Origin of the sequence: Streptomyces griseobrunneus, from assembly GCF_046713465.1 — a bacterium.
GTDB classification, from domain to species: domain Bacteria; phylum Actinomycetota; class Actinomycetes; order Streptomycetales; family Streptomycetaceae; genus Streptomyces; species Streptomyces microflavus.
Map to the genome: position 1 here is coordinate 2959958 of NZ_CP177080.1, position 114656 is coordinate 3074613.

General features: G+C 67.6%; 107 protein-coding genes, 4 tRNA genes, 3 pseudogenes and 1 riboswitch (1 of these 115 cut by a window edge). Of the genes and pseudogenes, 44 read left to right on the top strand and 70 right to left on the bottom strand.

All coding sequences use genetic code 11. From position 1 onward, the window contains the following. Nucleotides 1-334, bottom strand: the 5' portion of a protein-coding gene (purN, locus tag ACK8N7_RS13040) for a phosphoribosylglycinamide formyltransferase (protein WP_403216222.1). The gene continues 323 nt to the left of window position 1, outside the view; only the first 334 of its 657 coding nucleotides appear in the window; it begins with the start codon at nucleotides 332-334; its stop codon lies beyond the left edge, outside the window. Between the two features lie 251 nt (nucleotides 335-585). Between purN and ACK8N7_RS13045 the strand changes: the two genes are divergently transcribed. Continuing rightward, a complete protein-coding gene (locus tag ACK8N7_RS13045) occupies nucleotides 586-1515 on the top strand; it encodes a hypothetical protein (RefSeq protein ID WP_500442375.1) in 930 nt (309 codons plus the stop codon). On the opposite strand, the gene ACK8N7_RS13050 is transcribed toward ACK8N7_RS13045, so the two are convergent. Beyond that, entirely contained in the window at nucleotides 1505-3268 is a 1764-nt protein-coding gene (locus ACK8N7_RS13050; protein ID WP_500445740.1) for a cell division protein PerM, read from the bottom strand. The two genes, ACK8N7_RS13045 and ACK8N7_RS13050, sit on opposite strands and share 11 nt — an antisense overlap. A gap of 126 nt (nucleotides 3269-3394) precedes the next feature. Between ACK8N7_RS13050 and ACK8N7_RS13055 the strand changes: the two genes are divergently transcribed. Continuing rightward, nucleotides 3395-4750, top strand: coding sequence for a helix-turn-helix domain-containing protein (locus ACK8N7_RS13055; protein WP_500442376.1), 1356 nt, complete (start codon nucleotides 3395-3397; stop codon nucleotides 4748-4750). Between the two features lie 115 nt (nucleotides 4751-4865). On the opposite strand, the gene sucD is transcribed toward ACK8N7_RS13055, so the two are convergent. From sucD to ACK8N7_RS13080, 5 genes are all read right to left on the bottom strand, one after another. Next, entirely contained in the window at nucleotides 4866-5750 is an 885-nt protein-coding gene (sucD, locus tag ACK8N7_RS13060; protein ID WP_403216216.1) for a succinate--CoA ligase subunit alpha, read from the bottom strand. A 21-nt stretch (nucleotides 5751-5771) separates the two neighbouring features. Beyond that, a complete protein-coding gene (sucC, locus tag ACK8N7_RS13065) occupies nucleotides 5772-6953 on the bottom strand; it encodes an ADP-forming succinate--CoA ligase subunit beta (protein WP_007450903.1) in 1182 nt (393 codons plus the stop codon). 259 nt (nucleotides 6954-7212) lie between these two features. After that, the gene (locus tag ACK8N7_RS13070) at nucleotides 7213-8484 is read right to left on the bottom strand and encodes a VWA domain-containing protein (protein ID WP_500442378.1); all 1272 of its coding nucleotides are present in this window, start codon (nucleotides 8482-8484) and stop codon (nucleotides 7213-7215) included. Then, nucleotides 8481-11036 (bottom strand): DUF5682 family protein, encoded by a 2556-nt coding sequence (locus ACK8N7_RS13075; protein WP_500442380.1) that lies wholly within the window; start codon nucleotides 11034-11036, stop codon nucleotides 8481-8483. Before ACK8N7_RS13075 ends, ACK8N7_RS13070 begins: the two co-directional genes overlap by 4 nt. Beyond that, on the bottom strand, nucleotides 11033-12157 hold the full coding sequence (locus tag ACK8N7_RS13080) for an ATP-binding protein (protein ID WP_403216211.1): 1125 nt from the start codon (nucleotides 12155-12157) through the stop codon (nucleotides 11033-11035). Before ACK8N7_RS13080 ends, ACK8N7_RS13075 begins: the two co-directional genes overlap by 4 nt. A 189-nt stretch (nucleotides 12158-12346) precedes the next feature. Here ACK8N7_RS13080 and ACK8N7_RS13085 point away from each other — a divergent pair, with 189 nt between their 5' ends. Together ACK8N7_RS13085 and ACK8N7_RS13090 are read left to right on the top strand one after the other, a co-directional pair. Further along, nucleotides 12347-13738, top strand: coding sequence for an SWIM zinc finger family protein (locus ACK8N7_RS13085; RefSeq protein WP_500442382.1), 1392 nt, complete (start codon nucleotides 12347-12349; stop codon nucleotides 13736-13738). 60 nt (nucleotides 13739-13798) lie between these two features. Next, nucleotides 13799-15439, top strand: a complete 1641-nt coding sequence (locus ACK8N7_RS13090; protein WP_500442384.1) for a DUF5691 domain-containing protein — start codon at nucleotides 13799-13801, stop codon at nucleotides 15437-15439. A gap of 168 nt (nucleotides 15440-15607) precedes the next feature. Here ACK8N7_RS13090 and icmB read toward each other — a convergent pair whose 3' ends face one another. Then, nucleotides 15608-16021: a coenzyme B12-dependent isobutyryl CoA mutase small subunit gene (gene icmB / locus ACK8N7_RS13095; RefSeq protein ID WP_031127384.1), complete on the bottom strand. Its 414-nt coding sequence runs from the start codon at nucleotides 16019-16021 to the stop codon at nucleotides 15608-15610. Between the two features lie 284 nt (nucleotides 16022-16305). On the opposite strand from icmB, the gene ACK8N7_RS13100 reads away from it, so the two are divergent. Next, a complete protein-coding gene (locus ACK8N7_RS13100) occupies nucleotides 16306-17187 on the top strand; it encodes a lipase family alpha/beta hydrolase (protein ID WP_500442386.1) in 882 nt (293 codons plus the stop codon). A 204-nt stretch (nucleotides 17188-17391) separates the two neighbouring features. Beyond that, on the top strand, nucleotides 17392-19194 hold the full coding sequence (locus ACK8N7_RS13105; RefSeq protein WP_500442388.1) for a M23 family metallopeptidase: 1803 nt from the start codon (nucleotides 17392-17394) through the stop codon (nucleotides 19192-19194). 83 nt (nucleotides 19195-19277) lie between these two features. Here the strand turns inward: ACK8N7_RS13105 and pcrA are convergent, their stop codons facing one another. Continuing rightward, entirely contained in the window at nucleotides 19278-21752 is a 2475-nt protein-coding gene (gene pcrA, locus ACK8N7_RS13110) for a DNA helicase PcrA (protein WP_403216201.1), read from the bottom strand. A gap of 258 nt (nucleotides 21753-22010) precedes the next feature. After that, nucleotides 22011-22177, top strand: a riboswitch (cyclic di-AMP (ydaO/yuaA leader). Between pcrA and ACK8N7_RS13115 the strand changes: the two genes are divergently transcribed. The 3 genes from ACK8N7_RS13115 (at nucleotide 22176) to ACK8N7_RS13125 (ending at nucleotide 25640) form a co-directional block, all read left to right on the top strand. Continuing rightward, nucleotides 22176-23384: a C40 family peptidase gene (locus tag ACK8N7_RS13115; RefSeq protein WP_500442391.1), complete on the top strand. Its 1209-nt coding sequence runs from the start codon at nucleotides 22176-22178 to the stop codon at nucleotides 23382-23384. Its footprint overlaps the riboswitch before it by 2 nt. 353 nt (nucleotides 23385-23737) lie before the next feature. Beyond that, the gene (locus tag ACK8N7_RS13120; RefSeq protein WP_500442393.1) at nucleotides 23738-24838 is read left to right on the top strand and encodes a C40 family peptidase; all 1101 of its coding nucleotides are present in this window, start codon (nucleotides 23738-23740) and stop codon (nucleotides 24836-24838) included. A 40-nt stretch (nucleotides 24839-24878) separates the two neighbouring features. Continuing rightward, nucleotides 24879-25640, top strand: a complete 762-nt coding sequence (locus ACK8N7_RS13125; RefSeq protein ID WP_500442395.1) for a GNAT family N-acetyltransferase — start codon at nucleotides 24879-24881, stop codon at nucleotides 25638-25640. Nucleotides 25641-25680: 40 nt separating this feature from the next. Here the strand turns inward: ACK8N7_RS13125 and ACK8N7_RS13130 are convergent, their stop codons facing one another. After that, nucleotides 25681-26376: a LuxR C-terminal-related transcriptional regulator gene (locus tag ACK8N7_RS13130; protein ID WP_015610817.1), complete on the bottom strand. Its 696-nt coding sequence runs from the start codon at nucleotides 26374-26376 to the stop codon at nucleotides 25681-25683. After that, complete coding sequence (locus tag ACK8N7_RS13135; RefSeq protein WP_403216193.1) at nucleotides 26373-27668, bottom strand: PspC domain-containing protein; 1296 nt, start codon at nucleotides 27666-27668, stop codon at nucleotides 26373-26375. Before ACK8N7_RS13135 ends, ACK8N7_RS13130 begins: the two co-directional genes overlap by 4 nt. Before the next feature lie 216 nt (nucleotides 27669-27884). Here ACK8N7_RS13135 and ACK8N7_RS13140 point away from each other — a divergent pair, with 216 nt between their 5' ends. Further along, entirely contained in the window at nucleotides 27885-29234 is a 1350-nt protein-coding gene (locus ACK8N7_RS13140; RefSeq protein WP_500442397.1) for a PspC domain-containing protein, read from the top strand. Then, nucleotides 29221-29484, top strand: a complete 264-nt coding sequence (locus ACK8N7_RS13145) for a hypothetical protein (protein ID WP_078657430.1) — start codon at nucleotides 29221-29223, stop codon at nucleotides 29482-29484. The genes ACK8N7_RS13140 and ACK8N7_RS13145 overlap by 14 nt, the downstream gene beginning before the upstream one ends. Here ACK8N7_RS13145 and ACK8N7_RS13150 read toward each other — a convergent pair. The 3 genes and pseudogenes from ACK8N7_RS13150 to ACK8N7_RS13160 form a co-directional block, all read right to left on the bottom strand. Next, complete coding sequence (locus ACK8N7_RS13150; RefSeq protein WP_403216363.1) at nucleotides 29391-29900, bottom strand: DoxX family protein; 510 nt, start codon at nucleotides 29898-29900, stop codon at nucleotides 29391-29393. The two genes, ACK8N7_RS13145 and ACK8N7_RS13150, sit on opposite strands and share 94 nt — an antisense overlap. 123 nt (nucleotides 29901-30023) lie before the next feature. Further along, nucleotides 30024-31292, bottom strand: a complete 1269-nt coding sequence (locus ACK8N7_RS13155; RefSeq protein WP_403216189.1) for a hypothetical protein — start codon at nucleotides 31290-31292, stop codon at nucleotides 30024-30026. Nucleotides 31293-31405: 113 nt separating this feature from the next. After that, nucleotides 31406-31735 (bottom strand): annotated as a pseudogene (locus ACK8N7_RS13160) (class II aldolase/adducin family protein); the annotation flags it as partial. Nucleotides 31736-31932: 197 nt separating this feature from the next. On the opposite strand from ACK8N7_RS13160, the gene ACK8N7_RS13165 reads away from it, so the two are divergent. After that, the gene (locus ACK8N7_RS13165) at nucleotides 31933-33387 is read left to right on the top strand and encodes a recombinase family protein (protein WP_500442400.1); all 1455 of its coding nucleotides are present in this window, start codon (nucleotides 31933-31935) and stop codon (nucleotides 33385-33387) included. A gap of 103 nt (nucleotides 33388-33490) precedes the next feature. Here ACK8N7_RS13165 and ACK8N7_RS13170 read toward each other — a convergent pair whose 3' ends face one another. The 18 genes from ACK8N7_RS13170 to ACK8N7_RS13255 form a co-directional block, all read right to left on the bottom strand. Then, nucleotides 33491-33958: a cytidine/deoxycytidylate deaminase family protein gene (locus tag ACK8N7_RS13170; protein ID WP_500442402.1), complete on the bottom strand. Its 468-nt coding sequence runs from the start codon at nucleotides 33956-33958 to the stop codon at nucleotides 33491-33493. Then, nucleotides 33946-34209, bottom strand: a complete 264-nt coding sequence (locus ACK8N7_RS13175; RefSeq protein WP_500442404.1) for a hypothetical protein — start codon at nucleotides 34207-34209, stop codon at nucleotides 33946-33948. Before ACK8N7_RS13175 ends, ACK8N7_RS13170 begins: the two co-directional genes overlap by 13 nt. A gap of 78 nt (nucleotides 34210-34287) precedes the next feature. Continuing rightward, nucleotides 34288-34551, bottom strand: coding sequence for a hypothetical protein (locus tag ACK8N7_RS13180; RefSeq protein ID WP_500442406.1), 264 nt, complete (start codon nucleotides 34549-34551; stop codon nucleotides 34288-34290). 9 nt (nucleotides 34552-34560) lie between these two features. Beyond that, nucleotides 34561-36393, bottom strand: coding sequence for a DNA polymerase (locus tag ACK8N7_RS13185; protein ID WP_500442408.1), 1833 nt, complete (start codon nucleotides 36391-36393; stop codon nucleotides 34561-34563). Nucleotides 36394-36609: 216 nt separating this feature from the next. Beyond that, a complete protein-coding gene (locus ACK8N7_RS13190; RefSeq protein WP_500442410.1) occupies nucleotides 36610-37065 on the bottom strand; it encodes a hypothetical protein in 456 nt (151 codons plus the stop codon). Between the two features lie 95 nt (nucleotides 37066-37160). Next, a complete protein-coding gene (locus ACK8N7_RS13195; RefSeq protein ID WP_500442412.1) occupies nucleotides 37161-37709 on the bottom strand; it encodes a hypothetical protein in 549 nt (182 codons plus the stop codon). Next, a complete protein-coding gene (locus tag ACK8N7_RS13200; protein WP_500442414.1) occupies nucleotides 37702-38520 on the bottom strand; it encodes a metallophosphoesterase in 819 nt (272 codons plus the stop codon). Before ACK8N7_RS13200 ends, ACK8N7_RS13195 begins: the two co-directional genes overlap by 8 nt. Then, a complete protein-coding gene (locus ACK8N7_RS13205) occupies nucleotides 38517-38927 on the bottom strand; it encodes a hypothetical protein (protein WP_500442416.1) in 411 nt (136 codons plus the stop codon). Before ACK8N7_RS13205 ends, ACK8N7_RS13200 begins: the two co-directional genes overlap by 4 nt. Next, the gene (locus tag ACK8N7_RS13210; RefSeq protein WP_500442418.1) at nucleotides 38920-39264 is read right to left on the bottom strand and encodes a DUF3310 domain-containing protein; all 345 of its coding nucleotides are present in this window, start codon (nucleotides 39262-39264) and stop codon (nucleotides 38920-38922) included. The genes ACK8N7_RS13205 and ACK8N7_RS13210 overlap by 8 nt, the downstream gene beginning before the upstream one ends. Nucleotides 39265-39323: 59 nt before the next feature. Beyond that, a complete protein-coding gene (locus ACK8N7_RS13215) occupies nucleotides 39324-39752 on the bottom strand; it encodes a toprim domain-containing protein (RefSeq protein WP_500442420.1) in 429 nt (142 codons plus the stop codon). 97 nt (nucleotides 39753-39849) lie between these two features. Next, the gene (locus tag ACK8N7_RS13220) at nucleotides 39850-40245 is read right to left on the bottom strand and encodes a CHC2 zinc finger domain-containing protein (RefSeq protein WP_500442422.1); all 396 of its coding nucleotides are present in this window, start codon (nucleotides 40243-40245) and stop codon (nucleotides 39850-39852) included. 135 nt (nucleotides 40246-40380) lie between these two features. Further along, complete coding sequence (locus ACK8N7_RS13225; RefSeq protein WP_500442424.1) at nucleotides 40381-40692, bottom strand: hypothetical protein; 312 nt, start codon at nucleotides 40690-40692, stop codon at nucleotides 40381-40383. Continuing rightward, nucleotides 40682-41119, bottom strand: a complete 438-nt coding sequence (locus ACK8N7_RS13230) for an endonuclease VII domain-containing protein (RefSeq protein WP_500442426.1) — start codon at nucleotides 41117-41119, stop codon at nucleotides 40682-40684. Before ACK8N7_RS13230 ends, ACK8N7_RS13225 begins: the two co-directional genes overlap by 11 nt. Beyond that, nucleotides 41120-41467 (bottom strand): hypothetical protein, encoded by a 348-nt coding sequence (locus ACK8N7_RS13235; RefSeq protein WP_500442428.1) that lies wholly within the window; start codon nucleotides 41465-41467, stop codon nucleotides 41120-41122. 46 nt (nucleotides 41468-41513) lie between these two features. Then, complete coding sequence (locus ACK8N7_RS13240; RefSeq protein ID WP_500442430.1) at nucleotides 41514-42263, bottom strand: AAA family ATPase; 750 nt, start codon at nucleotides 42261-42263, stop codon at nucleotides 41514-41516. 187 nt (nucleotides 42264-42450) lie between these two features. Further along, complete coding sequence (locus ACK8N7_RS13245; RefSeq protein WP_500442431.1) at nucleotides 42451-43239, bottom strand: RecB family exonuclease; 789 nt, start codon at nucleotides 43237-43239, stop codon at nucleotides 42451-42453. Beyond that, nucleotides 43226-43606, bottom strand: coding sequence for a hypothetical protein (locus tag ACK8N7_RS13250; RefSeq protein ID WP_500442432.1), 381 nt, complete (start codon nucleotides 43604-43606; stop codon nucleotides 43226-43228). Before ACK8N7_RS13250 ends, ACK8N7_RS13245 begins: the two co-directional genes overlap by 14 nt. A gap of 196 nt (nucleotides 43607-43802) precedes the next feature. Further along, nucleotides 43803-44282, bottom strand: a complete 480-nt coding sequence (locus tag ACK8N7_RS13255) for a M78 family metallopeptidase domain-containing protein (RefSeq protein ID WP_500442434.1) — start codon at nucleotides 44280-44282, stop codon at nucleotides 43803-43805. A gap of 439 nt (nucleotides 44283-44721) precedes the next feature. On the opposite strand from ACK8N7_RS13255, the gene ACK8N7_RS13260 reads away from it, so the two are divergent. The 24 genes from ACK8N7_RS13260 (at nucleotide 44722) to ACK8N7_RS13375 (ending at nucleotide 65081) form a co-directional block, all read left to right on the top strand. Further along, nucleotides 44722-45054, top strand: coding sequence for an HNH endonuclease (locus ACK8N7_RS13260; protein ID WP_500442436.1), 333 nt, complete (start codon nucleotides 44722-44724; stop codon nucleotides 45052-45054). A 182-nt stretch (nucleotides 45055-45236) separates the two neighbouring features. Beyond that, nucleotides 45237-45309: transfer RNA gene (locus ACK8N7_RS13265), tRNA-Lys, on the top strand. Nucleotides 45310-45314: 5 nt separating this feature from the next. Continuing rightward, nucleotides 45315-45392, top strand: a tRNA-Trp gene (locus ACK8N7_RS13270). Nucleotides 45393-45448: 56 nt separating this feature from the next. Then, a tRNA-Leu gene (locus ACK8N7_RS13275) sits at nucleotides 45449-45519 on the top strand. Nucleotides 45520-45574: 55 nt separating this feature from the next. Further along, nucleotides 45575-45647, top strand: a tRNA-Pro gene (locus ACK8N7_RS13280). A 61-nt stretch (nucleotides 45648-45708) separates the two neighbouring features. Then, entirely contained in the window at nucleotides 45709-45870 is a 162-nt protein-coding gene (locus ACK8N7_RS13285) for a hypothetical protein (RefSeq protein ID WP_397751241.1), read from the top strand. Then, nucleotides 45867-46286 carry a phage terminase small subunit gene (locus tag ACK8N7_RS13290; RefSeq protein ID WP_494486834.1) on the top strand — a complete coding sequence of 140 codons (420 nt, stop codon included), beginning with the start codon at nucleotides 45867-45869 and terminating at the stop codon, nucleotides 46284-46286. The genes ACK8N7_RS13285 and ACK8N7_RS13290 overlap by 4 nt, the downstream gene beginning before the upstream one ends. Nucleotides 46287-46548: 262 nt before the next feature. Then, nucleotides 46549-47871: a terminase large subunit domain-containing protein gene (locus ACK8N7_RS13295; protein WP_359747672.1), complete on the top strand. Its 1323-nt coding sequence runs from the start codon at nucleotides 46549-46551 to the stop codon at nucleotides 47869-47871. A 14-nt stretch (nucleotides 47872-47885) separates the two neighbouring features. Then, entirely contained in the window at nucleotides 47886-49328 is a 1443-nt protein-coding gene (locus ACK8N7_RS13300; RefSeq protein WP_500442439.1) for a phage portal protein, read from the top strand. Nucleotides 49329-49366: 38 nt separating this feature from the next. After that, the gene (locus ACK8N7_RS13305; RefSeq protein WP_500442441.1) at nucleotides 49367-49882 is read left to right on the top strand and encodes a hypothetical protein; all 516 of its coding nucleotides are present in this window, start codon (nucleotides 49367-49369) and stop codon (nucleotides 49880-49882) included. A gap of 109 nt (nucleotides 49883-49991) precedes the next feature. Next, the gene (locus ACK8N7_RS13310; protein ID WP_500442443.1) at nucleotides 49992-51086 is read left to right on the top strand and encodes a phage major capsid protein; all 1095 of its coding nucleotides are present in this window, start codon (nucleotides 49992-49994) and stop codon (nucleotides 51084-51086) included. An 11-nt stretch (nucleotides 51087-51097) separates the two neighbouring features. Continuing rightward, complete coding sequence (locus ACK8N7_RS13315) at nucleotides 51098-51691, top strand: phage gp6-like head-tail connector protein (protein WP_500442445.1); 594 nt, start codon at nucleotides 51098-51100, stop codon at nucleotides 51689-51691. A 399-nt stretch (nucleotides 51692-52090) separates the two neighbouring features. Beyond that, entirely contained in the window at nucleotides 52091-52366 is a 276-nt protein-coding gene (locus ACK8N7_RS13320) for a hypothetical protein (RefSeq protein WP_500442446.1), read from the top strand. Next, complete coding sequence (locus tag ACK8N7_RS13325) at nucleotides 52367-52753, top strand: hypothetical protein (RefSeq protein WP_500442448.1); 387 nt, start codon at nucleotides 52367-52369, stop codon at nucleotides 52751-52753. It begins immediately after the preceding gene. Between the two features lie 64 nt (nucleotides 52754-52817). Beyond that, on the top strand, nucleotides 52818-53420 hold the full coding sequence (locus tag ACK8N7_RS13330; RefSeq protein WP_500442450.1) for a phage tail tube protein: 603 nt from the start codon (nucleotides 52818-52820) through the stop codon (nucleotides 53418-53420). A 52-nt stretch (nucleotides 53421-53472) separates the two neighbouring features. Next, nucleotides 53473-53787 carry a hypothetical protein gene (locus tag ACK8N7_RS13335; protein ID WP_500442452.1) on the top strand — a complete coding sequence of 105 codons (315 nt, stop codon included), beginning with the start codon at nucleotides 53473-53475 and terminating at the stop codon, nucleotides 53785-53787. Between the two features lie 17 nt (nucleotides 53788-53804). Continuing rightward, nucleotides 53805-54194, top strand: coding sequence for a hypothetical protein (locus tag ACK8N7_RS13340; RefSeq protein ID WP_359747652.1), 390 nt, complete (start codon nucleotides 53805-53807; stop codon nucleotides 54192-54194). An 11-nt stretch (nucleotides 54195-54205) separates the two neighbouring features. Further along, nucleotides 54206-58975, top strand: a complete 4770-nt coding sequence (locus ACK8N7_RS13345; protein ID WP_500442454.1) for a lytic transglycosylase domain-containing protein — start codon at nucleotides 54206-54208, stop codon at nucleotides 58973-58975. Between the two features lie 9 nt (nucleotides 58976-58984). Next, nucleotides 58985-59974: a phage tail family protein gene (locus tag ACK8N7_RS13350; RefSeq protein ID WP_500442456.1), complete on the top strand. Its 990-nt coding sequence runs from the start codon at nucleotides 58985-58987 to the stop codon at nucleotides 59972-59974. Nucleotides 59975-59983: 9 nt separating this feature from the next. Beyond that, on the top strand, nucleotides 59984-61219 hold the full coding sequence (locus tag ACK8N7_RS13355; RefSeq protein ID WP_500442458.1) for a siphovirus ReqiPepy6 Gp37-like family protein: 1236 nt from the start codon (nucleotides 59984-59986) through the stop codon (nucleotides 61217-61219). An 8-nt stretch (nucleotides 61220-61227) separates the two neighbouring features. Continuing rightward, nucleotides 61228-62310 carry a hypothetical protein gene (locus tag ACK8N7_RS13360; RefSeq protein ID WP_500442460.1) on the top strand — a complete coding sequence of 361 codons (1083 nt, stop codon included), beginning with the start codon at nucleotides 61228-61230 and terminating at the stop codon, nucleotides 62308-62310. Nucleotides 62311-62501: 191 nt separating this feature from the next. After that, the gene (locus ACK8N7_RS13365; RefSeq protein WP_500442462.1) at nucleotides 62502-63896 is read left to right on the top strand and encodes a right-handed parallel beta-helix repeat-containing protein; all 1395 of its coding nucleotides are present in this window, start codon (nucleotides 62502-62504) and stop codon (nucleotides 63894-63896) included. Nucleotides 63897-63903: 7 nt separating this feature from the next. Continuing rightward, nucleotides 63904-64188: a hypothetical protein gene (locus ACK8N7_RS13370; protein ID WP_500442463.1), complete on the top strand. Its 285-nt coding sequence runs from the start codon at nucleotides 63904-63906 to the stop codon at nucleotides 64186-64188. Between the two features lie 2 nt (nucleotides 64189-64190). Further along, entirely contained in the window at nucleotides 64191-65081 is an 891-nt protein-coding gene (locus tag ACK8N7_RS13375) for a peptidoglycan-binding protein (RefSeq protein WP_500442465.1), read from the top strand. Nucleotides 65082-65660: 579 nt separating this feature from the next. Here ACK8N7_RS13375 and ACK8N7_RS13380 read toward each other — a convergent pair. From ACK8N7_RS13380 to ACK8N7_RS13490, 23 genes are all read right to left on the bottom strand, one after another. Next, complete coding sequence (locus ACK8N7_RS13380; RefSeq protein WP_500442467.1) at nucleotides 65661-65960, bottom strand: hypothetical protein; 300 nt, start codon at nucleotides 65958-65960, stop codon at nucleotides 65661-65663. Between the two features lie 266 nt (nucleotides 65961-66226). After that, nucleotides 66227-66382 (bottom strand): DUF8636 domain-containing protein, encoded by a 156-nt coding sequence (locus tag ACK8N7_RS13385; protein WP_500442469.1) that lies wholly within the window; start codon nucleotides 66380-66382, stop codon nucleotides 66227-66229. A gap of 406 nt (nucleotides 66383-66788) precedes the next feature. Beyond that, entirely contained in the window at nucleotides 66789-67262 is a 474-nt protein-coding gene (locus ACK8N7_RS13390) for a hypothetical protein (protein ID WP_500442470.1), read from the bottom strand. A gap of 28 nt (nucleotides 67263-67290) precedes the next feature. Further along, nucleotides 67291-67458, bottom strand: a complete 168-nt coding sequence (locus ACK8N7_RS13395) for a B-box zinc finger protein (protein WP_500442471.1) — start codon at nucleotides 67456-67458, stop codon at nucleotides 67291-67293. Further along, a complete protein-coding gene (locus ACK8N7_RS13400; protein WP_500442473.1) occupies nucleotides 67455-67769 on the bottom strand; it encodes a hypothetical protein in 315 nt (104 codons plus the stop codon). Before ACK8N7_RS13400 ends, ACK8N7_RS13395 begins: the two co-directional genes overlap by 4 nt. A gap of 173 nt (nucleotides 67770-67942) precedes the next feature. Then, a complete protein-coding gene (locus ACK8N7_RS13405; RefSeq protein ID WP_500442475.1) occupies nucleotides 67943-68416 on the bottom strand; it encodes an Lsr2 family DNA-binding protein in 474 nt (157 codons plus the stop codon). Between the two features lie 121 nt (nucleotides 68417-68537). After that, nucleotides 68538-68876, bottom strand: coding sequence for a histone-like nucleoid-structuring protein Lsr2 (locus ACK8N7_RS13410; RefSeq protein ID WP_500445742.1), 339 nt, complete (start codon nucleotides 68874-68876; stop codon nucleotides 68538-68540). A 207-nt stretch (nucleotides 68877-69083) separates the two neighbouring features. Continuing rightward, complete coding sequence (locus tag ACK8N7_RS13415) at nucleotides 69084-69845, bottom strand: hypothetical protein (RefSeq protein ID WP_500442477.1); 762 nt, start codon at nucleotides 69843-69845, stop codon at nucleotides 69084-69086. 19 nt (nucleotides 69846-69864) lie between these two features. Beyond that, the gene (locus ACK8N7_RS13420) at nucleotides 69865-71439 is read right to left on the bottom strand and encodes a DUF3987 domain-containing protein (RefSeq protein WP_500442479.1); all 1575 of its coding nucleotides are present in this window, start codon (nucleotides 71437-71439) and stop codon (nucleotides 69865-69867) included. Nucleotides 71440-71770: 331 nt separating this feature from the next. Continuing rightward, entirely contained in the window at nucleotides 71771-72205 is a 435-nt protein-coding gene (locus ACK8N7_RS13425; RefSeq protein WP_500442481.1) for a PDDEXK family nuclease, read from the bottom strand. Between the two features lie 224 nt (nucleotides 72206-72429). Continuing rightward, nucleotides 72430-72783: a hypothetical protein gene (locus ACK8N7_RS13430; RefSeq protein ID WP_500442483.1), complete on the bottom strand. Its 354-nt coding sequence runs from the start codon at nucleotides 72781-72783 to the stop codon at nucleotides 72430-72432. Beyond that, entirely contained in the window at nucleotides 72776-73132 is a 357-nt protein-coding gene (locus ACK8N7_RS13435; protein ID WP_500442485.1) for a hypothetical protein, read from the bottom strand. Before ACK8N7_RS13435 ends, ACK8N7_RS13430 begins: the two co-directional genes overlap by 8 nt. A 416-nt stretch (nucleotides 73133-73548) precedes the next feature. Further along, nucleotides 73549-74124, bottom strand: a complete 576-nt coding sequence (locus tag ACK8N7_RS13440) for a hypothetical protein (protein WP_500442487.1) — start codon at nucleotides 74122-74124, stop codon at nucleotides 73549-73551. A 65-nt stretch (nucleotides 74125-74189) separates the two neighbouring features. Then, the gene (locus ACK8N7_RS13445) at nucleotides 74190-74741 is read right to left on the bottom strand and encodes a hypothetical protein (RefSeq protein ID WP_500442489.1); all 552 of its coding nucleotides are present in this window, start codon (nucleotides 74739-74741) and stop codon (nucleotides 74190-74192) included. A gap of 291 nt (nucleotides 74742-75032) precedes the next feature. Further along, nucleotides 75033-75209: a hypothetical protein gene (locus ACK8N7_RS13450; RefSeq protein WP_500442491.1), complete on the bottom strand. Its 177-nt coding sequence runs from the start codon at nucleotides 75207-75209 to the stop codon at nucleotides 75033-75035. A 1144-nt stretch (nucleotides 75210-76353) separates the two neighbouring features. Beyond that, nucleotides 76354-76641 carry a hypothetical protein gene (locus ACK8N7_RS13455; protein ID WP_500442493.1) on the bottom strand — a complete coding sequence of 96 codons (288 nt, stop codon included), beginning with the start codon at nucleotides 76639-76641 and terminating at the stop codon, nucleotides 76354-76356. Beyond that, nucleotides 76634-76969 (bottom strand): hypothetical protein, encoded by a 336-nt coding sequence (locus ACK8N7_RS13460; RefSeq protein ID WP_500442495.1) that lies wholly within the window; start codon nucleotides 76967-76969, stop codon nucleotides 76634-76636. The genes ACK8N7_RS13455 and ACK8N7_RS13460 overlap by 8 nt, the downstream gene beginning before the upstream one ends. Nucleotides 76970-79730: 2761 nt before the next feature. Continuing rightward, nucleotides 79731-80894 carry a methyltransferase domain-containing protein gene (locus ACK8N7_RS13465; protein ID WP_500442496.1) on the bottom strand — a complete coding sequence of 388 codons (1164 nt, stop codon included), beginning with the start codon at nucleotides 80892-80894 and terminating at the stop codon, nucleotides 79731-79733. Nucleotides 80895-80943: 49 nt separating this feature from the next. Continuing rightward, nucleotides 80944-81642 carry a serine/threonine-protein kinase gene (locus ACK8N7_RS13470; RefSeq protein WP_500442498.1) on the bottom strand — a complete coding sequence of 233 codons (699 nt, stop codon included), beginning with the start codon at nucleotides 81640-81642 and terminating at the stop codon, nucleotides 80944-80946. A 225-nt stretch (nucleotides 81643-81867) separates the two neighbouring features. Next, nucleotides 81868-82302 (bottom strand): UCP032817 domain-containing protein, encoded by a 435-nt coding sequence (locus ACK8N7_RS13475; protein ID WP_500442500.1) that lies wholly within the window; start codon nucleotides 82300-82302, stop codon nucleotides 81868-81870. Nucleotides 82303-82511: 209 nt separating this feature from the next. Further along, nucleotides 82512-82889 (bottom strand): hypothetical protein, encoded by a 378-nt coding sequence (locus tag ACK8N7_RS13480; protein ID WP_500442502.1) that lies wholly within the window; start codon nucleotides 82887-82889, stop codon nucleotides 82512-82514. Next, complete coding sequence (locus ACK8N7_RS13485) at nucleotides 82886-83455, bottom strand: NUDIX domain-containing protein (RefSeq protein ID WP_500442504.1); 570 nt, start codon at nucleotides 83453-83455, stop codon at nucleotides 82886-82888. The genes ACK8N7_RS13480 and ACK8N7_RS13485 overlap by 4 nt, the downstream gene beginning before the upstream one ends. 332 nt (nucleotides 83456-83787) lie before the next feature. After that, nucleotides 83788-84243: a hypothetical protein gene (locus ACK8N7_RS13490; protein ID WP_500442506.1), complete on the bottom strand. Its 456-nt coding sequence runs from the start codon at nucleotides 84241-84243 to the stop codon at nucleotides 83788-83790. 184 nt (nucleotides 84244-84427) lie between these two features. Here ACK8N7_RS13490 and ACK8N7_RS13495 point away from each other — a divergent pair, with 184 nt between their 5' ends. Continuing rightward, entirely contained in the window at nucleotides 84428-85243 is an 816-nt protein-coding gene (locus tag ACK8N7_RS13495; protein ID WP_500442508.1) for a helix-turn-helix domain-containing protein, read from the top strand. Continuing rightward, entirely contained in the window at nucleotides 85240-85440 is a 201-nt protein-coding gene (locus ACK8N7_RS13500) for a DUF397 domain-containing protein (RefSeq protein WP_500442510.1), read from the top strand. Before ACK8N7_RS13495 ends, ACK8N7_RS13500 begins: the two co-directional genes overlap by 4 nt. 511 nt (nucleotides 85441-85951) lie before the next feature. On the opposite strand, the pseudogene ACK8N7_RS13505 reads toward ACK8N7_RS13500, so the two are convergent. The 3 genes and pseudogenes from ACK8N7_RS13505 to guaA form a co-directional block, all read right to left on the bottom strand. Next, nucleotides 85952-86443 (bottom strand): annotated as a pseudogene (locus ACK8N7_RS13505) (class II aldolase/adducin family protein); the annotation flags it as partial. Between the two features lie 68 nt (nucleotides 86444-86511). Then, nucleotides 86512-87047: pseudogene (locus tag ACK8N7_RS13510) on the bottom strand (Uma2 family endonuclease). A gap of 138 nt (nucleotides 87048-87185) precedes the next feature. Further along, nucleotides 87186-88772 (bottom strand): glutamine-hydrolyzing GMP synthase, encoded by a 1587-nt coding sequence (gene guaA, locus ACK8N7_RS13515; RefSeq protein ID WP_355081782.1) that lies wholly within the window; start codon nucleotides 88770-88772, stop codon nucleotides 87186-87188. 342 nt (nucleotides 88773-89114) lie between these two features. Between guaA and ACK8N7_RS13520 the strand changes: the two genes are divergently transcribed. Then, nucleotides 89115-89435 (top strand): chorismate mutase, encoded by a 321-nt coding sequence (locus tag ACK8N7_RS13520; RefSeq protein WP_403216186.1) that lies wholly within the window; start codon nucleotides 89115-89117, stop codon nucleotides 89433-89435. Between the two features lie 332 nt (nucleotides 89436-89767). Here the strand turns inward: ACK8N7_RS13520 and ACK8N7_RS13525 are convergent, their stop codons facing one another. From ACK8N7_RS13525 to ACK8N7_RS13555, 7 genes are all read right to left on the bottom strand, one after another. Continuing rightward, entirely contained in the window at nucleotides 89768-91465 is a 1698-nt protein-coding gene (locus ACK8N7_RS13525; RefSeq protein ID WP_403216184.1) for a peptidase, read from the bottom strand. 127 nt (nucleotides 91466-91592) lie between these two features. Continuing rightward, on the bottom strand, nucleotides 91593-93473 hold the full coding sequence (locus ACK8N7_RS13530; protein ID WP_500442512.1) for a GMC family oxidoreductase N-terminal domain-containing protein: 1881 nt from the start codon (nucleotides 93471-93473) through the stop codon (nucleotides 91593-91595). A gap of 59 nt (nucleotides 93474-93532) precedes the next feature. Continuing rightward, nucleotides 93533-95149, bottom strand: a complete 1617-nt coding sequence (locus ACK8N7_RS13535; RefSeq protein WP_403216179.1) for a succinic semialdehyde dehydrogenase — start codon at nucleotides 95147-95149, stop codon at nucleotides 93533-93535. 150 nt (nucleotides 95150-95299) lie between these two features. Beyond that, nucleotides 95300-96964, bottom strand: coding sequence for a serine/threonine-protein kinase (locus ACK8N7_RS13540; protein ID WP_500442514.1), 1665 nt, complete (start codon nucleotides 96962-96964; stop codon nucleotides 95300-95302). 143 nt (nucleotides 96965-97107) lie between these two features. Then, nucleotides 97108-100239 carry a serine/threonine kinase C-terminal domain-containing protein gene (locus ACK8N7_RS13545; RefSeq protein WP_500442516.1) on the bottom strand — a complete coding sequence of 1044 codons (3132 nt, stop codon included), beginning with the start codon at nucleotides 100237-100239 and terminating at the stop codon, nucleotides 97108-97110. A gap of 200 nt (nucleotides 100240-100439) precedes the next feature. After that, nucleotides 100440-102554: a serine/threonine-protein kinase gene (locus ACK8N7_RS13550; protein WP_403216172.1), complete on the bottom strand. Its 2115-nt coding sequence runs from the start codon at nucleotides 102552-102554 to the stop codon at nucleotides 100440-100442. A gap of 276 nt (nucleotides 102555-102830) precedes the next feature. Further along, nucleotides 102831-104537, bottom strand: coding sequence for a glycerol-3-phosphate dehydrogenase/oxidase (locus ACK8N7_RS13555; RefSeq protein ID WP_403216169.1), 1707 nt, complete (start codon nucleotides 104535-104537; stop codon nucleotides 102831-102833). Between the two features lie 246 nt (nucleotides 104538-104783). Here ACK8N7_RS13555 and ACK8N7_RS13560 point away from each other — a divergent pair, with 246 nt between their 5' ends. Further along, a complete protein-coding gene (locus ACK8N7_RS13560; RefSeq protein ID WP_403216167.1) occupies nucleotides 104784-106046 on the top strand; it encodes a nucleotide sugar dehydrogenase in 1263 nt (420 codons plus the stop codon). A 132-nt stretch (nucleotides 106047-106178) separates the two neighbouring features. Continuing rightward, on the top strand, nucleotides 106179-106823 hold the full coding sequence (locus ACK8N7_RS13565; RefSeq protein WP_403216165.1) for a hypothetical protein: 645 nt from the start codon (nucleotides 106179-106181) through the stop codon (nucleotides 106821-106823). An 81-nt stretch (nucleotides 106824-106904) separates the two neighbouring features. Here the strand turns inward: ACK8N7_RS13565 and ACK8N7_RS13570 are convergent, their stop codons facing one another. From ACK8N7_RS13570 to ACK8N7_RS13585, 4 genes are all read right to left on the bottom strand, one after another. Beyond that, nucleotides 106905-108029 carry a GuaB3 family IMP dehydrogenase-related protein gene (locus ACK8N7_RS13570; RefSeq protein WP_015610798.1) on the bottom strand — a complete coding sequence of 375 codons (1125 nt, stop codon included), beginning with the start codon at nucleotides 108027-108029 and terminating at the stop codon, nucleotides 106905-106907. Nucleotides 108030-108145: 116 nt separating this feature from the next. Next, nucleotides 108146-109648, bottom strand: coding sequence for an IMP dehydrogenase (gene guaB, locus ACK8N7_RS13575; protein ID WP_403216163.1), 1503 nt, complete (start codon nucleotides 109646-109648; stop codon nucleotides 108146-108148). 150 nt (nucleotides 109649-109798) lie between these two features. Continuing rightward, on the bottom strand, nucleotides 109799-110374 hold the full coding sequence (locus ACK8N7_RS13580; protein WP_006126954.1) for a sigma-70 family RNA polymerase sigma factor: 576 nt from the start codon (nucleotides 110372-110374) through the stop codon (nucleotides 109799-109801). A gap of 278 nt (nucleotides 110375-110652) precedes the next feature. Next, the gene (locus ACK8N7_RS13585; protein ID WP_003948568.1) at nucleotides 110653-111264 is read right to left on the bottom strand and encodes a response regulator transcription factor; all 612 of its coding nucleotides are present in this window, start codon (nucleotides 111262-111264) and stop codon (nucleotides 110653-110655) included. Nucleotides 111265-111713: 449 nt separating this feature from the next. Between ACK8N7_RS13585 and ACK8N7_RS13590 the strand changes: the two genes are divergently transcribed. Next, a complete protein-coding gene (locus tag ACK8N7_RS13590; RefSeq protein WP_403216161.1) occupies nucleotides 111714-112055 on the top strand; it encodes a WhiB family transcriptional regulator in 342 nt (113 codons plus the stop codon). An 88-nt stretch (nucleotides 112056-112143) separates the two neighbouring features. On the opposite strand, the gene ACK8N7_RS13595 is transcribed toward ACK8N7_RS13590, so the two are convergent. Beyond that, a complete protein-coding gene (locus ACK8N7_RS13595; RefSeq protein ID WP_500442519.1) occupies nucleotides 112144-113034 on the bottom strand; it encodes a LysR family transcriptional regulator in 891 nt (296 codons plus the stop codon). 80 nt (nucleotides 113035-113114) lie between these two features. Between ACK8N7_RS13595 and ACK8N7_RS13600 the strand changes: the two genes are divergently transcribed. Together ACK8N7_RS13600 and ACK8N7_RS13605 are read left to right on the top strand one after the other, a co-directional pair. Beyond that, on the top strand, nucleotides 113115-113807 hold the full coding sequence (locus ACK8N7_RS13600) for an MOSC domain-containing protein (RefSeq protein ID WP_403216157.1): 693 nt from the start codon (nucleotides 113115-113117) through the stop codon (nucleotides 113805-113807). A 10-nt stretch (nucleotides 113808-113817) separates the two neighbouring features. Continuing rightward, nucleotides 113818-114591, top strand: a complete 774-nt coding sequence (locus ACK8N7_RS13605) for an SDR family NAD(P)-dependent oxidoreductase (RefSeq protein ID WP_403216155.1) — start codon at nucleotides 113818-113820, stop codon at nucleotides 114589-114591. Nucleotides 114592-114656 lie beyond the last annotated feature (65 nt).

The window sequence follows — 114656 nt, forward strand, 5'->3', positions numbered from 1 at the left end:
AGGCGGCGAGGAACGCGGGGCCCACGATCTTCATGAAACCGGCGGAGACGACGAGGTCGGGACGGTGCTCGGCCACGGCCGCGGTGAGCGCCGCGTCCCACTCCGCACGCGTCGCGTGGTCCTTGAGTCTGCACACGAACGTGGGGATCGAGGCCCGCGCGGCGCGCTCCGCCCCGCCGGTCCCGTCGCGGTCCGCGCCGACGGCGACGATCTGCGCTCCGTACGCCGCCGGGTCGTCGCCGATGGCGTCGAGCAGGGCCTGGAGGTTCGTACCGGATCCGGAGACCAGCACGACCAGCCGGGCGGGAGGGGCGGAGGGGGGCGGGGAGGCCACGTCTGGGCCCTTTCTCGCGTGGTGACACAGGTGCGGGGAAGCTCTTTGTAGGGTCGTACGAAAGAATCGCTTCGCCCGATACGGGGAACCCTACGAACGGGCCGACCGTCAGCAACGATACCGGCACACCCGGCGGCCCCCACGGGACGGGGGCGGGACCGGGAGGTAGCGTCAGGGGACAGCGAACCGTCCACCGGGCGGACGAACCGTCCTTCGGACGGACATGACGAGATGGGGAAGACGTTCACCACATGCCGGACCGACGCCGTCGCACCGCCTTCCGCCTCCCGTTGCCCGCGCGGGCCGCTCTGCTGACGCGGGAACGCCAGTCCTCTTCGCCGGACTCCTCCTCGGGTTCCTCGCCCGCCACCGGCCCCTCCGGTTCCTCCGGTTCTTCGGGTGCCTCCGGTTCCCCCTCGTCACCGGAGGCTCCCGCGAAGCCGGCCGACGACAATCCGTTCGCCCCGCCACCCGCCGACCGGCCCGACCAGCCGTGGCAGCCGCGCCACCCCTCGGGCTCGTCCGCCTCCGGTTCCGGATCCGGTGAGAACGGGGACGGGGACGGGAATTCCGGTGGCCGCCCGTCCTGGGGCAGCCAGTGGAGCAACAAGCAGCCCGGCCGGGGTGGCGGCGGCTTCGGCGGCCGCTCCGGCCAGAACGGCCCGGGCGGCAAGGGCGGACCCGACGGCGGCCCCGGCGGGATGCGCTGGGACCCGGCCGACCCCGTCCAGCGGCGCGCCCGCTATGCGCTGCTCGGCGGTATCTGGTCCGTCTTCTTCGCGCTCTTCGACCTCACGGAGATCGCCCTGCTGCTGGGCGCGCTCTCCGTGTACTGGGCCGTCAGCTCGCTGCGCGCCCAGCCCAAGAGCCCGGCCGCGACGCACCGTACGACGGTCGGCGCCCTCACGGGGGCCGAAGCTCCGGCCCCGGGTGACGGGGGTGGACCGCCGGTGGCCACCACGCCCCAGTCCAGCGACCGCCGCCCCCAGACCACGGCGGCGATCAGCGGTCTGGTGACCGCCCTGCTGGCCCTGATCATCGTGATCACGACGTACACGGTGCAGCTCGTCTACCGCGACTACTACACCTGCGTGAACGACGCCCTGACCAAGACCGGCGCGGTGGCCTGCAACGACCAGCTGCCGAAGCCGCTGGAACCGCTCTTCGGCGTCAAGGAGTAGGACCCCGGTCCTCCCGGTCTGCGGCCTCCGCGGACGGCTCCTCGGTGCGCGGGGCGGCCGGGACACGGGCGGGGAAGTCGGCCATCAGTCCGCCCGAGCTCTGCTTGAGGGAGGCCCACCGGGCCTCCCTCACCTCTTTCTCGTGCCAGGGGTCGGTCGGCAGGAAGTCGTACGGCTCGAAGCCCGCGTCGTCCGGGGCCGCACCGCCCGCCGGGGCCGCACCGCCCGCCGGGGCCGCACCGCCCGCCGGGGCCGCACCGCCCGCCGGGGCCGTCGGAGCCGGGCTCTCCTGAGCGGCGGCCTCACCCGGCCCGCTCTTGCGCCACGGCGCCCACCAGCGACGCGGCGGCCGGTCGGTCGCTTCCTCCTCCGCCTCCTCCTTCGTCTTCGTCTTCGTCTTCGCCTCAGGCGCGGGGCCGGGCTTCCGTCCGGCGGGCTCCACCGCCTCCTCCCCGGCCTTCTCCTCCGGCAGGTCCCTGCGCCAGGCCCAGCCCGGTTCGCGCAGCCGCCACACGCGCAGGAGCAGGGCCGCCGGTACGCCGACGGCCGCCGTCCACACCAGCGCCGCCGGCCCCGTCAGCCACCACACGGGCCCGAACGCGCTGAGCGCCCCCGACCCCAGCGGGCCGCCCGCCACCGCCGTGAACAGCGCCGTACCGGCTCCGCACCCCAGCGCGGCCAGCCCGGTCACCAGCACGGTCTCGCGCGGGCTCCAGGCCTGCGCGCGCGGGGCGTCGGCGGGGGCCGCCCTGCGTACGGTGCACCAGGCGACCGCCAGCGCGGCCACGACCGGCACCGCGAGGGCCGCCCAGGTCAGCGGGGCGGCCGGGCCCTCGGCCGGTACCGCCGCCAGCAGCGGGAAGTCCGGCACGGCCGGGGTCCCGGTGAGGCCGAACGGGGTGGCCGTGGCCCCCGTACCGAGCGCGAAACCGGGGCCGAGCCCGTACGCGGCACCCCACAGCGCGGCGTTCGGCACCAGCGCCGCGCCGAGCAGGAGCACCGCGAACCGCCCCGACCAGTCACCGGAGAGCGCCAGGAAGGACTCCTGCGCCGCCGCCGCGTTCCGCCCCAGGGCCGCCGCCACCAGGAGCGCGCCCCCGCCGAACAGCACCGCCGCCCCCACCGCCGCCGCCCGGCACGCGGCCTCGGCCCGGTTGCGGAAGAGGGTCCGCGCGAGGGCCTCCTGGAGCACGAGGGGCGACCAGGACGGCAGCGGCCCGAGCGGCCGGCCGGCCGCCGTCCACACCCCGGCCGCCGCCGCACCGGCCACCACCAGCGCCACCGGAAACGCCAGCGTGTCCGGGACCACGCGCAGCGACCCGCCCCGCGCGTAGGCGGCCGCCCCCGCCGCGACCAGCAGGTATCCCGCGGTCACCGCACAGAAGGCGCCGGTCTGCGAGGGCCTCGGCCGCCCCTCCTCCGGCTCCGCCGCATCACGCGCCGCCCGGTGGACCAGCCAGACGGGACCCGCCACCAGGAGCAGCGGAACCACGCCGACGGGAGCCGGCACGCCGCTGAGGGTGTCGGGCCGCACGAGTTCGGCGCCGTGCGCGAGCAGCCAGACCGCGGCCGCCGTGCGCAGCGCGCCGCCGGGTCCGCTGTCCGGGTACGGGGAGCTGATCCAGAGCACGGTCACCAGCACGGCCAGCGAGCCGAGACCCAGCCCGGCGGCGACTCCACCCCGCAGGAAGGCGGAGGCCAGGGCGAGGGTCCTGGCCCGCTCGGCCGGCAACATCGGGCTGCGTTCGGTCATTTGGGTCACGCCGCCCATGCTCCCAACGACACGCGCTTATTTCGCGTAACGCGCGAACAGCCGCTGTGTCGCTCAATATACGTTTATGTACTTTTTCTCCCAGCGCAGCGCTGCCGGGGGTCACCCATGACCCGGAGCACCACCGATGAGGCCGCTCCGCCGCTGCCCTCCCCCAAGGAGCGCCGCAGACTGCGCGAGGCGAAGTCGCTGAGCGAGGAGCAGGTCGCGGAGGCCGTGGGCGTCACGCGCGCCACCGTGCGCTCCTGGGAGACGGGGCGCACGAGCCCGCGCGGACGTAAACGCGCGCTGTACGCCAAGCTCATCGCGCCCGATCCGGAGCCGGCCCCCGCCACGGGGCCCGAGGCCGTGCGGCGGAAGGAGCGCCCGGAGCCGTCGGCACCGGCGGCGGTGACGGTGGCGGCAGCGGTGTCAGTGGCGTCCACGCCCGCGCCGACGAGCTCGCCCGAGCCTCCGTCCACGCCGACGCCCGGGCCCGCACCCTTGCCCACGTTCACGTCTACTTCCACGTCCGCACCCGTGCCGACGGGTTCGCCCACGCCCGAGCCCGCACCGACGCGCTCGCCCGTGCCTGCGAGCGCGTCGGCACCCCCCGTACCGGCAAGCACTCCCCCGCCCCCCGAGCCGGAACACGCTGTCCCCCGGCTCTCCCCCGACGAGGCGTTCGACGCGCTGTACGCCCACTCCGCCCCCGGCCTCGTACGGCAGACGTATCTGCTGACCGGCCGTCGCAGTCTGGCCCGGGAGTCCGTCGAGCGGGCGTTCCAACTGGCCTGGCACCGCTGGCCCGAGGTGGCCGTGGACCGTGACCCGGTCGGCTGGGTGCGCGCGGCGGCGTACGAGTACGCGATGTCCCCCTGGCACCGGCTGCGCCGCGTCCACCGGCATCCCGACGCCCCGCCCACCGAACCGGCCCGGCGGGCCCTGTTCGAGGCGCTGCTCGATCTGCCCCCGGCCTACCGGCGCACCCTGCTCCTCTACGACGGGGTCGGCCTGGACCTGCCGGAGACCGCGGCCGAGACGGAGGCGTCCACTCCGGCGGCGGCGGGACGGCTGGAGGTGGCCCGGGCCGCCGTCGCCGAGCGGCTGCCCGAACTGGCGGCCGCCGCCTCGCCCGCCGAGCAGTCGGAGATGCTGCAGGACCGGCTCGGCGGCCTCGCCCGCGCCGAGCACGTCCCGGCCCCGTCACCCGCCCGCACCGTGCGCACCGGCAGCGAGGACAAGGCGAGGCTCTGGACCAGGGCCGCCATCGCCTTCGTCGCCCTGCTCATCGGCGCGACCGCCATCACCCTGCACACGGCGCCCACGCACTACGAGCAGCCCGTCTCGCCCCCCGAACGGGTCGGGGGCGTACCGCCGCGCGGGGGGCCGCAGAAGCTGACCCCGCAGGACCTGAAGCTCCAGGAGGTCCTGAAGGAGCAGTTGGCGCACGGCCCGGAACGGCTGGTGCCACGCATCCCCTGAGCCCGGTCGGCCCGGTCGGCCCGTCGGTCGGCCGGGAACGGGAAACGGTGCGGGCCCGCACCCCTTGTTCAGGGGTGCGGGCCCGCGCCGTTCAAGCGTGCTCGGGCTGCCCGAGTCAGGCGCCGAGGATCTCGCGCGCCAGCTTGGCGGTCTCGGTCGGCGTCTTGCCGACCTTCACGCCGGCGGCCTCAAGGGCCTCCTTCTTCGCCTGGGCGGTGCCGGAGGAGCCGGAGACGATGGCGCCCGCGTGGCCCATGGTCTTGCCCTCGGGGGCGGTGAAGCCCGCGACGTAACCGACGACCGGCTTCGTGACGTTCTTCGCGATGAAGTCGGCGGCACGCTCCTCGGCGTCGCCGCCGATCTCGCCGATCATCACGATGAGGTCGGTCTCCGGGTCCGCCTCGAACGCCGCGAGGGCGTCGATGTGCGTCGTACCGATGACCGGGTCGCCACCGATGCCGACGGCGGAGGAGAAGCCGATGTCACGGAGCTCGTACATCATCTGGTAGGTCAGCGTGCCGGACTTGGACACGAGACCGATGCGGCCGGGCTTGGTGATGTCGCCCGGGATGATGCCGGCGTTGGACTGGCCGGGGGTGATGAGACCCGGGCAGTTCGGGCCGATGATCCGGGTCTTGTTGCCCTTCGCGCCGGCGTACGCCCAGAAGGCGGCCGAGTCGTGAACGGCGATGCCCTCGGTGATCACGACGGCGAGCGGGATCTCGGCGTCGATCGCCTCGACGACGGCGGCCTTCGAGAAGGCCGGCGGCACGAAGAGGACGGACACGTTCGCGCCGGTCTTCTCCATCGCCTCCTTGACGGAGCCGAAGACCGGGACCTCGTTGCCGTCGAAGTCGACGGACGTGCCGGCCTTGCGCGGGTTCACGCCGCCGACGATGTTGGTGCCGTCGGCGAGCATGAGCTTGGTGTGCTTCATGCCCGTCGCGCCGGTCATCCCCTGGACGATGACCTTGCTGTCCTTGGTGAGGAAGATAGCCATGGTGGTCTGAGTCCCTCTTCCTTACTTCGCAGCCGCGGCGAGCTCGGCGGCCTTGTCGGCCGCGCCGTCCATGGTGTCCACACGCTGCACGAGCGGGTGGTTGGCGTCGGAGAGGATCTTGCGACCCAGCTCCGCGTTGTTGCCGTCGAGACGCACGACCAGCGGCTTCTCGACCTTCTCGCCCTTGGACTCCAGGAGCGCCAGCGCCTGCACGATGCCGTTGGCGACCTCGTCACACGCGGTGATGCCACCGAAGACGTTGACGAAGACGGACTTGACGTCCGGGTCGCCGAGAATGATCTCCAGGCCGTTCGCCATGACCTCTGCGGAGGCGCCGCCACCGATGTCGAGGAAGTTGGCGGGCTTCACGTTGCCGTGGTTCTCACCGGCGTACGCGACGACGTCCAGGGTCGACATGACCAGACCGGCACCGTTACCGATGATGCCGACCTCGCCGTCGAGCTTGACGTAGTTGAGGTTCTTGGCCTTGGCGGCAGCCTCGAGCGGGTTGGCTGCGGCCTTGTCCTCAAGGGCCTCGTGGCCCGGCTGGCGGAAGTCGGCGTTCTCGTCGAGCGAGACCTTGCCGTCCAGGGCCAGGATCCGGCCGTCCTTGGTCTTGACCAGCGGGTTGACCTCGACGAGGAGGGCGTCCTCGGCGACGAAGGTGTCCCACAGGGTCACCAGGGCCTCGGCGACACCCTCGGCCACGTCGGCCGGGAACTTCGCCTGGGCCACGATCTCGCGGGCCTTGACGATGTCGACGCCGTCCACGGCGTTGACCGGGACCTTCGCAAGGGCCTCGGGGGTCTTCTCCGCGACCTCCTCGATGTCCATGCCGCCCTGCACCGAGGCCATGGCCAGGAAGGTGCGGTTGGTGCGGTCGAGGAGGTACGAGACGTAGTACTCCGCCTCGATCTCCGGGGACAGCTCGGCGATCATCACCTTGTGGACCGTGTGGCCCTTGATGTCCATGCCGAGAATGTCGGTCGCCCGGGCGACCGCCTCGTCGGGGTCGGCGGCCAGCTTGACGCCGCCGGCCTTGCCGCGGCCGCCGACCTTCACCTGCGCCTTGACGACAGACTTGCCGCCCAGCTTCTCGGTCGCCTCGCGGGCTGCCTCAGGCGTGTCGATGACTTCACCGGCCAGCACCGGTACACCGTGCTTGGCGAAGAGGTCCCTCGCCTGGTACTCGAACAGGTCCACGCGCGTCCGTCCCTTTTAAGTGGTATCGCGGTTCGTTCTTCTGCGTGGGCGTGCCGCGATGGGCAACGTGACTGCGCTGTCACAAGGGAGGCGTACACGGTGTCCGAGTACGCGGCATGTCCATCCGGCAGGTTATCCCCGCACTCCGTGTGACCCTAAATCGCAGATCACACCTGAGCGGTGATAACGGTCACAGAGGGTGCCGGACGGGGGCCTGTGTGGCCTGTCCCGGGGCGCGTCCGCGACTGGGTCTCCTGTGTCAGGGCTGGGCCTCCTTGTCCGGTATGGGCAGGGGCCGCTTCTCGATCGCGGCGGCCATGATGTCCGGGAAGAGGTCCGGCGTACAGGCGAACGCGGGTGCGCCCAGCGCGCCGAGCGCCGCCGCGTGCTCGTGGTCGTAGGCGGGTGCCCCCTCGTCGGAGAGGGCGAGCAGGGTCACGAACTGCACGCCGGACGTCTTCATCGCCGCGACCCGCTTGAGCATCTCGTCGCGGATGCCGCCCTCGTAGAGATCGCTGATGAGGACGACGACGGTGTCCGCAGGACGGGTGATCTTCGACTGGCAGTAGGCGAGCGCCCGGTTGATGTCGGTGCCGCCGCCGAGCTGGGTGCCGAAGAGGACGTCGACCGGGTCGTCGAGCTGGTCGGTGAGGTCGACGACCGCCGTGTCGAAGACGACGAGGCGGGTCGCGAGGGTGCGCATGGAGGCGAGCACCGCGCCGAAGACCGAGGCGTAGACGACGGAGGCGGCCATCGAGCCCGACTGGTCGATGCAGAGGATGACGTCCTTCTTCACCGACTGCGACGCGCGGCCGTAGCCGATGAGACGCTCCGGCACGACCGTGCCCGTGGCCTCCTCGCCGTCCGCTCCGGGGATGGTCAGGTAGTTCTTCAGGTTGGCCCGGATGGTGCGGTCCCAGTCGATGTCCCGGTGGCGCGGCCGGCTGATCCGCGCCGACCGGTCCAGGGCCCCGGTGAGGGTGGCCCGGGTGCGGCTCTCCAGACGCTTCTCCAGGTCGTCCACGACCTTGCGGACGACGGCCCGCGCGGTCTCCTTCGTCGTCTCGGGCATGGCCTTGTTGAGGGAGAGCAGGGTGCCGACGAGATGGACGTCCGCCTCCACGGCCTCCAGCATCTCCGGTTCCAGGAGCAGCGCCGACAGGCCGAGCCGGTCGATCGCGTCGCGCTGCATGACCTGGACGACGGAGCTGGGGAAGTACGTACGGATGTCGCCGAGCCAGCGGGCGACCGAGGGGGCCGACGCGCCGAGTCCGGCCGAACGTCCACCGCCGCCCCTGCCGCCGGGCTTCTTCCCGCCGCCCCCGTAGAGCGCGTCGAGCGCGCCGTCCATCGCGGCGTCCTGACCGGTGAGGGTGCATCCGGTGCTCTCCGCGCTGTCCGCGCCGAGCACCATGCGCCAGCGCCGCATCCGTTCGCCGTCGGCGGGGCGCGCCCTCACTGTCTCCGTGTCCACCGTCTCCCCCGTCTCGTCGTCGTCCTGGGTGGCGTGCTGTGGGGCGTGTGCGGTCATGCGGTCACCTCCGCCGGCTCGGGCGCCCGGCCCAGGAGCAGGTGCAGCACCGGCTCCACGGCGTCGGCCCGGTCCGCGTCGAGGCCGGGTCCGAAGCCGGGGTACTCGTGGTCCGTGCCGTCGTTCCCGGCGCCCTCCGGGACGGGGCCGCGCCGGACCAGCTCGCCGAGGGTGCGGCGTACACCCGCCTCGTAGGCGGAGAACGTACGGCGCAGGAGCGGCAGCACGTCGGTGAACGTGTCGGCGGGGACGCCGGTCAGCCAGGTGTCGACCAGGGAGAGCAGCCGGTCGTCGTGGACCAGCAGCATGCCGCCGCCGGACGCCCCGCCGACGAACCCCTCGATCCAGGCCGCCGCGTCGGTGGGCGGGGTGCCGGGCGAGAGGGCCAGGCCCATGAGCCGGGCGGCCTCGTCCTCGGTGAGCCGCCCCTCGTCGAGCAGCAGCCGGGTGGCCCGGCCCCGGATGACCCCGGCGACCGTGTCCCGGCCGGCCAGCTTGAGCAGGACGGCTCCCCAGCGTTCCCGCAGCCCTTCGGCGGTCGCCGCACCGGCGACGAGCAGCCCGATCGCGCTGTGCACGCCGTCCACCTGGCGGCGGAGCGCCTCCGCCCCGTCCGTGTCGAGGCCGGTGCAGGCCGGTGGCAGGCCGACGCAGATCCGCTCGGCGAGTCCGGCGGCGACCTCGGCGAGCGCGGCCGTGTCCGTGGAGCGCACGTCCCCGTAGCGCAGGGAGCGGGCGAGGGCGGGGAGGGCGTCGGCGAGGTGGCCGACGTCCGCGTCGAGTGCGGCGCGGTCGGCGAGCGCCTTCATCACGACGGGCAGCGCGTCGGGCAGTCCGGCCAGGAGGCAGTGCTCGGCGAGTGCGGTGACCTCGGAGAGCGCGGTCGCCGCCAGGGCCCGGGACTCGGCCTTCGCCGTGGCGGCGGCCTGGACCGTGGTGCCCCACACCCCGGCCTCCGCGACCCGGACGTGCAGTTCCGGCTCCCAGCGCAGCCGCCAGCTCTCCCGGAAGGTACCGGTGCTGCCCCGGCCCTCGGCCGGTTCACCCCAGCCGATTCCGAGGAGGCGCAGCCGGTGCAGGAGCCGGCTCTTCGCGGCGTCGGTCCCCTTGCGCAGGTCGAGGTCGAGCTCCCGCTCCAGCGCTTCCGGTTTGAGCCGGAGGGTGCGCTGGCTGCGGGTCAGGTCGCGTTGGAGCGGGACGGCGGGGGCGCTGTCGGGGACCTCGCCGAGGATCTCGCCGACGACGAGCCGGTCCTGGATGAGGGCGAGCGGTACGTCGGAGCCCTCGCACATCACGGCGCGCACCGCGTCGGTGGTCTCGCTCAGTCCCGCCAGCGGGCGGCCCCGCATCGCCGCGAGCGTCTCGGCGAGCCGGACGGCCTCGATGACATGGGCGGTGGAGACGAACCGGTCCTCCTCGCGCAGCAGCCCGGCAACCTTGGTCATCCACCGCTCGATCGGCCGGTCGGCGGCGCCGAAGAGGTGCCCGTACCAGCCGGGTGAGTCGATCCCGGCGCCGTAACCGCTGTGCCGGGCGAGCCTGCGGTGGGTCCACGGCACCCAGGTCATCTCGGCCTTGACCTTCGGGAGCCCCTTGAGGAGGGCGCGGTCGGCGGCGAGGGTGGTCCGCGCGGCAAGCGCCGGGACGTGCCAGGCGCCGCAGACGACGGCGACGCCGTCCCCGAACTCCTTGCGCGCGGTGCGCAGCTGGATGCGCATGTACGCCTCGCGCACGGCGTCCCGGGGCTGCCCTCCGTCCCCGTATGCCTCCCGCAGCGCCGTCATGGCCTCCGCGAGGGCGGTGAACGGCGCGAGCGCGTCGGCGGCCGCCCCGGTGGTGGCGGACCCGTCGTGTGAGCGGTGCTCGACGACGTCCTCCCACCAGCGCTCGGGGTCGTCGTATCCGGCGGTCTCGGCGAGCACCCGGATCGGGTCGACGACGGGTGTGACCTCGTCCCTGTCCCCGTCCCCGTCCCCGTCTTCAGCGGAAACGGGGACGGGCCCGGTCTCGTCGGCGGGGGCCTCCCTCTGAGGTTCCTTGAGTGCCAGCGAGTGGGTGGCGGGGAGGTCGATGAAGTGCACGGGGACGTCGTGGGCGAGGGCCCAGCGGATCGCCACCCACTCCGGCGAGAACTCGGCCAGCGGCCAGAAGGCGGCCCGTCCCGGATCGTCCACGGCATGGGCGAGCAGGGCGACGGGCGGGCGCATCTGCGGGTCGGCGGCGAGCGGCAGCAGCGCGTCGCCCTCCGGTGGCCCCTCGATGAGCACGGCGGCCGGCCGGGCGGCGTCGAGCGCGGCCAGGACCGCACGGGCGGAACCGGGGCCGTGGTGCCGCACACCCAGCAACAGCGGCCCGGCGAAGGACACGGTGGTGGAGGGCCCGGTGGTGGACGAGCCGGCATCGGCAGGGGCGGTCGCGGCGGGACCGGCAGTCGCGAGGCCCGTGGTTGCGGGGCCCGTGGTTGCGGGGCCCGTGGTTGCGGGGCCCGTGGTTGCGGGGCCCGTGGTTGCCTGCCCAACAGTGGCGGGGCCGGCAGTGGCCCGGTCGCTCATACCGAGGCCTCGCGGCAGGCGCGGTAGAAGTCCTTCCAGCCGTCCCGCTCTCGGACCACGGTCTCCAGGTACTCCTGCCAGACCACGCGGTCCGCGGCCGGGTCCCGGACGACCGCGCCGAGGATGCCGGCCGCGACATCGGCCGGGCGCAGGATGCCGTCGCCGAAGTGGGCGGCGAGAGCGAGGCCGTTGGTGACGACGGAGATCGCCTCGGCCGTGGAGAGCGTGCCCGAGGGCGACTTGAGCTTGGTGCGCCCGTCGGTGGTGACGCCGTCGCGCAGTTCCCGGAAGACCGTCACCACGCGCCGGATCTCCAAGAGCCCCTCCGGTGCGGCGGGCAGGTCCAGCGAGCGGCCGATCTGGTCGACACGCCGGGAGACGATGTCGACCTCGGCGTCGGGGGTCGCGGGCAGCGGCAGGACGACGGTGTTGAACCGGCGGCGAAGCGCGCTGGAGAGCTCGTTGACGCCCCGGTCGCGGTCGTTGGCCGTGGCGATGACATTGAAGCCGCGGACGGCCTGGACCTCCTGTCCCAGCTCGGGAATGGGGAGGGTCTTCTCCGACAGGATCGTGATGAGCGAGTCCTGCACATCGGCGGGGATGCGGGTCAGCTCCTCGACCCGGGCGGTCATGCCCTCCGACATGGCCCGCATCAGCGGACTGGGCACCAGCGCCTCGCGACTGGGGCCCTGGGCGAGGAGCCGGGCGTAGTTCCACCCGTAGCGGACGGCTTCCTCCGGGGTGCCCGCGGTGCCCTGCACGAGCAGGGTCGAGTCGCCGCTGACGGCGGCGGCGAGGTGCTCGGACACCCACGTCTTGGCGGTCCCGGGGACGCCGAGCAGAAGCAGCGCGCGGTCGGTGGCCAGGGTGGTCACGGCCACTTCGATCAGGCGGCGCGGGCCCACGTACTTCGGTGTGATCACCGTTCCGTCGGGCAGTGTCCCGCCCTGCAGATAGGTGGCGACGGCCCAGGGCGAGAGGCGCCAGCGGGCGGGCCTGGGACGGTCGTCGGCGGCGGCCAGCGCCTTCAGCTCGTCGGCGAACGCGTCCTCGGCGTGCGGGCGCAGGGCCTCGGGTCCGGTCGCCCCGTCGACGGCGGCGGTGGTTTCGGGCACGGTCATGGATCCCCCTCCAGATCGTCGACAGATCGTCGACCTGATGTGGTTCCCACCGTGCACCATGCCACTGACAACGGGCCCTGAGCGCAGGTCCGCACTGGCCCCGCACGGGCCTTGTGCGCAGGTCACGGCGGATTGTCAGTGGTGCCGCCTACCGTCGTTCCCATGCTGCTATCTCACGGGGGAGAACCCTTGCCCGCCACGGAATCGGTGGCGCGCTGGACGGTGGAGCAGGTGCTGTCCCTGGCTCCTGACGACGCATCACGCAAGGCTGGGAACAAGCTGGCATCGGCCGGACTCTGGTCGGGCACCGGCTTCGACGGATCGGGGGCGGTGTGGGGGCTGTGCAAGGGCAGCGGGAGCAAGCCGTACCAGACGGTGGTCGACACCACGGGCCCCGCGTACCGGTGCAGTTGCCCGAGTCGCAAGTTCCCCTGCAAGCACGCGCTGGGGCTGCTGCTGCTCCGGGCCTCCGGCGATGGACCGGTCCAGGGGGGTGAGCCGGCCGACTGGGCCGCACAGTGGCTCGAAGCGCGCCGCGGACGGGCGGACGCCAAGCAGGCGAAGCAGGAGGCCGTCGCGAGCGGGGACGCGCCGGGCGCGGCCGACAGCACCGCCGCCAGGAAGCGGGCGGAGCGCCGCGCGGAGCGCGTCACCTCGGGCGCGCAGGAGCTGGAACAGCGCCTGACCGACCTGCTGCGGGGCGGGCTCGCCACCGCCGACCGGGCGGGCTACACGCTCTGGGAGGAGACCGCCGCCCGCATGGTCGACGCCCAGGCACCCGGACTGGCTTCCCGAGTGCGGGAGTTGGGGGCGATTCCCGGCTCCGGCCCGGGCTGGCCGGTGCGGCTGCTGGAGGAGTGCGGCCTGCTCCATCTGCTGGACACGGCCTGGCTGGGCCGGGAGGGTCTGCCGGACCAGCTGGCCGCGACGGTGCGTACGCGGGTGGGGCTGCCCATGTCCGCCGAAGGCCCGCCGGTCCGCGATCACTGGCTGGTCCTCGCGCAGTACGACACCCCGGACGGCCGCCTCGTCACCCGGCGGATCTGGCTTTACGGACGGGAGTCGGGCCGCACGGCCCTGCTGCTCTCCTTCGGCCCGATGGGCCGCGCCCCGGAGCTCGCGCTGCCCGTGGGCGTCACGATCGACGCCGAGCTCACGCCGTACCCGGGCGGTGGCCTCCGGGCCGATCCGGGCCGGCAGTTCGCCACACCCGGCCCGGTGCCGGGCACACCTCCGCCGGGGGGCTCCACCGCAACCGCGCTCGCCGCCTACGGGGATGCCCTGCGGGGCGATCCATGGCTGGACGCCTGGCCGGTCACCCTTCGCGACGTCATACCCGTGCCGTCCGGAGGCGGCTGGCAACTGGCCGACGCGGAGAGCGAAGCCGCGCTGCCTCTCGCCCCGACGGCGCTGTCCCGCCCGGGGCTGTGGAAGCTCGTCGCGCTCTCCGGCGGCGGCCCGGTCACCGTCTTCGGCGAGCTGGGCCACCGCGGCTTCGACCCGTTCGCCGCGTGGGACACGGGGGCCGGGCGCGGGGGCGGGTCCGGGGATGCCACGAACGGGACCGTACGGCTGATCTGACCCGCGCCGGCCGACCACCCTGGTCACCCCACCGCCCTCACCGACACTGAAGGGGACCCGATGCCTCGCACCACCACCGGCCCGACCGCCGACCGCCCCCTCGCCTCCCTCCCCTGGGAGGAGCTGGTCACCTCGGCACTGTTGGGCACCGACCGCCGCCCGCCCGTGGCGCCCGTGGGCCAGGCACCGGCCGACGGCCCGGCCGCCCTGCTGGACGCCGTGGCCCTGCACACCGTGCGGCGGCGGGCCGGGCTGCTGCCCGCCGCGCCGGGGGCCAGGCCGGAACCCACGCCCCACGACCCGCGCCCGCAGCTTCCCGAGGCCGCCCGGCACCGGCTCACCCAGCTGCTCGCCGACCGGGCCGCGCCGACCGCCTCCGGGCGGCGCGGGGCGGCCCCCGACCTCACCGAGCTCATCCCGCAGTGGCTGGCCACCGCCAACCGGCGGGGGTTCCGGGCCCCGGCCGCCCTGGTGCCGCCCCTGCTGGACGCCGCGCGGGCCCGCACCGACCTGCGCCCGCAGGCGCTCGCCTTCGCCGGGCCGCTCGGTCTGTGGCTGGCCGCGCTGAACCCCGAGTGGAAGTTCGCCCTGCGCGGTTCCGCGGGCGGCTCGCTCGTCCCCGACACCAGCGACCCGGAGGCGGTGCGCCGGCTTTGGGAGGAGGGGCTGTTCGCGGAGCGGGTCGCGCTGCTCGACGCCGTACGGGCGCGGGAGCCCGGTGCCGCGCTCGCCCTGCTCACCACCACCTGGTCCACCGAACGGGCCGAGGACAGGCTGATGTTCCTGGACTCCCTGCGGACCGGGCTCGGCGCCGGTGACGAGGAGTTCCTGGAGCAGGCGCTCTCCGACCGCAGCCGCAACGTCCGCGCCACGGCCGCCGAGCTGCTCTCCGCCCTGCCCTCGTCGGCCTTCGCCGACCGGATGGCGGCCCGTGCCACGTCCTGCGTCAATCCCGACCGTACGGGGGCCGGCTCCGGGGCCGGCGCCTCCATCGCCGTGGAGGCGCCGCACGAGTGCGACGCCGGGATGCAGCGCGACGGGGTGGCGGCCGTTCCGCCGACGGGCCGGGGCGAGCGGTCCTGGTGGCTGGGGCAGTTGGTGGAGGCCACACCGCTCGGGGTCTGGCAGGAGCAGTTCGGCGGGCGCCCGGCGGAGGAGATCGTGGCGCTGCCGGTCGCCGACGACTGGGCGGGCGAGCTGCACGCCGCATGGTGCCGGGCCGCGGTGCGCCAGCGCCACCCGGAGTGGGCACGGGCCCTGCTCGGTGCGGCGTCGGCGCCCCCGGCCGGCTCCCCCGGGCCCGCGTCGATCGCCGAGCGGTCGAAGCTCCTGGCGGTCCTGTCCGAGGCCGAACGCGCCGACTGGGTGGCCGCGTTCATAGCCGCGCACGGGCTGTCCGAGGCGTTCCAGCTGCTCGGGGTCTGCACGGTGCCGTGGGCGGGTCCGCTCGGGCGCGCTGTGGTCGACGCGCTCGACATAGCGCGGGACGGCGGGAGTTACCCATGGAGCTTCAGCGGGGTGATGGGGCTGGCCGAGCGCTGCCTGGACCCGGCCGAGGCCGACCGCCTGGAGGTCCTCACGGCCACTCCGGACGAGCAGGAGGACGCGTCGCCGGGCGCGGGTGGCTACTGGTCGGAGGCGTTCCAGCGCCTGGTCTCCACACTGCGCCTGCGCGCCGCGATGGAGGCGGAGCTGACCTGACACCCGCCCCCGGCCGCGCGGACCCCGGCGCCGGGCCGCTCACCCGACCGCGCGGGCCTCGGCCCCGGGCCGCTCACCCGGCCGCGCGCCCGTAGCCCGCGGCCAACACGTCAGCGGCCCGCACGTCACCGGCCCACGCGTCATCGGCCCACGCGCCCGCGGCCCGCATCAGGTCTGCGCGGGCTGACGGACGTTCGCGTTCACCCAGGTGACGATCTCGGTCGTCGTCGCCCCTGGGGTGAAGAGCTCCGCCACGCCCAGCTTCTTCAGCGGGGCGATGTCGTCCTCCGGGATGATCCCGCCGCCGAACACCTTGATGTCCTCCGCCTCCCGCTCCTTCAGCAGCTCGATCACCTTCGCGAACAGCGTGTTGTGCGCGCCGGAGAGGATCGAGAGACCGATCGCGTCGGCGTCCTCCTGGATCGCCGTGTCGACGATCTGCTCGGGTGTCTGGTGGAGCCCCGTATAGATGACTTCCATACCGGCGTCCCGCAGCGCCCGCGCGATCACCTTGGCCCCGCGGTCATGGCCGTCGAGTCCCGGCTTGGCCACCACCACACGGATCGGACCGGTCACACCCATCACTGCCTCCACATGGTCTCCCGTGCCTGAAGGGCCGGGGATGTGAACGAACGTTATCCACAGCATCCCGCAAGCCGCCGTTTCGCGGCAGGCGGGGAGGGGGAAATCACACGTGGGACATGTTCGCCAGGCGCCGTCCCCCGAGCCACGCGGCATTCCGGCCGCGCGGGGACCGGCGCAGGGGGAGCCGCTACGAGGTCGCCGTACCACCGCGCCGCCAGCCGCACGGCACGGTGGTACGGCCCCCTCGCCGCCTCCCCCGTGCGCCAGTGCAGGAGGTCGGCGTGAAGGCCCTCTCTTTCCTCTCCCTACTGCCGCGCCTCCCGGGCCCCCGGTTCCCGGCCGCACTGCTCGGTGCCACCGTGCTGGAGCTCGTCGTCCTCACCGGCCACCTGGTCGCCTACCCCTTCGGCCTCACCCAGGAGCGCCGCACCCCAGGCCCGCCGCCGGACCCACCGCCGGGCCCGTCGCCCGGCACACCGCCAGGGACCCGCCTCAGCCCCCTGCCCGGCTCCCCCGCCGCCGAACGCCCCGTCGTCCTCCTCCACGGGTTCATCGACAACCGCTCGGTCTTCGTCCTGCTGCGCCGCACCCTGGCCCGGCACGGCCGCCGCCACCTGGCATCCCTCAACTACTCGCCGCTCACCCGCGACCTGCGCACCGCCGCCGAGCTGCTCGGCCGGCACGTGGAGGAGATCTGCGCCCGCACCGGGCAGCGCGAGGTCGACATCGTCGGGCACAGCCTCGGTGGCCTGATCGCCCGCTACTACGTACAACGACTGGGCGGCGACCGGCGGGTGCGCACCCTCGTCACGCTCGGCACCCCGCACGGCGGCACCGCCGTCGCCCCCGGAGCCGGCATTCACCCCATCGTGCGCCAGATGCGCGGCGGCTCCGCGCTGATCGAGGAGCTGCGCCGCCCCGCCCCGGGCTGCCGAACCCGATTCGTCAGCTTCTGGAGCGAGCTGGACCAGGTGATGGTCCCGGTCGAGACGGCCTGCGTCGACCACCCCGACCTCGACGCCGTGAACGTACGCGTCACCGGAATCGGGCATCTCGCGCTGCCGGTGCACCCGGCGGTCGCCGCCGCGGTCCGTGAGGCTCTGGAGACACAGGAGACACGGGAGGGCACAGTGCCCTCAACCGGAACGACCTCTGTCGCTTAAAATAGAACGCTTCTCGAACATAGGGCCAAGCCTCTGTCTGTCGTCCGCCGAAAGACGGCCGATTGCCCGTTTCCTGAGGACGCAAAACCTGCCGAAGATTGTCGTCCTCACATACTGCCGGGTACAGTCGCGGCCACTGCTTCCCCCTGGGACTCCCTGACCGGGACCCAGAACAGTCCTGCTGCCGAGGCGAGAGAGAAGTTGGTGAACGACCAGCACCCCCACGCCGGGCCCGTCGGGTACGACACCCGATCGACCGGCAGCTTCGACACCGACCCGCTCTTCGGTTCGCTCCCCGGCGGTTCCGACGCCACGGATTACGCGGCTCCCGGTTACCAGGGCTCCTACGGTGACCAGAGCGGCCAGTACGACTCCTCCGCCTGGGACACGGGCGCGCAGCAGACCGTCACGTACGACGCGTACGCCGCCCAGACCCGGCCCGCCGCCGCCCACCAGCAACAGCAGCAGTGGGACACCGGCGCGACGCCGGCCTGGCAGCCGCCCGCCGACCAGGACCCGGCCGACCAGTGGGCCACCGCCGACACGGGCGCGTTCCCCACCGCCGGATTCACCGCGGCCGCGTACGGCACAGCCCCGTACGGCACCGACACCTACGAGACAGGCACGTACGAGACAGGCACGTACGACACGGGCGCCTACGGGACGGGCACGTACGGGACGGATGCGTACGACACCGGCGCGTACCCCACCGGCACCTACGGCACGGGCACCGCGTACGTGACCGACGGCTCGTACGGGACGGACGCCTACGGGACCGGTGCGCACGAGGCCGGCGCACACGACACGGGCACGTACGACACCGCCGCCTACGACACCGGCACGTACGGGACGGTCGGCGCCGACGGGACCGGCACGTACAACGCCACGGCCTTCACCACCGGGGTCCACGACACCGGCGCGTACGACACGGGGACGTACGACACCGGCGCCTACGACGCGACCGCCTGGAACTCCGGCGCCACGCCCGGGGACGCCGCGTACGAACCCGAACAGACATCGCATCAGCTGTACGAACAGCAGGCGCCCGAAGCGGCCGGACCCGAAACGGCCGAGCAGTCCCCCGCCGACCCGGCGGAACACGCGGACCGCCCGGACCACCCGGACCACGAGCCGGCGGTCGCCGCCTCCACCACCGCCGAGTTCGCCGTCCTCGAACCGGACGCCGCTCCCGCGCCGGACGACAGTGACGCTCCCGCCCCGCTCTCCCTGGACCGCACCGTGGTCCGGACCCCCGCCCCGCGCAGCCGGGCCCGCCGCCGCAGCCCCGCCAAGCGGTCCGCCCTCCTGACCGTCGCGGTCCCCTCCGCCTGCGTGATGAGCGTCGCGGGCATCGCGGCCGCCTCCGTCAGCGGGATCAGCGACGAGGACAAGCCGGAGAAGACCGCCTCCCTGGCCGTCGCCGACCCGAGCACGGTCAAGCCGGTCGCCGCGAACAACAAGCTCGACAGCCAGCTGGAGCAGCTCTCCGAGGGGAGCGACGACTTCCGCGAGCGCGCGAGCCGCACCCAGGAGCGCATCGACCTCAAGCAGCGGCAGGCCGAGGAGAAGAAGAAGCGCGAGGAGGAGGCCGCACGCCGCGAGGCGCTGCGCCCCAAGTTCGTCCTGCCGGTCAAGCAGCACGGGCTCAGCGCCTACTACGGCCAGGCGGGCGTCAACTGGATGTCCGTGCACACGGGCATCGACTTCCCCGTCGGGTACGGCGCTCCGGTGATGGCCGCGACCGACGGAACCGTGCGCACCCAGTACAACAGCGCCTACGGCAACATGGCGATCGTGACCATGGCCGACGGTACGGAGACCTGGTACTGCCACCTGAGCAGCACCAAGATCCGCTCCGGCCCGGTGAAGGCCGGTGACGTCATCGCGTACGCGGGAAGCTCCGGCAACTCCACCGGCCCGCACCTGCACTTCGAGGTCCGGCCCGGCGGCGGTGCATCGGTGGACCCGCTGGCGTGGCTGCGCAGCCACGGCGTCGACCCGACCTGACCTGGCCAGGCCAGGCCTGACAGCGAAACGACGAGAGGGGCGGAACGGCTTCGACAGCCGTCCCGCCCCTCTCGTACGTCCTGTTACAGCTTCTCGACCGGCGCGTACCGCAGGAGCAGCTTCTTCGGGCGCTCGTCGCCGAAGTCGACCGTCGCCTTGGCCTGGTCGCCGATCCCCTCGACGGCCACCACCGTGCCGAGCCCGAACTGGTCGTGCGTGACCCGGTCCCCGACCACCAGCGTGACCACGGGCTTCTCCGTGGAGCGCCGGGTCGCGAACCCCGAGGGTCCGGAGCGGGCGCGGGAGGAGGAGAGCGAGGACGTGATGCCCGAGGTGGGTCCGGCCGGGGCGGCCATCGGGCCCTTGCGCTTCCACTCCAGGTGCGCCTCCGGGATCTCCTCCAGGAACCGCGAGGGCGGGTTGTACGAGGGCTGGCCCCAGGCGCTGCGCATCGCGGCCCGGGTCAGGTAGAGCCGCTCGCGGGCGCGGGTGATGCCGACGTACGCGAGGCGCCGCTCCTCCTCCAGCTCCTTGGTCTGGCCGAGGGCCCGCATGTGCGGGAAGACGCCGTCCTCCATGCCGGTGAGGAAGACGACGGGGAACTCCAGGCCCTTGGCGGTGTGCAGGGTCATCAGGGTGATGACGCCGGAGCCGTCCTCGTCCTCGTCGGGGATCTGGTCCGAGTCGGCGACCAGCGCGACCTTCTCCAGGAACTCCGCGAGCGTGCCGGTGCCCTCCGCCTCGGCGCGCTCCTGCTCGAATTCGAGGGCGACGGCGGCGAGTTCCTGGAGGTTCTCGACGCGGGTCTCGTCCTGCGGGTCGGTGGAGGCCTGGAGCTCGGCGAGATACCCCGTCCGCTCCAGCACGGCTTCCAGCACGACGGCGGGCCCGGCGCCGGACTCGACGATGGTGCGCAGCTCCTCCATCAGCGTGTTGAAGCGCTTGACGGCGTTGGACGAGCGGGCCGCCATGCCGTACGCCTCGTCGACACGGCGCAGCGCCTGCGGGAAGGAGATCTTCTCGCGCATCGACAGGGCGTCGATCATGGCCTCGGCGCGGTCGCCGATACCGCGCTTGGGCACGTTGAGGATGCGGCGCAGCGGGACGGTGTCCTCGGGGTTGGCGAGGACGCGGAGGTAGGCCAGGACGTCCCGGACCTCCTTGCGCTCGTAGAAGCGCACGCCGCCGACGACCTTGTAGGGCAGGCCGACGCGGATGAAGATTTCTTCGAAGACACGGGACTGGGCGTTGGTCCGGTAGAAGACGGCGACATCGCCCGCCTTGGCGTCGCCCTTGTCGGTGAGCCGGTCGATCTCCTCGGCGACGAACTGCGCCTCGTCGTGCTCGGTGTCCGCGACGTAACCGATGATGCGGGCGCCGGAGCCGGCGTTGGTCCAGAGGTTCTTGGGGCGGCGGCTCTCGTTGCGCTCGATGACCGCGTTGGCGGCGGAGAGGATCGTCTGCGTGGAGCGGTAGTTCTGCTCCAGGAGGATCGTCTTCGCGTCCGAGTAGTCCTCCTCGAACTGGAGGATGTTGCGGATGGTCGCGCCCCGGAAGGCGTAGATGGACTGGTCCGCGTCGCCCACGACGCACAGCTCGGCGGGGGCGTCGGCCTCTCCGGCCGGGCCGACCAGCTCACGTACCAGGGTGTACTGGGCGTGGTTGGTGTCCTGGTACTCGTCGACCAGGACGTGGCGGAAGCGGCGGCGGTAGTGCTCGGCGACGTCCGGGAAGGCCTGGAGGAGGTGGACCGTCGTCATGATGATGTCGTCGAAGTCCAGCGCGTTGGCCTCGCGCAGGCGTGCCTGGTAGAGCGCGTACGCCTGGGCCAGCGCCTTCTCGAAGCCTCCCCCGTTCTCGGCTTCGCTCGAATGGGAGGTGCCCCCTCCCGCCTGACCGGCGAAGGTCTCCTCGTCGATGAGCTCGTTCTTGAGGTTGGAGACCTTAGCGGTGAAGGACTTCGGCGGGTAGCGCTTGGGGTCCAGGTCCAGATCGCGGCAGACCAGGGCCATGAGGCGCTTGGAGTCGGCGGCGTCGTAGATCGAGAACGACGAGGTGAAGCCGAGCTTCTTCGACTCGCGGCGCAGGATGCGGACGCACGCGCTGTGGAAGGTCATGACCCACATGGCGTTGGCGCGCGGGCCGACGAGCTCCTCGACACGCTCCTTCATCTCGCCCGCGGCCTTGTTGGTGAAGGTGATCGCGAGGATCTGCCCCGGGTGCACCCCGCGCTCGGCCAGCAGGTGGGCGATGCGGTGGGTCAGCACCCGGGTCTTGCCCGAGCCGGCCCCGGCGACGATGAGCAGCGGGGACCCGGCGTGCACGACGGCGGCGCGCTGCTCGGTGTTCAGCCCGTCGAGCAGCGCCGCGGCGTCGATGACCGGGCGCGGGTGGCCGTCCCGGTAATACCCGTCCCGGGGCGGCGGGGGCGCGTCGAAGACGCCCTCGAAGAGTCCCTCCGGCACCGCTTCGGGTGCGTGGTCCTCGGGGGGCGGCGGCGGGCCGTCCTCGGTGGACTGGAGGCCGGCCAGGAAACTGTCGTCAAAGAGGCTGCTCATCGCCATCCGAGTCTAGGGGGCCGCACTGACAACGTTCGGCCGAAGGTCATAAGCGGCCACCCGACCCCGTACGCACGGAGAGCGGACGCCCACGTTCCGTGAAAGAGCGCCCGGTCGGAGGGGGTACGGGGCCTCCGATCCCAAAAGGTCACGAAAATGTATCGGGCATATCGCTCATCCTCCTTCCCAGCGGCACCAAGGGTTGGCTAGCGTGCTCGGTCAGGTGATCCGTATCTCCCTGAGGCGAACCACGTCTCACGGTCACCTCTGCCGAATCCGTGCTGCCCTACCGGCAGTTCGGAACCGGGGACCCACACGCAGCACCGGGGTGAATCGGTCCGTACCCTCGCATCCGGACCGTAGGACAGCCTTCCGTTCCGTCCGAACCCGACAGCTAACCCGGTAGGCGGTCCACGGAAGGAGATGCCGGTCTTGGCATCGCATCGCAAGCCGCGCACGAAGGTGCGCACCACCACCCCCGCCGTCGGGTTCACGACGGCCGCGCTGGCCTCTGTGACCCTGCTCTCCACGCAGAGCGCGACGGCCGCCCCCGCGGAGCCGAAGCCGGCCATGGAGGAGGTCCAGAAGAAGGTGGACGAGCTCTACCGGCAGGCAGGCAGCGCGACCCAGCAGTACAACCGCGCGAAGTCCGCCTCCACGGCCCAGCGCACCAAGGTCGACACGCTGCTCTCCGATGTGGCGAAGCGGACCGAGAAGATCAACGAGGCTCGCCGGGAGCTGGGGGCCTACGCGGCCGAGCAGTACCGCACCGGCGGCATCGCGCCCACGGCGACCTTCTTCCTGGCGGACGACCCGCAGGCGTACTTCGACCAGAGCCGGATGATGAGCCGGTCGACCGAACGGCAGCAGAAGGCCGTCGACGACTTCCGTACGCAGCAGGCCGCGGCGTCGAAGAAGCGCGCGGAGGCCGTGCAGAGCCTGGAGAAGCTCACCGGGACGCAGACCGCGCTCCGCTCCAGCAAGCAGAACGTGCAGACCAAGCTCACCGAGGCCCGGTCCCTGCTCGCCAGGCTGACCGCCGAGGAGAAGGCACGTCTGGCGGAGCTGGAGCGCAAGAAGGAGGCCGAGGCCAAGGAGAAGGCGGAGAAGCTGGCCCGCCGCCAGGCCGCCGAGGCCAAGGAGCGCGAGGAGGCCGAGAAGAAGGCGCGCGAGGAGGCCGCGAAGGGACCGGGCGGCGACAGCGGTTCCGGTTCCGGCAGCGGTACGGGGACGAGCCCGGGAACCGGCACGGGTACGGGGACCGGGGCGGGCGGCAGCTACGCCGCCAAGGCCGAGAAGGTGCTGGCCTTCGCCCGCGCCCAGATCGGGAAGCCGTACGTGTGGGGGGCCTCGGGCCCGTCCTCGTACGACTGCTCCGGGCTGACGCAGGCGGCGTGGCGGGAGGCGGGCGTGCCCCTGCCCCGGACCACCTGGGACCAGGTCGAGGTCGGCACCCGGGTCGCCACCTCCGACCTTCAGCCGGGGGACCTGGTCTTCTTCTACGACGACATCAGCCACGTCGGCATCTACAAGGGCGACGGGATGATGATCCACGCCCCGAAGCCGGGGGCGAACGTCCGCGAGGAGTCGATCTACTACATGCCGATCTACGGCAGCGTGCGCCCGGCGTAGCAGGGCCGGAGGCCGGGGGCGGCCCGCCGGAGACCGCCCCCGAGAGGTCCCGCCGGAGGACCCTGCGGTGGCCCCCGAAGAGGTTCATGGCTCCGGAGCCCAGCCATGGCCAGAACATCGCCGAGCAGTGAGGCAAGTCTTTCTCGGGCCCTTCGCCGGAACTGGGCACCGCGCGCCCGAACCTGCCGGAATGATCAATTCCGGCTCCGCATCTCCGGTCATCCGGCGGCGGCGAAACGTCACATCCGGGCAATAGCTGTCATGGCGAACCTTTTCCGTGCGCCCGGATTAGCGTCCCTGGCGGGCCTGTCGGTATCCCCCGGCGGGCAGCCGACAGGAAGGATGCCGCCTCCGTGGCCGCGCACCGGAAATCCGCTCACCGGAAACCCAAGCAGCGCCCGTTCACCGGCCCTGCTGCCCGCACCGCCGCCACCCTGGCGCTCGCCGGGGCCGCCACCGCCACCTCGGCCACCGGGGCCGGCGCCGCACCCGCCGAGCCCGCTCCCACCGCCGCCCAGGTCCGCGCGAAGGTCGACCGGCTGTACCACGACGCCGAGGTCGCGACGGAGAAGTACAACGGGGCGAAGGAGAAGGAAGCCGCCGCCACCAAGGCCGTCGACACCCTGGCCGACGAGGCCGCCCGCCGCACCGACCGCCTCAACACCGCCCGCCACACGCTCGGCTCGATGGCCACCGCCCAGTACCGCACCGGCGCCCTCGACCCCGCCGTACAGCTGGCGCTCTCCTCGGACCCCGACACCTACCTGGAGCGCGCCGCCCAGCTCGACCGGGCGGGCGACCGGCAGGCAAGCCTGCTCACCGGCATCCGGCGCCAGCTCTCCGGCATCGCCCGGGTCAAGGCCCGCGCCGACCGGGAGACCGAGACGCTCGCCGCCCGCCGGGCCGAGCTGCAGGAGCACCGCACCGCGATCACCACCAAGCTGGCCGACGCCCGCAAGCTCCTGGCCACCCTCACCGCCGACGAACGCGCCGCCTACGAACGCTCGGCCGACGCCGCCCACGGCGGCGGCCCGGCAGCCCCCGCCGACCGCGCCGCCAACCACGCCGACCGCTCCACCGCCCGGGCCTCGGCCGCCGCCCCCAACGCCCGGGCGGGGCGGGCCGTCGCCTTCGCCCACGGGGCGATCGGCAAGCCGTACGTCTGGGGCGCCACCGGCCCCAACGCCTTCGACTGCTCCGGCCTGACCCAGGCGGCCTGGCAGGCGGCGGGCGTCAGCCTGCCCCGCACCACCTACACCCAGATCAACGCGGGCCAACGGGTCTCCCGCTCCGAACTGGCCCCCGGCGACCTGGTGTTCTTCTACTCCGGGATCAGCCACGTCGGCCTCTACATCGGCGGCGGCCAGATGATCCACGCCCCGCGCCCGGGGGCCCCGGTCCGCATCGCGCCCGTCGATCAAATGCCTTTCGCCGGGGCGACCCGGGTGGCATAGTCCCCGTCGCCGGATCCCCTCCCGTCGAAGGAACTCCCGTATGACGATGGCGAACGCCGTCCAGGACTACGCCCGCACGCTCACACTGCGGTCCCCCGCCCACTACCGGGTGGGCCCGTTCACCGTCCGGCACAACCCGGGCTGGGAGCTGAAGTACGCCAACTACGCCATCCCCGACCGGGATGCGGAACCGACGGCGGACAACGTGGCCGCCCTGGTCGAGGCGTTCCGGGCGCGGGAGCGGCTGCCGCGCCTGGAGTTCCTGCCCGCCTGGGCCCCGGCCGTCGAACCGGCCCTGCTGGCCGCCGGTTTCAGCGTGGAGAACCGGGCCCCGCTGCTCGCCTGCGGCCGCGACGACCTCCGTACGCCGAACCCGGTCAAGGGCCTGCACATCACCGTGCCCGCCACCGAAGCGGAATTCACCGACACCGCCCGCGTCCAGCACCAGGGCTTCGGCGGCGAGGGCGAACCCGAGCCGGGCATGACCGACTGGCTGCGCGCGGCGACCGCCGGTGACGGAGTGGCCGCACTGGCGGTCCTCGACGGCGCCCCGGCCGGAGCGGGCGGCTGCTCCGTCCCGGTCGACGGCCTCAGCGAACTGGCCGGCCTCGCCGTCGCCGCCCCCTTCCGCCGCCGGGGCGTCGGCGCCGCGCTCACCGCATGGCTGACGGAACGGGCCCTCGACCAGGGCTGCCGGACCGTCTGGCTGGAGCCCGGCGACCCCGATGTCGAGCGGATCTACGCGAGCGTCGGCTACCGCCGGATCGGCGAGAAGCTCAACATCTCGCTGGAGCCCGCGTAGCCCCATCCGGAGCCGGCCCAGCTCGTCCGGCTCTTCCCGCTCAGACCAGCCGCCGCGCCGTCGCCCACCGGGTCAGCTCGTGCCGGTTGGAGAGCTGGAGCTTGCGCAGCACCGCCGAGACGTGCGACTCGACCGTCTTCACCGAGATGAACAGCTGCTTGGCGATCTCCTTGTACGCGTACCCGCGGGCGATCAGCCGCAGCACCTCACGCTCGCGCTGGGTGAGGCGGTCCATGTCCTCATCCACCGGCGGGGCGTCCGTGGAGGCGAAGGCGTCCAGGACGAAGCCGGCCAGACGGGGGGAGAAGACCGCGTCGCCCTCCTGGACCCGGAAGACCGAGTCGACCAGGTCGGTGCCGGTGATCGTCTTGGTGACATAGCCGCGGGCACCGCCCCGGATCACGCCGATGACGTCCTCGGCGGCGTCCGAGACGGAGAGCGCGAGGAAGCGGACCGGGTTGTCCGCCGCGCCCATCAGCGGGGCGCAGCGGCGCAGCACCTCGACGCCGCCGCCGCCCGGGAGGTGGACGTCGAGGAGGACGACCTCGGGGCGGGTCGCCGTGATGACGGTGACCGCCTGGTCTACGTCGGCGGCCTCGCCGACCACTTCGACGCCGGTCTCCTCGGTGCGGCCGATCTCGGCCTGCACCCCGGTACGGAACATCCGGTGGTCGTCGACGAGCACGACCCGTACCCGCCGCTCCGGGCCCCCGGTGGCTTCGGTGTTCTCGGTCATTCGCTCGCCCTCTCCATCTCCAGCTCGACCTCGGTGCCCCCGCCGGGCACCGAACGCAACCGGGCGCTGCCGCCGTTGCGCTGCATCCGGCCGATGATTGATTCTCGTACGCCCATCCGGTCGGCGGGAACCCCGTCCAGGTCGAACCCCGGACCCCGGTCCCGTACGGAGACGAAGACCGTACGGCCCTCGACCTCCGCGAAGACCTGCACGGCACCGCCCTCGCCACCGTACTTGGCGGCGTTGACCATCGCCTCGCGCGCTGCCTGCATCTGTGCGCCCAGCTTGTCGTCGAGGGGGCAGTCGCCGACGACGACGACCTCCAGGGGGACTCCGTGCTTGTCCTCCACCTCGGCGGCGGCCCGCTTCACGGCCTCGGCCAGGGTCGCCGGCTCGTCGTCCTCGTCCTTGCCGGTGCCCTCGGGGTTGTAGAGCCAGTTCCGCAGCTCGCGCTCCTGGGCGCGGGCCAGGCGTCTGACCTCGCCGCCGTCGTCCGCGTTGCGCTGGATGAGGGTGAGGGTGTGCAGCACGGAGTCGTGGACGTGGGCGGCGACCTCGGCGCGCTCCTGGGCGCGGATGCGCATCAGGCGCTCCTCGGAGAGGTCCTGGGTCATCCGTACCAGGTAGGGGCCGGCGAGCAGGGCGATGCCGGTGAGGACGGCGATGGCGGCGGTCAGGACGTTGCCGAGCTGGGCGGCCGAGCCGCGCACCACCATGAAGACGGCGAGCCCGAGGCCCACCAGGGCGACCCCGGCGAGGGCGCGTGCCAGTTGCAGCAGCCGGCGGCGGCGGCCGACCTCCATCCAGCGGGCGCGCCGCGCGTTGTCCGCCTGACGCCAGACGAGGACGGAGCCCGCGCCGATGAGGAGCGTCGGCCAGATGTAGCGGTCGGCCTCACTGCCCATGTCGACGTTGGCGACGAAGACGCCGGCCCCGACGAGCAGGGCGACGAGGGCGAAGACCTGGCCCGGGTCCGGCTTGCGGAGCCTGCGCCGCCCGTCCGCCGCGGTCTCGAACACCGAGCGGGGGGCGTGCGCGCCGCCGACGCCGCCGACCCCGAGAGGGACGACGATCCAGAACACCGCGTACAGCAGGGCGCCCAGGCCGTCGCTGAGGAAGAGCCCGAGGAAGACGAACCGGACCCAGGCGACCGGCAGTCCGAGGTGTCCGGCGAGCCCGCGCGCGACGCCGCCCAGCATCCGCCCGTCGGCGCTGCGGTACAGCTTGCGCGGCTGCGGCTCCTCCGGGTCGGAGGCGAGAGAGCTGGCGGCTCGGGCGGTGGCGGCGGGCATACCCCGATCGTCACACGCGGCGAGGTCGGGAGGCATCAGGGTAGTCCCCCTGATCGACCCTGAGGGCTCCCGCCGCCCGACCCTGATGCCGGCCCCGCCCCCCGGGGCCCCCGCACCCCTGAGAGCCGCCCCCTGCGGGAAGCCCGGCGCAAAATCAGGGACCGGCCAGGGTCGGCGCGGGTCCCGCCGGGCGGTGCGGGCCGTCACCATGGAGGCATGACCGCTCCTTCGGACGCCGCTCCCGGCGTCGCGCCCCCCGACGCACCCAAACCGCAGCTGCGGCGCAGCCCGCGGCAGAAGGTGGTGGCCGGGGTCTGCGGCGGACTCGGCCGGTACTGCGACGTGGACCCGGTGATCTTCCGGATCGTGCTCGGGGTCCTCTCGGTGACAGGCGGGATCGGCCTGATCTTCTACGGCTTCGCCTGGCTCCTGCTGCCCCTGGAGGGCGAGGAGGAGAACGAGGCGCGCCGGCTGCTGTCGGGCCGGGTCGACGGGGCGTCGCTGGTGGCCCTGCTGCTGGCGCTGATCGGCTGCGGGCTCTTCCTTTCGATGCTGGGCAACCGGGGGATGCTGGCGTTCGCCGCGCTGCTGTCGGTGGCCGTCGTCGGCTGCTCGGTGTGGACGCAGTCCCGCAGGACGGCGGCGGAGGAGGACCCGGCGGCCCCAGGGGGCGCCCCCGCTGCCGCCCCCGCCCACCCGCACACCGGCGGCCTAGGTACGCCGCCGCCGGAGGTGAAGGCGCCTCCGACGCCGGGCGGCCCGTCGTGGTGGCGGGACCCGATCGTCAAGGACGGCACGACGGGGCCGGTCGGCTCCGGCTATCTGTGGGGACCCGCGGACACCGATGTGGACGCGGCGCAGGCGAAGGCGCGGGCCGGGCGGCCCAGCCCGGACGCCCCGTTCCGGCCGCCGGCTCCGGCGGCCGCCGCGCCGGGACCGCGCTCGATCGGCGGGCTCGTGTTCCTGACCGCGCTGGTGGCGGGCGGTCTGGGCACCGGCCTGAGCTGGGAGCAGCAGCCGCTGGGCACGGCGCTGCAGATCGGGCTGGTCGCCGCGCTCGCGGTGTTCGGGCTCGGCCTGCTGGTCTCCTCGGTGCTGGGGCGGACCGGTTTCGGCACGGTGCTGATGGCGATGGTCACGGCGGTGCTGCTGGCGGGCGCGACGATGCTGCCGAAGGAGATCGGCACGGAGTGGGCCCGTCAGGAGTGGCGCCCGGCCGAGGTCTCCGCCGTCCAGCAGCGGTACGAGCTGGGCACCGGCGACGCCCGGCTGGACCTGTCCGGGGTGACGGTTCCCCGGGGCGAGAGCGTGCGCACCCGGCTGGAGGTCGGGGCGGGGCGGGCGGCCGTCGTCGTCCCGAAGGGGGTGACGGTGAAGGTGCGGGCCGAGGCCGGTCTCGGGGAGATCCGGCTGGAGGAGGGGCAGCGGGCCCAGGTCAGGATCAACAGCGACCAGAGCTCGGAACGTACGCTTCCGCCGCCCAGGGGCAGCAAGCCGGCCGGGACGATCGAGCTGGAAGTGGGAGTCGGAGTCGGACAGGTGGAGGTCAGCCGTGCTGCGTCATGAGTTCCGGCCCGGACGGGCGGTGGCGGGTCTGGCGATGCTGGGCCTGGCCGGTGGGTACGCGGCCGATGCGGCGGGGGCGTGGGAGGTCCCGTGGACCTTCTTCCTCCCGGTGTTCCTCGGCGGCCTGTGGCTGGCCGCCACGGCGACCTGGGCCGCCTACATGCTCCGGCGTCGCCGTGACGCGAGGAAGGCGTCGGCGGAGAAGACGGCAGCGCCCGCGAGTACCAGTGGCAGCCACGCCATCAAGTAGGGCAGGTCGTTGCCGTAGTAGTACGGGGTCGCCTGCCAGCTCACGGTCAGCCAGAGGCTCAGGGAGATGAGCGCCCCGCCGAGCGCGGCGAGGCGTGCCCAGAGCCCCACGAGGGTGCCGAGGCCGACGAGGAGTTCGCCGATGGCGATGGCGTAACCGAACCCTTCGGGGTTCTTGAGGGCCAGGTCGACGAGGGCGGGGATCGCGGAGGAGTCGCGGACCCCGCGCATCATCTCGCCGATGGAGCCGGGGCCGGTGGCGGAGAGGAATCCGCTGTCCGTCAGCTTGTCGAGCCCCGCGTAGACGAAGGTGACGCCGAGGAAGATCCGCAGCGGCAGCAGAGCGTACTCCCGCGCCTGTTCGCGCAGCCCTCTCGGCTCGCTCAGACCGTACGAACCGCCGCCGTAACCGTTCATCACCACTGCCCCGCTTCCCGAAGACCCGTCACATGACCATACGTACGCCTCTCAGGCGGCGCTCACCAGGGCTGCGAACCAATCGGAGGAAGAAAGAAGCGAGAAGAACAGGGAGGCCGTCCGTCAGTCCGTCACATCGATGGAACAGCGGTCGGTCTCCACCCCGGCGGCGGTGACGACCTGGACGTCCACCGTGCCGGGCTCGACCTCGACCGGCACCGGCACGGTGAGCACGGTGTCGGTCGGGTTGGCGAAGCCTCCGGCGACCGGGATCAGCGGTACGTGGACATGGACCGTGCCGATCCGTACGACGAGCCGGGCCAGCCGGTCGGGGCTGCCCGCGCCGGGCGGTACGAAGCCCGCGCCCCGGATCTCGATGTCGTCGCCGGTCCGGATCGGGGCGTCCAGGTCCCCGGCCTCCCGGGCCCGCACCACGGACAGCACGACGGGACGGCCGCCCTCCGCGTACTTCCCGGCGAAGTAGGTCGCCGCCGAGACGGCCACCAGCAGGGCGAGGCCCCACGGCAGGTCGGGCAGCTGCTCGGGACGGCGGGCCAGACGGACCCCGGCGAACAGCACGGCGACGGCGCTGACCAGCACGTACTGCACATCGGTGAACGAGCCGCGCCCCGAGTCGTCGGTCAGCAGATCAGCGGCACGCGGCCGGTCCGCCCGCAGCTTCTGGAGCCGCCGGCCCAGCACCCGTACGGTCACCACGCGGCGCACGACGACGGCGACCGCGCACACCAGCGCCAGCACGGTCAGCACCCCGGCGGACCGCACGAGGTCGAGCCCCTCGATCAGCGCATCGCGCTTCCGGTGATCCGAGGCGCCCGCCAGCTGAAGGGCGAGAACAAGGACGGCGAAGACGGCGAGCAGGACCCAGGCGGCGGCGACGGTCCTGGAGGTGGAGAGCCGGTTGTCCTCACCGATCAGCGGGGCGAGGAGGCCGCCGCGGGCGCGGTGGAAGCGGGCGGCGACGGTCAGGAGGGCGGCGGTGACGAGCGCGGCGAGGAGACCGGCGGTGCGGGCGGTGGTCCAGCCGGCCCCGATCGCGGTGACGCTGGCGCCGACGAGCAGGGCGACGACCGCACCCCAGACGGCGAACAGGGTGCCCCGCCACACGTGGTGGAGCCAGACGTCCCCGGCGGCCCGGCCCCGTTCGGCGACGGTGCGGGCGGACTCGGTCAGCTCGTCGGAGACCCACTGCCGGGACGCGGACGCGGACTGGGCGACCCCGGCGGGCAGGCCGTTGCCGGCGGCCAGTTCGTCCCGCTTGGCCAGGAATGCGGCGACCGCGCGCCGGTGTCCCTCGCGTGCTCCGTGCGGGCAGTCGCCGCACGTACAGCCTCCGCCGTGCGTACCGCTCGCCCTTGCCTCGTCCAACGCCACGGAGATTTACACCCTTTCCCACCCCGGTACAGCCAACTCACCTGTGATACCAGCGAATTGTGCCGTACGGGACGGCCACCCCCCGCATCGGGGCGGACCACGGGCGGATACCGTCAGAACGTTCGACTGATCCGCTGCCACAGGGGCTGGTAGTTGATCCACGCCACCAGGTCGCTGCCGAGCTGGTCACGGGTGGTGACGGCGTCCCGGTGGTCGATCAGGACGGGCTTCCCCGCTCCCCGCGCCAGCAGCTGCACCTGGCAGGCGCGCTCCATCGTGAGGAACCACCAGGCCGCCGCGTCCACCGAATCCCCCACAGTCAGCAGCCCGTGGTTGCGCAGGATGACCGCCTTGCGCTCCCCGAGCGCCTCGGCGATCCGGCGCCCCTCCTCCTCGTCCACGACCACACCCGTGTACGCGTCGTACAGCGCATGTACGACATACTCCCTAAGTAGCACAAGCTCACAGGTACTTGGAGGGGAACATGGCTGGTCAGTCAAGTTGGGACCTGCACCCGGACTTGGTTGCAGCGTTGGATGCTGGGGCGACGTTCGAGAGCTGGCTAGGGGACCGCACGCCGGTAGCCGCCTACGCCCGGATCACGTCTGACCGCGCACGGAACGGTCAGGAAGCTGTGGGGGTGGGCAGGCAGCACCAGAACCACATTGATCCGGCTGCATCGGCGCTGGGCTGGGCCGTGGTCGCGCGGTACACGGACAATCACCTGACCGCAGCCGATCCCGACATTATCCGCCCTGCTTTTCAGAATTTGGTGCGGGATCTCAGAGCGAGACAAACCGCTAACGGGTATCGCATTGTGGGACTCATTGCGGTTGAAGATGAGCGGGTCTATCGACTGCCGGAGGATTACCTCCGGCTGTACCGCGCACTGACAGTTGATGATGCGGGCTGCCTGTACTACACGGACAAGAAGCACCTAGTAGACGTTCATGCAGAATCCGAGCAAACGCGTGGTCTGGTTATGTCCTCCGTGGGGGAGGGAGAAGTTCGACGTGTTAAGCGGAGAATTACCCGAAACTCTAAGGACAGGGCGCTAGAGGGGAAGGTTCACGGAAGCAGCCTTCGGCGCTTTGGCTGGAACGCCACGGTGAAAGACTCCCGTGGAAACGTGATCAAGTCCGCCAACGAAACCCTTGACCCAAAGGAATCGTCAATTCTGCGAAGGCTGATCGATATGCGCCTTAAGGGCAAGGGTTGGAACAACCTTGCCGTCTGGCTCATTGAAAACAGCGTGGCCACTGTACGCGGGGGCAAGTGGACCGGCCAGGGCGTAAAGGTCATGCTTGTCAATCCAGCCATGTTCGGCGGGAGAATGATCAATGGGGAACTACTTTGCGATGAGGAGGGCAACCCGGTTATTGGGCAGTGGGAGACTCTGGCGACATATGAAGAATGGCTAAAGCTCTACCTGTCCGCCTATCCGACCCGAGACCCCAGGAACGCCGAGACAAAGAAGAAGGGTGCCAAGAGGGCCCGTAAGCATCTTGCCAGCACAATTACCCGTTGCGGCTGGATCAAAGAGGGGGGTGACGAAATGTGTCTTCATGGGATGGTGGGGAGGCCTCCCCATGGGGCCCATAAGTGGGGCAACTACGTTTGCAATGCGGCCGACTGCCGCAAGGTCAGCCGCAGAATGGACAAGATTGATGCCGTTGTAGCAGGCGTAGTCACAAAGGTGCTAGAGCGCCAATTTGCCGCAATCGCTCCTGAGTCTCGCCCCTGGCATGGGGAGGAAACCCTTAAGAGTCTCCAGAAGCGCAAGGCTGATCTTATGGGTGCATATAAGTCCGGCGCCGTGGACATCGGTGAGTATATTGAAATGCGGGATGGGCTTGATGTTCAGATCACCGCGTGCCGAGTCGACAGGGACGAATATTACGAGCAGCAAGCAGCCAAGAACTTCCTTGCCGGATTCACCAGAGAGCGCTGGGGGGAATTCGACCTGCACCAGAGGGTAAAAGCAGTGGAGACCGTCCTACAGGCGGTGATTATTCACCCTATACCTGTAGGACGGTCTCGAAGGGCCCCATTCGACCCTGATCTAATTCAATTGGTCTTCAGGGAAACCAACTAGCCGAGAAGTTCCCGAATAGCCTGAATCTGCCTCTCACCCAATTGGGGGGCAGATTCTGCCTTTTCCTCTATCCATTTTTCCAGCTCTGCATCAGCATCTTGGCTCAGCGCTTTGCACCCCAATCCAGAACCTTGGCCTCTGTGCCGGTCTCAGTCCGCCACACCACCCGGAAGACGCGTGCCTCGCGGAGTCGTTGGAGACACCGGTAGCCGGGTGCGCGGGTTACATAGACCGTGCCGCCTTCCAGGTCCGCCCTGCGGGCCCGGATCACCAGGCGCTCGGCGGCCTGGAGGGCTGTGCAGTCTGCGTGATCCGGTCGGCCGTGGGTCACACTGCTGTCGAGTCGCCCACGGGGGCACCAGGCCTCTTCCAGGCACCCGGGCACGCCACGGGTCGGCCCGTTGTAGCCGCCCGCGCAGAGGTTCTTGTGGCGGTCCAGGAGGACGGCCCCGACTTGGGATCGGGAACAGTCGGCCATCTGGGAGACGGCGACGGCAACACCGAGGGCCCAGTCGTCTGTACGCGGCCGTCTCCCCTCTTGCACGGCCGGTACGGGCACTAGCTGCCGCACATGAGCCGAAGGGCCTCACGGAGACCCGTAATACGGGACTGGAGCTGACTCGCCGTTGCGTAGTGCCCCCGGTCGGCTCGTTCCTTGGCTCGGGCTTCCAGCTCCTCGACCCGTCCCTCAATCCGGGCTCGCAGGCCGGTGTCAGCTATGGACACTGCCACGGTGATGGCGTCCTGGGGGACGCCCATCAGGTCTATGGTCCTGACTCCGTCGTAGTCGCGGAGGATCTTCGGGAACAGGCTGGGATTCATGACGGCTCTCCTTCGGGTTCTCAGGGGTTCGGTGTAGCGCCAGGCGGTTGCTATTCGCAGCCCATAGCCGCAGCTTCCTTAGTCGGTGCTGTCTTCAGCGGCGGGGCTGGAACCGTCCTCGACAACGGCATACGGGATGTCCATGACGGATGCCCAGAAATCCGTTGCCATTTCCTGTGCAAGGCCAGCCGGCACACCGGACGCAACCGCGTCTGTGTAAACGAGACCGGTGACGCGGGCAGACGCCACCGCGTGCTTCCCCTTGCGTTCCAGCGCCTTCGCGTTCAGCTCCTCTTCGAAATCGCTGAACAGGTCTTCGAACGTTGTCTCTTCTGCTGCCAAAACGCTCTCCTAGTGTTTGCTGTCTTCCAGTTCCAGGACGCTTCCCCAGGACTGGAGGCCGATCTCCCCTTCGGCGGGGACGAGAAGGCCCATGAATATCATTTCCATGATTCGGGCCGCACGTTCCGTTAGCTCTGCGGCACGCTCCTCCGGGAAGGAAAATACAATCTCGTCGTGAATCGGCAAGCGCATCCATTGCGTGAATCCGGCTTTGTCGAGTTCCAGGATGGCCCTTGCCGTGATGTCCCTCGCACTGCTCTGGATGAAGTAGTTGAGGGCGGCATATGGCCGGGACCGGTCCACGGGAAGCCGTCGTCCGGTCGCGGTGTAGATGTAGCCGGTTCGCCGGGCTTCCTTTTGGAGCTTGTCAGCAAATTTGGCTACGCCGAGGTAGGTGTTCCAAAAGGCGGATACGGCCTTCTTCGCGTCGGCCTCGGGCACCCCGTATTGTTCGGAAACTGCCCTCCAACCGCCGCCGAAGCAGACGGTAAAGTTCGTTCCCTTTCCGGCTGGCCGCTTCGGGTGCTTCTCCATCCCTTCGGGCATTGGACCAAAGGCCGCAATAGCCGTCAGGTTGTGTAGATCCGCGCCTTCAAGGAAGGCCTGCAACATGATGGGGTCGCGGGAGGCCGCAGCCAGCACGCGGAGTTCCATATTTGCGTAGTCGATGCTTACGGTTACATGTCCCTCATCGGCAAGGAACATATTCCGCACATAGCCCGAGCCGGCCGGGTATGTCTGCGCCGCAATGGTGCCTGAAATCGACATCCGGGCTGTCCTCGCCCGGCAACTATTTATGCTTGCATGTACCCGGTTCTCCCAGTCCCTTCCTTCGAGGGCTTTGATGAACCAGGTCTTCCGCCATTTGCCCGCACGCTTCGCCTTAATTACTGCATCAGCGGCGGGATGATCGATGGACGACAGGACATCGTCGTCAACCGAGAGGTTTCCCTTCTTGGTCTTCTTGGTGAAGGAGAACCCGAGACCCTTGAACACTTCGATGAGTTGCGCCGTGGAATTGACGTTCTCAATTCCATGGACCTGCGCTACCTGTTCCCACTGCCTTTGCTCTGCCAGCAGCTCCGCACAGCACTGCTCGGCGTACCTGACGTCAAGCAAATAGCCGGTTCGCTCCATTTTGGCAACGACGTGGGCTAGGCGATTTTCCCATTGCATGAGCCCGGCTGCTTTTGTGCGTCCCGGGACAAGTGGGTACAGGATGAAGAACAGTCGGTAGGCAAGTACAGGGTCCATTCCGGCGTAGAGCAGGAACTCTTCATCGAACAGTTCAACCGTGGACCAAATATCCTCCTTCTTGACCTTGTATCGTTTGGCTATCTCGGTCATTGAGCCCTTGACCTCGTCGGCCGTGCGGGCATCAATGTACTTCTTTACGCACTCTTCTAGCTTCCCGCCTGCCCCGCCCTCTTTCGCTTCTCTCGGGTCAACGAGGTGGGCAAGCTTCTGGGTGCACCAGACTTTCGGCGCTAGTTCCTCCATCGGAATGCCTAGGCATTCTTCAGCAACGTGAAGGTCGAACGTTGCGTTATGCGCGATGAGGTATTCGGCATCCCGGAGGGCTTCCGCTACAGCATCAGCGAAAACGGGGCCGTGTTCTACAGGTACGATCCACGATTCTTTACTGTTGCCGAATTGTGCGAGTCTCAGGCGGAAGGGCCCGTTGTTGCGGGCCTCCCACCACGACAGTCCGGTGGTTTCTGTGTCGAACCCTAGGACCGGATTACTGTTGATGAAGTCGCGGAACTGATCGAGGTCGTCAGCGGTCTCCGCGACTCGGATATGGACTGGCTGTCCCCTGATCCGGTATCGGAGATTCTTCATGTACTCCTAGGCGCTAGCTATGCGGGATCAGCGCCACCGGGTCCAGATGTAGTCAGCAAGGGCGACGATTGTGTACCCGCAGGCTCCGCCGATCAGGGCGTGAGCCGCGTAGTTCAGTACGTCCATAAAGGGACCTCTTTCGGTGTGGCGACGAAAAGGGAATGGCGGAACGGGGGCGGGGCCGGCTGGGGCTCGGCCCCGCCCCTGGAATACCGGCTACTTGGCCTTGAACGTGCCGTCGTTCTGCCGCCAAAGGGGCTCGCACTGGCCCGACTTGTCGGGTGCCTGGCAGAACATGGCGGCCCACGCGCCCTTGTCGACGAGCTTTCGGCCGTGGGGGCAGTCGTCGCCAGAAGGGGCACCTGCGGACGCAGAGCCACCGCCGCCCTTGGTGACGACTCGGCCGTACTCGAACTTCTTCGGGGCCGCGTCCCCGGTCATGGGCTTGTGGGATTCGCGCATCTTGACTGATGCGCTGCTGACTACGTCGATGACCCCGTTGTCCGCTAGAGCCTTGACGAGTTCGAGAACCCGCTTCGCGACTTCCTCGCCGGTCGACCCATATACGCGAGGGGTGAGCCATGCGGCATCAAAGCCGGCTGCCGCCTTGAGGGTGATGCCAATCATGAACGGATTAGGTGCAGCAACATTGGTCGGGGTGTCAACGGGCATAGGCGTGCTCTCCTCTTTTGCGGTCTCGCCCCAGGGGGACGGGCCGTCGAACGGATTGGGGAAACTCAAACTGGCTCCCTTCGGTTGGGTGGAAATCAGGTCTTGCGGGTGTCCCGGTTCATCTGCCGGGCTAGCGCGTCCAGGGCCCTGTGTGCTGCGCGACGCTCGGTGTCGTTCTCGGGTGGTAGGCCTTCGATATACCGGCGGTGGATCAGCGCTCTCTGCCGCTGGGGAAGACGTGGAAGGGATACAGCTGCATCCAGTCGGGCGGAAATCAGGTTGTCCGTGACGCGGCACCCTAGAAGGTCGTCGCCGCGCCCCATCATCTGTCCTAGTTCGTCGTCACTGAGAAAGAAGCTCTCGATCGCGATACGAACTTCGTCCGGCGTGTAGTAATACCGTCCGTCTGTTACGTCCCGTGCATCGCGTTCACGGGACGCGTATTGCGTTCCCGCCTTCTTGAAGATGCTCCAGATCATCATCTCGTCGCCGTAGTGGCGCTCAATGACGGGGCGATTCTCGTAAGCATGCTTGAGAATTTCCTGCTTGACATCGTCCTTCTCTACGATCGCCCAGCTGGAGGAGATAGAGGCGGCTGCCCGGTCTGCGAGATTGCTGAGGTAACCCCAGTCAAGATCAACCATGGACCACCTTCTTAGTGAAACGTCCGCCCTTTCCTCGGGCAGACTTTCCGTAGGTGACGCCCTCCACGATGAAAGAGCCGTCCCGGGCGATATCGACGGGAACGGGAGCCACGTGGGACTTTCCGACGTAGAGGATTCCGAATCCGGATTGCCAATTGGCGACGCCCCCGGACCCCAGATAGCTTGCCTTGGCTGGGTGCATCAGGTTGCCGACTTCGAACCCCCAGCGAACCGTACGGTTTCCTCCCTCGTAGCCCATTCCGCCGCGCATGACTCCGAGCCGGTGTGTGTGGCCCATGACGACATTGACGGCTGCCTTCGTGGCGTGCTGGAAGGCGGTCCTTCCGGCCACCTGGGAAAGTCCCTTGATCTCGTGCCCGTGCATGAGGACGGTGTCCGGACCCACCTTGTGAAAGGGGGGCACAAGGTCAATACCGAAACCATCGAAATCCAGAAGCTTGGAAAAGTGGAAATCGTCGGCGTACTCACCGAGAGCCGGCGACTGGCCCGCAAGGTACGTTCGGGGCCGGAGGTCGTGGTTCCCTTCCAGAACTCCGAAGGGCCCGGAGTAGCGACTTCGTAGCGGTTCCCAGAAAACCCGCTTCGTCGTCTCCGAATCCTTCTTCACCGCCTGCCGGTATTCGTGCCGAGTACCGACCGACCAACGCGACGGAGTGTCGTAGTCGTTGAGGTCACCAATCTGGAATGCGGCATCGGGCTGATAGTCCCCGATGAAGTCGAGGACGTTTCTCAGGTACTTGGGGTGGTGGTAGGGAATCTGTGTGTCTGAGACGACAACGATCCGCTTCAAATGCCCTCCCCCACGCTGCGGGCGTAAGCCTCGCCCCAGGTCTGCCCGCTGTCCTGAACGTGCTGGACCTGGCCGAGAGCTTCAACGGTCCGGTCCGACAGGGGCAGGCCGAGGGCGGCCACGGCCTGATAGGCGTCGTGCCCCTCCAGCTCCGTGAGGCGGTCCAGGGACAGCCCGAGGCGGTTGAGCACCTGGCCGACGAGGCACCCCGGGGAGACGGGGTCACCCGTCAGGTCGTCGGTGTGCACGTAGAAACAGGAGCTGGGATCGTCGGCAAGCTGATGCTCAGGGGCTTCGTAGATCCGGTCCGGGTTCGCGGCCACCACGTCCTTGAGGGTCTTCATGACCTTCTCGTCCGTGATGGAGGCCGGGTCAACTTGCGTGGCGTTCGCCGGGGCGTCAGACACTCCTTGTCTCCTCCTTGAGTCGCTGGATTTCTCGGGTGACGTACCAGAGCGCTTTTTCGAGATCCTGGATCTCTGGAGCCGACTTCTTCCGGCCGGCTCGGTAGAGGTACTTGATCGCGTTGCCCCGGTTGAAGTTGAGGGTTTCGGTGATGTCGATGACCTCTACGCCATTGGGGAGCTTGTAGTGGCCCGGCTCGTTCACAGGGTCGGGAAGGGATTCCGCCGGTCGCATCTCCGAGGCCAGGAACCTGCGGAGAAGGCCGCTACTGAGACGCACTCCGTACGGGAAGGGCTCGGAAAAGTCGATGTCGGAGATCGTGCCGGTACTTCCGGCCATTGCGTGCTTCGGGAAACGGACTGGCGCGGTTATGACCACGCGAGTGCCCCTCTTGTACGTCAGAGCTTCAACCTCTCCTTGAGTCCTCGCGTGCCCTCCGCGAGGAAGATTTGATTGCTGTCCATGTCGTCCTTCATCCGCATGACTCGGCCGTTCGGCATTTTGGACGCCAGGTCATCCATAAAGTTCTCTCCGGGGTCGTCCTCTGCCAGGAGATAGACCGTGCCGTAACCACGGAAGGCGTGATGCCAGTAATTACGCCAGGACCCTGTTCCGGGAACGCCCGCAGCGGGTACCCCGATCAGGTCCCATGTCATCGTGTCGAATTCGCCCTCGACGAGGACAACGAAGGGACTCGGCCTAATGAGCGCGGTGGTATTGAACAGACGGGGCGGATCGCCGCCCAGCGTCATGTACTTCCCGCCCTTATGGTCGTGCCGCTCTTTCTCCCCCAGTTGGAAGTAATAGCGGCCCTCGGGTGACTTCACGCAAGCGTCTGCGATACAGCGGAATCGGACAGTGGCGACGCCGTGGGCGCCACCGGCCGGACGCATGTACGGGATGGCCAGGTAGCCCGCGTATTTATCATGACCAGGTAGAGCCGAACGGACGTATCCCAGTCCGAATCTTCCGGCTACTTCTCCGAGGCCCCGGGCCACTACGTAGGACTCCGCCGGGCTCCCCGGGTACATCTCGTGGTAGGCCCTCGCCGCCTCCACGGAACCGCTGATGTGCAAATTCTTTGGCTTCAAGGAAGCCACAGTTCAGCTCCCTCATGACAATCGCGTAGGAATCTTCTGACAGGTTGCAAACGAAGCAGGACCACCGGCCGAACTCGCAGTTAACCGATGCGCTCGGTGACGAGTCAGCGTGGAGGGGGCAACAGAATTTCTGCCACCCCCTCCGCTCCGCGTTTACCTGCACCCCGTAGAAGAACTTGAGGGCGTCTGCAACCGATGGCTTAGGCTCGCGCTCGCTCATCTGCCTGTCTCGGCTTTTCCGGCTCGGCCTGACGGATCTCTACTGGGAACTCGTACTTCCGGAATGCGTCGAGCCATGTCTTTCGGCTCCCCCGGTATTCGCGGCTGCTCGTCGAGTGACGAGCTTCCTCTCTCACTAGAAGGAGTAGAGATTCCGCGGGGCGGTCTTCGGCTTCCCCTTGTCACCGAAGCCGGCTCGGAAACTGATTCCGCCCTCCAGGCGCTCATAGGCGTGGTGGACGCCGCCCCCGAGGTTGCTGTAGCCCTTCACGCCCGCATTGACGAGGGCCGTGTACATCTCTTCCGTGTAGCGGCGGTAGGAGCCCTCACGGCTACCGGAGACCTTCACGAAGATGGCCGTCAGCACTTCTGCGGCTTCCTTGGAAATCGTCAGCGTGACGGTCTCCTCAACTCGGGTCTGCTTGGTCAGCTCGGCCTTAATCGTCATGGTGATCCTTCGCGTTGGTGTATCGAGGTCCGAGGACTTTCCAGGCCGGATAGTCCTCTAGGTAGTCAGCAGCCCGGCGCAGTACGTCAGGGCGGTCTCTAGACCCCCGTGCTAGAAGCTGCCCATTGCACCGGGCGCAGAGGAGGCCGCGCACGGCCTCCGTCTTGTGGCAGTGATCCACGGCCAGGTTGGTGCGCCGCTTTTCGCGGCAGATAGCACAACGGCCACCCTGGTAAGCGAGGAGCCGTTCGTAGTCCTCGACTGATAGCCCATAGGTGGCCTGTAGATGTGTGCTTCGGGATGCTGCTCGGCGTTTCGCCTTGCGGCAGGTCCCGCAGATTCTTCCCCGTGTGGACACAAAGAAGCGCTCGGCACGATTCTTACCACACCGAGCGCATTCCCTGTATCCGGTTCTAGGTTTGGGCATTTACCCCTCTCGGCGCTCCTTGGTCTCCTGGATGAGCAAGGACCGGAGTTCTGCCATCTCTTCGACGTTGAGCCAGAGAGTGAGCATGTCGAGCGAGGTTATGAGCTTTTCGCCTCGGCAGGTTACTACGGCCGTCTTGATGCCGCCCTTTGCCGCACCGAGGATGACCTTCGACAGAGAGGAGAGGCGGAGGCCTCGGGCGGCAGGAATCTCGATGATGATGGCGGCGCTTTCGAGCTGTGTCTCATTGAAGCTGACACTGGGGAACCGGTCGGGAAGTTCCCAGCCGAATACGCGCGTCGCGGTGAATCCGCCTCGGTGAATGCGCTCCTGCGTTGCCTGGATCATGATCCGCCCCTCACTCCTGCTGTCGTCTGTCTACGTCGTTCTCGCGCTAAGCCGCGTAAGCCATAAGGTCATCCCCGATCTCCTCCAATCTGAGATTGCTGCGGTTCAGCCGGTAGCTCACGAATGTCTCTCCTGACGAGTCCTCGAATCCCTCTCTGTTCTTCACAGGGGAGATATTCAAGATCCGGCTGTCCATTCCGTCAATCTCCTTGTGCAGGGTAACCACCAGGGCCGGAACTCTGGCGATCTTCCCTTTCACCCCACTCAACGGAATAGGCTTCAGCCCGTCGGAATGCTCACCGGTCGTGTGGTGAAGCCCTAGCACATGCGCCCCGGTTTCTCGGGCCATGTCCGAAAGGTATTCACACAGGCTTTCCAGCCCGAAGCTATAGCTTTCGGCGTCGCCCGCCCCACCGGTATCAACGTTGGTCACGTTGTCTACCACGAGAAGATGCGGAAAGCATCCGAAGATTTCCAGGTAGCACAGCAGCGTAGATTCGATCTCGTCCGGCGAGGGCCGCGCGGAAAAGTTGAACCGGACCCACCACCGGTCTCCCAACGCCTTTTCGTAGTCTCCGAAGGCGTCGTCCAGCAGTGCGTTCTTTACGGTCTTGACGTCGGTGCCCGTGATCATGGATGTACAGCGGGCTACCTGCGTGGCTGCCGTGGAGTCTGCGGAGAAATACAGGACAGGGATGTTGCCGTGCATCGCCAGGAAAGCCGCGAAGAGACTTTTCCCGGTGCCGGGGCCGGCTACCGCTAGGGACAGCTCCCCGCGCCTGAAATCAACTTCCATCCTTTGGAGTGCCGCGTACGGCGTGGGGATAGGCTCCCCTGCCGCCCCTCGAATGTGAGCCGACTGCGTTAGCGAGAACATCGCACACCCCCTTCCCAACTGACAAGTGCTTGCGGATAAAAAAAGCGGGCCAGGTTGCCCGGGTCTCGATTTCTACACCACCTCTTCCCTACTGACAAGTGGGAAGTCATGAAAAAGCGCAGGCATGCGAGACGTCACAGAATCGACAGCCCCACCCCGGTCGGGCAGGGAAGTTCCCGGCCTTCACCCCTGCATCCATGGCAGCGAACACTTCTCCCACCTCTTCCTCTCGCACCGTTGATACATCAAGCGCTCTCGATAGTCCACCGGTCTTGCCCATGTACCAGTCGGCTCTTTTGACCTCGACATTGAGCACCTTCCTGGTCAGGATGGTGTACGTCTTAAGCTGGAGTTTCGACCGGGTTGAACCGGTCTTCAGGTCCCGCACCCGTACCGAGTCGTCAGGCTCCTCCGTCAGCTGGTCGATGTACCCCTGGACCGGGACACCACCGATCTCCGCCTCTACGTGCAGCTCCAACCCGGGAGTCCCGTCAGGAGCCTTCCAGATCACGGGCCCGGTTTCCCGAGCCCATTCGACGTAGCGGGCTACCTGCGAGCGGCCCAGCGTATGCCGGTTGACCATGTCCGTCTCGCCGTCCACGTTCCCGGCGGTCATCCAGCGCGCGAGGTTGCTTTCCTTGTCCAGCGCCTCGTTCGTAAGGGCGGTGTACGTAGTCGAGTAAAGCTCGACGGCTTCCTCGGAAGACATCTTCCGGCCCGAGCGCTCGAATGCCTCACACGATTCGTGGAACGCCGTTCCTTGATTTGACCACGCAGCCGGCCGGGGCGTCACTCTCGCAACACGCCGCAGCCGGTACTGCTCACCGCACTTCCCATACTGTTCCGCTTGGCTTACCGACCGGGTCATGTTCGCTATTCGGTCAGGGACAGTCACAGATGTTCCTCTCAGGTTGCACCTCCTTGGGTCGGTCAGGGTGTATCACAAACATGGTGTACGCGGCACAGCCGGGAAGACGTGAGCTGGTGTGGAAATGAGGCTCTTCCTCAACTATGCGGTCGGTCCAGTCGCCCCCAAGGCTTGCGGACAACGAAGCCAGGGCCGGGCCGTCGTCGGGGTCCAGTTCCTTGTCTCCGGCCATCACCAGGTAGTACGAGCCGAACGCGCTCGACACGCAGTCGATCACCAGTGACTCCGAGACATAGATCCGGCGGTGGCTCCGTACCGGCGTTTCCCGGATGAGGGCGAGAAGGCCCGCAGCCGTCCAGCGCACTTCCGCCGCCGTGCATCCCATCGTGATCATGGCTACCGCCCCCCTGTCTCAGCAGCAGCCAAATCCAGCCGTGCGTCCTGTTTCCGACTTTAGCCTCCGGCTAGTGGAGTCCCGCACTCCGTTATTGGGTGACATAGGTCACCGACATCAGATGTCCGTATCGGTACAACCCAAGAGGGCCCGGACGTATCTACGTCCAGGCCCTCTCAATGGGTCGAACCCCTGGTCACGCCAGGAAGGCGTCCAGTTCCCTGCCCTCCGGGCACACCAGCAGTTGAAGCTGCTCGGGTGTGGGAGGGGCCGACTCCTCGGGCCACCGGACGACGAGGCCGCCGTCTGACGGCAGGCGGGGCAGATAGGTGAGGCGGTTGCCGTCCGGCTCCAGGTGGGCAACTTCGCCTTCCACCACGTGGCGTACGAACGCCTTCGCGTACCGGTCGGGCTCCTTTTCCCGAAGGCGCACCTGCACCAGCCTGCGCAGGCCACGGAAGATGGAGTCCCGAATCAGATCGGCCCGGTGCGGGTTCTCGCTGATGTCCCAGGGAAGGAGGGCCAGGGCCTCAGCCTTGGGCCCCCGGAGATACATGTTCATGTTCAGGGCCCGGTAGCTCACGGCCTGACGCGTGACGCCGAAGCGGGTAGCGATCTTGGTGTAGTCCGGCTCCTGGAGAAGGATCTTCCGAAGCTCCAGATCATCTTCTGGCAATCCACCCACGAGGCCCCCATTACTCCGCACTGCCCGGACGGTACGGGCAGATCCGTTCTGCGCACAACGAGCCTTCACACCTTCTGCACAGGGCTATCTGTGACCTGTGTCTCATATGTTACTCATCTGTCCGATCTTGGCGGATCGGACACCTACGTAATAAGTGAGAGTAAGAGAGGAGACATAAACATGAACTCCTTCTACCTGTAGGGGAGTTCAAGGAGAACTTACCAGCAGCCGTCAGCCGGCTCCCCTGCTGGGGGCCGAGGACTAACCCGGTCGGAGTACATCCCGGAAAACGGACCACCTGACGAGCTGTCATCAAATCTGATCCCTGGGGCCAGAACGTCACCCCCCAGGGACACACTCCTTCACGATTCCGGCCCGAGCCCTTACGGCTGGCCGGTGTCTCATCACGGAACGGCATCGGGGGTGCACTGTGCCTAGAGCCGCTTCGGTTTGCTACGTCCGGGGCTGTACCGCTCGTACCGTCCGTTCCGGCCGATGCGGACGGCACGCTCCACCAGCTCCGAAACCGTGGTCTACGAAGAGTGCTCGGAACTCGACACGTAGTAGTGACTGGGAACGACGAATCAGACCGCGCGCCCTGGTTTTGGCTCGCTTCGCCTGCCAGGCCTGTGGTGCCGGTGAGCGCCTGGAGGTCGATCACATCGTTCCCGTGTCGCGGGGCGGTACCTCGACGCTCGACAACGCTCAGGTGCTGTGTCAGCCGTGCCACAGGGCGAAGACAGTCCGGGACCGAACCCGGTGAGGATCGGACAGGTACCGCAGGTGCAGGACGGGGTACCCGCGTGGCTAAGAGGATGAGGCCACAGACCACGACAGGCCCGCTTCGGCTAATGGCAAGCCGCACATGTAGAAGCCCTGGCTTCGAGGTGTAATCCCGGTTCGACTCCGGACGGGGGCACAATCCGCGCCGTGGAGCGCGAAAGAGATTCCATAGCTCAGTTGGTAGAGCGAGGGACTTTTAATCCCACGGTCCTCGGTTCGAGTCCGAGTGGAATCACGTATATGGGTGTAGCTCAGTTCGGGCAGAGCGCCGGTCTCCAAAGCCGGATGTCGCAGGTTCGAATCCTGTCCCCCATGCCATCCAGGTAGCTCCTGGAGTGCTCTGAACCTCCTCCTGATCAGAGGACGGATGAGCGGTGCGCTTCGTCTAGCGGCCCAGGACTCCCCCGGAGAGGGGGTAACGCCGGTTCGAATCCGGCAGCGCACACATCAGCCAGCCTGCTTAGGCACGTGCATACGTCCGCCGCTCTCGGCGGACACATTCGGGTGTAGCTCAGTTGGTAGAGCACGCGCTTTGGGAGCGTGAGGCCACAGGTTCGAGACCTGTCACCCGGACTACCCAAGAGGCCCTGCGGGGCCACACATCAACGCGACGGAGACGTTCATCGGGGGACGAGTGCACGACGACGACCAGGAGGCAGGGCCGCGACTGCGGCACACCTCCCAGCCAGGCCGGGCCGCGCAGGTCCGGCACTGGCGGCAGGACGCCGCCACCGAGCTGGAGGAGCTGCGTGACCTCTACCCCCTCATCGAGGGCCTGGAGGTGCCACGTCTATGACTCGTGGGCCGCAGCCGAGCCCGAATGCAGCGCGCAGAAACGTTCACTCGCACGCCCGGGAACTGTCCCGGGAACCGAAAGCTCCACGGCAGGCGCCCACGGGCCTTTCTCTGAAAACCGCCGGGGCGAAAAGGTTTTGGCTCATGTGGAGCCAGGCACCGCAGACAGCGGAATGGACTGAGACCGACTGGCTTGAGCTGGAAATCACCGCACGTCTGGTTGATGCCCTGTATCAGGGTGACCTGAAACAAGCGAGCGAGATCCGGCAGAGAACCGCTAAATGGGGCTCGACGGTCGAGGACCGTAATCGCCTCCGCATGAAGTTCGAGGATACCGACGAGGCCGAGGAAGATCCTGCGGAGCCGTCAGGCATGGACATGGACGAGGAGCTTTACAAGCTGCTCGGAGGCAAATGAATAGGTAGGTGAAGCCCTTGCAGACAGGTAATCTGCCCGCAGGGGTACCGAGGCCTACCGAGACCCTGGGCTACTCAATCATCCGTTGGGCCCAGACGTACATTGTTCAGCCGGACGGCGATCGAGCCGGCGAACCCTGGACATTCACGCCGGAACAGCTCCGCTTTGTTTTGTGGTTCTACGCGATCCGCCCCGATGGGGGGTGGACCTACTCAGCCGCGACGCTCCGACGAGCGAAAGGCTGGGGCTTAGCAAGACTCCTTTGCTCGCGGCCCTGGCGATTGTCGAATTCCTGGGGCCCTGCCGGTTCAGCCATTTCAACGCCTTCGGGCTTCCTGTCGGAAAGTCCGTGCCGCTGCCGGTGGTGCAGGTCGGGGCAACGGCCCTCGATCAGACGGACCAGACCCTAGACATGATTCGCGGGATGCTTTCCGAGAGTCCGGCCGAGAAGGTCTACGGGTTGGATATCGGCAAATCCATCATCCAGTTCAAGAGCGGTAAGCCTGGAAGCATCAAGCCAAAGGCAACCGCGGGCAGAACCAACGAGGGCAACCGGCCATCGTTTTGCCTTATGGACGAATGCCATCACTGGGTTTCCAGCAATGGGGGCCCGGAGTTCTTCCAGACCTTGAAGCGGAATATCGAGAAGACCACCAAGGCGGGGTCCAGGTGGGTCAGTACCACCAATGCTTACAACCCCAACGAGGACTCCGTAGCGCAGATCATCCACGAATCCGAGATGATCACGCAAGGGTTCTGGCTTTACGACTGCCTTGAAGGCTCCATCGACGTTGACGATATGCGTGATGAGGCGGCTGTCCGGGCCGCATTGGTGGAGGCCTACGGCGATGCCTCATGGGCGGATATCGACGGGCTGACCCGAACGATTCTCCATGACCGGACCACTCCGGACAGCACGTATTGCCGCTTCTTCTTCAATCAGATTGCGGAGTCTAGCGACGGCTGGATGGTCAAGGCCGAATGGGATTCCTGCTTCTCCGACACCGATCCCATCAGGCCCGGCGATCAGATCGCCTGCGGTTTCGATGGGAGTATCCGCAACGACGCGACAGGCATTGTCGGCGTCAGATTGCGTGACGCCAAGCTATTCGTGATCGACGTGTGGGAGAAGCCGAAACATTCAGGCATCGACTGGGAAGTTGATGTTCTCGCCGTTGAGGCTGCTGTACATCGGATGTTCGCGACGTACCGCGTCGAGTGGATGTATTGCGACCCGCCGTATTTCCAAGAGGCTATCGGCCGGTGGGCTATCGAGCACGGCGACGATCGCGTATTCGAGTATTGGACCAACAAGCCCACCAGGATGACGCAGGCCGTTGAACGCTTCCGTACGGCCGTCATGGTCAAGGACCTTTCCCACGAGGGCGATGAACGTCTCAGCCGGCACGTGCTGAATGCCGTCACCCGTGAAGTTTCCCAAGGAATCCTCATCCAGAAGGACAGCCCGAGATCGAAAAGGCGCATTGACCTCGCGGTCTGTGCCGTTCTCGCTCTGGAGGCCCGAGCTGACGCAATTGCCGATGGCCGTCTCAAAATCCGAAGGAGCCGCGTAGTCGGTTTCTAACTGCGAGGTTCTATTTGATCGTACCCCCCAACGGCCATACCGCCTTCATAGGCGAACCGTCGAAACCCGCCGAGTGGCTTTCCTACCTGTACGGCAAAATGCCGGGACCAGGCTCCCCCACGCTGGTCTACGGCAACTACTACGAGGGCGAACAGCAAAAGCTAGCGTTCGCCCAGCCCCGCTACAAAACCGCGTTTCATGACGTTTTCGCGCAGTGGCGCGACAACTTTTGCGGCATGATCATTGACTCTGCTAACGAGCGAATGAATGTGGACTCCTTCCGCCTACCTGATCATGAGGGAAGCGACAAAGACGTTCGAGAGTTCTGGCAGCGCAATTCCATGGATGCCTTCTCCTCCTCGGTGCACCTCGACGCCATGGTGGCTGGTACGTCCTACGTACTGGTATGGGCAGACGCCGAGGGCCGCCCGACCATAACCCCGTACTCCGGGGAACAGATGGTCGTGCAGTACAAGACCGGTTCTCTGACAGAGATTCAGGCTGCGGCCCTTTTCATCCAGGATGCGTGGGGCCGTCAGATATCGACTCTGTGGACCGAGAAGTACGTCTACGAGGTCTCAGCCGGTACAACCGACTGGGAGAACGGCACGGTACAGAAGAACCCCCTGGGGGTCGTACCCGTGGTGCCTTTCCATAACCGGGCCCGGCTCGGCCGGCCTGCCGTCTCCGACCTGCATAACGTCATCCCCATTCAGGACGCGATCAATAAGACGGTCACTGACGCGCTCACTGCGTCTGAAACGGCGGCGTTCCCACAAAGGTGGGTAACTGGGTTGGAAATCGTCGAGGACGAGCACGGCAATCCGGTAGAACCCTTCTCCGTTGCCGCTGACAAACTCCTCCAGGCCGAGAGCGACCTAGTCAAGTTCGGCTCCTTCGAGGCGGCCGACCTCAAGAATTACGTGACTCTCGTGTCCATGCTGGTACAGCACATGGCCAGCCTTTCCCGGCTCCCGCTCCATTATTTTCTGGTCAATGGGGGCGCTTCGCCATCCGGGGAGTCCCTTATCTCTGCCGAGGCCGGATTGGTGGCCAAGGTGAAAGAGCGCATGTTGCACTTCGGTGAATCATGGGAACGCGTTGTCCGTTTGTGCTTCGCGGTCCTTGGTGACTCCAGGCGAAATGCCTACACCATGGAAACCATGTGGCGCGATCCGGAGTACCGCACCGAGGCACAACACGTTGACGCGCTTCTCAAGTTGGCACAGCTCGACGTCCCGCGAGAGTTCCTTTGGTCGTCGGCTGGCTTCTCCGCAGCACAAATCTCCTCCTTCCGGAAGATGCGGGTGGAGGACGCCAAGGCAGCGGCCGAGGTTCAGAAGCTGGGGCCGCAGCCGCAAACGGCTGGTCCCGCTGTCCCAGGTGACGTGAAACCGAAACCGCCACAGGGCAACTCGGGGAATGCGAATCGCAAGATTTACGAACCTAGTCACTGACGTGCCGGAATGGTGCGTCCTTCCGAAATGGAATCAATTTGACTGAATCTGTTCCCGCAGACCAGACCGAGACCAATCCATCAGGCTCCCAGCCGGCCCCGCCTCCCTCCGACTCCGGTGAGGAGAAGTGGAAGGCCCTTTCCCGCGAGAACGAGCGGAAGTGGCGGGCTGCTTCCAAGGAGCTGGAGGAGCTGCGCAAGGCGCAGATGACCGACCAGGAAAAGGCTCTCGACGACGCCCGAGCGGAGGCCCGTAAGGCGACCATGTCTGAAGTCGGTGCCCGACTCGCAAAGGCCGAGATCCGCGTCCAGGCGTCCAAGGCCGGTGTGGAGGCACCCACGGATTATCTGGACCTCTCCCAGTTCCTCGGTGACGACGGCGAAGCAAACGCCGAAAAAGTCGGCGCGTTCATTGCATCGCTGAAGCAGAACGCCCCGAAGGGCGAGGCATTCCCCCAGCTCAACGGAGTGGGACATCACCAGTCCGGTAACGACATTACCTCAATGGACCCGACTGAACTTGCCGACCTGATTGCGGGCAAGTCCTTCATCTAGCCCCCCTTCAACCCTCTACTTGTCTTGCCCTCTGTAGAGGGGTTTTTAGCAGCTCCATAGCGCGCGAAAGATCCCCCCACGGGGGGCTTTCTTATGCCCTGGAGCGCTTTTGCCACTAACCACCCACCACTTCAACCTCAACCCGCGACAGGTAACGATCGCGGCCCTCGGTCTCCTTGACCGGCAGCTCACACTGGGCGGCCTTCCCGCACGGTACTCGGAACTCAGCTTTACGGGCGGCCTCGGTGACGTAATCAACGTCAACCGGGAGAGCCGGGGCATTCCGGTGCAGGCTGCGGGTATTACCGCGCCCATCAAGAATCCGATCACCGGCGACAAGAACCGACTTGCTGCCGCTTCGGATCGCCCTCTGCCGGCTGACCCCCGGCTAGCTCCCCAGGGATTCATCAACGAGTCCCGTTTCGCGGTTCAGCTTTCGACGCTCGCTCAGAACTCGACCGTTCTGAGCATGGAGCAGATCGCCTTCGATCTGCGTCAGTTCGGTGCGCAGGTTCTGACTAAATTGACTCGGGGTTTTGCCGAGTATTTTGATGACACCACGGCCGCCTTCATCAAGGCCAACATCACCCGATCCGGCCTTACGGCCGCTCAGCAGAAGGCCGTTGGTGGCGACGTAGCAGTTTCCATTCCGGCTGCGGACGGTACGGCCGCGAACATGTCGGCGCGTGCTCTTGCCCTCCGGGCTGCTCTCGTTGACGCACGAATGGCTATGAACCTGGCGCAGGTTCCGACTTCGGAGCGGTATCTCATTGCCGGTCCCGAGGTTGAGGCCATCCTTCTGAAAGATCCCGAGTTCGTGGCGGTCGATTATAGCGGCGACACGAACGCGCTACGTCGGGCGATCATCGGCCGCATTTACGGTTTCGACATCGTCATTCATAACTCGTTTGGGCTGGAGGCCTACCTCTTCCACAAGAGCGCCATGCTTCTGGTCAGCGCTTGCCCGGCTATCCCGATGGGTGCAGTCCAGGGAAGCATTCAGAACATCAACGGTATCGCAACCCGAATGCTGATCGATTACGACTACGGCCGGAAAGCGGACACCATCGGTCTTGACACCATGTACGGCCTTTCCACTGTTGCGGAGGACCCTGACTATTCCGTCCGGGGTACGGCCATTGGTGAGAAATTCGTGAGGGGTCTCAAGATCAGCATCACGGAGACCGCCCCTGCGGGTGGCTGATAGGGGGTTTCATGGCTCTGGCTACCGCTCACGATGTGGTCCTCCGGTCGGCAGAGCCGATCCCCGATGAAGCCCTTCCCCGCATCGAGGCGTTCATCACGGACGCCACAGGGCTGATAGAGGACTACTGCGGACGGGACCTGTACCGGAGGACGGGAGAGACCTTGAGTCTCTACCCGTCTGACAGTGCGGTCCTGCCGATCCCCTCCCGGTACACGACGGCTCTCCTGGTCTCGGCCGTCTCGGTCGACGGCCAGGAGGTCATCGACTGGACGATGCAGCGGGGGCGGCTCCTGCGGGATTCGGGTTGGGGCCAGCAGCTCGTTGCCGTGTCGGGCTCCTGGGGGTACGAACGCGTTCCGGCCTCCCTCACCGGGATCGTCTGCGCGGAGGTGCTGCGCTGGCTCGGCCTCACCCCCGGGGCCGAGTCGGAGCGGGTGGGAGAGGTCGAGATCCATTTCGCTGACCCGGGCTCCGGTCTCTCCCTCTCCCCCGCCACTCGGCTCGCTTTGCGGCCGTACAAGCGCATGGCAGCGGGCACCCTGACCGTTCGGCGCGAGACGCCCGCCCTCGATCTAAGGGGGCCTCATGTACTCCGGCACTGAACCGGTGGAAGTCTGGCGGGCCCCCCGCGAGGAGAACGCCTACACGTCCCGCCCCGACTGGGGCCAGGCCGTCAAGGTCTGGTCCGGGTCGGGCTCGGTCCAGCCGGACAAGAGCTTTGAGTCCTTCACGCCTTCTCGGGACTCCGTGACAGAGCGCGTGACTGTGTTCCTGCCCCTGGCTGCGGTTGTGGGGCCCGCAGACCGCCTGACAGTCCGGGGCCATTCGTACGAGGTCGATGGGGAGCCGAAGCGGCTCCTCCAGACCTCACGGCGGCACACCCGCATTACGGCCTGGAGGGCGATCAAGTGACTGCCCCCAAGGCACGTATGACCTTCCGAGCCGGCTGGGAGAGGGAGGTGTTCGGCCTTCCCGGAACACAACGTCTCCTTCTCGGGGCGGTGGCACGCATCGAGGCGTACGCCAAGGGCGACGCCCCGCGCCGCGAGAACGCCGGACGCCGGACCGGCCGCCGAACGTCGTGGACCTCGATCCGGAACAACATCGTCTCCGCCATGCACATGGATGCAGGCGGCTGGTACGGCGCGGTTATTACCGAGGCCGACCCCCGCGTACGTCACGCCATGCTCACCCACCAGGGCTTTCGGGACCGTGCCGGTAGACGGCACCCCGGCAGGCGCTTCCTGAAGGGTGCCCTGTTGAAGGCGAGGGTGTGAGTGCGCATAGACCCGATTGACTTCCTCGTCGCCTTCCTCCGGGCTCAGCCCGGTATTCCTGGCACAGCTCCGAAGGGCGATCTCACCAACCACACGCACGGCGATACCACCGTGTACCTGGAACCATCCGGTGGTTTCCGGATGGTCCGGGACCGTATGGACCGTGTGGATATCGAATACGACGTGTACAGCCTCGACCGTAAAGCGTGCATCGATCTCGCTCTGACGGTTCGGGAAGCACTGCTAGAGGTCCTGCCGAACAAGACGGTAGACGGGGCCCTGGTGCTCGACGTTGAGGACATTCAGTTCCCCACGTACTACCCCGACAAGACCTCTCGCGAGCACGTTTACGGCGGAGAGCTATCCGTCTTCTTCGCGGCCGGCTAGCCGTCCCACCTACTTCTCCAGGCCCCCGCCGCGGGGCCTTTTTTTATGCCCTTTTGGAGGCTGCATGGCGAACGACGCCAAGAAAATCCGTTTCGCTCCTAACGGTGCGCTCTACATTGCGCCCGCTCCTGTCGAGGGGGCTTCCGGCGGCACCACCGTTCCGACAGGCCTAGGCGATCCCGATACCCCACCGACCGGCTACAAGGCCCTCGGTTATGCCGACGAGTCCGGGGTGACCCTGACCCCCGCTATCGAGACGCAGCCGGTAAACGCTTGGCAATCCGCAGTGCCAGTTCTTTACAGCGTCACCGGGGCTAGCTTCTCCATCAAAGCAGTTCTGCTTGAGACTAACGAGATCACCACTGAACTCTTTTTCGGCGCGCAGTGGGTTGAGGTGATGTCGGAGGACCCGACGCCGGTCGGTACCGGAGTTTTCAAGCTGGACCTTTCCAGTACCCCGGACCTCAAGGAACTGTCGCTCGTCGTGGACTGGAACCAGGCGGGCATTCGATACCGGTGTGTGATCACCCGGGCCATGATTTCCGACCGGGGAGCTATTCAGCTCAACCGCACGGAGCCGGGCAAGTTTGAGCTGACGCTTGAGGCCCTGGACTTCAAGGGCAATCTCGGAACCATCTTCACCAACGACGACATCGCAGCCGCTTAGCCCTTTCCTGCCACCTTTCCCCTTTCCCTTCTCTGCCCTGTAGGAGTCGCCTGTGTCCAATAAGAAGAAGCACAAGAAGAACGTTTCCCGTAAGCCTGCTCCGAACAAGGTTTCCGCCCAGAAGGCGGAGGCCCTGGCCGAGGGTCTGGTTTTCGAGCATCGGGATGTGACCTTCACGGTCCGCCCTGTCGGAAAGTACCCCGTGGCCGTTCTGGAGACAGACGACGAGGTCGAGGTTCTGAAGCTCATTCTCGGCAAGCAGCAGTGGGCCGCCTATCTCGATACCGAGCCGACCCTTGACGACCTTCCGGAGTTCCTGGAGAAGTTCTCTGTTACTGCGGGCGGAGACGACGAGGCGGGAAACTGATCGCAGCCGTCCGCGCCATGCAGGAGTACCCGGACGAGCTTGAGGCCGATCTCCTCGAATTCTTCCAGGTAGACATCCTTGATTTCTGGCGCGGCCGGCTGTCTCTCCGGCGTATCGGCGTGCTCATCAAAGCACTTCTCAGGAAGCCGGGTCGGAGTCTCCTCCTCCAGGCGCTCGACGAGAAAGCAGAGTGGGACGAGTCCACTTATCTCCTGGCCCGCTCGTCGGATGCCCTGGAGCTGACAAACCATCTGCTTCTCAAAGCGCATTTCGATCCGGCACAGACCAAGGATCTACCCCTTCCCCCGAAAATTCCCCGCCCCGGTGAAGACGAGCCGGCTCCTGAAGTTGAAATGTCCTCACCGCAAGAGGTCATGAGTCTCTTTCAGGCGATGAACAGCCTTTAGGAGGTGCCCTCATGGCTTCTGAAGGCCGTGGTTCCATCCGTGTGGGAACGGGACATGTAGAAGTCGTCCCCAAGATTCCCCAGGACAGCAAGACAGAGCTTCGTGCCGAACTGGTCCACGCCATGGAGCAGGCCGGTGCAGCATCGGGCAAGGCTTACAAGGCCGCTGCCACCAAGGCAGTGAAGGGGACTTCCGAAGCAGTCGAGAAGGAAGCGAAGAAGGCTTCCACCGCGACGAAGAAGGAGGCCCGGGAAACCCAGGCCGCCCTTAAGCGGGCTGAGCAGTACGTCACCCGGGAAGCGGGCAAGGAAGCCGCTAAGCGGCTGAAGACGTACGTCAAGGCGGAGAAGGACAAGCAGAAGGCCACTGAAGGCCTTTCGGCGGTCCTGAAGCGTATTTCTCAGCAGGCCATCAAGGACACTCGCGCCGAGGCGAAAGCAAAGATCAAAGCCGTTGAGGATGCCAAGAAGGCTACCGAGAAGGCAGAGAAGGCGAAGGCGACGGCCGCTGTGGCGGCCACTCGCGAGGCCGAGAAGGCAGAGAAGCACCGTACTACCGAGCACGGTAAGGAGAGCCGTCTTCGGATGGCTCAGGAGCGGCACGAGGCCGCGCAGGCTCTTACCTCGATCCGGGAAAGGCAGCTCCGCCAGAAAGAGGCGGACCGCGTACGCCTCCTAGCCGTGAAAGAGCAGAACGACGCGGCACGCGCCGCGCATCTTCGTCGGCTTGAGGAAATACGAGAGCAGAGCAGCCGACAGAAGCTAGCCAACGACGCGGCAACGGCCGCCATAAAGCAGCAGATTCTTCTTTCCCAGGCAGCAGCCCGGCAGATGCGTGACGCCATATCCAGTATTCAGCGGGATGCGCGTCTGCATGCTCAGGGCATCCGCAATGACATAGCCGCACAGCAGGCACAGCTTCGGGACCTGCGCACGCAGATGCGCGACGCACGCCGACAGATCAGCGGCACGTCCACGACTACCACTCAGGTAGTTCGAGGCATCAGCCGCGAACTTCGCGGGGTAGGGACCTGGTTCGACAATATCGGCCAGTCCATCAACGAGGCCGGGAACATCCTCACAACCAAGTTCCTGGCCCCGCTGGCTCTCGCCGGTACCACTCTGGCCACCATCGGTGTGAAGTCCGCTGATGCCCGACTGCTCGGGCAGCTCGGCCTTTCCGCTTCCGGTGTTTCCAAGGACCAGTCCGCAGACCAGATGAACCGTATTCAGAACTACGCGATCGACACTCCGTTCTCGATCGACGTCATGCACGAATATCAGATGAAGCTCATCAGGTCTGTCGCTGGTTCCGATAAGTCGTGGTTCTCGGAAGATCCGAAAGTCAAGGGCAAGGCCGCAGACAAGGCAGCCGACCAGGCAACTGACCTGATTATGGCTATCGGTGACTCGATGGCCCGTGCCGGTAACCTGAACCCGAACCAGTTCACTCGCGCTATGTACGCGATGGACATGATCATGGATATGGACCGGGCGCCCACGAAAAACGTGCGGCAGCTTATTGCGTCCACGGGTATCCCTGCGGCTGAACTTGCTCACCTCCTCGGGTTCCCCGACTCCGAAAAAATGTACAAAGTGATGGGGACTCCAGCCGCAAAGGGCGGTGGCATTACCGGTAAGAGCATCATGGACAGCATGCTCAATTACTGGGACCCCACCAAGTACAAGGGGGACCAGAAGTCAGGCGGTTCCGTCGGCTACGCGCAGGCGATGACGAATGAGACCATCACCGGCCGCATCCAGCAAATGAAGGAACGCGCGACTTACGAGTTGGGCAATCTCTTCATCGAGGAAGACGAAGACGGTTCACTCAAATACTCGGGCCTGGGCGAGAAGCTTATGGGCCGGGACGTTGTCGAGTACGACGAGCGCGGAAACGTTTCCCGCAGGGCCCACGAGGACGGGCTAGTCGACAAGGTACAAACTATGGCCCGGGATTACGCGCCGATGGTTCCGGTCTTCCTGGAAAAGTTCTTTGAAGCAGTCGACAACTTCGCAGACATGATCAACAGTGTCGTCGAATTTGCCCGCGAGCACGACGAATTCGTGCAGGTCGGGGAGTCCATAGCAGACTTCCTTGTCGAATGGGGCCCGCTCATCCTCGCCGTGGGGCTCCTGTCCAAGGTGCTCGGCAAGACGATCGGGGTTTTCGGGAGAATCCTCTCCCCCGCTGCCGCATTGGTCCAGGGCACGGCCCGGGGCCTCCGAGGCACAGGGCGACTCAGGTCCCAGGTCAACACCAGTGCCAACGCCTACCAGGAGGCACGCACAGGCGGGCAGGGCTACCGGGAAGCGCGACGGACGGCGAATACCGCCTACCGCGAGGAACGGGCCCGGCAGCGCGGCGACAACGACCGCCGAGGAGTCGGGCAACGAGTCGCGGACCGCTTGACCGGTGACCGTACGGACCTCACCCGAGGACGGCGGGAACTGGCCGACATGGAGCGCCAGGCCCGAGCCGTCGAGGAGCGTGTGGAGGAGCTGCGCGCGGAGCTGCGGGGCGTGAACGATCAGACGCTTCGCCAGGTCCAGGCCGCGCTAGCCGGTGGCTCCGCCTCGGTCCAGGGCTCTGCCAGTCAGGCCCAGGGGGCGGCGGGGAATCTCCAGACAGCCATAGCGGATATCAACCGGGCTTCCTTGGATGCGCTGCGCCAGGAGGCCGACAAGGTCGAGGCCGCCGTGAAGGAGGTGACCCGGGAGTTCGGCCAGGCCCACACGAAGGCCGCGTCCCTCAATGACGCGAAGCTCGACCTGGTGACCGGTGAGGCCCGGAAGCTGTCCGCTGCGGCGGAGACGACCGGCAAGAACGTCACGTCGGTCAATACCCGCGTCGGGAACCTCAACGGCAAGGACGTCAAGGGCGTTACCGGTTCGATGGACGGCCTCCGGGCCATGTCGGAGCGGGCAGCCGGCCAGATCGGTGACGGAGCCAATTCATCTTCCGTCTCCGGCCGAACAGCCAACCTGAACAAGCGCAGGTTGACCGATGTCATCGCGGAGTTCAGGAAGCTGTACGAGCGGGCTGACGACGCCTATAAGAAGGTGGGGCAGGGTACCGGTGCCGGTTCGCTGGCAGGCCGTATCGGGTTGCTCAACGGCCGGTCACTCAAGGCCGTAACCGAGCGCGTTGACGAGCTGGCCAAGTCGCTGCGCAAAGCAGCGGACGCCGGTGACGACCTGGACGGCGGTCTCGGCCGGATCGCCAACCGCTCCCCCGGTGGGGGCGGCAGCAGCGGAGGGAAGAAAGCCAAGGGCCACGCCCGTGGCGGTGTCGTCCCCGGCTATGCCCCGTGGGTGGACAGCGTTCCTACGATCCTCTCCCCCGGCGAGGGCGTGTTGCGGCCGGAGGTCACGGCAGCGATCGGTGAACCCACCATCAACGCATGGAACGAGCTGGCCATCCGTGGCCGTATCTCGCGCCGTGCCCGGGGTGGGGTTGTCGGCAGCTCCGGGGGCGGACGGTTCTCCCTCGATGAGCTGAAGCAGTACGTCGACCTGAATTACGGCCTTGTGCAGCACGGCCGGTCAGCGGTCGACACCATGCGCCTGGACTCCACGTCCGATCCTCTCGGGGGCTCGGTTCAGGGCGGCATCCTCGGAACCGGTGACCGCTCCTCCGCCTTCATCGGGCGAGGGGTGGCCTCCAACTTCCGGGGCGCTTACGACTGGATGACCCGGGACGTCTTCACTCTGATGAAGAAGGTCCCGACGATTGTGGGTCAGGCTGCTGGTGTTCTTGGCGGGGCCATAACTCCCACCCTCGGTGAGTATTTCTGGTCGGACGTGTGGAAGGGCCAAGGGAACATTGTCAAGCGAGGACAGGATTTCCTTTCCAACACATTCTCCATGAAGACCTTGGCGAGTGTCAGCACGGATCTCCTCGGAGGCCTCTGGGACTCCGGCAAGTCCATTGCGGGTGTGATTGCTGATCCCATGGGGGCAGTCACCGAGGGAATCAGCGGAATCTACGACACCGTGGCGACCTCGTACAACTCCATCATCGACATGGTGGGTGTCGTACGTGACATCCGGAATTCCCCTCTCGACTACGCGTCACGTGTCGCGGGTGGAATCGTCGACAATGCCCGGGAGTCCATGCCCAACCTTGAAGGTCTGTTCGACTTCAAGAAGGGCGAGAAGGTCAGCACTGATCAGTCAGTGGACTTGAGCAATCTGTTCAGCGCAACACCCTCTAAGCAAGGTGGTGCGGTGACCCGGTGGATTCCTGTGATCAAGCAGGCCCTAGCGGCTCTGAATCTGCCCGACAGTCACATTCCGCTGATCCTTCACCGGATCGGCGTGGAGTCCGGGGGCAACCCGAACGCGATCAACAATTGGGATATCAACGCTAAAAATGGCGTCCCGTCACAGGGGCTGATGCAGACAATCCCGCCCACGTTCAACGCGTATGCGGGTCCGTTCCGGAAGCTGGGGATCACGAATCCACTCGCCAACATCTATGCGGGCATCAACTATGCCATGCACCGATACGGCGTCGGATGGACTCGGGCCCTTTCCGGGACGATGGGATACGCCAAGGGCACCATGTCTGCTTCTCCTGGCCTCGCGGTTGTCGGCGAACAAGGCCGAGAGCTAATCGATTTCGGCGGCGGCGGTCAGCGGGTCTACAACAACGCTGAAACGGAATCCCTTCTGGGGAGGAAGTACGAAATTCACATCCATGAGGCCAAGAATGAACCTACGCCGCAGGCAGTAATGCGGGCCCTTCAACAGGCGGAGGCCCTTTACGCAAGCATCTAAGGGGGTCTTATGCCTGTACCCGCATTGTCGGCGCCGGTGGTAAACAGGCCAAACGTGTTTGCCCCGGCGCCGGTGAAATGGCAAACCACACGCGTAACACTTATCGGAAGGTCGGGCCGCGGTGAGGAAATAGACCTCACCGGGTTCGCCGGTAAGGCTTGGCCCGGCGTTTTCATTCAGCCAGGAGCCACGGGGCTCGACGCTCCACCCTTCGCTGTGTTCTCCGATGACAGTCCCAATCTCGACGGATCTATGTTCCGCTCGGCCCGTGCGACTGCCCGCGAGATCATGATTCCGGTGTATCTCCACGGCATTGACCGGCAGACGATCAACGGCCTGAAACGTAAGTTCTTCCAGGCCCTCAATCCGTCTCAGGGGTACTGCCTTCTCCGGTTCACCGAGGGCGGCATTACGAGGCAGCTCACGGCCTACTACAAGGGGGGAATGGAAGGGGCCGAAGGAGTCGATACATCGGGTTTCACGTGGACCCGATACGGACTGACATTCACCGCTATGGACCCCTGGTATTACGCCACCTCCCAGCATGTAGAGCGCTGGTCCTTCGGCACGGGTGATCCGTTCCTTCACCCTTCGGGCCTCTTCCCTCTCCGCATCGCTGAGGGCGTCATGGGCGGCATTGGGGACCTGTACGACCTGACGAACCCCGGCGATATCGAGGCATGGCCAGTGTGGACGCTGAAAGGCCCGATCAAGTCGTTCGCCCTTACTCATACGGATGGGCGGACCATCAAGGCTTCCGCCCTTCCCAGCGGGCTCGATCTCATCCCAGCCGGCCGAGTCGTCACCATCGACACACGCCCCGGAAAGAAAACCGTCAAGGACGACATTGGAACGAATTTCTGGCCGCTCCTCGATGTGAACCCGGGCTTCTGGCAGATAGACCCTGGTGTCTCTCAGGCCTCAATCAAAATCGTCACGGGTTCCGGCAACGCCTCCGTGGCCCTGGCCTTCTACCCGAGATTCGCAAGCTACATGTGAGGGAGGCCTATGGGATACCGAGTCGAAGTGATCGACAGGAACTTGAAGCGTGTGGGCGAGATCGACTCGTGGATTTCTCTGGACTTCTCGGTGCGGCTCTCTCAGGAAGGAATCTGGCAGCTCCTCATCAAGGATGGAACCGAACAGGCCGCCATGATCCAGAAGGGCGGCGGCATTGTCATCTGGCAGGACGGGGTAAGCAAGCCCATCCTCTCCGGGCAGGTGGATTCCTATCAGAAGTATTGGACGAAGCTCCAGCACACCGGCCCGGGGAGTCTTTACATCGCCGGGAAGTGCCACAACTCTCTTGCCTACCGGCGTCTTCTTTTTCCCGATCCGGCTAAGCCGGTTTCGCAGCAGTACCTAGCCCGTGGAGCTAGCCGACCCATTCGGGCCGCCGAAGGAGCCGGCCACCTCATCTATGAAGAGGTCAACAAGTCCATGGGCCCTGCGGCCCTTACCGACCGGCGTATACCCAATCTGCACCTGACCGATTCTGCGGTGGGTCTCGGGATTGGGGATACCGTACGGTTCGATGGTCTCGGTGAAAAGCTAGAAGAGTGGTGCAAGGAACGCAGCGTCGCCTACCGGTTCATTTACAACCCTGCGACGCAGAAGATCGACCTTGAGATTTTCACCCCGCAGGACCGCTCGAAGGGTGTCCGCTTCTCCCCGGATCTCGGGAACCTGACCGAATACATCTGGACGCTTTCAGCCCCAAGGATTACCCGTGCAATCGTGGGCTGTTCCGGTGAAGGCAAAGACCGGTACATGAAGCAGAAGATTGACACGGTTTCCGAAGCAGAGTGGGGCGTGCAGATCGAGCGGTTCATCGACCGCCGAGACATCCCCGTCAAGACGAACATGGCCACCGGCCAGCCGATGAAATCCGATCCTGAGCTGACCGCTGATGAGTACACAGCCGCGCTCACTTCTATCGATGACGCGTTGACCACCGCTCTCACCGAGGGCGAGAAGTCCGGGAATTTTCAGATTTACCCGATCGACACGGACGACTGCAAATTCGGCAGAGATTATTTCGTGGGCGACATCGTCACCGTTGCCGTGGATGGCACGGAATACAGCGATGTTGTCCGCGAGGTCGCCATTTCCGTGGACGACGGCGGAAACGCGACGGAGATCCGCCCGAAGATCGGTGAACAAGGCAGCGGCGAACCGCTCAACCTGTACAAGACGGTATTTGAAATGCAACGGAAGCTAGACCGGCTTCAAGCGAGGATGTGAAACACCTTTTGGCAGAGATCAGCTATCCGTTCAACGCAGCCAATACCACGACCGGCGCGACGAACCTTGTATCGGAAACACAGTGGCAGTCCATGGCCCGCATGTGGGGCGGGGACCGCATTGACCGGTCCCTTACCGGCCAGGCCAGCGCCGCAGTCCTCCCATTTTCGGGACGTGTGGTTAACGTCAGCACGGTTCAGATCAGCCCTGGGAAAGCAATCGTCGGCGGTTTCTACTACGAACTGACTTCCGCGCTCGACCTGACCGTCTCTGCAAATACAGCCAACACCCCCCGTAAAGACCTCGTTGTCATTCGGGTGGACATGTCCAAGCCTGCCGTGAACCTGGCAATCCGTAAGGGTGTTAACGCAGCCACTCCACTTGAGCCGGCCCCGGTCAGGCAGACGGGCGGCATCTGGGAAATGCCGCTCTATGAGATTACCCTTCCCGCCAATGGAGGCCTGCCAGTTATGGCGTCGCGCGGGCCTTACAATATCCCCGATCCTGTTGCCTTTCCGTGGAACGCCACTCCTTCCGCCGCCCTCATGCCGAAGAACACTTTCGCTTACGACATGGACAGCAACGGCCCTGAAGAGATCACCGAGTATTTCAATTACTCGGACAAGCCGCGAATCTCCCGCGAGTTGGGGCCGACTCGGAAATACACACCGAATCTCGTCAACGCAACCGCCCTTATGCAGGGTCTCGCTGTTCGTGAGGGGCGTTTCAGGTGGATCGGCCCCAGCACCGTTTGGTTCTCCCTGAGAATTTTCGCCCGAACGATCGATATCAAGCACAGTGAAGCCAGCTGGTATTTGGGTGCCAGTCTCCCTTTCCCCGCGTCTGCCGCCGTCGGGCAAACCTTTCATGGCATGGTCCAAAATACAGGCCCCCGCGGCCCCGTTTCCGGTCTGCCAAATTACTTTCAGGTCACCGGGTGGACACCTATCGGAAAAGCCACGACCACGCTGATTCTGCTGTACCCCAACGACAAAAATGCGGCTGCCGGACTCGATGGGCTACCCATGCTTCCTGGCGGTTCGAGCCTGGTTATTTCCGGCGTCTATGAGGCCGCCGACTTCCCGCAGTAAGGAGAACAAACTTGGCGCGAAACCCGTTCGGCGGCACATCAGCGGATACCGCAGAGGACGCAGCCGGCTCACGAATACCCGGTGCGGTCGGAACTGTTTGGGATGGCCCGTCAGAAGGGGCCACACAGGTAACCGATCTACTCAATGGCGAATACGCCCCCGTCTCCACAATCACAGCCGACGCTGACGGCATGATCCCCGCATTTTGGGGCCCCGAGGGTGGCGAGAAGCTATGGATCAGCTTTGGCCTTTCCCGCGTCGCCCTCGTCGCTACGAACGTCGGTGAGCGCCTGGCGAAGCATGTGGGGGCCGTGGACCCTCACGGGTCTCAAGCGGCCTCCACGGCGGAACTCAACGGATTGCGAGGCACCCCCGGGGGCCTGGCCACCCTCGATGTCTTCGGGCGCGTCCCTTCGGACCAGCTCCCGGTGCTCACCCCGAAGATGCTGGACTGGATCAACGTCACAGCGGCCCCCTACGGGGCTACCGGCGACGGGGTTACGGACGACACAGCAGCCATCCAGGCCGCCATCGGCGCGGCCGGTATCGGCGGAGTCGTGTACTTCCCCCGGGGCGTCTACCGGACGTCTGCGCCGCTCGATCTTCCCCGGGGAGTGACCCTCACCGGGTCGCACTCGAACCTCATGGTCGGTCCGGGCATGGGCAAGACGGACTACCCCTGTTACATCCAGGCCCTTCCCACGTTCACCACCGGGGCCATGATCACCATCATTGGTGACGCTGACGGAACCCATCCCGCCATCAACGGCGAACAGCGGCTCTACAACCTGATGCTGGACGGCTCTCAGGTGAAGTCGGGCAATCTGGACGGCATTTACGCCAAGGGCAATGTTCAGAACGTCGTGATGAGAGACGTGTGTATCCGGGACATGCCCAATAACGGCATCATCACGGGCAGGAACGCGGCGGGTGAACTCCCGTACTCCTGGCGTCTCCACTCGGTCATGGTGGACAACTCGCACAGCAATGGCTATGTGTTCGAGCGCAACACTGACTTGACCATGATTGATTGCCAGGCTATTGGCTGCTGGGCCGTTGGGTTCAAAATCACCAACTGTGCGAACTCGACCTTCGTCGCATGCAGGGCAGAGTGGACCGGCTCCCATGGAATGCACTTCACGGGCGCATGGGGTAACTGGCCAGGCAGCGGTTCCGCCACCCTCTCCGCGTGCTCTACCGACCGATGCGGGCAGGACGGCGTACGCATCGACGCGACCGGCAACGGGCCCTTCATCGTCAATGCCCTGATGACCCGCCGCGATGGCCGCAATGGCGGCCCCGGGGGCGGGGGCTTCGCCGGGCTTGCTCTGCTCAATCGGGCCCCTGTCGTAGTCACAGGGCTTACGTGCTACGTGGGAACGGACGACGCCGGGACAGCAGGAACATCTCCGGAATACGGCCTTCGGGTAGCCGGTGCTCGTGATGTGACGGTGGTGGGCGCGTACCTCCACGGCGCTACTGCCGGTGTCTTCCAGGAGGGCACAACCGAGCGTATCCGGCTGACGGCAATTACCACGGTCGCGGGAAACAACTACGCGGAAGATCGCGTCCAGTCGGCCGCATAGGAGTCCTATGACCTTTACTCAAGCCCTGCCCGTCCTGGGCACCCTCGCCTCTCTTGTCGCTGCCCTCGTGGTTGTCCTCGCCGCTTACCGGACGAGCGCCGCGCGGGTTTGGCGCGAGGAGGCCGAAGCGCAGAAAGAGCGCGCTGACCGCCTGGCGGGCGATCTCACGGAGATCAAGAACCGCCTCTCTCGGATCGAGTCTGAGAACGCCCGCCTGATCGCGCTGCTTACAGCGCTCGATCCATCGCGCCTGGCTGTAATCCGCCTGGCCACCAACCCTACGGAGGACTGAATTTGGCAACCCCTATGACGGGTGCGCAGATCGTTGCGCAGCTCAAGAAGTTCGGCATTCCATTCAAGGAGTTCAAGAACTGGAAGACCCACAACCGGAACCATAAGGGCCCGTGGGGGCCCGTTCACGGCTTCATGGTCCATCACACGGGCTCTGACTCGAAGGACCAGCGAGCGCTTCTCTACGACGGCTTCACGGCCCTCCCCGGGCCTCTCAGTCACTTCGGGCTCGCCCAGGACGGCACTGTCCACCTGATCGGCTGGGGCCGCGCGAATCACGCGGGCCTCGGTGACGACGATGTCCTCCAGGCCGTCATCAACGAGAAGGCTCTCCCCCCGGACGACGAGTCCAACACCGATGGCAACAGGCACTTCTACGGCGTTGAGATTTGGTACAGCGGCTCTCACCGGATGACTGACGCGCAGTACGCGACCCTTCGCCGGCTCGCGGCGGCTGTCTGTGACTTCCACGGCTGGAACGAGAAGTCCGTACTCGGTCATGGCGAATGGGGCTCCCCCGGGAAGTGGGACCCGGGCACGGCCCCGGGAAAGATGATGGACATGGCGAAGGTCCGGTCCGACATCAAGGCCACCCTTGCCGAGGGCAAGCCGACGACTCCCAGCAAGCCGAAGCCGGTCAAGCCCAAGCCCAAGCCACCGGCCTTCCCCGGTCGCGGGTACTTCCGGCCCGGTGCGAGCAACGGTTACGTCACCCAGCTCGGCAAGCAGCTCGTGAAGAAGGGCTACGGCCGCTTCTACTCGGTGGGTGCCGGTCCCACCTGGACCGGATCGGACCGAGCCGCCGTGAAGGCCTTCCAGAAGGCGCAGGGCTGGAAGGGCTCCGACGCGGACGGCTACCCCGGCCCCTCGACCTGGACCCGCTTGTTCTCCTGATCCGCCCTACCTGAAGGTGCTGAGAAAGAATTAATAACTTCCTGTCGCGCTACGGCGCTCGAATCTACGCGGCGCTCGCCGCACTCCTCCCTCTCTTCCTCCAGCTGTGGCCGTCGGTTCCGTGGGAGGCAGTCATCGCCGCGTCTGCGGCCCTCCTGGGTACCGGTGCCGTGGTTGCTCGGCACGAGGACACCAAGACAATCCGGGCTCTATACCAGGAGAGTCCTTTCGTCAAGGAGGTCAACCACTCGAACGAGTGATCAGAAGCTTGTTGATCTTGTAAACGGTTTTTCCTGGATAGCTTCCCGCCATGGGTTGGAAACGAATCTCTACCGGGACGGGCTTCTCAATGGCCTCCCGGGTTCAAGAGGATGCCGTCAATAGGGCGGAGGCTGCACGGCTCGCCGGAGATACGGAGGAGGTTGCGCGAATGGAGGCCAGGGCCGACAACGCAGCGGACGCCATGGACGAGTACAAGAATGACAAGTACGGCAGCTAGTCAGACGGTTATATCACCACTACTGAGAAACAAAAAAGGGCCCCCTCCAATCGGAGGGGGCCCTTTTTTTGTACCGCTGCTTAGATGAGCCCAAGGCGTGCGATTTCGGCATCGGCCCACAGGCCGGCTGCGGCCTCGTCGTCGGAGTCACGTATCTCGCGAATGAGCCCGTAGGATTCGATCGTTTCAACGGCCCACCGGGTTTTCCCGGACTCAGGATCACTGAACTCGGTGAGGCTAACACTCCTGCCCTCTCGCTCACTATGCCGGATGGGTTCAGCGACTGCTATCAGTCGCATCTTGTCCAGCTTCCGCATCTCAGGCGAGAGAGGTCTTGCCGTCCCGATCCCGTTCGGGTCGGTCATCTTGGAATTGCTCATAACGCACCCCGGGCCCCGCCGTAGAAACGGCGGGGCCCTTCTTTTCGCTCCACTGGCCCCCGGAAACTGACGCGGGCCCCCGTGAATGTCTGACTGGTCAGCGTCCACGATACGGCTCCGGGCCCCCACTTCCCAATCCTTTGCCGGCTCGGTAGAGCGGCAGGGCTAGACCCACTTTTGTTGATCTCCCGTGGGGTCCATTAAAGGGCTGTCAGAAACGCATCAGGTAGGGGCAGTTACGAGCACTGAAACGAATAGCGGGGCTCTCAGGCCCCGGGGGCGACGGGCACGACGCGAACGTTGCTGACGCCCTCCAGGGGCCCCAGCTCCTCCGCCCGACGCTCCGCGCTCCGCTCGTCGTACGCCACGACCGACACGCGCTCTCGGCCGTCCTCGACCCAACGGACCTTGAAGTTCTTCAACTCGCCTCCTTGATAAGAACCATGGTCGTGGGGTGCATTAGCGTCCAGTGGCCAGCACATCCCCCGCACATATTGTGAATGGTGACCCTTCCGCCACGCGTCTCTTCAACCTGACAGGTGGCTGTCCGGAGACAGAGCCCCGCGCCGTCTTCGGTCAGGCCGTTCCCGGAATCGCACTGCGCCATGTCTGCTACCTCTCACTGAAGGGGAAGCCGCTGCCAGGAATTCGTTTCCCTGGCGTACACCACCTTGCCGCGCTGGCCGGCTAGCTGCGGCATATCGCCGCCGGTGACGGTGATTGACTCACCTCGTGTCCCTATCTGATCCAGGACCAGGACGAGAATGTCATAGAGGGAGTCGGGGTCAGCGGCCCGTATGCCGGACCTTATCCCATTAGGGAGCGCACTCACGACGCGCTCTCTTCCGTTCCGGAAACCAGCACTTTCAGTGTGTCGGAGATATCACCGAGGCTCGTCGTCAGCTCGTCCCACATTGCGTCTTTCTCGTCGGCCTCGTACTTCTTCGGATTATCGAAAGCCCTCTCCATCTCGGTTTGCTTCTCCTCGAAGGCCTCCCACTGCGCCTTGAGTTGTTCGAAAGGGTTCTCCTCTCCGGCTACCTCGTCCACGGCCGCACGGAGGGTACGAACTTTCCCCGCGAATGCGTCGGAGATCATCCCTTCCTCGGCCAGAGAGTCAAGGGAGTCAAGGAACTTGAAGAGTTCGCTGCCTTCCTGGATTTCAGCCACGGTACCCGCTGCGGTTTCGTAACTGGACAGCGGGCCTTCCCGGAACTCGTTGGACCAATCCATGATCTCGTCAAAGGCCGGGCGACGCCGGGCCTTCTTGGTCAGCGCCTCGATGCGCGCGATCTCACTCACTGCGTATGTCTCATTCTGCTAGTTCCGGCTACCAGGAGCGGGTTTCGGGCACTCCGTGGCCCGAGTGGTGATGGTCAGAGAGACAGCTCCGACAGAACGGCTGCGAACAGATCCGGCAGAACGTCTCACCGGGGGCTGCTTCGCAGCGTCGGCAATCGGGAGGCGGGGGCGCCTGGCTCTCTGAACGGCTGCTCACGCCCTTCTCTCCATCCAGGCCTCGTCCTCGGCCAGGGCCTCCCTGTACTGCCGTTCGTGGCCCTGGAGGAGCTTGCGAGCCCCCTCTTCATCACCGGGCCCGACGATGGAATCCTGGATGATCTTGATCAAGATTTCCCGGCGTCCCTCCAGCCGGCCAAGGAGTCGAGACTTCGCCGCCGCTGTCGGCTTCTTCTCGGCCCTCTCAGCCTGCACGGCCAGGCCGACCGTGGTCGCCAGGCCGGACGCGTACGCCTTGCCGTAATCGGCCTCCAGGCCGCCGCATACGGCCTCTCTCGCTACCCGATACACACTGTCCCTCTCTCTTGCTCTCAGTGTCGCTGCGCGGGCCCCGCCCGGGGGGCGAGAACGAGCACCTGGCCCCTGGACGGGGCCGCGCTGCTTCACGTGCCCTGGACCGGACTCGAACCGGTTTGCTGCCGACACCCGCGTGTGGCTCACGCGGGACCAGGGCGACCCTCTACCTACTTGCTGTCTGCTGACGCGTCGGAGACCTTGGCAGGCTCCTCGACCCCAGGGGCCTTGCTCTCCGCCAGATGCGGGAGGGCCCGAGCAAGAGCCTCCTTCTCCTTGGCCTCGGTGTATGCCTCCCTCCAGGCCTTCGGGATGCGGCCCCGGTCCGGGATGGGCTCCCCGCCGATCAGGTGGCCGGACTCCTTCGCCCACCGGCGGACAGCAGTTGCGTCCGGTCCGTCATCCTTCTTGGCAACCTTGCCCGGCAGCATGGGCTGACCCGGGGTCGTGTCTTCGGCCTTCTCCACGTACACCTGAAGCGCCTCCCGGATTTCGAGCGCCTGCTTCAGGAGGCCTGACAGCTTCTCCTGTTCCCCCGGGGTGAGATCGATTCGGTACTTCCGGTCATCTACCTCGAATTCCTGGACCTCCACCCCTTCTTTCTCCCCGGTGATGTCACACACTCGAATCTGCTGAAGTGCCATTGTGGCCCCCTCCTTGGATGTCGCCCTGCGGTACCGAATACGTTCATGTCCGGCTCGAATCAGGCCAGTTGACGGAAAGGGCCCCGACCCGGGGCCCTTTCACCTTTGCAGCCTTTCCGGATCAGGCGTGCGCCTTGTTGTACGCCTCCATCATGTCGGCCGGAATGCGGCCTCGGTCCATCGGCTTGAACCCATTCTCGCGGGCCCACTTACGCACTTCGGAGGACTTCGGGCCACCCTTAGCCGAACCGCTGGCCTTCCGTATCGGAGCTGACCCGCCGTCCGCCTTCATCCGGCGGCTGGCCTTGCGGAAGGGCTCCAGCAGTTCGCGGAGCTTGGCGGCGTTCACTACCGAGAGGTCGATCTCGTACACCCTGCCGTCGAGACCGAACGTCAGGGTCTCATCCGCCTCCGTACCGTCGACGTCGTCAATCAGGAGAACTTCAACCTTCTGAGCCATGGTCATGCCTTTCATGTTCTGGCGACCGCCGCACGGTTCACCAAGTCAGGGGTAATTCAAGGGATAGTCGGGGGTGGAGGACTGGCTACCCCGGTGGGACTCCGGACCAATAGACCCGGTGGGAGTACATGGGTCGCACGTTTCGACTTTCGGGTACGACGAAGGGGAGGCCGCAGGTGCAGCCTCCCCTTCATGTCGGGCAGTCGGTTAGATCCACTCGTTCCGCAGTGGCTTACCGGTGGGAGAGTCGTACAGGGTCCACCCCAGGAGCACGTTCGCCGGGGTCAGGCAGGGGAGCCGGTGGAAACCGTCCTCCCCCAGGACCATCACGCCCCGCTGCGGGGTCACGGCCTCGGGCTCCAGGACCTTCTTCGCTGCCCTCTTCGCGGGTGCCCGCTTCGCCGGGGCCTTTTTCGCTGCCGCCTTCTTCGCTGCAACAGGCTTCTTCGCCTGCTGCGCTTCCTTCTCCGGCACTCTCTCTACTTCCCTAGCTTCTGCTCCCCCACCTATCGGGGGGAGGTTTTCTGACTCGCGAAACGAGTCCAACAGGTCTGTGTAAACGGCTGCGTTGATGATTCGCGTGGGTAGCCCCGACTTATCGGATACCCATCGCTTCGCTTGGGCCGTGAAACGTTCCGGGTCTGACAGGTCCAGCGAATGCCAGACCTCATCGAACGGCCCCTTCTCGGGACGCTGCTTGCACAGTTCTACCATTACGGCCCGGGTGGCTTCACCCGGGTCTACGGATACATCCGTTCGATAGTCGCTGAACTGTGGGGCGAGAGCCATCCCCCTTTCGTTGAGCACAGCCGCCCACTTGCGACGGCTACTGTGTACGTGAAGATCGATAAGCGCCCTCTCCTTCAGCGCCTCAACGGTTGGGAGCTTCACCCCGAATCCGTTGATCATGGTTCGGTCTCCCCGCCACATGAACCCGAGGGCCCGCTTCTCCTCCTCGCAGAGATCCACAACTCACCCCCCTTTCGTGCTAGTTAAAGAGATCGCCCTGACCGGTGGCACTTACGGCTGCCGCCTTCTTCGCCGGGGTGCGCTTCGCGGTCGTCTTCTTCGCGGTGGCCTTTTTGGCGGGAGCCTTCTTCGCCGGGACCTTCTTCGCGGGTGGCTCCGCTGCCGCCGTCTTCTTCGCGGGGGCCCGCTTCGCCGGGACCTTCTTCGCCGCTGTCTTCCGTGCCACCGTCGCCTTGACTGACGTCTGAGTGGTGGAAGTCACCGGGGCGGCAACCGGCATCCTCGCCGCCCGTTGCCGGACGACCTTCACAGCGGGTTCCAGCTCCTCCTTCTCCGGTTCCTCCGGAGCGAAGTCGAAATACACAGGGTTGGGCCCGGGGCGGCCGTTCGGCTCCTCCGTGCGTCGGATATCTGCCATCCGGGACGCCGTCTCTTCAATCTCGCCGTGAGTGTGCCGGTTGCCCACCGCACTAAAGAGCTGAGTTCGGGTTCGTCTGCCATCACGCCCAATCGCATCACGGATCTTCTGCTCAAGGGTCTTTGGCTGATTCGACCGGGCGACCAGGGAAGGCATCTTCGCCAACTCGATAACGGTTTCCCGAGAGTATTCAACGAAGGCTCGTGCAGCCCGGACGGCACCGACTGAGATCGTTGTTTTCCGTTCCGTGGCGGTCAGCAGGCAGGCGATCCGGGCAATATTCTCCGGGGCTCTGACGAAGTAGCTGGCAACGTGCTCGTCCTCTTCGGCGACGATGCGCTTATGCGCCTTGCGTGCAGCGATGAACTCCCGCCCCGCAGCGTCTGAATACTTCATCTCTTTGGCCGCGCCCTTGCGAACCCATTCGTAGGCGTTGGCGATTTCGGCGGACGGCTCTACCAAGGATTCCGGCTCGGCGTTCAATCCGGCAACATCGTCTAGCTCTTGCCACTCCTCGATAGCCACCGGAAGCATCCGGTTATAGTCGCCCCCGAGTGCATTGGTTCGGCTGATGGCAGTCGGCCAGATGCCCGGCTGGATGTGGGCATGGAACCCCAGGAGAGGCTTGTCAATCCACTCCTCTTCCGCCTCCCCTTTCGTCTTGCCCTTGATGGTGTTACTGATGGAGCTTCCATCCCACGCCTTGCGCAAGTGCTCCGAAAACTGTGCATCCCGGTTGAGCACCTTGAGGGTGCTCCCCCATTCGTCGCACAGCATGAAGATTCGGCTGTCTTCCCCGGCCTCGGTGCCGCTGGACTCCTGGATTGCCTGAGTAAAGACACGGACGAGGGTCGGCGCATTCTTGATTGACGTCTTGGTGCGAACCCCGAGATAGCTCCCGATGGCATCTTCCGTGATCTTTCCTGCAACCCGGTAGGCCGTTCCCTTTCCGCCTGTGGAGGACTTGCCGACAAGCACTGTCCAGACGAGAGCGGGGCGAGTTCCACCCGGCAATAGGACCTGACCCGCGAAAGCCGATGACAGCATGGCGTAAGTCGCTGCCAGTACCCCGATGGGGTCCCCCTCGGTATGCGGCTTGGCCTGCTGCACTGCTCGCCCGATAGGCCCATAGACCATTTCCTCAAACCGGTCGAGCCGACCGTTCAGAACCTTCATCCTCACCCTTCCCTAGCCTGAGCATCTATGGATTGGGGCACCGACGAATCGTTGCCCCTCACCAAAGCGGCTCACGCGATGAACTAGAACACCTGCGACGTGTTGCGCTGGATGGTCCACATGTAGAACTTCTTATGCCGCCATATTCGCTTGTGGTCAACGTCCCAAGTTGTCGGCAGGTTCCCCTTTTCGTTCGCCTTCACCCAATCGGATACCGCGCCGCACGAGCGGCACTCGAAATATCCGAAGGTAACTTCCGGGGCGTCTGGGGGAACTTGCTCCCCGGGGAACCCGACAGCCGGACCACGCGATGCCGGGCGATCGATTTCACTCATTCGCTGACCATCGCCGCAAGCCACTCCCACCACAGCATCCCGTTAACGGTGAGAGTCCCTGTCTCAGGACAGGGCAGTACATCCGATTCTGAGATTTCGAGGCCGGCGAACCTCACCTCGCGGAGCACTGCGCCCCTGTCCGCGTGATACCGGGGGTCAATCATCTGCGCTGTCTCCGTAGGTTCACCATGCTTCTCAGTGAAGCCGCGCAACAGTTCCCCGAACCGGGCTAGCGACTCCGGGTGCTCGTCGGCACCATACGGTTGGGGTTGCCGCCAAGCCGTGGGGAATTCGTCGCCCAAGTAGTGGTGCTGCACGGTCACGAACCTGACGCCCGTCCTTGTCTCCGTCAGTTCAAGCCGGAGGGTGGCGCCTTCCAACTTCCAAGAGGCACGCTCAATTATGAGGTCCCACATTCCGATTCGCTTCATTCGGTCTGTGCCCGTCCTCCCAGATATGCCGTCACGGCTTCACGCATCAATACTGTGAAGGCCGCAACGGGGTCATGGTAGCGGGCTGCTAGGGCCCGCAAGTCGTTTCGGGTATTTCGGTAGGCGTCTGCCCGCTGCCGCACGCCCGGAAGTCCGAAAGCATGTTCTCCGGCTAGTCGGGCTTCCCGTAGGTCCAGAGTGAAGTTCTTTACCGCTCCCACGGGCTAATCCCCGTTGATGCGGAGGCGTTCACGGTCCTTGCCGGGAACGGAGCTAGCAGGCCACCACTCCCACCGGTCGGTGATGGATTCCAGGACCATGGCGGCGAAGACCGAGCTGTCCGGCTGCGCCTGGAGGACCGCCTCAAGGGCCTCCGTCGGCAACGGTTCCTCACCCCGGTAGGGGTGGTGGGGCATCCACAGGTCAGGCAGCTCCAGTTCCTCCGCTCCCAGCAACCCGGGGCCGCACATGGTCACCAGGACGCCCGGTGTGTCCCGGGTCCACTGGACGGCCACCAGGGCATCGGGGAGGTTCGGCAGCGGGGCCACAGCAGCTTCCACATACTCCTTCTCAGGCATGCGTCTCCCCTTTCGTCGTGCTGTCCACCACGAGGTCCCATTCGTAGTCGCCCCAGAGGGCAACGAACTTTGCTAGCGCCCCGTGATCCCCGAGGAACATCGTTACGGGGCCGTCTATGTCAACGAGTTGGAGCATGGAGACCGTAAGCGTGTTAAGCCATGCGCAATCCGGTGTGGATTTCGGCAGCGCATCGCAGAAGGCCCGGTATGCCCGACGTTCTTTCAGGGTGTCAGCCTCGTACACGAGAAGCTGAACGTCAGATGCGCGGGTGTCCCATTCAAGATGGACCCGCACGTTGTACGTGGCGCATATTCCGATCGCCAAGTTGTTGGGCACGTTTCCGTCCACGTGACATCCTTTCGCTAGTAGGTTGCGCAAGAGGCACGGAGAGTTCCCCGTGCCTCAAACGCATCCGGCTAGATCAGGTTGTTGCGGGTGCGCCACTCCTTCAAAGCGGCCTCCTGCTGATCGGCAGGAATGCACCCGGGGTGCCGCGTCTTGTGACACGGAGTCCAGTTGCCTGCCTTGTCGGTGCGTCCTCGGATGTGGCTGTAGAACTTCTTCCCTCTCCACCCGCACCCGAGTTCGCAATCCCACTCGGAATGGGTATCGCTTCCCATGTATGGGCCGACGAGGGTCCAGGCATGGAACCGGCCGGTAGCTACTGCCTTTCGGGCCGCGTCAAGGTTCCGCTTGTTCGCCCCCTGTTTGAGCACCGGCGATATCTCCGGATTTGTGTCCGACATAGCGATCTCTCCTTTACGTTAGCTCGGCCTGCGAGAAAGCAGCTCCGCCGCAAGGCATCCGATGGAGTGCAGGAAGTAGTCCGGGAGTTCCGTCTCTTCCTTGCCGTGGTCCTCTCGGGTGTACACGGCGTACATGCCTACGGCGCGTTCCTGTGCCGTATCCCAGCCACTCCGCGCACCGTCGCGTGTCTGCGCGTTCAGGTCCAGGGGGTACTTCGCGTAATGGCCCTGCCAGTACATGAATTCGGCGAATGTGCGGGCCGCCCTGTGCATGGCGATCCACATGTTCCGCTCTGTCATCGTCTCGGCATTCGCGGCCGATTCCACGAAGTTGGTGAAGTAGGGGTTGGGAAGTATCCGCTTCCCGATGATCGCCGCATCAGGTGTCAGCCCGTGGGCCTGCCGGTACTCCTCAATGGGCTTGACTTCCCAGTCCTTGAAGAGTCCGGCATGCCCTCCGCAAAGAATCATCCGGAGCCGCTTTCCCTGGTATCCCGTGTGCCGAACGACGGAGCCGGGGAAGGGGCAGTGCCCCGGGCTCTCCTTTCGCATGAAGACCTCACACAGGAAGTCGCCTGTCTGCTGACTGGTCATAACGCATGTCCTCTCACTAGATGGAGCGCAAGAGGCACGGGGAGCCCGTGCCCCAAACTCCCCACCTAGCGATGACGTGCCCGGCAAGAACGGCAGTGCGCGCACGGGTCGACGAGTCGGATTCCGTCGCGCTCGTAGACCAGAGCCGCCCATCCCGCCCGGGGGGCCTCCGAACCGGCGGACAGCTCCGCCGAGGCCCTGCGCCACCCGTCGTGTCCCTCCGGGTCGGTCTCGGCCCACTCCGCGAGGACGGCGTCACGCTTGCGGGCGTTCTCCGCTCTCTGCTCCTCGGAGTACCGGGCCGGAACGGGGGGACTTCCGGCCCCGGACGGGTAGGTGTTGCACGTCGCCCCGGGCTCACTGGCGTACACGTGGAACCGGAGATCCATGGCAATGGCCTGCGACGGACGGCGAACGTGGGAGGTCGCACCCGTGGCATGCAGGATGCAGGCGGACATGCGGGCAGAGAGCCGCCCCGCCATTTCGGCCCGCGCCTGGTCGCGGCCGGCCAGGTGTTGCCTTGAGAGTCGTGCCTTGTGCGCCAGGGCCTCGCGGACGGCCTCCGCCATCCGTGACGACATGGTCACCGTGACGCCCTGGCCCATCTTGTAGGCCACCTCCCGGACTGCATCCCACCCGAACCCTGCACTCCCCTGGATCGGCAGGGCATAGGTCCGGGGGTCTATCCCCATCGCGGGCAGCGCTACCGTCCCGTACAGGTTCACGGAAAGGCGGAGAACATCCGCTTCGTCGGTGCTCTCACACCTGAACTTGACACTCACGTGCGTGCCCTTTCGCAGGGCCTCCGAGCTGATCTCTAGAGGCTCAACACCAGGGACAGGAGTGGCATCGGACGCCGCCGCGTCTGCACTTCTCCTGCCCTTGATATTGGTCCGCTACAGACAGCCCTAGCCCCACACGAGCAAGTGCTTGCACTCATCCCGGTAACAATCGCCGGGCAAGTGCCGGTAGACGACCGGCACCATGCGTTCGCCCACCATCACGTTCACGGGGGCGTATCCGTCGTATTCGGTGGCCAACCACTCGCCATCGGCGTAGACGTGCCACAGGAGGGACTTCTTCACGTTCGGGCTCCCTTGTTGTTGATGCAGAGCGGGCTGTTCCCGTTGTAGGGCCCGCATTCCTCGCAGTGCTCACCCCGGTTGACCAAGCAGCCGCACGGGGCCGCCCATGCGCCGAGGAGTCGCCGGTACGGCCCGGGGTCATGAGAGGTGAGGGGGATTCGGCCCACGCTCACCGTTCCGCCGTCCGTGAGGACGTACGTACCGACCCCGTACCGGTTCGCCTTTTCGTACGTCCACCAACCCTCATGGGTCGGGTGGGGGACCGGGGCCGACTCGATTACGGCTATGGGTTCCCGGTGGAATCCCGTAACGATGTCGCCACGCTTGATCTCTTCGGCAGGCAGCGACGTTCCCAAGTAGTAGGCAGCCATTCGCCCGGCCTCTTGCCACGCGTTCACGCTGTAACTCCTTTCTGGTTTCGGGCATGAGAAAGGCGCACGGCCCGTTTGGCTCGTGCGCCCTGTATGAGGAATGGCCCTAGTGGATAAGCAGGGCTCGTTCCCCGTCGCTCTCAGACTCAATGGACATGTCGGCAGCGACCATGTCCGGGTTGCGACGCTGACTTACTACGACCTCCATATCCCCGTCCTCCGCGAGGATGGTTTCCGCTCGTTCGATGAACTCAGAAAGCCTCATGGCTTCCTCTCACTAGTACCTGTAGGGGCAAGGGGAGACACGTACGGGACGTGTCTCCGATGAACCTACAGATCCCGTCAGGGAATCCAGCGCAGTTCCACACGCGGACCTATGTACCCGTCCGCACCATGCCGGGACACTTCCAGAGTGGCCAGACAGTACCGAGGAACCTTTCCGATGCTGCGTTCTCCTGTTCATTCCCTACGTCGTAATCGTATGACTCACCGGTGTCCGTGACGGTGATTTGCAACCTCATTCGTCCCCCTAGTGCAGCGACGCACAGTAGTTTTCGACGGGACCCATACGCGTGCCGATCCGCCGGAACTGCGTCTTCAACACTTCCCCGGATTCCAGCAAGGCCGGGAGGAGGGAGTCAACGTCATAGTGCCCCCAGAGAGACGGCCCCACCCGCTCCGCAGTCTCTGGAAACCATCCGGCCAGAGCCTCCCCCATGTGGCCCGGACACGCCATGTAATCGGCAGGCTCGTAGTAGAAGTAGCGTTCCCATTCAGCCACGACGGTCCCCCCGGTATACGTCGCCCTCAATGTAGGTAATGACCGACCCGTCCGGGGCACGCATCGCGTAGTAGTAGGACGCCACGGCCCATATCTGAACCCACCCTGCCGTTCTCAGGGAGTCCCAAACACTCGGATCACTGCCGGACAGTTCGTAAAATCCGTCACCGGCCGAGACGCCCGGGACCACAGGCAGGATGCGAAGCACATCATCTGCACTCTGTGCGCTTTCGAGCGCAACAAGTTGCGCCTTTGTCCTCTCACGCCAGTTGTCAGGCATTGTCGCTCTCCTTGTGATGCTCACAGTTACAACCAGGCATGTTGGTGCAGTACATCGCGGAATATCCGTGCTGCGGGAAAATGATGTTGGCCCGGTAGTTCACGTTTCCGCCGAGCCACCACTTGACCCGGGCGAGACCGGTTTCCCACTCTTCCCCCGGCTGTGCGGGGCACGGCCCCCCGTCAAAGACGTTGTCACCTATGAAGAAGGTGACTTCGCTCCGGCATACGAGGTTTTCTCGTCGGTCGAGGTGAACGTCTACCTTGACGTTGTCACTCAGCCACTCACTCAGGACGAGAGAGAAGCTATGGATCTCCAGTACGCGCATCAAAGCCACACCTCTCCGATTACTTGAAAGTCCAGGATGCGCCGGTAACTGATCAGCGTTCGCAGGTCCGTGTCCGTAAACGCAATGGGACGCCAGTCCCCCTCAAGGGCGGAAGGGAAGGACTCCCCCGCATGTTCCAGGCAGGCAGGATCGTCTACGAAATGCCGTCCTTCCAGGACGTACGTCCGGGCAACGGATGCTGTCTGCCAGCAGCCCAACTGATTACAGCGGTACTTAATGAGGCTCAGTCGCATACCTGTAGCCCTCTCAATAGGTCAACGTGGCCCCGCACGGGCCACGGAAGCGCCTTACCGGCTCTCCCCTAGACTCATGTGCTCTCAGCCGCTTAGAGACCCGCTCACGCGGTCGGGTGAGTATCAGTCACCATGACCGGCCGGAGCCTGGACACGCCATGTCGAGAACATGAGCCGTAGGCAAATCAGGTAAAGCACGGGGGGCGAATCCTGTTGAGCTTCACAAGTCCTAACGGGTCATCACGGGGTCACCTTTCGGGAGCCCGCGCCTATTCCCCTCTCACGACAACCATTGACAGGTTCAAGTGGTATCCGCCCACCCAAAACGTCATGCATGCGTGTCATACAGCGACTACTAGGCAGCGCCACTCAGCTACTACTAGACGCGTCTTACCGGCATCCTCGCGCCCTCTCATGCCGTCTGACTGCAACCGGCCCATCCGGGTCTCGGGAGTCCTTAGAACGGCGTCCAAGGGTGCTGCTGGCACGTCTTCTGTAGCAGTCGGTCTTGATTCGGTTCGCCGTCTGCTGTCACGCACATTGATCTATTCATTACCCGGATGATCACCTCCGGTTTCTCAGCACATCCGACGCTTTCGCGCTCTAGACCGGTCATCGCGTCGCCCTCGGGGCCGCTCGGGAATCTTGGAAGCACAGAGACCGTTCTCCGGTCCTGCGTGTGCCTATGTATTCAGTTCTCAAGGTGGCTACGCGGTCCGTCTGTGTCGACGCCGTACGCGGAGGAGTAGGAATCCGTGGGGAGAGGGCTGTTAAGCCGTCTACCGCGCTTTCAGGGCCGATTCCGGGCCCGGTGAGTGGTGGACACTCACCCGCGCTCTGTGTGGTGGGGACCGTGCGCTCATTCGCTTGCCTGCCTTTCGCTCTGCCGCCCCGGTGGGCGGCGGTTGGTGACGGGCTGAACATTGCCCCACCCTTTCCCAACTGACAAGTCGGCTCACACGGTCGAGATGGGAGCCAGTACGGGCACGCGTAAAGACATAAGGAGAGGTCAGAGCGTCACGGACCAGAAGAGTGCACCACTTGCCCTACTTTGCCCCTAGCTTCCCTACTGACAAGCCTTTACCTTCTCTTTGCAAAGCTGTCCACTATGCCCCGAATCACAAGCGCACAACCAAAGGAACTCTTTACCTAAAGCCTGATCCTCGGATTCCGGCATATAGCCCAAACCTGTATACGCAAGGTTCCTGCATATGCGGTTCTGACTGAGAGTCAGACATTTAAGGCGCGTCCTATGTCCTGAAATGAGAAAAGCCAGGCTCACAGACACACCCCGAAAGGAGGTCTGCATTCCTGGCTGTCATGCATGACGCGCACACAAAGTCAACAGGCAAAAGCCTGTGACTCACCTCACTTAATTACTTCTCACCCCACCCCGCCCTCTCCCCCACCCCCATGCCGAGAAACAAATAACCCGCTCACATGGGCGAGATATTAATTCTTTCTCACCATAAACACACCCCGGGGTAATGCATGTAATTCCTTCTCGGGTACCGCAGGGGGGCGCCTTCCTTCGACTGTGTACGGGTTTCAAATAATCACCGCGGCTTGCGCCGGCTCGTCGTACGCCACCATTTGGGAATCCGCTTGTCCTCGTTGAATCGCCAACTCAGCTCATCGCCTACCATCCTTCGGTGCAACTTCGGCGTGAGCCCAGGATTGAGCTACATGGCATGAGGGAGGCAGTGCTCCAGGTTAGTGCCGCGTACGTTCTCGCAGCGCGGCTTTCCCTCCCTATCCTCGTAAACCCAGGTGTAGCGGGCGTCATCAGGTAGCTGATCCACTTCAGACTCTTTCCTTCGTGAGGTTGACCACAGCCCTGTCACGAAACCAGGCAGCGGACACCTACGTATTTAGTGAGGGCAGGGGTATTACCCCCTGCCCTGGAGTGTCTTGAGAGGCCCCCGGCCGCCCTCAAGAGGCGGCCGAAGGTCACTTGAGTACATTGACTAGCTGATCTGGCATTCACCTAGGTGACGCTCAAACAGCAGGCATGAAGTACGCCCCTGCCGTTGAGGGACCTGGCAGAAGTAGCCGCACTTGACGAAATCTGTTCTCTCTTGATCACTCCAGACATGCCAAACTCCGATATCGGCACCCTGCCTGTCCTGCCTGATCGAGAGCAGCTTGACGTGATCCGAGTGAATCCCGGATCGCGTGCAGCGGTTCATAATTCCCACCTCCGCCAAGCGCTCCTGATTCCGCTGCATCTTGATTTCTCGTCGGCGCAACTCTGAGACCGGGTGGAGCGAAGGACAGGGGACCTTCATCGTCTTCAGGGGACTCATCTCCAGAGACCTCGGTGCAGCAGGGAAGCGCCAGAGCCGGCCGAGCTGGGTGACGAACTCGGCCCCGGCCTCGGTGGGCACCACCCTCTTGTCGGGTGGGTGAGGCCCCGGCTCTCGCGGTCGCTACCTGTGTTGCTGCCGAGAAAGAATTAATATCTCCGAGCACGGCGCCCCCGCCCACGGAGAGCGAGGCCTTGCAGGTCAGACGGGCCAGGAGTTCGCTGGGTCATCGAGCCAAACCTTCTGCCCTTCGGCATCGACAGTGAGGCCCAGGCGCTCATACCCGGGGCGGCCCTGGGCTGCCCACCAGAGGTAGGCAACCTTGACTTCCGCCCAGAGCTGCCGGTGGCCGTGCTGCCATACCTTGGCCGGGGCCCCCTCCTTGAAGGCGACGCAGGCCCACGAGCGGTCATTGAGTCCGTACAACCACAGAGCCGGTTCCCCATCCGGCTGCGTGGAGACAGCGTGTGTGCAGTTGCGGATCAGGAGGCCGAAGGTGAACCGCTGAAGACTCTGCTCCGACCCCAACAGCTCATCTGCTGTCAGGTCGGTGGATGTCGTGCTGGCAATAGCCGCCGGGATGCCAACGTTCCGCGCAGGCTCCGGATGTGTATACCGGTGAGACTGGAGGGTGGGGGCGTCGGTCGGACGCGTGAAACGCCCTGTAGCGCTCTCTCCGCCCTTCCCGACTGTCAGCCGGACCACGGCGCGGCCCGTGCCGAACGGGGTCCCCCAGGGGGCGACGATGAGCCCTCCGGGGTCGCTCTGCCGCAGCCACGCGGCCGGGATCTCATGAACGGCGCGTGTGGCCACGATCCGGTCGTATCTGTGGTCACCCAAGTAGTCCTTGAGCCCACCCCCGATCACCACCTTCACGGAAGTCCCGTAGTTCGTAAGCATCTTTCGAGCCTGCTGGGCTACCTCGTAGCTGAATTCCACTGAGACGATGTTTTCGGCTCTTGCGCGGTAGGCAAGAAGGGCAGTGGTCCAGCCGGTACCTGTCCCGACTTCCAGGATTCTGGACCCGGACGTGACGCCCAAGTCTCCGAGCATGGGAAACAATTGGGATGGCCTAGGGGAAAGGCAGTTCGCTACCTCCCCGCCTCCCGGGCCGGCTGCCCATTCCGTGACGAGTTGAATGTCTGTGTTGGCGTACCGGAACCAGGAAATGGGGTTCTCGGATCGGCTTACCCGGACAGCACGCCCATTCTCGATGTTGAAGGGCCAGAAGGTATCCGGCAAGAAGGATTCTCGTGGGACAGCGGCGAAGGCCGAAGCCCATTCCGCAGGAAGGGCTCTCTCCTCCTTAAGGACGCGGGCTAGGCCCTTACGGTCGGGAAGGGGGTCGGCCGATTCGTGGTTCACTGCTGCTCTCCTGTGCGCGCGTGCAGTATTTCAGGGCTGGTGTAGTGGCCTATAGAAAGGCGGCCAGTTGTCGGCATACGTCGTCGGCTGTTGGGCGGTCTCCTGGCCGCCGCGCCATCATGGCCGAGACCAATCGACCGAGTTGACCCGGAATCTTGACTGCTCGACCGGGCCCGTATGCGATGGATTTCCGCTGGTCTCGGCGGTCGGCGTCGTCGGGATAGTCGACGTGTCGTTGCCCTGTGGCACTGATCATCAGAGACGCGCCAAGGGCGTAAACGTCTGACGCGCGTGTGGGTATGGCGAAACCGGTTTGAAGCACGCTTCGGGCGATCTCCGGGGCCTCGTAGTGAACAAGACAGCCCCTGTATGCGAAATCCAGATCAGCGGGGATTGGTCCGCCTTGGGCTAGGGCAAGGTCGATGAGGAAGGTTCCCGTACCTCCCATGATCAGGTGTGCGGGCTGAATGTCGCCGTGGACCCAATGCTTTCGGTGCAACTCGGCCAGTGCTGCGGCGCAGGACACGGCCTCTTGCAAGTCCGGCTGCGGGGGTTCCTGATTTGTGCGGTGCGGTTCCCAGAGTTCATAGAGGCTGCTGCCGAGCCGCCACGGCTGTGCGCCCCATGTGCCGTGCTCCCACGTGCCGGAAGGGAATTTCTCCGACGTGAGCTGTCGGAGGATGGCGGCTTCTCGGCCCGGGGCGAGGGCCGTCCACGAGTGCGTCTTGGTGGGATAGCCGATCTTCACGGCGTAATACTGGTCAGGTGCCCGGACTTCCCAGAGGGTTGTTCCGCGCCTGTTCATGACTAAGCGCGCAGACAGCGGACGAAGGGCTTCGATAGCAGAAGGGGGGAGTTCGTAAGGGCCCGGGGAGGCCATGCACTTACCTTTCGACGGATGCAGCCGACCCCCAAGGAGCGGGAGCCGGCTGCACTCAATTCACGAGCCGGAGAGTACCGGCCGAGGGCGTGACTAGTAGTCGCGTCCGTCGTCGGAGTCGCACTGAGCGGCGTTCGCGCCGTTCACGGTCCACAGGTCGTCCAGGACCATGAATCCGGCCGCCTTCATGGCGTGCGCGGTCGCCTGCACCTCTCCCAGGACCCTTCCCCCCGTGCCGGGGCGCGGGTTGTGCTCCAGGAAGCGACCGGCGTACGTCTCGCAGAACTCGCGGTACGCGCGGGTGTGCAGGATGAACGCGTGAAGCGCACTGTCCACGTCGTCACTCGGCACCATCTTGACCGTGGCCGTGGCGACGGTGGCGACGAAGGCAAGCGCCTGGTCCGTCGCGTGCTCCGCCTTGCCCTGGTCGTGGCCGAAGTGCATCACGGTGAAGTCCACGATGCTGCTGAAGAGTTCCGGTTCGACCAGGGAACGGCCGGTCCGCAGCTCGGTTTCAGTTGCCGTCATTCTGTGTTCCTCCTTGGATGAGTGGAGCACTTTCTTCGGGCTACCCGCTCCGTCACAAGCGGGGGTCGAGCCCCGTCCCCGCCGAGATACCGCATCGAGTACGGGGGAGCCTCGAATACGGCCACGTCCGGCAGGGACGGGAGACTAGGGGTGCCGCTCACGGGCTCATGTCACGTGTGGCGGCCTCTGCTCGGCCGCCGCCTCTTCCGCTACGTTGGCGGCCCACTCTGCTCACCAGAAGGCCGTTGCTCCGGCTGCTTCAGGTGCGGCGCGCGCTTGTCCTCGGTGAGCCGGTCACGCATGCGTTGAAACTCGTCCGCGAAACCGTTGAGCTGCGTGGCGATCTTCTCGGCATCTTTGAAGTGCAGGCTTCCCAGCTCGACCCGGTATGCGTCGGGAACGGAAGTGCAGGTGTGGCAGACCGGCGAGACTCCGACGCCGTCAAAGTCCACGCCAAAGCGCCTGAGCGCGTTGACCAGTTCGACGCCAGCGTCGATAGCCTGTTCGCGGTCGGACTCTTCGAAATAGTCGGGTCCGACCGAGTCATTCCTGACGAGGCCGTCTATTGAGGCGTCGCGGAGCTTCACGCGGCGGCCGGCTTCCAGGTCTCGACGCGTTCACCGAATTCCAGGAGGGGAACTCCCAAGCCGAAGTCCACGCTAACCATGGCCTCGTAGATGCACTTGAGCTGCGGCGCTGACGTGTAGTTGGGCATCTCGCCCAGCTTGATCCAGCTAAGCCCCTCCAGTACAGGCTTGGCCGAATCGGGAAGGCGGGTCCCGTGGGCCTCATCGACGGTGACGACTCCGCCGTCACATACCCAGATGAACCGGTCCAGGGGTGCACGGGGAACACTGGGAACCTGATCCACGGACAGGACATGGGTAACGGTCCTCACCACGCCGGTGTCCTTCAGCAGCTCCCGTTCAGCGGCGTCGGAGACGCTTTCACCATCCCGAATTCCGCCGAGGGAGCCAGGCAGGAGCCAGATTTCTTGTGTCACGGGCTTGACCATGAGGATGCGGTTCCGGGGGTCACGGATCAGGACTTGCGCGCCGAAGCTGTGACTCAACAAGGGCGGGGTGGGCGCGGCCTCTTCTGCGGTGAGCAGCGCGCCGACAAGGTCGGTCTCGATGGTCTCGGGGTTGGTCATTTCAGAGCCTCCCTAGCAGGGTCAAGGTGATGAGAGCGGTACTCAGTGCCGCAGTCGGGGCTACGAGAAACTTCCAGAGCAGGCCGACCGAGGCGGGCCGTCGTGGCGGTGTGGTCACACGTAGTCCCGGTTAGTTGTGTACCGGGCGTTCAGGTCGCTTGCGTCTCGGCGGGCCAGTTGCTCGGACACCATCCGTTCGACCCGGGCAATGCAGTCGTCGCAAGCGAATATGTCGCCGTCGCCCGCTGCTGTCCGTACGGGACCGAACCACCGGCACCACGTGGATTCTTTGCCACATCCGAGCCAGCACGGGCCGACGACCGATTGCAGAATCATGGCGAGGTTGAGCCTTGGAACTTTTCGGCCCGTCGGAAGATGATCCGGGGGCCAGTCATGACGAAAGGTTGCCTGCCGTCGAGTTCCACGATTCGGCCGCTGACGCCTGCACCCCGGAGGTTGAGAATGCCGAAGCAGCCTTCGTCAAGAGGGAGGTAGTCACCCACCTGCACCTCGTTCGGCTGTGCTTCCAGCGGAAGTGTCCCGGGAGGCCTGACGCTCTCCAGGGTGAAGCTCGGGCGGTCCCCCAGGGCTTCCAGCTTCTCTGCGAGGCGGCTTGCAGCCAGGACGTTGATAAAGCCGTGAACCGCGACCACGGGAACGCCTTCCACCGAGTCGGGCCTCACCCGTTCCAGGAAGACACCACAGCTCCGTAATGCCCGGGTGAGTCGTGTCGCGGTCGCGGTCGCGTCTGCGACCGTGGGCACCGTCGGCAGCGGGAAGCTGGTCATGTGAGCGCTCCTGGTGGGGGGTATCCACTCAATCGGCTTCCAGCGTGCACTTACCTGACTACGCTGTGAAGCGTTCAGGTGACCAACCTCAGCCGTGAACGCCGGGGCATATGCCAAAGTCTCTGACCAGCGGGTTTGAAGGCATGTTCGGGGGCGTTCATCGCAATGAACGAAGGGGTGAGACATGTCGGAGGCAGAGAATTTACGGGCGGTCTTCGGGGCGGAGCTGAGAAGCGCTCGGGAACTTCACCCGGATGGACCAATGACTCAGGATGCGTTGGCGGAGGAGCTGCGGACATCGCGCAGCACCGTCAGCCGGCTGGAAGCCAAGTCGGGCTACATCCCGCCGGGGGTTCCTGCACTTCTTGATCAGATTTTCGGCACTGACGGCAGCTTCCAGAAGCTGTATGAACTCATCGACAGCAAGGGTTTCACCGCCTACTCGCTTCAACGCCTGGAGTTGGAGACCACCGCACTCGCGATCTCGGAGTGGTCTCCGACAGTGGTGCCGGGGCTCCTGCAAACCCTGTCGTACGCGTATGCCCTGATGCGCGAGGGCTTCCCCCGTGCGAGCGAGGCGGAGGTGAAGGCCAAAGCCGCTGCACGCGTAGCGCGGCAGCGGCTTTTCCGTAGTGCAGCGTCGCCGGACCTGTCCGTGGTCATCTGCGAGTCGGTCATTCGTCGCCGCGTCGGTACCCCCGAGGCGATGCGTGAGCAGTTGGAGGCACTGTTGGCCTTTGCCGCGCAGAAGACGTTCCTGCTCCAGGTGCTCCCCCTCGACTCGGGTACGCACAGTCTCATGGACGGCTCTCTCTCCATCGTGACCACGTCTGATCGGAGAGTGATCGCTTACACGGAAGGAATCCAGTCAGGCGCAATCATCGAGGAACCGGGGGAAGTTCGGACGCTGGAGAGGTTCTACGATGTGCTCACCGCATCAGCGCTGCCGAGAGACACGTCGGCCCGCTTGATCAAGAGCCAGTTGGAGGCATACCCGTGAGCGACCACAACGGTCTGTGGGTCAAAAGCTCGTACAGCAACCAGGACGGGGGGAACTGCATCGAGTGGGCCCCTTCGGTCGCCGTTACCGGCATCGTTCCCGTTCGCGACAGCAAGACGCCGGACGGCCCCTCACTGGCTCTCTCGCGTGCCGCGTGGAGCGGGCTGGTGAAGTACGCCAAGGCGGCGACGCTCTAGCCGCACAGCAACGCCAGAGGCCCCCGCCAACCGGCGGGGGCCTCTTGGTGTCTCAGGTCAGGCTGAACGCTGCTCTGCGTGTGGCTGCCAGGAGTGTGCCGCAGGGCCGCTGACCTGCGTCACACGGGTGTCACACGGGCCTGCGGGCGGTCGGTAGGTTGCCTTCATGTCCGGAATCACGCCCTGTGGCACAGCCCCTGTTGCCCATGCGTGCTCCAGGCAGTGCGCGGCCCACTCCAGGGCCCACGTCAGGGCCTCCGTGGTACTCCGGCCTGTGGCCTCCAGCGTCTCCATGCTGCGGCGGGTAGCGGCGTTGTGCCGGACACTCAGATGGGTCTTTTTGGCAGGCACTAGCGGCTCAGTTCAAGGTTCAGGGTCTCTGCCAGCTCACGCAGAGCCTCTTCCGACAACCGGGGGGCCTTACGGCTCTGTGCCTCTATCCAGGCCTCAAGCTGCTCATCCATGAGTGACTGCCTCTCGTCCGGCAGGTCGCTGACCTGCACTTCTCTGTGCTACTTGCACAACGAAAGGAGTGGTCCTCGTAGAAGGCGCAGGCCTCCTGGGTGATCGGCTCGATCAGCTCCCCCAGCGCGGCGAGCGCCCGCCCGTGCACGGAGTGGGTGTGCGCGACGGCGACAGCCCCCGGCCGGGCCCGGTGCACGGCCGCGTGCACGGCGAACGCGGCCTGGTTGACGTGGAAGCGCCCCTGGACCACCTGACCGTCGCCGTTGACGAGGATCAGGTCCTGCGGAGCGATGCCGGCGAAGGGCGCCCCGAACGGGTTGACCCAGTAGCAGTCGGCCAGCTCCGGATCGCGGACGGTGATGTGCCCGGAGACCCCGTCCTCGTACCCGAACTCCCCGAACAGCCGCAGCGCCCCGGCGAGCCGCTGCCTGCGGTACGCCCGCTCCTCGTCCGGCGACGCGTGCACGGGCGGCATCGAGAAGTGCAGCTGCTCCACGGGGACGGGCGCGGGGGCGGGCACGGCGGGCGGCTCGGACATGGCGGCTCCTCGGGTTCCCAGGGCGTACGGGACCGGAAGTTACCGCCGGGTGGGGGCGATGGAAAGGGCTAGGGGCGGCGTTGGCCGATCGCGGTGAGGTCGATGGAGAGGGGGAAGGGGACGTCGAGCTTCAGGGCGTTGTGGTGGATGCCCGTGGGCGTGTACGCCTTCAGTGCGGGGTCGAGTTCGTAGACGTACACGACGGGGAGGCCGTCGGGGCCTCGGAGTCGGGGGAGACGACTTCTACGGCGAGGATGACGTCCTCGGGCGCGTACCAGGTCTGGTCCGCGCCGGTGTCGGCATCCGCCCGGTACACCAGCATGTCGGGTTCGGGGCGATTGTTGCGGTCCAGCTTGACCGTCATCTCCCGGTCCACATCCAGATCCGCAGGCAGGTGAGCAAGCAGTCCACTCTCCAGCAACCACATGGCTCGCGTGTGGAACTTCCGCTACGGACTCATGAAAACGAGGCTCCCGTCGATCAGCTCGGTGTGGGGCGGGAGGCCCGGAATCCGGTCGAGGTCGTCCGCCGTCCAGCCGCCCTCCGACGGGACGGGCCACCGGTACGGCTGCTGCTCAAGCCTGGGCTCGGGTGCGGCGCTCATGATTGCTCCCCTACGCCGAAGTCTCGTCTCTTCACTCAGCGTACCCAGCGGACACGACAATGCCGCCGCCCAAACGAATGAGCGACGGCATCGGCGTTGACCAGGAGAGGCCCTACGGGCTCACCAGGAGCGGGAAGGTCACTCCCACTCGATGGTCCCCGGCGGCTTGCTCGTCACGTCGAGGACGACGCGGTTGACGTCGGCGACCTCGTTGGTGATTCGGGTGGAGATCTTCGCCAGCGTCTCGTACGGCAGGCGCGACCAGTCGGCCGTCATGGCGTCCTCGGAGGAGACCGGGCGCAGCACGATCGGGTGGCCGTAGGTGCGGCCGTCGCCCTGGACGCCGACCGAGCGGACGTCGGCGAGGAGGACCACCGGGCACTGCCAGATGTCGCGGTCCAGGCCGGCCGCCGTCAGCTCCTCGCGGGCGATGGCGTCGGCCTCGCGGAGCAGGTCCAGGCGGTCCTTGGTGACCTCGCCGACGATGCGGATGCCGAGCCCGGGGCCGGGGAACGGCTGGCGCTGGACGATCTCCTCCGGCAGGCCGAGCTCCTGGCCGACCATCCGGACCTCGTCCTTGAACAGCTGGCGCAGCGGCTCGACGAGCTGGAACTCGATGTCGTCGGGGAGGCCGCCGACGTTGTGGTGGGACTTGATGTTGGCGGTGCCGGTGCCGCCGCCGGACTCCACCACGTCCGGGTAGAGCGTGCCCTGGACGAGGAAGGCGACCTCGGGTCCGTCCTCCTGGAGGATCTCCAGCTGGGCCTGCTCGAAGACGCGGATGAACTCGCGGCCGATGATCTTCCGCTTCTGCTCCGGGTCGGAGACCCCGGCCAGGGCGTCGAGGAAGCGCTTCTCCGCGTCGACCACCTTCAGCTTCGCGCCGGTCGCGGCGACGAAGTCCTTCTCGACCTGCTCGGTCTCGCCCTTGCGCATCAGGCCGTGGTCGACATAGACGCAGGTCAGCTGCGAGCCGATGGCCTTCTGGACGAGTGCGGCCGCGACCGCGGAGTCCACGCCGCCGGAGAGGCCGCAGATGGCGCGCTTGTCGCCGACCTGCTCGCGGATCGCGGCGATCTGCTCCTCGACCACATTGGTGGTGGTCCAGTTCGGCTCGATGCCCGCGCCGCGGTAGAGGAAGTGCTCCAGGACCTGCTGGCCGTGGGTGGAGTGCAGAACCTCCGGGTGGTACTGGACGCCGTAGAGCTTCTTCTCGTCGTTCTCGAAGGCGGCGACCGGCACGACGTCGGTGGACGCGGTGACGGTGAAGCCCTCGGGCGCCGCCGAGCACGCGTCGCCGTGCGACATCCACACCGGCTGCTCGGTGGGCGTGCCCTCGAAGAGCGTCGAGCCCGCCTTGGACACGTGCAGCGAGGTGCGGCCGTACTCACGGGCCCCGTTGTCGTCGACCGTGCCGCCGAGGGTGGTCGCCATCAGCTGGAAGCCGTAGCACATGCCGAAGACGGGGACACCGGCCTCGAAGAGCGAACGGTCCAGGGAGGGGGCGCCCTCCGCGTAGACCGACGACGGACCGCCGGACAGGATGATCGCGCGGGGGTTCTTGGCCAGCATCTCGGCCACCGGCATGGTGGACGGGACGATCTCGCTGTAGACCCGGGCCTCACGGACACGGCGGGCGATGAGCTGGGCGTACTGCGCGCCGAAGTCGACAACGAGGACCACGTCGGCCGTGGTGTCGGGGGCGGCGGGGGGTGCTGCTGGCACGGGGCGGCCTTCCGGCGGTGGTGAAGGGGGTCGGTTCTCCCGATTCTACCGGCCGTGCGCGAACCCTCCGCCGGGCCGGTGATGCCAGGGGCCGACGCCCTCCGTCTCACGATCCGGGCCCCGTTTTGTCGAGGCCGCCGGGCCGGGGCCATACTGTCCCCCATGCGTCAGCACACGACCTTCGTCTTTACCTATGGCATCCGGCCCGCCGGCTGCCATGGTCGTGCTGCTTGAGCTACTGACAAGCAACGTTCCAGGCGCCCCGGGCCATCAGGCCCGGGGCGTTCTGCGTGTCCGGGCCCGTTGCTCCGGGGGGCCGTCACCCCACCGGGAGTCACCACCATGAGCAGCATCACCACCAGCCCCGCCGGAAACACCGTCACCACCCCCGCCGAGCGGACCGGCGCCCACACCGACGAGGCCGCCGCCCTGATCGGCGGCGCCCGCGAGCGCATCGACACCCTCGACGACCGGATCATCGGCCTCGTCCAGGAACGGATGGCCGTCTCGGCGGTCATCCAGGAGGCCCGGATCACCTCCGGCGGCCGCCGGGTCAACCTCTCCCGCGAGACGGCCGTGCTCAGCCACTACAGGGACGCGCTGGGCAAGCCGGGCACCGCGCTGGCGATGACCCTGCTGGAGCTGTGCCGCGGCCGGGTGTGACCCCCGGGCCGGCAGCCGCAGGACCGTATCTGCGTTCGGTGCCCGTCTCACCCGTACGGCGCGTGACCGGGACCGGCGTGACTTCGTTGGTCCCGGTGTCCGTGCCAACCAGGGGCGGCATCGGTAGAAAACCACGCGTGGCTCCGCCGGGACGTGTGACGTACTGCAGGTACGTCGTGGGACCACATCCTGGCGTCAGTGACCGGTCCGCAGGGGACAGCAGCCCGGTCACCCCATGTGCGGCCGTACCCGGGGACGCCCGGGTCGGTCGCATCGGGATGCAGGACGGGGCGGAGGATGTTCCCCCTCCCCCACTCACCACCTGGTCCGCTTCAGGACCTCCGCCGCCCGGCTGCCATGAACAGCGCCAGGCCCGCCGTCAGTGCCGCGATCGCCATGACCGAGGCGGTCAGGGCCGTCGACGATCCGGTCGAGGCAAGGCTGCCGCCGCCGTTCCCGGTGGCGCTGGGCGAGCCCATGCCGCTCGTTCCCGGGACAGCCGTGGCGGAAGGAGCCGTTCCGGAACCCGCACCCAGGCCTCCCTTCGCCGGAGGAGCGGGGGACGGCGACGGGCCGCCGCCGCTCTCCCCGTTCAGCACCACCCGCGCCGTGCTGTTCCCCGGCATCGGGTCGAACGGCAGCCCCGCCCCCTGGAGCCCCGGACCCCGCACCGTGACCCTCCCGGCCGCGCCGATCAGCACCTTGTCGATCCGCAGCCCGAAGGAGAGGTCCAGGCCGCCGCCGTCGCGGACGGCCGTCGGGGCCGGGCAGACGTAACGCGGGGCGGGGGTCTTCCGGTCCTCCCGGTACGCGCCTTCGGCGGTCACCCCCCGGCACCCCTTCGGCGCCGAGGTGACCGTCGCGCCCTGCGGGACGGTGAAGTCGACGGCGGCCACGCTCCCGCCGGACCGGATACGGCCGATCCAGGCCGGGCCGTCGTTGCGGAAGCCGAGGCGCGCCGTGACCGTGGCGCCCGCGGCCCCGGACGCCTCGTCCCCGTACGCCACGAAGTCGGCCGTGTTCGGCGTACGGAACCCGGCCTCCTGCTCGTTGTCGCCCGGTTCGAGGTCCACGCCCCGGGCGGCCAGGGCCTTCGTCACCGGTACGGCCCTGAGCACCGCGCCCGACCCGCGCTCGGAGCGGGCGGCGGAGGCCACACGCGAGACAGTCCCCGCCTCCTGGATGCCGTAGACGAAGAGGTCTCGGTAGGCCCGGGTCGTGGCCTCCAGAGTGAGCGGGGCGGCCAGGGTGTACGTCGCGCCCGCCTCGAAGGCGCCCTCGACGGAGCAGCGGGCCGTGGTCCAGGCCTCGTCCGTCGTGTACGCGCAGTTGGAGTAGCGCTGCGGGATGTCGAGGCCGCGCGAGTACCGCAGGGTGAGGACGACGCCGTCGGCGTCGCGGCTGCCCCGGTTGGCGAAGGTGATCGGCGCCTGCTGCTTCTGCCCGGGGGTGGGCTCGTGGTCGAAGGGGAGCTTCCGCATCACGAGGTCGGGGCCGCCGACGGTGACCCGGGTGGTGAACGGGGTGAAGGGGGCGTGGGGCGTGGAAGTCGCGCCCCCGGCCTCGCCCGTGACCCTGATCGTGCCGGACGCGCCCTGCTCGCTGCCCTCGGCGGCGCCGAGGAGGAGGCCGGTGACGGTGGAGAGGCCGGGTGCGATGGTGTCGCCCGTGCAGACGGCCGTCCGGGTCCCCTTCGTCTCGCACTCCACCCCGGCCCCGGGGTCGAAGGCCACGTCGGCGATGCCCGCCACCCCGGTCAGGTCGAAGGTGAGGGTGAACTCGCCCTCGTACCCCTCGTCGGCCGGGTTGGTGACCGTGATCCCGGCCGTGGACCGCTTCGGCGCGCCGCCGCCTTCCGCGTCCGGGTGCAGGGCGGTCCCGGCCGGGCCGCCCAGCGCGAACACCGGGTCGGCGGCGCGGGCCGGGGCAGCGGCGGCCACGGTGAGCGGACCGGCGGCGAGCAGCAGGGCGGTGGCGGCGAGGCCACCCGCACTGCGGAGCGGCGCGGTTCGCGGGGAGAAGCGTGTCATCGCGGACCTCTGGGGTTCGGCAGGAGCTGTGCGACCGCGGTCACATCGCTGTGCCGCGGTCAGGCTTTCGACCCCGCAGCGTACGGGGCCGGCCGCACAGCTCTCCGAAGAGCGGCCCAAGATCCGGTCACGGATTGGGTACGGGGGTGTTCCCGACGCCCTTCACATCCGCCCCGGCCTCCACGGTCCCCTTCGGCGGTACGACGGGGATCCCGAGGAACGGCAGCTTCAGCGCCGCGAACGCGTCCTCGGGCACGGTAGGGGCCAGCGGCTCGACGGGGGCGAGGCGTTGGTAGGCCGCGCCCTGCTCCGGTCGCGGGTCGCTCTCGCCCTTGTTGGGCCAGAACGACATCGCGCGCTCGGCCTGGGCGGTGATGGTCAGCGAGGGGTTGACGCCGAGGTTGGCGGAGACCGCGGAGCCGTCGACGACGCTGATGCCGGGGTGGCCGTAGAGGCGGTGGTAGGGGTCGATGACGCCCTCCTCCGTGCTCGCGCCGATCGGGCAGCCGCCGAGGAAGTGGGCGGTTAGCGGGGTGCCCATCAGCTCGCCGACGTTGGATCCGGCGAAGCCGTTGATCTCCTCGGCGAGGAGGGTGGCGCTGCGGGTGGCCTCGGGGATCTGGGTCGGGTTGGGCGCGCCGTGGCCCTGGCGGGCGGTGAGCAGGCCTTTGCCGATGCCGCCCGGTTTGCGGTACGTCGTCAGCGAGTTGTCCAGCGACTGCATGACGAGCCCGATGATCGTGCGCTCGGACCAGTGGTGGTTGGAGAGCGAACGGACGGCGAGGGTGGGGTGCTTGGCCATGTTGGCGAGCCAGCCGAGCACCCGGCGTCCGCCGTAGGGGACCTGGAGGATCGACATCGCGCCCATGGCGTTGGAGCCCTTGCCGTAGCGGACGGGCTCGATGTGGGTGTTGTCGTCCGGGTGGATCGAGGAGGTGATCGCGACGCCCTGGGAGAAGTCGGCCTTCGCGATGCCGTGCTTCCTGCGGTAGCGGCGGTCGCTGGTCTGGGAGCCCACCAGCGCCTCGGAGTTGGTCCGGGTCAGCTCCCCGAGCCTGGTGGAGAGCCGGGGCAGCAGGCCGCGGTCCTTCATGGCGTGCAGCAGGGTCTGGGTGCCGTACGTGCCCGCCGCGACGACGACCTTGCGGGCGCGCAGCTTCGTGGGCTTCGCCTTGCGGCGGCGGTCGGTGGGGACGGTGAGGACCCGGTAGCCGCCCTCCGGATCGTCGGTGACGGCGACGACGGAGGTCATCGGGTGGATGACCGCTCCGGCCTTCTCCGCGAGGTGGAGGTAGTTCTCGTTGAGGGTGTTCTTCGCGCCGTGGCGGCACCCCGTCATGCACTCGCCGCACTCGGTGCAGGCCTTGCGGGCGGGTCCGGCGCCGCCGAAGTACGGGTCGGGGACCGTGCCGCCGGGCTTGGCCTTCGCGGTGCCGTCGGCGTCCTTGCCGTCGCCGAAGAAGACGCCGACCGGGGCCAGGTGGAAGGTGTCGCCGACGCCCATCGCCTCGGCGGCGGCCTTGAGGTGGATGTCGGAGGGGGTCATGGTCGGGTTGAGGCGCACGCCGAGCATCCGGCGGGCCTGGTCGTAGTACGGCTTCAGCTCGTCCTGCCAGTCGGTGATCGAGGCCCACTGGCGGTCCTCGAAGAACGGGGCGGGCGGCACGTACAGCGTGTTGGCGTAGTTGAGCGAGCCGCCACCGACCCCGGCGCCCGCGAGCACCATGACGTTGCCGAGGAGGTGGACGCGCTGGATGCCGAAGAGACCGAGGGCGGGGGCCCAGAGGTAGTTCTTGAGGTCCCAGGAGGTCTTGGGGAGGGTGCCGGGGGTGAAGCGGCGGCCCGCCTCCAGGATGCCGACGCGGTACCCCTTCTCCGTCAGCCGCAGGGCGGACACCGCCCCGCCGAAGCCCGAGCCGACGACGAGGATGTCGTAGTCGTACGCGGCGTCGTCCTCGGCGGGAACGTGGCTCACGGCCTGTTTCTGGGCAGGGCTGTCCTGGGACATGGCGCTCCTCGGTACGGAATCGGAACGAAAAGGGCGTGCTACGGGCCCCGGAACGGCGCTCAGCGCAGCCGGAACGCCTTCATCGCCCTGAGGCTGCGGGTCATGAACGCGGCGTACTTCTCGTCGTCCATGCCGAAGGACGGGGCGAGCGGGATCAGCCGCTGCTGGGCGACGGTCTGGGCCTCGGTGTACTTGAGGATGCCCTCGGAGCCGTGCCGCCGGCCGAGACCGGAGTCCTTCATGCCGCCCATCGGGGACTGGACGCTGCCGTAGGCGGGGGCATACCCCTCGTTGATGTTGACGGTGCCGGTCCGCAGCCGGGCGGCGACCTGGTGACCGCGCCGGGAGTCGGTGGTCCAGACGCTGGAGTTGAGGCCGTACGGGGTGGCGTTGGCCAGCGCGATCACCTCGTCCTCGTCGCTGAAACGGTAGATCGAGACGACCGGGCCGAAGGTCTCCTCGGTGCAGACGGCCATCGGCGCCTCCACCCCGTCCAGGATGGTCGGCTCGTAGAACAGCGGCCCGATGTCGGGGCGTGCGACGCCGCCCGCGACGAGCGTCGCGCCCTTCTCGACGGCCTCGGCGACATGCCGGCTCACCGTCTCCAGCTGGCGCTCCCCGACGAGGGAGCCCATGTCGGCGCCGTACGCGAGGGAGTTGCCGAGCCGCATGGCCCTGGTCCGGGTGGCGAACCGTGCCACGAAGTCGTCGGCGACGGACTCGTGGACGTACAGCCGCTCGATGGAGATGCAGAGCTGTCCGGCGGAGGAGAAGCAGGCGCGGACGGCGCCCGCGGCGGCCTTCTCGACGTCGGCGTCCTTCAGGACGAGCATGGCGTTCTTGCCGCCGAGCTCCAGCGATACGCCGACCAGCCGGGCGGCGGCGCCGACCGCGACCTCGCGGCCGGTGCGGGTGGAGCCGGTGAAGGAGACGTAGTCGGCGCGGCTGACGACCTCGGGGCCGACGACGGGTCCCTCGCCGAGGACGATCTGGAAGACCTCGGCGGGCAGCCCGGCCTCGACGAGCAGGTCACGGGCCCACAGGGCGGTCAGCGCGGTCTCCGTGTCGGGCTTCATCACGACGGCGTTGCCGGAGACGAAGGCGGGCAGCGCGTCGCCCACCGACAGCTCGAAGGGGTAGTTCCACGGGGCGATCTGGCCGACGACCCCGCGCGGCTGGCGCAGTTCGGTGACCTTGGTGAGGGTCGGGACGACACCGGTGTGGCGCCGGGGCTTGAGGTAGGCGGCCGCCCTGCGCCCGTAGTGGCGGGCGGCGACGGCGACGGACTGCACCTCTTCGTGGGCGTGCAGCCGGGCCTTCCCGGTCTCCAGCTGGATGAGGTCGAGCACCTCGGACTGGCGGCTGAGGACCAGGTCGTGGAAGCGCAGCAGGATCGCGGCCCGCTGCCGTACGGGGGTGGCGGCCCAGGCGGGCTGGGCGGCGCGGGCCCGGTCGAAGGCGGTGGCGACGTCCTCGGGGGTCGACTCGGGCAGGTCGGCCAGCTTCTCCCCGGTGAACGGCGAGTGGTTGGCGGTACGGCCCGATCCGACGACACCGCGGATCAGCTGGGCGACCACCTCGGGGGTGACCACATCGGCGGCCGTGCGCACGCCGGCGGGGGCGACCGCGACGGGGTTCGTACCGAGGGGGGCGTCAGGGGCCTGCGAGTCCGTCATGAGGCCGAGAGTATGTCGAGCCGAACACTTTGGGTACCCGTGGGTAACAGTTTTTCACAGGACCCGCCGCCCTCCCGGCACCACCACCGTGACCGAGCCAGTGATCGCTGGCGACATAACCGCTGATCAGTGGCTATGGGCCCGGCCCGCTCAGTTCTGCGGGCCCGGTGCCCGCCAGCTGCGCAGCATGATGTCGAACTTCTCGCGGCTCGCCGCCCACCCCTCCTGCGGGGCCGTGAGATAGAGCGCGTACTCGGGGCCGCCCGGGCCGCCGTAGTACATCTGGTCGATCCCGTGCCGGGGCCCCGCGTGGTCCTTGGTCTCGTTCCAGGTGAACTCCCAGAGCGAGCCCGGCCGGTCGCGGAAGGTGTTCTTCTCCAGGCCGATCCGCTGATAGCCCGGCAGCCGCTCGGAGAGCTGCTGCTCCATGTTCTCCATGTGCAGATACGGATGGTCGAAGTCCGGGTCGGGGTCGACGCTGATCCGTATGCGGTGGGCCCCGCCGTCGGGGGTGTAGTCGATCTGCCCGGCGTTCACCTCGCGCGTCCAGCTCTTGGGGACGACCAGGCTGAAGCCCGCCGGGTCGTCGACCCGGTGCCAGCCGTCGGGTATCTCCGGGGTTCCTTGCGCGGGCGGGGTGCCGGAGGGGGCCGGGGTGGTCTGCGGGGCGGAGGGCGTGGTGGGGGTGGCCGTGCGGTCGTCGGCCGACGCGCCTTCCCCGTACTTCATCGCGGCCAGCCCGGCCGCGCCCCCGAGGACCGCCGCGGCGACGACCACGACGAGCGCCGTGCGCCACCGCCGGGAGCCGCCGCGCCGGGTGACGGGGGCGGAGGAGGGGCCGCCGACGGGGGCGGTCGGAGTCGTCGCGGAGGGCGCCGGTCCGGGGAGCCGGGCCGTGGAGCCGTCCGAGCCCGCGTACGCGAACCCGGTCTGCTCCTCCACCCGTTGGGTCGGCACATGCGCCTGGGCCGAGCGCGGCTCGCGGCCCTCCATGGCGTCCAGCAGCATCTGCTCGGTCTCGGCGGCCGTGGGGCGGTCGGCCGGATCCTTGCGGAGCAGCGCGGTGATGACGGGGCCGAGGGGACCGGCGTTGACGGGCGCGGGCGGTTCCTCGGTGACGACGGCCTGCATGGTGGAGATCGGGGACGTACGCCGGAAGGGCGAGCGTCCCTCCACCGCCGTGTACAGGGTCGCGCCCAGCGACCAGAGGTCGGAGGCGGGTCCGGGGTCGCCGCCGCGTACCCGTTCGGGCGCCAGATAGTCGATGGAGCCGACGAGTTCGCCGGTCCGGGTGATGGTGGAGTCGCCCTCGATCGCGGCGATCCCGAAGTCGGTGAGGAGCACCTGCCCGTCGCGGGCCAGCAGGACGTTGCCGGGTTTGACGTCGCGGTGCAGCACCCCGGCCCCGTGCGCGGCGCGCAGGGCGCTCAGGACGTGGAGGCCGATGCGGGCCGCCTCGCGCGGGGCGATCTCCCCGCTCTCCTTGGCCTGGTCGGCGAGCGAGGGCCCGTCGACGTACTGCATGACGATCCAGGGGCGCTTGTCGTACTCGATCACGTCGTGGACGGTGACGACGCCGGGGTGCGTGATCCGGGCCGCCGCGCGCGCCTCCTTCTGGGTGCGGGCGTGCAGCACCAGCCGGTCGGCCTCGGCGACGTACAGCCCGGCGGTCAACTCCTTGACGGCGACCGTGCGGTGCAGCACCTCGTCGTGGGCGCGCCAGACCTTGCCCATGCCGCCGCGGCCGAGCACCTCGCCCAGCCGGTAACGCCCCGCCAGCACCAGTCCCGCAGCCGTGCCCTGTGATCGATCCACGTGTGTCCCCGCCCCGTTCCTCGGCTTGCCAGATTACGGAGCGCGGGCGGTGGGACGGAACCGGGGATCGCCCACGAGACCGCACTGTGATGGTTGTCGCCACCCCACAAGGACCCTCTCGGTGAGCGGCCGATGACGTGCGGTCAGGCGTTCACCCGGTACGAGGCGATGGCCTGCTGGTAGATCTCGGTGACCTTGTCCCGCTCGTCCTCCGGGCCGATGACCTGGACGATGTGGTAGCGGCCGTCGACGACCATGGCCAGGTTGCGGACGTACACCTCGCGGCCCGAGCTGTCCTGCCAGGTGAACTGCCCCTCGGCCATGGCCTGCCGGCCGACGTCGACCCGGCGCAGCCCCGACGAGGTGGACCAGCTGGAGTCGCGGAACGGCTGGAGCTCGGGCTGTTTGTCGCGCTGGTAGTCCAGCGGGTCGCTGCCCGCCGCCTTGACGGTGTCCCGGCCGGGCACCACGAGGAGCGTGAAACCGTCGCTTCCGTAACGGATCTGACGGTCCGCGTTGGCGGGACTGCGCTGCCAGTCCTTCGGTACGCCGACCTCGAAGCCCTCCGCGTCCTTGCGGAGCACATAGCCGGGGGCGAGCGCGACGGCGGAGCGGCTGGTCTGCGGCTGCTGCGAGCCGGGATCGGTGCTCGCCCCCGCGGAGGGGGTGGGCGCCCCGGACTCGGTGCCCGGCGGGGTGGGGGCGGCGGAGCCCGTGGGCTGCCCGGGCCCGGGCGCACCGGCCCGGCCGCCCGGCTCCTGCTTCGGCATGAACATGAAGGCGTACGTGATGGCCGCGGCCATCAGCAGCAGGACCAGGATCAGCAGCAGCCGGCCGAGGTGGCGCGGCGAGCGCCCCTCGCGCGGCCGGGCGGGCTCGCGCAGCACCCTGGGCCCCTTGGGCTCGCGCGGTGCGCGGGACGGGCGGGGCTGTTCCCAGGCGTCGGCGGGGTGGCCGGAGCGCTCGGGAGGCAGCATCGACTCGTGCCGGGGCGGCGGACGGCGCAGGTCCGGGTGTTCGGCGGCGCGCTGCTTCTCCAACTGCTGCCGCCTGCCCTGCCGGTGGCGGCCGTGCGCGGATCCTCCGCCGAACCTGCCCCGGCGCCTGCGGACCAGCTCGCCCCGGCGGCGTACGACGGGGAGCCGGGTGGCGTCCGGCGCGGGCAGCGGGACGACGTCGGCGCCCGCCTCCGGCTCGGGGGCGGACCGCACCAGCGAGCGCAGCCAGCCGCGCAGCTCCTCGAAGTCCGGCCGCTCGGTGGGGTCCTGGCGCAGCAGCGACTCGACGACGGGCCGCAGCGCGCCGCACTCCTCGGCGAAGGCGGGCGGCTCGGCGCACACCATCTGGACGAGCTCGGCCGCGCTCTCCTCGGGGTAGGGGGCGTGGCCCTGGACAGCGCGGTAGAGCAGCGCGCCGAGCGCCCACAGGTCGGTGGAGGGGCCGATGGGGGGCGCGAGCTGCCAGTTGTCGTGGACGGGACCGGCCTGTTCCGGTGCCCAGCGCTCGGTGACGGGGCCGACGACGGCGATCCGCGCCTGCCGGGCGCGCTCGGCGGCGAGCGGGGTCGCGGGGCCCCGGTAGACGGCGGCCTTGCGGCTGCCCGCGACGGCCTCCTCCCAGGTGCTGGAGGGGGCACGTTCCGCCGGGAGACGGGTGGCGGGGGCGAGCGAAGCCTGTCCGGGGCGGCGGGAGTCGGCGCGCAGCGCGTCCTGGCCGGAGCCGCCCGCGGGGACGGACCGCCCGGCGCCGGGCCCGTCGTCCCAGGTGCCCGCGAGGTGGACGCGGCGGGGCGGGCGGGGGCCCTCCTCCTCGTCGTCCTCGTCGTCATCGTCTTCGTAGGGGTCCTCGGGCGGGCTGCCCCAGGGGGCGGTCAGCCGCGGGCCGGGGAGGCCGGCGGAGGCGGGGCCCGGCTCGGGGGTGTCTCCATCAGGGGTGCCGGGGAGGGCGCCGAAGCCGGTGCCGGTGCCTGTTCCCGTGCCGGTGTCCGGACCGGGGTCCGTGCCCGGGTCGGGGCGCTGCGCGGGGAGGGTGCCGGTCGTGTCTTCCTCCGTGCCCCCGGCCGCCGGGCCCTGGGGCTCCTTCGAGAGGTTCGCGGGGGTGCTCCCGGGCGCCTTGCGGCGGTCCTCGGTGTCCCGGGCGGCGGCGCGGGCGCCGGCGCGGTAGGCGGCGATCGCCCCGGCCCTGGCGGCCCGCAGCTGGGCGGCGCTCGCGGCTCCTGGCTCGGCGGGGGGCCTGGGGGCGGCCGTGTAGGGCACGGCGGGCGTGGCGGGGCGCGGAACGAGCTCCTGGCCACCGGGCTCGTCGTAGGCCGCCCGCGCCTCGGGCACCTGTTCCCCGACCCGCTCGGGGCGGAAGGCGTTCTGCCCGTCGCCCCGCTCCGGGCGGAACGCGTGGTCCTGCGGCAGCTGCGCCCGCACGAACGGCGGGACGAGCGGGAGTTCCTGGCTTTCGTGGCTCCCGGCCGGCGGCAGGGAGTAGGCACCGCGGCTGTCCGGCAGCTCACCGGGCTCATCGGCGCCGACCGCCTCGACGACCGGTATCCCCAGCGTGTCGTCGGCCTCGGGCACCTCGTAGGCCCCCTGCCCCTCGCCGTACGTCTCCGCCGGGCTCCCGTACGTCTCCGCCGGATCCCCGTACGTCTCCGACCGCTCTCCGTACGTCTCCGCCACCGGCTCGTCGTCGGGCAGCGGCTCGGGGGCGTACCCGCAGAGCGCCTCCTCGGCGGCGCCCGCCGCGAGGCCGGTGAGCATGACGCGGCCGTCGTCGCAGACCAGGACCGTGCGGACGGTGATGTTGCGGTGGGTCCAGCCGTGCGCGTGGAGCACCCGCAGGGCGGTGAGCACGTCGGAGCCGATCTCGGCGGCCCGGTAGGGGTTCAGGGGGCGTTCGGCGAGGAGGGCGGCGAGCGGGCGGGCCGCGACGAGCTCGCTGACTATCCAGAGCGAACCGGCCTCGGCGAACACGTCGAAGACCTGGTCGAGCCGGGGGTGGTCGGGCACCTGGGCGGCGGCCTGCGCGGCCTCGATCGCCCGCCGGACCGCGGGGTCCGTGCTGCGGCGCACCGCCCGCCCGGTGGTGCGCCCGCCCGCCGCCGACCGGCCGTCGGCGTCGAGCACCTCGGCGTCCACGATCTCCGGCAGCGGCACCTGGCGGACCAGGACCTCCTGGCCGCTGTAGGTGTCGAACGCCCGGGTCTCGACCAGTTCGTACCCGTCGGACGGGGGCAGCGGCAGGCGGTAGCGGTCGGCAAGCACCCGACCCGCGTAGTCGTCCACGACGCCTCCCCAGAGCGCGCTGTTCCCCCGGCCATCCGTGCCGTACGAATCAGTCAGTTGTGGTCATTCGGCGGGTAATTGACCCACTGTTCCGGCTGCGTACGGTCTCCGTCGTCTTACGATACGTGGCAACGCGGGCCAAGGGGCCGGGTCGTGGCAACCCGGCCCACCCAATACCTCTCGCCCGCGCCGCCCGACGGCTACTTCGTGGGCTCGAAAGTGGCGAACGCCGTCTCGCGCAGCGTCCGGCACTCGTCGCCGTCCCACTCGTCCGTCTTGCAGCTGATCATGATCGAGTAGCCGCGCCGGGCGTCGACCTTGAAGCCGCGGTTGAGCACCCGGACCCGGACGCCGTTGTGGCTGCGCTCGAACGTCCAGTCCGCGACGGTCGGATACCCGTTGTACTCGACCTTCTTTATGCTGCCGTGCTTGTAGCCGTCGCTGAGGCCCCTGGCGCTGGCGACGGCCCCGCGCCAGGCGGCGGCCGCGTCGTCCTTGGGCGAGCCGTTGAAGTCGACCTGGACCCTGGGGAAGCCGCCGCGCTCGGCGTTGTAGATGCCGCCGGAGTTGGCGCCCGCTATGGCCGTGCGCTTGAAGGTGCCCGGCATCGCCATGGCGAAGTGGAAGCGGTCGTCGCTGACCGTCTCGTACCCGGCGGGCAGTGCGTCGCCCGGGTCGTCGGTCTTCGGGTCGTCGGCCGGGTCGTCTGCGGGATCGCCGGTCTTCGGGTCGTCCGCGGGGTCGCCGGACGGGTCGCCGGACGCCTTGCCGTCCTCGGTGCCCTGCCCGTCCTTCTGGCCGCCCTCCGAGCCGCCCTCGCCCTCGCCCTCTGACCCGCCTGCCGCCGCTCCGGCGGAGGCCGCGGTGTCGCCCTTGCCGTTACCGGCGTCGGCCTTGTCGTCACCGTCGCCCAGGGTGAGCGCGAGGACGGTGCCGAGGATCGCCAGCGCGACGACGCCCGCGATGATCGCGAGCGTGCGGCGCGGCACGACATCGGTGATCGAGGCGCGGACGGTGGCCGGTGAGGTCGGGGGGCGCTGCGGGGGTACGGCGGCGGCCGCGGAACTCGTCGGCTTCGCGGCGGACTTCGTGCCGGTGGCCGTGGCGGTGGTGGCCGCGGAGGGCGAGGCCGTCGCGGCCTTGCCGCCCGGTGTGCCGGGGGGCGTGGCGGGCTTGGGCGGGGTGGCGGGCGTTCCGGCGGCCGCGGCGGCCGGGGAGGCGGAGGCTGCCACCGCCGCACCTGCGGCGACCCCGGAGGCCGCCTTCGCGCCGCGCACGGAACGCAGCGCTCCGCGCAGCCGGTCGCGCGCGCCCTCGCCGGACTCGCCCGACGCACCGGTCTGCTTCGGCGGCTTGGGAGCCTTCGTCAGCTTCGCGGCCCTGCCGGCGCCGGTCTCGGCGTCGGGGGCCGGCGGCAGGGCCATGACCTGGGTGGAGTCGGCGGGCGGGACCGCGGGGGCGTCGGGTGCGTTGATCACCTTGTCGAGCAGCGCCCGGGCCCCGGCGTCGTCGAGCCGCTGGTCGGGGTCCCGGGCGAGCAGCCCGTAGATGACCTCGGTCAGCGGGCCCGCGTTCTTCGGCGGGTCGAGCGGCTCGGTCATCACGGCCGTCAGGGTGGCGATGGCCGAGCCCTTGTCGTACGGCGGGCAGCCCTCGACGCTCGCGTACAGCAGTCCGCCGAGCGACCACAGGTCGGCGGGCGGTCCGGGCTTGTGGCCGCGGGCCCGCTCCGGCGAGATGTACGAGGGGGCGCCGACGAGCATGCCGGTGGAGGTGACCGAGGGGTCGCCCTCCACCTGTGCGATGCCGAAGTCGGTGAGCACGACGCGGCCGTCCTCGGCGATCAGCACGTTGGACGGCTTCACGTCGCGGTGCAGGATGCCCTCGCGGTGCGCCGAGCGCAGTACGTCGAGGATGGCGAGCCCGACCTCCGCGGCCCGCCGGGGCGTCAGCGTGCCGTCCTCACGGATCGCTTCGGCCAGCGACTTGCCCTCGATCAGCTCCATCACGATCCACGGGCGGTCGTCCTCGTCGACCACGTCGTAGACGGTCACCGCGCCGTTGTTGCGGATCCGCGCGATGGCCTTCGCCTCACGCAGGGTGCGCGTGATCAGCCGGCGCTTCTCGTCCTCGTCGATGGCCCCGGGGAACCGCAGTTCCTTGACCGCCACCGTACGGCCGAGCGTCTCGTCGGCAGCGCGCCAGACCGTGCCCATGCCGCCCCGGCCGAGCACCTCCCCGAGCCGGTACCGCCCCGCGAGGAGACGACCGTTCTTGTCCCGTTGGGGCTCCCGTGCCTGCTCCGCCTCCGACATGCGTCCCCTCTGCGATCAACCCGCCCTGGCAGAGCGTTCATTGTCCCTCACCCCGGGACCGGTCCTGGTGCCGGGTCCGGGGTCCGCCACGATGGGGCCCGAAGAGGGAATCCCCCACAGCCTCCTACCAACCCGGCCTCCCCGTCCAGCGCCGTCCGAACGGCCACCGCCGCGGGACCGGGCCTGTCCCGCCCAACTGGCCCGGACCTGATGGGCGGTGACCTCCGGGGCCTGCCCCAGCGGTGACCGCCGGGGTGGGCACCCCCGGGGCCTTTCCTAGATCGGCACGATGTCCGGAGCGCCGAGCCGGGCCGCGTCCGCCGTGAGGTCGTCGGGCTGCCGCTGCGACTCACGCTCGGCCTCCACCCGCTTCTCGTAGTGCTCGACCTCCCGGTCGGTCTGCCCCTCGTCCCAGCCCAGCACCGGTGCCATCAGCTCCGCGCAGAGGCGGGCGCTGCGGGTGCCCCGGTCGAAGGTCTCGATGGAGATCCGGGTGCGCCGGGTCAGCACGTCGTCCAGGTGCCGGGCGCCCTCGTGGGAGGCGGCGTAGACGATCTCGGCGCGGAGATAGTCGTCGGCGGCGGGCAGGGGTTCGCCCAGGGTGGGGTCGGCCAGGATCAGTTCCAGAATTTCTTCCGTCATTGAGCCGTACCGGTTGAGCAGGTGCTCCACCCGGACGACATGGAGCCCGGTCCGGGCCGCGATCCTGGCCCGCGCGTTCCACAGGGCCTTGTACCCCTCGGCGCCCAGCAGCGGGGTGTCCTCGGTGACGCAGGCGGCGACCCGCTGGTCGAGGCCGTGCACCGCCTCGTCCACCGCGTCCTTGGCCATGACCCGGTAGGTCGTGTACTTGCCGCCCGCCACGACGACCAGGCCGGGGGCGGGGTGGGCCACGGTGTGCTCGCGCGACAGCTTGCTGGTGGCGTCCGACTCACCGGCGAGCAGCGGGCGCAGCCCGGCGTACACCCCCTGGACGTCGTCCCTGGTCAGCGGGGTGTTGAGGACGGAGTTGACGTGTTCGAGCAGGTAGTCGATATCTGCGCTGGAGGCGGCCGGGTGGGCCTTGTCCAGATCCCAGTCGGTGTCCGTGGTGCCGATGATCCAGTGCCTGCCCCAGGGGATCACGAAGAGGACGGACTTCTCGGTGCGCAGGATGAGGCCGGTGGAGGAGTGGATGCGGTCCTTGGGGACGACCAGGTGGATGCCCTTGGAGGCCCGGACGTGGAACTGTCCGCGCTCGCCGATGAGCCCCTGGGTGTCGTCCGTCCACACCCCGGTCGCGTTGACGACCTGCTTGGCCCGGACCTCGTACTCCTTGCCGCCCTCGACGTCCTGCACCAGCGCGCCCACGACCCGCTCGCCCTCGCGGAGGAAGCCGATCACCCGGGCGCGGTTCGCCACCTGGGCCCCGTAGGAGGCGGCGGTGCGGACCAGCTCGGTGACGAAGCGGGCGTCGTCCATCTGGGCGTCGTAGTACTGCAGGGCGCCGACCAGGGCGTCCTTCTTGAGCGCCGGGGCGACCCGCAGGGCATGGCGGCGGGAGAGGTGGCGGTGCACGGGGAGGCCCCGGCCGTGGCCCGAGGAGACCGACATCGCGTCGTACAGCGCGACGCCGGAGCCCGCGTAGAGCCGCTCCCACCCCTTGTGCTGCAACGGGTAGAGGAAGGGCACCGGCTTCACGAGGTGCGGGGCGAGCCGCTCCAGGAGCAGCCCGCGCTCCTTCAGCGCCTCCCTGACCAGGGCGAAGTCGAGCATCTCCAGATAGCGCAGCCCCCCGTGGATCAGCTTGCTCGACCTGCTCGAAGTGCCCGACGCCCAGTCGCGCGCCTCGACCAGGCCGGTCGAGAGTCCTCTGGTGGCGGCGTCCAGCACCGTACCGGCGCCGACGACCCCCGCCCCCACGACCAGCACGTCCAGTTCGCGCTCGGCCATGGCGGCGAGCGCGGCGGTGCGCTCGGCGGGTCCCAGTGTCGCTGTCCTCACTGCTGCCTCCCGGTGGATCGGGGTGGTCGGACACGGGAGTGCCACCCGGCCGAGAGGCCGGCCGCCCGTGTCCACTCCTCGATTCTGTCCGCGCTCCCCGACTTCAGCCACCGCCTGTGGACAACACCCGGACGACAGGCGTCACGCAATGCGACATATAGGTCATATTTACGCCTAGTCTGACATTGCACTGTCCACAGCGGTTGCGCTTTTCGCACTCCGGTCTTAGGGAAGGCGGCCTTCGACATGCCCGCAGACCTCGCCGTCATCGGACTCGGCCATCTCGGCCTGCCCCTGGTCCAGGCCGCCGTGGCCGCCGGGATCGACACGGTCGGCTACGACACCGACCCACGTCCCTGCGCGGAACTGCGGGCGGGCCGCACCCCCGTCGAGGGCTCCCTCACCGCGTCCGAGATCCGCCGCATGCTCTCCGGCGGCTTCCGCCCCACCACCAGCGCCGCCGAGCTGGGCCGGGTCCGTACCGCCGTGATCTGCGCCCCCACCCCCCTCGGCCCCGACCGCACGGTCGACCTCACCGCCCTCGGCGACGCCGCCCGCGCCCTGGCCGCCCGGCTGCGCCCGCACACCACCGTGCTGCTGGAATCCGCCGTACCGCCCGGCACCACCGAGAACTTCCTGCGCCCGCTGCTCGAAGAGGGCTCCGGGCTCGTCGCCGGACGCGACTTCCACCTCGCCTGCTCCCCCAGCCGGCTCGATCACGGCAACCGCACCCACACCTACGCCTCCACCCCCAAGGTCATCGGTGGCCTCACCTCCGCCTGCACCGAGTCGGCCGCCGCCTTCTACGGACGCCTCACCGACAAGGTCGTACGGGCCCGGGGGCCGCGCGAGGCGGAGATGACGAAGGTGCTGGAGACCAACTTCCGGCACGTCAACATCGCGCTGGTCAACGAGATGGCGGTGGCCTGCCACGACCTCGGCATCGACCTGTGGGACGTCATCCGGTGCGCGGAGACCAAGCCCTTCGGCTTCCAGCCCTTCCGGCCGGGCCCCGGCGTCGGCGGCCACGGCGTCCCGGTGGACCCGGGCTGCCTCCCGTACAGCAGCCGCACCCCCGGCCACCCGCTGCGGATGGTCTCGCTGGCGCAGGAGATCAACGACCGGATGCCCAGCTACGTCATCCAGCGCTGCGCCACCCTGCTGAACGAGCACGGCAAGTCCGTCCGGGGCGCGCGGGTGCTGCTGCTCGGCGTCACCTACAAGCCGGACAGCGCTGACCAGGAGGCCGCGCCCGCCCGCGAGATCGCCACCCGCCTGATGGACATGGGCGCCCAGATCGGCTACCACGACCCGCACGTCCTGGACTGGCGGGTGCGCGAACTCCCCGTCCCGCGCGCCGACTCGCTGTACGAGGCGGCAGCGGCGGCCGACCTGACCGTACTGCTCCAGCAGCACCGCACCTACGACCTCCAGGGCCTCGCGGTGAAGGCGCAGCTCCTTCTGGACACCCGGGGCGCCACTCCGGCGGGGGCGGCACACCGGCTCTGATGCCGCGTACCGGCCACCGAGATTGCTAGTGACCGATTCCGGTGCGTACTGCTACCGTGCGGCGTCACAGAGCGCACACGTGTTCGCGTCAAGAACCGCACCTGCGCATTTCGCCCCAGGGGGAGACCCAGCGTGAGCCAGCCCGTACAGCCGCCGAACCAGCCCCAGCAGCCGTACGGCGGCCAGTCCGCCGACGGCAACCCGTACGCCGGCGCACCCGCCCCCGCCGCCCCGACGGGCAACCCCTACGGCGACCAGCCCCCCGCCCCGACCGGCAACCCCTACGGCCAGCAGCCCCCGGCGCCCACCGGCAACCCCTTCGGGGGCCAGCAGCCCGGCCCGTTCGGCGGAGCCCCGTTCGCCCCGGCTCCCCCGGCCCGCAACAACCTGGCCCTCGGTGTGCTGGTCGCCCTCGGCGCGGCGATCGTCGCGGCCGTCCTGTACGGCGTGATCCTCGGTTCGATCGAGCGCGAGATCGGTTACGCGGCGGTCGGCGTCGGCTTCCTCGTCGGCTTCGCGGCCGCCAAGCTCGGCGGCGCCAACCCGGTGACCATCGCGGCGGCCGCCGTCTTCTCGATCGGCGCCGTCTACCTCGGCCAGCTCATCGGCTACGCCATGGTGATGGCGGACGTCGCCAACGTCTCGTTCTCCGAGGTGTTCCTCGACCACTTCGACGCCGTGACGCGGGTCTGGAAGGAAGAGGCCGACTTCATGCGGTACCTCTTCCTCGCCCTCGGTGCCGTGGCCGCGATCGGTGGCGCCAAGAAGGCGGGCTGACACCCCGTCGGAGCATACGGAAGGGCCCGGACCGTTCGTCGGTCCGGGCCCTTCCGTCTGTACGGGACGCGTACGGGCGGGTCAGCGGCGGTGCTGCGAGTCCGCCACCGTCACCTCGACGCGCTGGAACTCCTTCAGGTCGCTGTAGCCGGTGGTGGCCATCGCGCGGCGCAGGGCGCCGAAGATGTTCATCGAGCCGTCAGGGGTGTGCGAGGGGCCGGTGAGGACCTCCTCCGTCGTCCCGACCGAACCGAGGTCGACCAGCTTGCCGCGCGGCACGTCCTCGTGGACGGCCTCCATGCCCCAGTGGCGGCCACGGCCCGGCGCGTCCGTCGCACGGGCCAGCGGGGAGCCCATCATCACGGCGTCCGCACCGCAGGCGATGGCCTTCGGCAGGTCGCCGGACCAGCCGACGCCGCCGTCCGCGATGACGTGCACGTACCGGCCGCCGGACTCGTCCATGTAGTCGCGGCGGGCGCCGGCCACGTCCGCGACGGCGGTGGCCATCGGGACCTGGATGCCGAACACGTTGCGCGTGGTGTGCGCGGCGCCGCCGCCGAAGCCGACGAGGACACCGGCCGCGCCGGTGCGCATCAGGTGCAGGGCGGCGGTGTACGTGGCGCAGCCGCCGACGATGACCGGGACGTCCAGCTCGTAGATGAACTGCTTCAGGTTGAGCGGCTCGGCCGCGCCCGAGACGTGCTCGGCGGAGACCGTCGTACCGCGGATGACGAAGATGTCCACCCCGGCGTCGACGACGGCCTTGGAGAACTGGGCGGTGCGCTGCGGGGAGAGCGCGGCGGCGGTGACGACACCGGAGTCGCGCACCTCCTTGATGCGCTGCCCGATCAGCTCCTCCTGGATGGGGGCGGAGTAGATCTCCTGGAGCCGGCGGGTCGCGGCCTCGACCGGCATCTCGGCGATCTCGTCCAGCAGCGGCTGCGGGTCGGCGTGCCGTGTCCACAGCCCTTCCAGGTTGAGGACGCCCAGTCCGCCGAGCTCACCGATGCGGATGGCGTGCTGCGGGGAGACCACGGAGTCCATGGGAGCGGCCAGGAACGGCAGCTCGAAGCGGTAGGCGTCGATCTGCCAGGCGATCGAGACCTCCTTCGGGTCCCGGGTACGGCGGCTCGGTACGACAGCGATGTCGTCGAATGCGTAAGCCCGGCGGCCGCGCTTGCCGCGCCCGATCTCGATCTCAGTCACGATGTGTGGCCTTTCCCTCTACGTCTGCGCTGACCAGTATCCCCGACACGCGCCTGAGGGGCGGTACCGGGAACTCCGGTCCGCCCCTCGCCTGCGGTGACGCGTTACTTCCTGCGTTACTTCCGGCTGTAGTTCGGTGCTTCCACTGTCATCTGGATGTCGTGCGGGTGGCTCTCCTTGAGACCCGCCGAGGTGATCCGGACGAAGCGGCCCTTGCTCTCCATCTGGTCCACGGACTCCGCGCCGACGTAGCCCATGGTCTGGCGGAGGCCGCCGACCAGCTGGTGCAGGACGTTGGCGAGCGGGCCGCGGTAGGGCACCTGGCCCTCGATGCCCTCGGGGACGAGCTTGTCGTCCGAGGAGACCTCGGCCTGGAAGTAGCGGTCCTTGGAGTACGAACGGCCCTGGCCGCGGGACTGCATGGCGCCCAGCGAACCCATGCCGCGGTACGACTTGAACTGCTTGCCGTTGATGAACATCAGCTCGCCCGGGGACTCCTCGCAGCCGGCGAGGAGGCTGCCCAGCATCACGCTGTCCGCGCCGGCGGCCAGCGCCTTGCCGATGTCGCCGGAGTACTGGAGGCCGCCGTCGCCGATGACCGGGACACCTGCGGCACGGGCGGCGAGCGCGGCCTCGTAGATCGCGGTGACCTGCGGGACGCCGATACCGGCGACCACGCGGGTGGTACAGATCGAGCCGGGTCCGACGCCGACCTTCACCCCGTCGACACCGGCGTCGATCAGCGCCTGGGCGCCGTCGCGGGTGGCGACGTTGCCGCCGATGACGTCGATGGCGACGCTCGACTTGATCTTCGCCATCCAGTCGAGGGCGTTGCTGTTGTGGCCGTGCGAGGTGTCGACGATCAGGAAGTCGACCCCGGCGGAGGCGAGCGCCTGGGCGCGGTCCAGCGCCTCGGGGCTGGCGCCGACGGCCGCGCCGACCAGCAGACGGCCTTCGGCGTCCTTGGCGGCGTTGGGGTACTGCTCGGCCTTCTTGAAGTCCTTGACCGTGATGAGGCCCTTGAGGATCCCGGCCTCGTCGACCAGCGGCAGCTTCTCGATCTTGTGGCGGCGCAGCAGCTCCATGGCCTCCACGCCGGAGATCCCGACCCGGCCGGTGACGAGCGGCATCGGCGTCATGACCTCGCGCACCTGGCGCGAGCGGTCCGACTCGAAGGCCATGTCACGGTTGGTCACGATGCCGAGGAGCTTGCCCGCGGGGTCGGTGACCGGCACGCCGCTGATGCGGAACTTCGCGCAGAGCGCGTCCGCCTCGCCGAGCGTGGCGTCGGGGTTCACGGTGATCGGGTCGGTGACCATCCCGGACTCGGACCGCTTGACCAGGTCGACCTGGTTCACCTGGTCCTCGATCGAGAGGTTGCGGTGCAGTACGCCGACGCCGCCCTGACGGGCCATCGCGATGGCCATCCGGGACTCGGTCACCTTGTCCATGGCGGCCGACAGCAGGGGGATGTTCACCCGTACGTTGCGCGAGATGAGGGACGAGGTGTCGACCGCGTTGGGCAGGACCTCGGACGCGCCCGGCAGCAGCAGCACGTCGTCGTATGTCAGCCCGAGCGTTGCGAATTTCTCAGGCACTCCGTCGACGTTTGCAGTCATGACACCTTCCCCAAATGGTCTTGATCGGTGCGGATGTCCATGCTAACGGGCTCCACGGGTGTCTCATTCCACGATCAAGATCAGTTGGGTGTTCTGTAGCTTTCTACGGGACACCCCACGGCTTTCCGCAGGGCGCCCCGGAGCTGCTCTCTACTGCTCGGCCAGCGCCCGCAGGCGGCTGAGCGCCCGGTGCTGGGCGACCCGGACCGCGCCCGGGGACATGCCGAGCATCCGCCCGGTCTCCTCGGCGGTCAGTCCGACCGCGACCCGCAGCACCAGCAGCTCGCGCTGGCTCTCCGGGAGGTTGGCGAGGAGCTTCTTGGCCCAGGCCGCGTCGCTGCTGAGCAGGGCGCGCTCCTCCGGGCCGAGGGAGTCGTCGGGCCGCTCCGGCATCTCGTCGGAGGGGACGGCGGTCGACCCCGGGTGGCGCATCGCGGCGCGCTGGAGGTCGGCGACCTTGTGGCCGGCGATGGCGAAGACGAAGGCTTCGAAGGGCCTGCCGGTGTCCTTGTAGCGCGGCAGCGCCATCAGCACGGCGACGCAGACCTCCTGTGCGAGGTCCTCCACGAAGTGGCGAGCATCACCGGGCAGCCGGTTGAGCCGGGAGCGGCAGTAGCGCAGGGCCAGGGGATGGACATGGGCCAGCAGATCGTGAGTGGCCTGCGCGTCACCGTCGACGGCGCGGTGCACCAGAGCACCGATCACCGTGGTTTCGTCGTCGCGCATCGGACCATGGTGCCCTGATGCCCCAGGGTCCGCTCCATCGCGTCCCGAGTTGTGCACCGAAGCGTTATGAGCGGGTGCGCCGGATGTCATGTCCTGCGCCCTCCCCTTCCGCTCGACCGAATCGTTCCTGAGGAACTCCACGACTCAAGGATGCGTCATCGGCCGGGAAGCGTCACATGGCGCCGTCGGCGGGCGCCCGGATCCGGGGTCGTACCGCTGATGACCCGTCCCGTCTCCCCGTCCGCCGGTCTGCGGACGGGGGCGGTCCGGGCCGGGCGTCAGCGGACCAGCCCCCAGCGGAATCCCAGGGCCACCGCATGGGCGCGGTCGGAGGCTCCGAGCTTCTTGAACAGGCGCCTGGCGTGGGTCTTGACCGTGTCCTCGGAGAGGAACAGCTCACGGCCGATCTCCGCGTTGGAGCGGCCGTGGCTCATCCCTTCGAGCACCTGGATCTCCCGCGCGGTGAGCGTCGGGGCCGCCCCCATCTCGGCGGACCGCAGCCGGCGCGGGGCGAGCCGCCACGTCGGGTCGGCCAGCGCCTGGGTGACGGTGGCCCGCAGCTCGGCGCGCGAGGCGTCCTTGTGCAGATAGCCGCGGGCACCGGCGGCGACCGCGAGCGCGACCCCGTCCAGGTCCTCGGCGACGGTCAGCATGATGATCCGGGCCCCGGGGTCGGCGGAGAGCAGCCGCCGGACCGTCTCCACACCCCCCAGACCGGGCATGCGTACGTCCATCAGAATCAGATCCGAACGGTCGGCCCCCCAGCGGCGGAGGACTTCCTCGCCGTTGGCCGCCGTGGTCACGCGCTCGACACCGGGCACGGTGGCCACCGCGCGACGGAGCGCTTCTCGGGCAAGCGGGGAGTCGTCGCAGACGAGGACGGATGTCATGACCGTCCTCCGCAGCTGATGCGCGTCACCTTGAGCCTCCAGGCTGATACAAGTCGTCACCTGTGCGGTCGACCCCTTCGGACATGTGCCCGAGCTCGTTCTCCGTCAACCGCATCCGCCCTCTTAACGATGGTCACTCGAAAGAGTTACGGGTCGGACCTTCGGGTTCGGCACTCTACGTGAGGGCCCGTGCACGGAGGAGAGCGACGCGGGTGATTCACCCGTCAACCGAATCTTCACTCCCCGGCTTGCCCTATTTGGCGAGATTTCTTCCCTTTTAAGGGTGTCTGTGGCTAGATTCGCAAACAGTCATATTTACATCTACTAGCACCGCAGATGTACGGTCGAGACTCAGGTCACCGAAGAGACGATCGCCGATCACGGACCGCCGGTTCACCGGCGGTCGAGGATGCCGCTTCCGACACGGCATGGCTTCGAGGGGACAAGCAATGGCAGATTTCTCCCGCCTTCCCGGACCCAACGCAGACCTGTGGGACTGGCAGCTGCTGGCCGCCTGCCGAGGCGTCGACAGCTCCCTGTTCTTCCATCCCGAAGGTGAGCGCGGCGCCGCCCGCAGCGCTCGTGAGATCTCCGCCAAGGAGGTGTGCATGCGGTGCCCGGTACGCGCCGAGTGCGCGGCCCACGCCCTGGCCGTACGGGAGCCCTACGGGGTGTGGGGCGGCCTGACCGAGGACGAGCGCGAAGAGCTCATGGGCCGGGCCAGGACCCGGCTGATCACCGCGGCGCCCTCGGGTGTCACCACGGCCACCACGGGCTCCCGCCCGACCTGACACCGAACGTTCCCCATCGAACGCAGAAACGTTTCCCCACACGGCCCCGACGCCGCCACCGCCGCCCTGGCCTCCGGCCGTGCGGGTCTCAGCGGGCGGCCGCCCGGGCCAGCTGGTCCAGGGTGGCCGCCACCGCCGGGACCCGGGCCAGGTCCGGCAGGGTGAGCGCCACGATCTCCCGCTCGATCGCGGGCTCCACCGAGACGGTCCTCGCCCCCTTGGGCCGCACCGACTCGACGGCGAGCTCCGGCAGGACCGCCACGCCGAGCCCGGCCCCCACCAGGCCCATCACCGCCGGGTAGTCGTCGGTGGCGAAGTCGATCCGAGGGGTGAAGCCGGCCTCCTCACAGACCTCCACCAGCTGACGGCGGCAGCGCGGGCAGCCCGCGATCCACGGCTCGTCCGCCAGCTCGTCGATACCCACGCTCGACGCGTCCGCCAGCCGGTGCCCCTCCGGGAGCAGGCCGATCAGCCGGTCGGTGAGCAGCGGCCGGACCACCAGGTCGTCCCATTCGCCGCCGGACGTTCCGTACCGGAAGGCCAGGGCGATGTCGCAGTCGCCGTCGCGCAGCAGGTCGACCGAGCGCGGCGGCTCCGCCTCGACCAGCGAGACCCGGGTCCCGGGGTGCTCGGCCCGCAGGGCCGCCAGGGCGCCGGGGACCAGGGTGGAGCTGCCGCTCGGGAAGGAGACGAGCCGGACCCGGCCGGCCCGCAGTCCGGCGATGGCGGCGACCTCCTCCTCCGCGGCGGTCAGCCCGGCGAGGATGCCGGAGGCGTGCCGCACCAGCGCCTCGCCCGCCTGGGTGAGGCGCATCTCGCGCCCGGTGCGGATCAGCAGGGTGGTGCCGGCGGAGGACTCCAGGGCCTTCATCTGCTGGCTCACCGCGGGCTGGGTGCAGCCGAGTTCGCGGGCGGCGGCGGAGAACGAGCCGGTGGCGGCGACGGCGCGCAGGACGCGGAGGTGGCGTGCTTCGATCACCCGTCCACCATAAGAGATTCTTGGATAGGAGGCGAACTAATGACGTACCCCTTTGAGGGCTGAGCCATTAGCGTGACCGTATGAGATTGCTGAGTGTGAATGTCGGCCGCCCCACTCCCGTCCCGTCCGCCGGTGGTCCCGGCGGTCTGTCCGGGATCGACAAGCGGCCGTTCGAGGGAGCCTTGCGGGTCTCCGATCCCGGCCCCAAGGGGACGGGCGGCAGCGGGCTCGCCGGGGACGCGGTCTGCGACCTGCGCAACCACGGCGGCAGCGACCAGGCCGTGTACGCCTTCGCCCGGGAGGAGCTGGACGCCTGGGAGCGGCAGCTGGGCGGCCGGGAGCTGGCGAACGGGTCCTTCGGCGAGAACCTCACCACCCTCGGGGTCGATGTGAGCGGCGCGCTGATCGGTGAGCGCTGGCGGGTGGGGGCGGAGCTGCTCCTGGAGGTGACCTCCGGACGCATCCCGTGCCGGACGTTCGCCGACCACATCGGGGAGGAGAAGTGGGTGCGGCGGTTCACCCAGGAGGCTGTCACCGGCGCGTATCTGCGGGTGATCGAGCCGGGCGCGATCCGGGCCGGGGACCCCGTCGAGATCGTGCACCGCCCGGACCACGGGATCACTGCGGCCCTGCAGTTCCGGGCCGTGACGACCGAGCGCACCCTGCTGCCCTCCCTCCTGGTCGCCGCGTCGGCACTGCACCCGGAGGCGCTGCGCAAGGCCCGGGAGTACGTGGCCCAAGGCGGTGGTTCCGGGGCGCGCGCGGGGCACTAACGTGCCGCGTATGACGACAGCACTGATTACGGGCGCGACGGCGGGCATCGGGGCGGCCTTCGCGCGGCGGCTCGCGAGCCAGGGGCACAACCTGGTGCTGGTGGCCCGGGACACCGCCCGGCTGCGCGAGCAGGCCACCGAACTCCACGACCGGCACGGCATCGAGGCCGAGGTGCTGCGTGCGGACCTGTCCACGGACGCCGGGATCGAGGCGGTCGGGAAGCGGCTCGCGGACCGCACCCACCCGGTCGACCTGCTGGTCAACAACGCGGGGTTCGGCAACAAGGGGCGCTACCTGGAAGTGCCCATGGCCGATGAGCTGACGATGCTGAAGGTGCACTGCGAGGCGGTGCTGCGACTGACCTCGGCCGCCACCACGGGCATGAAGGAGCGCGGCCGGGGCGGGGTGATCAACGTGGCGTCCGTGGCGGCGTTCGTACCGCGCGGCACGTACGGGGCGTCCAAGGCGTGGGTCGTGCAGTTCACCCAGGGAGCGGCGAAGGACCTGGCCGGGTCGGGGGTGCGGCTGATGGCGCTCTGCCCCGGCTTCGTCCGTACGGAGTTCCACGAGCGGGCCGGGATGGGCACCGGCAACATCCCGGGGTGGATGTGGCTGGACGCCGACAAGCTGGTGGCGACGGCCCTGGCGGATCTGGCCCGGGGCAAGTCGGTGTCGGTCCCCGACCCGCGCTACAAGGCCCTGATGGGGCTGGTGAAGGTGACGCCGCGCGCTCTGCTCGGCGGGGTCACCTCGCGTACGGGGCGCAAGTACGGGCCCCAGTAGGCGGATCGGGCCGTGCCGGTCGGCGCACCCCCTCCCCCGTACCGCCGCGTTGTGATCGAATGATC

Excerpts from the sequence above, each read along its gene's own strand:
- ACK8N7_RS13045 (WP_500442375.1), top strand. The coding sequence starts at position 586 with ATGCCGGACCGACGCCGTCGCACCGCCTTCCGCCTCCCGTTGCCCGCG.
- ACK8N7_RS13050 (WP_500445740.1), bottom strand. The coding sequence starts at position 3,268 with ATGACCGAACGCAGCCCGATGTTGCCGGCCGAGCGGGCCAGGACCCTC.
- ACK8N7_RS13055 (WP_500442376.1), top strand. The coding sequence starts at position 3,395 with ATGACCCGGAGCACCACCGATGAGGCCGCTCCGCCGCTGCCCTCCCCC.
- sucD (WP_403216216.1), bottom strand. The coding sequence starts at position 5,750 with ATGGCTATCTTCCTCACCAAGGACAGCAAGGTCATCGTCCAGGGGATG.
- ACK8N7_RS13070 (WP_500442378.1), bottom strand. The coding sequence starts at position 8,484 with ATGACCGCACACGCCCCACAGCACGCCACCCAGGACGACGACGAGACG.
- ACK8N7_RS13075 (WP_500442380.1), bottom strand. The coding sequence starts at position 11,036 with ATGAGCGACCGGGCCACTGCCGGCCCCGCCACTGTTGGGCAGGCAACC.
- ACK8N7_RS13080 (WP_403216211.1), bottom strand. The coding sequence starts at position 12,157 with ATGACCGTGCCCGAAACCACCGCCGCCGTCGACGGGGCGACCGGACCC.
- ACK8N7_RS13090 (WP_500442384.1), top strand. The coding sequence starts at position 13,799 with ATGCCTCGCACCACCACCGGCCCGACCGCCGACCGCCCCCTCGCCTCC.
- icmB (WP_031127384.1), bottom strand. The coding sequence starts at position 16,021 with ATGGGTGTGACCGGTCCGATCCGTGTGGTGGTGGCCAAGCCGGGACTC.
- pcrA (WP_403216201.1), bottom strand. The coding sequence starts at position 21,752 with ATGAGCAGCCTCTTTGACGACAGTTTCCTGGCCGGCCTCCAGTCCACC.
- ACK8N7_RS13115 (WP_500442391.1), top strand. The coding sequence starts at position 22,176 with ATGCCGGTCTTGGCATCGCATCGCAAGCCGCGCACGAAGGTGCGCACC.
- ACK8N7_RS13125 (WP_500442395.1), top strand. The coding sequence starts at position 24,879 with ATGACGATGGCGAACGCCGTCCAGGACTACGCCCGCACGCTCACACTG.
- ACK8N7_RS13130 (WP_015610817.1), bottom strand. The coding sequence starts at position 26,376 with ATGACCGAGAACACCGAAGCCACCGGGGGCCCGGAGCGGCGGGTACGG.
- ACK8N7_RS13135 (WP_403216193.1), bottom strand. The coding sequence starts at position 27,668 with ATGCCCGCCGCCACCGCCCGAGCCGCCAGCTCTCTCGCCTCCGACCCG.
- ACK8N7_RS13140 (WP_500442397.1), top strand. The coding sequence starts at position 27,885 with ATGACCGCTCCTTCGGACGCCGCTCCCGGCGTCGCGCCCCCCGACGCA.
- ACK8N7_RS13150 (WP_403216363.1), bottom strand. The coding sequence starts at position 29,900 with ATGAACGGTTACGGCGGCGGTTCGTACGGTCTGAGCGAGCCGAGAGGG.
- ACK8N7_RS13175 (WP_500442404.1), bottom strand. The coding sequence starts at position 34,209 with ATGAATCCCAGCCTGTTCCCGAAGATCCTCCGCGACTACGACGGAGTC.
- ACK8N7_RS13185 (WP_500442408.1), bottom strand. The coding sequence starts at position 36,393 with ATGAAGAATCTCCGATACCGGATCAGGGGACAGCCAGTCCATATCCGA.
- ACK8N7_RS13190 (WP_500442410.1), bottom strand. The coding sequence starts at position 37,065 with ATGCCCGTTGACACCCCGACCAATGTTGCTGCACCTAATCCGTTCATG.
- ACK8N7_RS13195 (WP_500442412.1), bottom strand. The coding sequence starts at position 37,709 with ATGGTTGATCTTGACTGGGGTTACCTCAGCAATCTCGCAGACCGGGCA.
- ACK8N7_RS13210 (WP_500442418.1), bottom strand. The coding sequence starts at position 39,264 with ATGGCCGGAAGTACCGGCACGATCTCCGACATCGACTTTTCCGAGCCC.
- ACK8N7_RS13220 (WP_500442422.1), bottom strand. The coding sequence starts at position 40,245 with ATGAGCGAGCGCGAGCCTAAGCCATCGGTTGCAGACGCCCTCAAGTTC.
- ACK8N7_RS13225 (WP_500442424.1), bottom strand. The coding sequence starts at position 40,692 with ATGACGATTAAGGCCGAGCTGACCAAGCAGACCCGAGTTGAGGAGACC.
- ACK8N7_RS13230 (WP_500442426.1), bottom strand. The coding sequence starts at position 41,119 with ATGCCCAAACCTAGAACCGGATACAGGGAATGCGCTCGGTGTGGTAAG.
- ACK8N7_RS13235 (WP_500442428.1), bottom strand. The coding sequence starts at position 41,467 with ATGATCCAGGCAACGCAGGAGCGCATTCACCGAGGCGGATTCACCGCG.
- ACK8N7_RS13240 (WP_500442430.1), bottom strand. The coding sequence starts at position 42,263 with ATGGAAGTTGATTTCAGGCGCGGGGAGCTGTCCCTAGCGGTAGCCGGC.
- ACK8N7_RS13250 (WP_500442432.1), bottom strand. The coding sequence starts at position 43,606 with ATGATCACGATGGGATGCACGGCGGCGGAAGTGCGCTGGACGGCTGCG.
- ACK8N7_RS13290 (WP_494486834.1), top strand. The coding sequence starts at position 45,867 with ATGACTCGTGGGCCGCAGCCGAGCCCGAATGCAGCGCGCAGAAACGTT.
- ACK8N7_RS13315 (WP_500442445.1), top strand. The coding sequence starts at position 51,098 with ATGGCTCTGGCTACCGCTCACGATGTGGTCCTCCGGTCGGCAGAGCCG.
- ACK8N7_RS13330 (WP_500442450.1), top strand. The coding sequence starts at position 52,818 with ATGGCGAACGACGCCAAGAAAATCCGTTTCGCTCCTAACGGTGCGCTC.
- ACK8N7_RS13340 (WP_359747652.1), top strand. The coding sequence starts at position 53,805 with ATGCAGGAGTACCCGGACGAGCTTGAGGCCGATCTCCTCGAATTCTTC.
- ACK8N7_RS13345 (WP_500442454.1), top strand. The coding sequence starts at position 54,206 with ATGGCTTCTGAAGGCCGTGGTTCCATCCGTGTGGGAACGGGACATGTA.
- ACK8N7_RS13350 (WP_500442456.1), top strand. The coding sequence starts at position 58,985 with ATGCCTGTACCCGCATTGTCGGCGCCGGTGGTAAACAGGCCAAACGTG.
- ACK8N7_RS13355 (WP_500442458.1), top strand. The coding sequence starts at position 59,984 with ATGGGATACCGAGTCGAAGTGATCGACAGGAACTTGAAGCGTGTGGGC.
- ACK8N7_RS13365 (WP_500442462.1), top strand. The coding sequence starts at position 62,502 with ATGATCCCCGCATTTTGGGGCCCCGAGGGTGGCGAGAAGCTATGGATC.
- ACK8N7_RS13370 (WP_500442463.1), top strand. The coding sequence starts at position 63,904 with ATGACCTTTACTCAAGCCCTGCCCGTCCTGGGCACCCTCGCCTCTCTT.
- ACK8N7_RS13380 (WP_500442467.1), bottom strand. The coding sequence starts at position 65,960 with ATGAGCAATTCCAAGATGACCGACCCGAACGGGATCGGGACGGCAAGA.
- ACK8N7_RS13405 (WP_500442475.1), bottom strand. The coding sequence starts at position 68,416 with ATGGCACTTCAGCAGATTCGAGTGTGTGACATCACCGGGGAGAAAGAA.
- ACK8N7_RS13410 (WP_500445742.1), bottom strand. The coding sequence starts at position 68,876 with ATGGCTCAGAAGGTTGAAGTTCTCCTGATTGACGACGTCGACGGTACG.
- ACK8N7_RS13420 (WP_500442479.1), bottom strand. The coding sequence starts at position 71,439 with ATGAAGGTTCTGAACGGTCGGCTCGACCGGTTTGAGGAAATGGTCTAT.
- ACK8N7_RS13425 (WP_500442481.1), bottom strand. The coding sequence starts at position 72,205 with ATGAAGCGAATCGGAATGTGGGACCTCATAATTGAGCGTGCCTCTTGG.
- ACK8N7_RS13430 (WP_500442483.1), bottom strand. The coding sequence starts at position 72,783 with ATGCCTGAGAAGGAGTATGTGGAAGCTGCTGTGGCCCCGCTGCCGAAC.
- ACK8N7_RS13440 (WP_500442487.1), bottom strand. The coding sequence starts at position 74,124 with ATGACCAGTCAGCAGACAGGCGACTTCCTGTGTGAGGTCTTCATGCGA.
- ACK8N7_RS13455 (WP_500442493.1), bottom strand. The coding sequence starts at position 76,641 with ATGCCTGACAACTGGCGTGAGAGGACAAAGGCGCAACTTGTTGCGCTC.
- ACK8N7_RS13460 (WP_500442495.1), bottom strand. The coding sequence starts at position 76,969 with ATGCGCGTACTGGAGATCCATAGCTTCTCTCTCGTCCTGAGTGAGTGG.
- ACK8N7_RS13475 (WP_500442500.1), bottom strand. The coding sequence starts at position 82,302 with ATGACGGCAACTGAAACCGAGCTGCGGACCGGCCGTTCCCTGGTCGAA.
- ACK8N7_RS13485 (WP_500442504.1), bottom strand. The coding sequence starts at position 83,455 with ATGACCAACCCCGAGACCATCGAGACCGACCTTGTCGGCGCGCTGCTC.
- ACK8N7_RS13490 (WP_500442506.1), bottom strand. The coding sequence starts at position 84,243 with ATGACCAGCTTCCCGCTGCCGACGGTGCCCACGGTCGCAGACGCGACC.
- ACK8N7_RS13495 (WP_500442508.1), top strand. The coding sequence starts at position 84,428 with ATGTCGGAGGCAGAGAATTTACGGGCGGTCTTCGGGGCGGAGCTGAGA.
- ACK8N7_RS13520 (WP_403216186.1), top strand. The coding sequence starts at position 89,115 with ATGAGCAGCATCACCACCAGCCCCGCCGGAAACACCGTCACCACCCCC.
- ACK8N7_RS13525 (WP_403216184.1), bottom strand. The coding sequence starts at position 91,465 with ATGACACGCTTCTCCCCGCGAACCGCGCCGCTCCGCAGTGCGGGTGGC.
- ACK8N7_RS13530 (WP_500442512.1), bottom strand. The coding sequence starts at position 93,473 with ATGTCCCAGGACAGCCCTGCCCAGAAACAGGCCGTGAGCCACGTTCCC.
- ACK8N7_RS13535 (WP_403216179.1), bottom strand. The coding sequence starts at position 95,149 with ATGACGGACTCGCAGGCCCCTGACGCCCCCCTCGGTACGAACCCCGTC.
- ACK8N7_RS13550 (WP_403216172.1), bottom strand. The coding sequence starts at position 102,554 with ATGTCGGAGGCGGAGCAGGCACGGGAGCCCCAACGGGACAAGAACGGT.
- ACK8N7_RS13560 (WP_403216167.1), top strand. The coding sequence starts at position 104,784 with ATGCCCGCAGACCTCGCCGTCATCGGACTCGGCCATCTCGGCCTGCCC.
- guaB (WP_403216163.1), bottom strand. The coding sequence starts at position 109,648 with ATGACTGCAAACGTCGACGGAGTGCCTGAGAAATTCGCAACGCTCGGG.
- ACK8N7_RS13580 (WP_006126954.1), bottom strand. The coding sequence starts at position 110,374 with ATGCGCGACGACGAAACCACGGTGATCGGTGCTCTGGTGCACCGCGCC.
- ACK8N7_RS13585 (WP_003948568.1), bottom strand. The coding sequence starts at position 111,264 with ATGACATCCGTCCTCGTCTGCGACGACTCCCCGCTTGCCCGAGAAGCG.
- ACK8N7_RS13590 (WP_403216161.1), top strand. The coding sequence starts at position 111,714 with ATGGCAGATTTCTCCCGCCTTCCCGGACCCAACGCAGACCTGTGGGAC.
- ACK8N7_RS13600 (WP_403216157.1), top strand. The coding sequence starts at position 113,115 with ATGAGATTGCTGAGTGTGAATGTCGGCCGCCCCACTCCCGTCCCGTCC.
- ACK8N7_RS13605 (WP_403216155.1), top strand. The coding sequence starts at position 113,818 with ATGACGACAGCACTGATTACGGGCGCGACGGCGGGCATCGGGGCGGCC.